Source organism: Streptomyces sp. RLA123 (assembly GCF_056270165.1).
In genome coordinates, this window is sequence record NZ_JBWDOR010000003.1 from 3,752,491 (window position 1) to 3,867,833 (window position 115,343).

At 71.4% G+C, this 115,343-nt stretch carries 93 protein-coding genes, 1 tRNA gene, 3 rRNA genes and 4 pseudogenes (2 of these 101 only partly in view); 47 read left to right on the top strand and 54 right to left on the bottom strand.

All coding sequences use genetic code 11. The features are described from left to right. On the bottom strand, nucleotides 1-325 hold the beginning of the coding sequence (locus RV983_RS17100) for an alpha/beta hydrolase (protein WP_475986642.1). 500 nt of this gene lie to the left of the window's left edge; the window shows 325 of its 825 coding nt (coding positions 1-325); its start codon is at nucleotides 323-325; the stop codon falls past the left edge of the window. Between the two features lie 191 nt (nucleotides 326-516). On the opposite strand from RV983_RS17100, the gene RV983_RS17105 reads away from it, so the two are divergent. The 6 genes from RV983_RS17105 to RV983_RS17130 all read left to right on the top strand — a co-directional run bounded on the left by RV983_RS17105 (nucleotide 517) and on the right by RV983_RS17130 (nucleotide 6,070). Continuing rightward, on the top strand, nucleotides 517-1,254 hold the full coding sequence (locus RV983_RS17105) for a response regulator transcription factor (RefSeq protein WP_475986643.1): 738 nt from the start codon (nucleotides 517-519) through the stop codon (nucleotides 1,252-1,254). Between the two features lie 66 nt (nucleotides 1,255-1,320). Beyond that, nucleotides 1,321-2,343 (top strand): LacI family DNA-binding transcriptional regulator, encoded by a 1,023-nt coding sequence (locus RV983_RS17110; protein ID WP_475986644.1) that lies wholly within the window; start codon nucleotides 1,321-1,323, stop codon nucleotides 2,341-2,343. A 163-nt stretch (nucleotides 2,344-2,506) separates the two neighbouring features. Beyond that, nucleotides 2,507-3,571, top strand: coding sequence for a S1C family serine protease (locus RV983_RS17115; RefSeq protein WP_475986645.1), 1,065 nt, complete (start codon nucleotides 2,507-2,509; stop codon nucleotides 3,569-3,571). A gap of 29 nt (nucleotides 3,572-3,600) precedes the next feature. Beyond that, nucleotides 3,601-3,786: a hypothetical protein gene (locus tag RV983_RS17120; protein WP_475986646.1), complete on the top strand. Its 186-nt coding sequence runs from the start codon at nucleotides 3,601-3,603 to the stop codon at nucleotides 3,784-3,786. A gap of 128 nt (nucleotides 3,787-3,914) precedes the next feature. Continuing rightward, nucleotides 3,915-4,652, top strand: a complete 738-nt coding sequence (locus RV983_RS17125) for a response regulator transcription factor (protein WP_475986647.1) — start codon at nucleotides 3,915-3,917, stop codon at nucleotides 4,650-4,652. Next, complete coding sequence (locus RV983_RS17130) at nucleotides 4,652-6,070, top strand: sensor histidine kinase (protein WP_475986648.1); 1,419 nt, start codon at nucleotides 4,652-4,654, stop codon at nucleotides 6,068-6,070. The genes RV983_RS17125 and RV983_RS17130 overlap by 1 nt, the downstream gene beginning before the upstream one ends. A 24-nt stretch (nucleotides 6,071-6,094) precedes the next feature. Here the strand turns inward: RV983_RS17130 and RV983_RS17135 are convergent, their stop codons facing one another. The 5 genes from RV983_RS17135 to RV983_RS17155 form a co-directional block, all read right to left on the bottom strand. Then, the gene (locus RV983_RS17135) at nucleotides 6,095-7,834 is read right to left on the bottom strand and encodes an RICIN domain-containing protein (RefSeq protein ID WP_475986649.1); all 1,740 of its coding nucleotides are present in this window, start codon (nucleotides 7,832-7,834) and stop codon (nucleotides 6,095-6,097) included. A gap of 148 nt (nucleotides 7,835-7,982) precedes the next feature. Then, the gene (locus RV983_RS17140) at nucleotides 7,983-8,909 is read right to left on the bottom strand and encodes a RimK family alpha-L-glutamate ligase (RefSeq protein WP_475986650.1); all 927 of its coding nucleotides are present in this window, start codon (nucleotides 8,907-8,909) and stop codon (nucleotides 7,983-7,985) included. Nucleotides 8,910-8,969: 60 nt separating this feature from the next. Then, a complete protein-coding gene (locus RV983_RS17145; RefSeq protein WP_475986651.1) occupies nucleotides 8,970-10,157 on the bottom strand; it encodes a glutathionylspermidine synthase family protein in 1,188 nt (395 codons plus the stop codon). After that, nucleotides 10,157-10,450, bottom strand: a complete 294-nt coding sequence (locus tag RV983_RS17150) for a hypothetical protein (protein ID WP_475986652.1) — start codon at nucleotides 10,448-10,450, stop codon at nucleotides 10,157-10,159. Before RV983_RS17150 ends, RV983_RS17145 begins: the two co-directional genes overlap by 1 nt. A gap of 246 nt (nucleotides 10,451-10,696) precedes the next feature. Then, the gene (locus RV983_RS17155) at nucleotides 10,697-12,490 is read right to left on the bottom strand and encodes a bifunctional metallophosphatase/5'-nucleotidase (protein ID WP_475986653.1); all 1,794 of its coding nucleotides are present in this window, start codon (nucleotides 12,488-12,490) and stop codon (nucleotides 10,697-10,699) included. Between the two features lie 200 nt (nucleotides 12,491-12,690). Here RV983_RS17155 and RV983_RS17160 point away from each other — a divergent pair, with 200 nt between their 5' ends. The 9 genes from RV983_RS17160 to pstB all read left to right on the top strand — a co-directional run bounded on the left by RV983_RS17160 (nucleotide 12,691) and on the right by pstB (nucleotide 23,590). After that, entirely contained in the window at nucleotides 12,691-13,920 is a 1,230-nt protein-coding gene (locus tag RV983_RS17160) for an MFS transporter (protein WP_475986654.1), read from the top strand. Next, nucleotides 13,917-14,870, top strand: a complete 954-nt coding sequence (gene mshD, locus RV983_RS17165; protein ID WP_475986655.1) for a mycothiol synthase — start codon at nucleotides 13,917-13,919, stop codon at nucleotides 14,868-14,870. Before RV983_RS17160 ends, mshD begins: the two co-directional genes overlap by 4 nt. Before the next feature lie 370 nt (nucleotides 14,871-15,240). Beyond that, entirely contained in the window at nucleotides 15,241-17,532 is a 2,292-nt protein-coding gene (locus RV983_RS17170; protein WP_475990354.1) for an RNA degradosome polyphosphate kinase, read from the top strand. Continuing rightward, nucleotides 17,513-18,784: a CHAD domain-containing protein gene (locus RV983_RS17175; RefSeq protein ID WP_475986656.1), complete on the top strand. Its 1,272-nt coding sequence runs from the start codon at nucleotides 17,513-17,515 to the stop codon at nucleotides 18,782-18,784. The genes RV983_RS17170 and RV983_RS17175 overlap by 20 nt, the downstream gene beginning before the upstream one ends. Nucleotides 18,785-18,831: 47 nt before the next feature. Next, nucleotides 18,832-19,257: an NUDIX hydrolase gene (locus RV983_RS17180; protein ID WP_475990355.1), complete on the top strand. Its 426-nt coding sequence runs from the start codon at nucleotides 18,832-18,834 to the stop codon at nucleotides 19,255-19,257. Between the two features lie 202 nt (nucleotides 19,258-19,459). Next, nucleotides 19,460-20,605 (top strand): phosphate ABC transporter substrate-binding protein PstS, encoded by a 1,146-nt coding sequence (gene pstS, locus RV983_RS17185; RefSeq protein WP_475986657.1) that lies wholly within the window; start codon nucleotides 19,460-19,462, stop codon nucleotides 20,603-20,605. Nucleotides 20,606-20,710: 105 nt separating this feature from the next. Beyond that, nucleotides 20,711-21,700 (top strand): phosphate ABC transporter permease subunit PstC, encoded by a 990-nt coding sequence (pstC, locus tag RV983_RS17190; RefSeq protein ID WP_475986658.1) that lies wholly within the window; start codon nucleotides 20,711-20,713, stop codon nucleotides 21,698-21,700. Continuing rightward, nucleotides 21,697-22,770, top strand: a complete 1,074-nt coding sequence (gene pstA, locus RV983_RS17195) for a phosphate ABC transporter permease PstA (RefSeq protein WP_475986659.1) — start codon at nucleotides 21,697-21,699, stop codon at nucleotides 22,768-22,770. The genes pstC and pstA overlap by 4 nt, the downstream gene beginning before the upstream one ends. A 43-nt stretch (nucleotides 22,771-22,813) precedes the next feature. Continuing rightward, on the top strand, nucleotides 22,814-23,590 hold the full coding sequence (pstB, locus tag RV983_RS17200) for a phosphate ABC transporter ATP-binding protein PstB (RefSeq protein WP_319663461.1): 777 nt from the start codon (nucleotides 22,814-22,816) through the stop codon (nucleotides 23,588-23,590). 134 nt (nucleotides 23,591-23,724) lie between these two features. Here pstB and RV983_RS17205 read toward each other — a convergent pair whose 3' ends face one another. Continuing rightward, on the bottom strand, nucleotides 23,725-24,723 hold the full coding sequence (locus RV983_RS17205) for an inorganic phosphate transporter (RefSeq protein ID WP_475986660.1): 999 nt from the start codon (nucleotides 24,721-24,723) through the stop codon (nucleotides 23,725-23,727). Nucleotides 24,724-24,728: 5 nt separating this feature from the next. Next, the gene (locus RV983_RS17210) at nucleotides 24,729-25,349 is read right to left on the bottom strand and encodes a DUF47 domain-containing protein (RefSeq protein WP_360909989.1); all 621 of its coding nucleotides are present in this window, start codon (nucleotides 25,347-25,349) and stop codon (nucleotides 24,729-24,731) included. Nucleotides 25,350-25,547: 198 nt separating this feature from the next. Here RV983_RS17210 and RV983_RS17215 point away from each other — a divergent pair, with 198 nt between their 5' ends. Then, nucleotides 25,548-25,910, top strand: a complete 363-nt coding sequence (locus tag RV983_RS17215; protein ID WP_475986661.1) for a metal-sensitive transcriptional regulator — start codon at nucleotides 25,548-25,550, stop codon at nucleotides 25,908-25,910. Here the strand turns inward: RV983_RS17215 and RV983_RS17220 are convergent. Together RV983_RS17220 and RV983_RS17225 are read right to left on the bottom strand one after the other, a co-directional pair. Next, on the bottom strand, nucleotides 25,907-26,089 hold the full coding sequence (locus RV983_RS17220; RefSeq protein ID WP_475990584.1) for a hypothetical protein: 183 nt from the start codon (nucleotides 26,087-26,089) through the stop codon (nucleotides 25,907-25,909). The genes RV983_RS17215 and RV983_RS17220 overlap by 4 nt on opposite strands. 258 nt (nucleotides 26,090-26,347) lie before the next feature. Continuing rightward, nucleotides 26,348-27,205 (bottom strand): SCO4651 family lipoprotein, encoded by an 858-nt coding sequence (locus RV983_RS17225; RefSeq protein WP_475986662.1) that lies wholly within the window; start codon nucleotides 27,203-27,205, stop codon nucleotides 26,348-26,350. Between the two features lie 353 nt (nucleotides 27,206-27,558). Here RV983_RS17225 and RV983_RS17230 point away from each other — a divergent pair, with 353 nt between their 5' ends. Beyond that, nucleotides 27,559-29,139 (top strand): FAD-binding oxidoreductase, encoded by a 1,581-nt coding sequence (locus RV983_RS17230; protein ID WP_475986663.1) that lies wholly within the window; start codon nucleotides 27,559-27,561, stop codon nucleotides 29,137-29,139. 42 nt (nucleotides 29,140-29,181) lie between these two features. Here RV983_RS17230 and RV983_RS17235 read toward each other — a convergent pair whose 3' ends face one another. Beyond that, on the bottom strand, nucleotides 29,182-29,880 hold the full coding sequence (locus tag RV983_RS17235; protein ID WP_475986664.1) for a phosphatase PAP2 family protein: 699 nt from the start codon (nucleotides 29,878-29,880) through the stop codon (nucleotides 29,182-29,184). Nucleotides 29,881-30,069: 189 nt separating this feature from the next. Then, a complete protein-coding gene (locus RV983_RS17240) occupies nucleotides 30,070-31,011 on the bottom strand; it encodes a C40 family peptidase (protein ID WP_475990356.1) in 942 nt (313 codons plus the stop codon). A 400-nt stretch (nucleotides 31,012-31,411) separates the two neighbouring features. On the opposite strand from RV983_RS17240, the gene RV983_RS17245 reads away from it, so the two are divergent. The 7 genes from RV983_RS17245 to RV983_RS17275 all read left to right on the top strand — a co-directional run bounded on the left by RV983_RS17245 (nucleotide 31,412) and on the right by RV983_RS17275 (nucleotide 39,592). Further along, nucleotides 31,412-31,720 (top strand): hypothetical protein, encoded by a 309-nt coding sequence (locus RV983_RS17245; RefSeq protein ID WP_319140882.1) that lies wholly within the window; start codon nucleotides 31,412-31,414, stop codon nucleotides 31,718-31,720. 132 nt (nucleotides 31,721-31,852) lie between these two features. Further along, nucleotides 31,853-32,677, top strand: a complete 825-nt coding sequence (locus tag RV983_RS17250) for a hypothetical protein (protein WP_475986665.1) — start codon at nucleotides 31,853-31,855, stop codon at nucleotides 32,675-32,677. After that, nucleotides 32,667-33,959, top strand: a complete 1,293-nt coding sequence (locus RV983_RS17255; RefSeq protein ID WP_475986666.1) for a hypothetical protein — start codon at nucleotides 32,667-32,669, stop codon at nucleotides 33,957-33,959. Before RV983_RS17250 ends, RV983_RS17255 begins: the two co-directional genes overlap by 11 nt. Then, nucleotides 33,956-35,506 carry an SCO6880 family protein gene (locus tag RV983_RS17260; RefSeq protein WP_475986667.1) on the top strand — a complete coding sequence of 517 codons (1,551 nt, stop codon included), beginning with the start codon at nucleotides 33,956-33,958 and terminating at the stop codon, nucleotides 35,504-35,506. The genes RV983_RS17255 and RV983_RS17260 overlap by 4 nt, the downstream gene beginning before the upstream one ends. Nucleotides 35,507-35,658: 152 nt before the next feature. Further along, on the top strand, nucleotides 35,659-37,044 hold the full coding sequence (locus RV983_RS17265) for an ATP-binding protein (RefSeq protein ID WP_475990357.1): 1,386 nt from the start codon (nucleotides 35,659-35,661) through the stop codon (nucleotides 37,042-37,044). Between the two features lie 14 nt (nucleotides 37,045-37,058). Beyond that, entirely contained in the window at nucleotides 37,059-38,642 is a 1,584-nt protein-coding gene (locus RV983_RS17270; RefSeq protein WP_475986668.1) for a type IV secretory system conjugative DNA transfer family protein, read from the top strand. Nucleotides 38,643-38,776: 134 nt separating this feature from the next. Further along, the gene (locus tag RV983_RS17275; protein WP_475986669.1) at nucleotides 38,777-39,592 is read left to right on the top strand and encodes a hypothetical protein; all 816 of its coding nucleotides are present in this window, start codon (nucleotides 38,777-38,779) and stop codon (nucleotides 39,590-39,592) included. Between the two features lie 59 nt (nucleotides 39,593-39,651). On the opposite strand, the gene RV983_RS17280 is transcribed toward RV983_RS17275, so the two are convergent. The 5 genes from RV983_RS17280 to RV983_RS17300 form a co-directional block, all read right to left on the bottom strand. Further along, nucleotides 39,652-40,161: a GNAT family N-acetyltransferase gene (locus RV983_RS17280; RefSeq protein ID WP_475986670.1), complete on the bottom strand. Its 510-nt coding sequence runs from the start codon at nucleotides 40,159-40,161 to the stop codon at nucleotides 39,652-39,654. Between the two features lie 68 nt (nucleotides 40,162-40,229). Further along, nucleotides 40,230-40,346 (bottom strand): 5S ribosomal RNA (rrf, locus tag RV983_RS17285). A gap of 84 nt (nucleotides 40,347-40,430) precedes the next feature. Then, nucleotides 40,431-43,552, bottom strand: a 23S ribosomal RNA gene (locus RV983_RS17290). A gap of 296 nt (nucleotides 43,553-43,848) precedes the next feature. Then, nucleotides 43,849-45,366 (bottom strand): 16S ribosomal RNA (locus RV983_RS17295). Together the 16S, 23S and 5S rRNA genes form the textbook arrangement of a ribosomal RNA operon. A 587-nt stretch (nucleotides 45,367-45,953) precedes the next feature. Then, complete coding sequence (locus tag RV983_RS17300; protein ID WP_475986671.1) at nucleotides 45,954-46,517, bottom strand: MarR family winged helix-turn-helix transcriptional regulator; 564 nt, start codon at nucleotides 46,515-46,517, stop codon at nucleotides 45,954-45,956. Between the two features lie 116 nt (nucleotides 46,518-46,633). Here RV983_RS17300 and RV983_RS17305 point away from each other — a divergent pair, with 116 nt between their 5' ends. Continuing rightward, nucleotides 46,634-47,884, top strand: coding sequence for an MFS transporter (locus tag RV983_RS17305; RefSeq protein ID WP_475990358.1), 1,251 nt, complete (start codon nucleotides 46,634-46,636; stop codon nucleotides 47,882-47,884). Nucleotides 47,885-47,891: 7 nt separating this feature from the next. Here RV983_RS17305 and RV983_RS17310 read toward each other — a convergent pair whose 3' ends face one another. Continuing rightward, on the bottom strand, nucleotides 47,892-49,541 hold the full coding sequence (locus tag RV983_RS17310; RefSeq protein WP_475986672.1) for an ATP-binding SpoIIE family protein phosphatase: 1,650 nt from the start codon (nucleotides 49,539-49,541) through the stop codon (nucleotides 47,892-47,894). Nucleotides 49,542-49,659: 118 nt separating this feature from the next. Next, nucleotides 49,660-51,039 carry an NAD(P)/FAD-dependent oxidoreductase gene (locus RV983_RS17315; protein WP_475986673.1) on the bottom strand — a complete coding sequence of 460 codons (1,380 nt, stop codon included), beginning with the start codon at nucleotides 51,037-51,039 and terminating at the stop codon, nucleotides 49,660-49,662. A gap of 294 nt (nucleotides 51,040-51,333) precedes the next feature. On the opposite strand from RV983_RS17315, the gene RV983_RS17320 reads away from it, so the two are divergent. Both RV983_RS17320 and RV983_RS17325 read left to right on the top strand, forming a co-directional pair. Then, nucleotides 51,334-52,062, top strand: coding sequence for a TetR/AcrR family transcriptional regulator (locus tag RV983_RS17320; protein ID WP_475986674.1), 729 nt, complete (start codon nucleotides 51,334-51,336; stop codon nucleotides 52,060-52,062). Between the two features lie 112 nt (nucleotides 52,063-52,174). Then, nucleotides 52,175-54,127, top strand: a complete 1,953-nt coding sequence (locus tag RV983_RS17325; RefSeq protein ID WP_475986675.1) for a sigma-70 family RNA polymerase sigma factor — start codon at nucleotides 52,175-52,177, stop codon at nucleotides 54,125-54,127. Here the strand turns inward: RV983_RS17325 and RV983_RS17330 are convergent. The 4 genes from RV983_RS17330 to topA all read right to left on the bottom strand — a co-directional run bounded on the left by RV983_RS17330 (nucleotide 54,124) and on the right by topA (nucleotide 64,437). Beyond that, on the bottom strand, nucleotides 54,124-54,822 hold the full coding sequence (locus RV983_RS17330) for a DsbA family oxidoreductase (protein ID WP_475986676.1): 699 nt from the start codon (nucleotides 54,820-54,822) through the stop codon (nucleotides 54,124-54,126). The genes RV983_RS17325 and RV983_RS17330 overlap by 4 nt on opposite strands. 65 nt (nucleotides 54,823-54,887) lie before the next feature. Then, complete coding sequence (locus RV983_RS17335; RefSeq protein WP_475986677.1) at nucleotides 54,888-58,124, bottom strand: AfsR/SARP family transcriptional regulator; 3,237 nt, start codon at nucleotides 58,122-58,124, stop codon at nucleotides 54,888-54,890. 372 nt (nucleotides 58,125-58,496) lie between these two features. Next, a complete protein-coding gene (tmk, locus tag RV983_RS17340) occupies nucleotides 58,497-61,463 on the bottom strand; it encodes a dTMP kinase (RefSeq protein ID WP_475986678.1) in 2,967 nt (988 codons plus the stop codon). A 112-nt stretch (nucleotides 61,464-61,575) separates the two neighbouring features. Beyond that, nucleotides 61,576-64,437 (bottom strand): type I DNA topoisomerase, encoded by a 2,862-nt coding sequence (gene topA, locus RV983_RS17345; RefSeq protein ID WP_475986679.1) that lies wholly within the window; start codon nucleotides 64,435-64,437, stop codon nucleotides 61,576-61,578. 650 nt (nucleotides 64,438-65,087) lie between these two features. Here topA and RV983_RS17350 point away from each other — a divergent pair. The 3 genes from RV983_RS17350 (at nucleotide 65,088) to RV983_RS17360 (ending at nucleotide 66,349) form a co-directional block, all read left to right on the top strand. Beyond that, the gene (locus RV983_RS17350) at nucleotides 65,088-65,513 is read left to right on the top strand and encodes a TM2 domain-containing protein (protein ID WP_475986680.1); all 426 of its coding nucleotides are present in this window, start codon (nucleotides 65,088-65,090) and stop codon (nucleotides 65,511-65,513) included. Nucleotides 65,514-65,522: 9 nt separating this feature from the next. Next, nucleotides 65,523-65,933, top strand: a complete 411-nt coding sequence (locus tag RV983_RS17355) for a DUF2752 domain-containing protein (protein WP_475986681.1) — start codon at nucleotides 65,523-65,525, stop codon at nucleotides 65,931-65,933. A gap of 152 nt (nucleotides 65,934-66,085) precedes the next feature. Beyond that, entirely contained in the window at nucleotides 66,086-66,349 is a 264-nt protein-coding gene (locus RV983_RS17360; RefSeq protein ID WP_475986682.1) for a TM2 domain-containing protein, read from the top strand. Nucleotides 66,350-66,412: 63 nt separating this feature from the next. Here RV983_RS17360 and RV983_RS17365 read toward each other — a convergent pair whose 3' ends face one another. The 5 genes from RV983_RS17365 to bldG all read right to left on the bottom strand — a co-directional run bounded on the left by RV983_RS17365 (nucleotide 66,413) and on the right by bldG (nucleotide 72,489). Beyond that, the gene (locus RV983_RS17365; RefSeq protein WP_475986683.1) at nucleotides 66,413-67,939 is read right to left on the bottom strand and encodes a DUF7059 domain-containing protein; all 1,527 of its coding nucleotides are present in this window, start codon (nucleotides 67,937-67,939) and stop codon (nucleotides 66,413-66,415) included. 46 nt (nucleotides 67,940-67,985) lie between these two features. Continuing rightward, on the bottom strand, nucleotides 67,986-68,552 hold the full coding sequence (locus RV983_RS17370) for a small secreted protein (RefSeq protein ID WP_475986684.1): 567 nt from the start codon (nucleotides 68,550-68,552) through the stop codon (nucleotides 67,986-67,988). Nucleotides 68,553-68,737: 185 nt separating this feature from the next. After that, nucleotides 68,738-71,158: a sodium-translocating pyrophosphatase gene (locus tag RV983_RS17375; RefSeq protein WP_475986685.1), complete on the bottom strand. Its 2,421-nt coding sequence runs from the start codon at nucleotides 71,156-71,158 to the stop codon at nucleotides 68,738-68,740. Between the two features lie 395 nt (nucleotides 71,159-71,553). Further along, the gene (locus tag RV983_RS17380; protein WP_475986686.1) at nucleotides 71,554-72,063 is read right to left on the bottom strand and encodes an ATP-binding protein; all 510 of its coding nucleotides are present in this window, start codon (nucleotides 72,061-72,063) and stop codon (nucleotides 71,554-71,556) included. 84 nt (nucleotides 72,064-72,147) lie between these two features. Next, nucleotides 72,148-72,489, bottom strand: a complete 342-nt coding sequence (gene bldG, locus RV983_RS17385) for an anti-sigma factor antagonist BldG (protein WP_018562186.1) — start codon at nucleotides 72,487-72,489, stop codon at nucleotides 72,148-72,150. Nucleotides 72,490-72,624: 135 nt separating this feature from the next. Between bldG and RV983_RS17390 the strand changes: the two genes are divergently transcribed. After that, a complete protein-coding gene (locus tag RV983_RS17390; protein ID WP_475986687.1) occupies nucleotides 72,625-75,030 on the top strand; it encodes a DEAD/DEAH box helicase in 2,406 nt (801 codons plus the stop codon). A gap of 14 nt (nucleotides 75,031-75,044) precedes the next feature. Here RV983_RS17390 and RV983_RS17395 read toward each other — a convergent pair. From RV983_RS17395 to ssd, 7 genes and pseudogenes are all read right to left on the bottom strand, one after another. Next, nucleotides 75,045-75,344 (bottom strand): annotated as a pseudogene (locus RV983_RS17395) (Rv3654c family TadE-like protein); the annotation flags it as partial. Next, on the bottom strand, nucleotides 75,341-75,727 hold the full coding sequence (locus RV983_RS17400; RefSeq protein ID WP_475986688.1) for a TadE family type IV pilus minor pilin: 387 nt from the start codon (nucleotides 75,725-75,727) through the stop codon (nucleotides 75,341-75,343). The pseudogene RV983_RS17395 and the gene RV983_RS17400, both read right to left, overlap by 4 nt. Then, nucleotides 75,714-75,902, bottom strand: a complete 189-nt coding sequence (locus RV983_RS17405) for a DUF4244 domain-containing protein (RefSeq protein ID WP_475986689.1) — start codon at nucleotides 75,900-75,902, stop codon at nucleotides 75,714-75,716. The genes RV983_RS17400 and RV983_RS17405 overlap by 14 nt, the downstream gene beginning before the upstream one ends. Nucleotides 75,903-75,911: 9 nt before the next feature. After that, nucleotides 75,912-76,688 carry a type II secretion system F family protein gene (locus RV983_RS17410; protein WP_475986690.1) on the bottom strand — a complete coding sequence of 259 codons (777 nt, stop codon included), beginning with the start codon at nucleotides 76,686-76,688 and terminating at the stop codon, nucleotides 75,912-75,914. After that, complete coding sequence (locus RV983_RS17415; protein WP_475986691.1) at nucleotides 76,685-77,590, bottom strand: type II secretion system F family protein; 906 nt, start codon at nucleotides 77,588-77,590, stop codon at nucleotides 76,685-76,687. Before RV983_RS17415 ends, RV983_RS17410 begins: the two co-directional genes overlap by 4 nt. After that, nucleotides 77,587-78,741: a TadA family conjugal transfer-associated ATPase gene (locus RV983_RS17420; protein WP_475986692.1), complete on the bottom strand. Its 1,155-nt coding sequence runs from the start codon at nucleotides 78,739-78,741 to the stop codon at nucleotides 77,587-77,589. Before RV983_RS17420 ends, RV983_RS17415 begins: the two co-directional genes overlap by 4 nt. Beyond that, a complete protein-coding gene (gene ssd, locus RV983_RS17425; protein WP_475986693.1) occupies nucleotides 78,738-79,835 on the bottom strand; it encodes a septum site-determining protein Ssd in 1,098 nt (365 codons plus the stop codon). Before ssd ends, RV983_RS17420 begins: the two co-directional genes overlap by 4 nt. A 666-nt stretch (nucleotides 79,836-80,501) precedes the next feature. On the opposite strand from ssd, the gene RV983_RS17430 reads away from it, so the two are divergent. Then, the gene (locus RV983_RS17430) at nucleotides 80,502-81,326 is read left to right on the top strand and encodes an HAD family hydrolase (protein ID WP_475986694.1); all 825 of its coding nucleotides are present in this window, start codon (nucleotides 80,502-80,504) and stop codon (nucleotides 81,324-81,326) included. Nucleotides 81,327-81,747: 421 nt separating this feature from the next. Here the strand turns inward: RV983_RS17430 and RV983_RS17435 are convergent, their stop codons facing one another. After that, nucleotides 81,748-82,578 carry a Fic family protein gene (locus tag RV983_RS17435; protein WP_475986695.1) on the bottom strand — a complete coding sequence of 277 codons (831 nt, stop codon included), beginning with the start codon at nucleotides 82,576-82,578 and terminating at the stop codon, nucleotides 81,748-81,750. A gap of 194 nt (nucleotides 82,579-82,772) precedes the next feature. On the opposite strand from RV983_RS17435, the gene RV983_RS17440 reads away from it, so the two are divergent. From RV983_RS17440 to RV983_RS17465, 6 genes and pseudogenes are all read left to right on the top strand, one after another. Next, on the top strand, nucleotides 82,773-83,753 hold the full coding sequence (locus RV983_RS17440; RefSeq protein WP_475986696.1) for an ATP-binding protein: 981 nt from the start codon (nucleotides 82,773-82,775) through the stop codon (nucleotides 83,751-83,753). Nucleotides 83,754-83,972: 219 nt separating this feature from the next. Further along, nucleotides 83,973-86,322 (top strand): annotated as a pseudogene (locus tag RV983_RS17445) (SulP family inorganic anion transporter). A gap of 210 nt (nucleotides 86,323-86,532) precedes the next feature. After that, nucleotides 86,533-88,494, top strand: a complete 1,962-nt coding sequence (acs, locus tag RV983_RS17450) for an acetate--CoA ligase (RefSeq protein ID WP_475986697.1) — start codon at nucleotides 86,533-86,535, stop codon at nucleotides 88,492-88,494. Between the two features lie 227 nt (nucleotides 88,495-88,721). Next, complete coding sequence (gene nhaA / locus RV983_RS17455) at nucleotides 88,722-90,131, top strand: Na+/H+ antiporter NhaA (protein ID WP_475986698.1); 1,410 nt, start codon at nucleotides 88,722-88,724, stop codon at nucleotides 90,129-90,131. A gap of 58 nt (nucleotides 90,132-90,189) precedes the next feature. Next, entirely contained in the window at nucleotides 90,190-90,663 is a 474-nt protein-coding gene (locus RV983_RS17460) for a phage holin family protein (RefSeq protein WP_475986699.1), read from the top strand. Nucleotides 90,664-90,675: 12 nt separating this feature from the next. Further along, a complete protein-coding gene (locus RV983_RS17465; RefSeq protein WP_475986700.1) occupies nucleotides 90,676-91,599 on the top strand; it encodes an alpha/beta fold hydrolase in 924 nt (307 codons plus the stop codon). Nucleotides 91,600-91,935: 336 nt separating this feature from the next. On the opposite strand, the gene RV983_RS17470 is transcribed toward RV983_RS17465, so the two are convergent. From RV983_RS17470 to nth, 3 genes are read right to left on the bottom strand one after another with little or no spacing between them, the layout of a single operon-like run. Next, nucleotides 91,936-93,138, bottom strand: coding sequence for a MarP family serine protease (locus RV983_RS17470; protein ID WP_475986701.1), 1,203 nt, complete (start codon nucleotides 93,136-93,138; stop codon nucleotides 91,936-91,938). 22 nt (nucleotides 93,139-93,160) lie between these two features. Next, the gene (locus tag RV983_RS17475) at nucleotides 93,161-93,865 is read right to left on the bottom strand and encodes an NUDIX hydrolase (protein WP_475986702.1); all 705 of its coding nucleotides are present in this window, start codon (nucleotides 93,863-93,865) and stop codon (nucleotides 93,161-93,163) included. Then, nucleotides 93,862-94,683: an endonuclease III gene (gene nth / locus RV983_RS17480; protein ID WP_475990359.1), complete on the bottom strand. Its 822-nt coding sequence runs from the start codon at nucleotides 94,681-94,683 to the stop codon at nucleotides 93,862-93,864. The genes RV983_RS17475 and nth overlap by 4 nt, the downstream gene beginning before the upstream one ends. Before the next feature lie 254 nt (nucleotides 94,684-94,937). Between nth and RV983_RS17485 the strand changes: the two genes are divergently transcribed. Then, a complete protein-coding gene (locus tag RV983_RS17485) occupies nucleotides 94,938-95,612 on the top strand; it encodes a Crp/Fnr family transcriptional regulator (RefSeq protein ID WP_475986703.1) in 675 nt (224 codons plus the stop codon). 94 nt (nucleotides 95,613-95,706) lie between these two features. Here RV983_RS17485 and RV983_RS17490 read toward each other — a convergent pair whose 3' ends face one another. From RV983_RS17490 to RV983_RS17505, 4 genes are all read right to left on the bottom strand, one after another. Continuing rightward, entirely contained in the window at nucleotides 95,707-96,531 is an 825-nt protein-coding gene (locus RV983_RS17490) for an MBL fold metallo-hydrolase (RefSeq protein WP_475986704.1), read from the bottom strand. Then, nucleotides 96,528-97,403 carry an NUDIX hydrolase gene (locus RV983_RS17495; protein WP_475986705.1) on the bottom strand — a complete coding sequence of 292 codons (876 nt, stop codon included), beginning with the start codon at nucleotides 97,401-97,403 and terminating at the stop codon, nucleotides 96,528-96,530. The genes RV983_RS17490 and RV983_RS17495 overlap by 4 nt, the downstream gene beginning before the upstream one ends. Nucleotides 97,404-97,515: 112 nt before the next feature. Next, a complete protein-coding gene (locus RV983_RS17500; protein ID WP_475986706.1) occupies nucleotides 97,516-97,986 on the bottom strand; it encodes a RidA family protein in 471 nt (156 codons plus the stop codon). Continuing rightward, on the bottom strand, nucleotides 97,983-98,144 hold the full coding sequence (locus RV983_RS17505; RefSeq protein ID WP_106965770.1) for a DUF4177 domain-containing protein: 162 nt from the start codon (nucleotides 98,142-98,144) through the stop codon (nucleotides 97,983-97,985). The genes RV983_RS17500 and RV983_RS17505 overlap by 4 nt, the downstream gene beginning before the upstream one ends. 71 nt (nucleotides 98,145-98,215) lie before the next feature. On the opposite strand from RV983_RS17505, the gene bagA reads away from it, so the two are divergent. Both bagA and bagB read left to right on the top strand, forming a co-directional pair. Beyond that, nucleotides 98,216-99,196: an ATPase BagA gene (gene bagA, locus RV983_RS17510; RefSeq protein WP_475986707.1), complete on the top strand. Its 981-nt coding sequence runs from the start codon at nucleotides 98,216-98,218 to the stop codon at nucleotides 99,194-99,196. 17 nt (nucleotides 99,197-99,213) lie between these two features. Next, complete coding sequence (gene bagB, locus RV983_RS17515; RefSeq protein WP_475986708.1) at nucleotides 99,214-100,596, top strand: ATPase BagB; 1,383 nt, start codon at nucleotides 99,214-99,216, stop codon at nucleotides 100,594-100,596. Here the strand turns inward: bagB and RV983_RS17520 are convergent. Next, on the bottom strand, nucleotides 100,578-100,925 hold the full coding sequence (locus tag RV983_RS17520) for a WhiB family transcriptional regulator (protein WP_475986709.1): 348 nt from the start codon (nucleotides 100,923-100,925) through the stop codon (nucleotides 100,578-100,580). The two genes, bagB and RV983_RS17520, sit on opposite strands and share 19 nt — an antisense overlap. Before the next feature lie 397 nt (nucleotides 100,926-101,322). Between RV983_RS17520 and RV983_RS17525 the strand changes: the two genes are divergently transcribed. Then, nucleotides 101,323-103,662, top strand: coding sequence for a transglycosylase domain-containing protein (locus tag RV983_RS17525; protein ID WP_475986710.1), 2,340 nt, complete (start codon nucleotides 101,323-101,325; stop codon nucleotides 103,660-103,662). Nucleotides 103,663-103,746: 84 nt separating this feature from the next. On the opposite strand, the gene RV983_RS17530 is transcribed toward RV983_RS17525, so the two are convergent. Further along, complete coding sequence (locus tag RV983_RS17530) at nucleotides 103,747-104,208, bottom strand: GatB/YqeY domain-containing protein (RefSeq protein WP_475986711.1); 462 nt, start codon at nucleotides 104,206-104,208, stop codon at nucleotides 103,747-103,749. A 75-nt stretch (nucleotides 104,209-104,283) separates the two neighbouring features. Here RV983_RS17530 and RV983_RS17535 point away from each other — a divergent pair, with 75 nt between their 5' ends. Both RV983_RS17535 and RV983_RS17540 read left to right on the top strand, forming a co-directional pair. Beyond that, nucleotides 104,284-105,216, top strand: a complete 933-nt coding sequence (locus RV983_RS17535) for a metallophosphoesterase (RefSeq protein ID WP_475986712.1) — start codon at nucleotides 104,284-104,286, stop codon at nucleotides 105,214-105,216. 89 nt (nucleotides 105,217-105,305) lie between these two features. Next, a tRNA-Pro gene (locus tag RV983_RS17540) sits at nucleotides 105,306-105,379 on the top strand. A gap of 16 nt (nucleotides 105,380-105,395) precedes the next feature. Here RV983_RS17540 and RV983_RS17545 read toward each other — a convergent pair. Further along, nucleotides 105,396-105,693 (bottom strand): annotated as a pseudogene (locus tag RV983_RS17545) (hypothetical protein); the annotation flags it as partial. Between the two features lie 35 nt (nucleotides 105,694-105,728). Between RV983_RS17545 and RV983_RS17550 the strand changes: the two are divergent. From RV983_RS17550 to RV983_RS17560, 3 genes and pseudogenes are all read left to right on the top strand, one after another. Further along, nucleotides 105,729-106,064 (top strand): annotated as a pseudogene (locus RV983_RS17550) (DeoR/GlpR family DNA-binding transcription regulator); the annotation flags it as partial. A 245-nt stretch (nucleotides 106,065-106,309) separates the two neighbouring features. Continuing rightward, nucleotides 106,310-106,861, top strand: coding sequence for a DoxX family protein (locus RV983_RS17555; RefSeq protein WP_475986713.1), 552 nt, complete (start codon nucleotides 106,310-106,312; stop codon nucleotides 106,859-106,861). 122 nt (nucleotides 106,862-106,983) lie between these two features. Next, nucleotides 106,984-108,771: a S9 family peptidase gene (locus RV983_RS17560; RefSeq protein WP_475986714.1), complete on the top strand. Its 1,788-nt coding sequence runs from the start codon at nucleotides 106,984-106,986 to the stop codon at nucleotides 108,769-108,771. Here the strand turns inward: RV983_RS17560 and RV983_RS17565 are convergent. From RV983_RS17565 to RV983_RS17600, 8 genes are all read right to left on the bottom strand, one after another. Next, nucleotides 108,727-109,587 (bottom strand): SURF1 family protein, encoded by an 861-nt coding sequence (locus tag RV983_RS17565; protein WP_475986715.1) that lies wholly within the window; start codon nucleotides 109,585-109,587, stop codon nucleotides 108,727-108,729. The two genes, RV983_RS17560 and RV983_RS17565, sit on opposite strands and share 45 nt — an antisense overlap. A 71-nt stretch (nucleotides 109,588-109,658) precedes the next feature. Then, entirely contained in the window at nucleotides 109,659-110,807 is a 1,149-nt protein-coding gene (locus RV983_RS17570; protein WP_475986716.1) for a hypothetical protein, read from the bottom strand. Further along, nucleotides 110,804-111,472: a SigE family RNA polymerase sigma factor gene (locus RV983_RS17575; RefSeq protein ID WP_475986717.1), complete on the bottom strand. Its 669-nt coding sequence runs from the start codon at nucleotides 111,470-111,472 to the stop codon at nucleotides 110,804-110,806. Before RV983_RS17575 ends, RV983_RS17570 begins: the two co-directional genes overlap by 4 nt. Nucleotides 111,473-111,900: 428 nt before the next feature. Then, the gene (locus RV983_RS17580; RefSeq protein ID WP_475986718.1) at nucleotides 111,901-113,175 is read right to left on the bottom strand and encodes an aspartate kinase; all 1,275 of its coding nucleotides are present in this window, start codon (nucleotides 113,173-113,175) and stop codon (nucleotides 111,901-111,903) included. A gap of 218 nt (nucleotides 113,176-113,393) precedes the next feature. Then, a complete protein-coding gene (locus RV983_RS17585) occupies nucleotides 113,394-114,041 on the bottom strand; it encodes a DUF5063 domain-containing protein (RefSeq protein ID WP_475986719.1) in 648 nt (215 codons plus the stop codon). Further along, nucleotides 114,034-114,633, bottom strand: coding sequence for a recombination mediator RecR (recR, locus tag RV983_RS17590; RefSeq protein WP_475986720.1), 600 nt, complete (start codon nucleotides 114,631-114,633; stop codon nucleotides 114,034-114,036). Before recR ends, RV983_RS17585 begins: the two co-directional genes overlap by 8 nt. 46 nt (nucleotides 114,634-114,679) lie before the next feature. Further along, entirely contained in the window at nucleotides 114,680-115,015 is a 336-nt protein-coding gene (locus RV983_RS17595; protein ID WP_319663863.1) for a YbaB/EbfC family nucleoid-associated protein, read from the bottom strand. Nucleotides 115,016-115,202: 187 nt separating this feature from the next. After that, on the bottom strand, nucleotides 115,203-115,343 hold the final stretch of the coding sequence (locus tag RV983_RS17600; protein WP_475986721.1) for a DNA polymerase III subunit gamma and tau. The gene runs 2,103 nt beyond the window's last position; 141 of the gene's 2,244 nt are visible here — the last part of the coding sequence; its start codon lies off the right edge, out of view; its stop codon occupies nucleotides 115,203-115,205.

Here is a 115,343-nt window from a genome sequence, read left to right on the forward strand (position 1 = left end):
CGGCCGCGTCGAGGTCGAGTACCTCGCGGTCGCCCACCGTGGAGTTCCCGCCGGAGCGCCCGTGGCCGCGGAAGGAGAACGTGACGACACCGGCGACGCCGTCCACCTGCCCGAAGATCTCCGCCGCGCGGCGCACCGCGGGCCGTTCCAGCGCGCCGGTGAAGCCGTGCGCGACGACGATCGCGAGACCGTCCTCGGTCCCTCCGGGCTCGTACGCGGCGTCGATGCGCACACCGTCCTCGGTCAGCAGCAGCGCCCGCCGACCGCCGCGGGCGATCGACGGGACACCCGGACGCGCAACACGGGGCTCACTCACGGACTCCATGTGGGCTATTCTCTTAGGTCAAGAGGATCCGGGCAGCGTCGCCCCCGGGTCCTTTCGTGCTTTCCGGGCGACCTCCGGCCGTCCCGGACAGCACACGTCGGTGCACGCAGATGTCCTCGCCGGGACCGAGGAGGGTTCGCAATGGGGAAGCGGAACACGCATGACCGGACGATGAACGACGGGAGCGACCGGTGAGCTCACTCCTCCTTCTGACCAACGCACTCCAGCCGAGCACCGAAGTGCTGCCTGCACTCGGGCTGCTGCTGCACAGCGTCCGGGTCGCCCCCGCGGAGGGACCGGCACTGGTGGACACGCCGGGCGCCGACGTGATCCTGATCGACGGCCGGCGCGACCTGCCTCAGGTCCGCTCGCTGTGCCAGCTGCTGCGCTCCACCGGGCCCGGCTGCCCGCTGGTCCTGGTGGTCACCGAGGGCGGGCTCGCCGCCGTGACCGCCGACTGGGGCATCGACGACGTCCTGCTGGACACCGCGGGCCCCGCCGAGGTCGAGGCCCGGCTGCGGCTGGCGATGGGCCGCCAGCAGATCACCGTCGACGACGGCCCGATGGAGATCCGCAACGGAGACCTGTCGGTGGACGAGGCCACGTACAGCGCCAAGCTCAAGGGCAGGGTCCTGGACCTGACCTTCAAGGAGTTCGAGCTGCTGAAGTACCTGGCCCAGCACCCGGGCCGGGTCTTCACCCGGGCCCAGCTGCTGCAGGAGGTCTGGGGCTACGACTACTTCGGCGGCACGCGCACGGTCGACGTCCACGTCCGGCGGCTGCGCGCCAAGCTCGGCCCCGAGCACGACTCGCTGATCGGCACGGTCCGCAACGTCGGCTACCGCTTCGTCACCCCCGAGAAGGGCGACCGGTCGCCGGACGAGCAGGCCAAGGCCGAGGCGGCCGCCCTGGCCGCCCCCGACGCCTGATCACACCCGGGTCACGGCTGGGAGCAGACAGTGGGATGCGCGGGTGGACCCGCGTAGACTCGGCCCGTGGCAAAGGTGACGCGGGACGATGTGGCCAGGCTTGCGGGGACGTCGACCGCGGTCGTCAGCTACGTCATCAACAATGGACCACGGCCGGTGGCGCCGGCGACGCGCGAGCGTGTGCAGGCGGCCATCAAACAGCTCGGCTACCGGCCCGACCGGGTGGCCCAGGCGATGGCCAGCCGCCGTACCGACCTGATAGGCCTCATCGTGCCGGACGCCCGGCAGGCGTTCTTCGCGGAGATGGCACACGCCGTGGAACGGGCGGCCGCCGAGCGCGGCAAGATGGTGCTGGTCGGCAACTCCGACTACCTCGACGAGCGCGAGGTCCACTACCTGCGGGCCTTCCTCGGCATGCGGGTGTCCGGGCTGATCCTCATCTCGCAGGGGCCGAGCGAGCACGCCGCCATCGAGATAGACGCCTGGGACGCGCGCGTCGTGCTGCTGCACCGGCGGCCGGAGGCGATCGACGACGTCGCGGTCGTGACGGACGACGTCGGCGGGGCGCAGCTGGCGACGCGGCACCTGCTGGAGCACGGGCACGAGTACGTCGCCTGCCTCGGCGGCACCGAGATCACCCCGAAGTCCGGCGACCCCGTCACCGACCACGTCGAGGGCTGGCGGCGGGCGATGCAGGAGGCCGGGCGGAGTATCGAGGGCCGGCTGTTCTCCGCCCCCTACAACCGCTACGACGCCTACACGGTCGGCCTGGAGCTGCTGGCGCGGCCCGACCGGCCCACGGCGATCATCTGCGCGACGGACGACCAGGCCATCGGGCTGCTGCGGGCCGCGCGCGAGCTGCGGATCGACGTGCCCGGCGAGCTGGCCGTGGCCGGATTCGACGACGTCAAGGAAGCAGGGCTGACCGATCCGCCGCTGACCACGGTCGCCTCTGACCGCGAGGCGATGGCGCGGGCGGCCGTGGACCTGGTGCTGGATGACGGGCTGCGGGTCTCCGGTTCGCGGCGGGAGCGGCTGCGGCAGTTCCCGTCCCGGCTGGTCGTGCGGCGCAGCTGCGGCTGCGGCTGACGCGTTCCCGCAGGTCCGCGGGCGCGCGGATACGCGGCGGGGGTCGTTCCGGCAGACAGCGCTGACCTGCGCGTTCCTTCCTTATATCGGTCATAGGGAACTCTGCCTCGGTTCTCAGGGCACGCTCAGGGGGCTCTCATGTTCAGGCCGCACAGTCGTTGTCATGAACGAGAACTCCCCGCGCGACAGTGGCGCAGACGAGCACCGGAACGGTCCCGCGGCCTACCCGCCGCCCCCGCCCTATGAGCCGCAGGCTCCCGTGTACGGGATGCACCCGTACGGCGCGCCCGCGCCGGTGGAGCCCGCCGCGCCGCGCGGGTCACGGCGGCGGTCGGTACCGCTGGTCGCCACCGTGGCACTGGTCTCGGCGCTGGTCGGCGGTGGGACGGCGGCGCTGATCGGCAACGCGACGGCCTCGCAGACCGCCACGACCTCGGCCCGGGTGATCGGCACGAGCGCGACGGGCACCAGCAGCGTCGCCTCCGTCGCCGCGGCCGTGAGCCCGAGCATCGTGGAGGTCAGCGCCACCTCGGGCTCCGGCGAGTCGACCGGCTCGGGCGTGATCGTCACCAGCGGCGGTGAGATCGTCACCAACAACCACGTCATCGCCGGCGCGGACGCCGTCAAGGTCACCTTCAGCTCCGGGAAGACCACCACCGCGAAGGTGGTCGGCACCGACAGCGGCAAGGACCTGGCGCTGCTCAAGGCCGAGGACGTCAGCGGCCTGACTCCGGCGACGCTCGGCGACTCCCGCCCGGTCGCGGTCGGCGACGAGGTCGTGGCCATCGGTTCCCCCGAGGGCCTGACCGGCACGGTCACCAGCGGCATCGTCTCCGCACTGGACCGCGATGTCACCGTCGCCGCCGACGAGGACCAGGGACAGAGCCAGGAACAGAGCCAGGGGCAGCGGCAGGGCCGCGGCTACGGCGGCGGCGACAGCCGGTGGCCGTTCGAGTTCGGCGGCGGCAGGTACAACGGCAGCGTCGGCTCGTCCACGACCACGTACAAGGCGATCCAGACCGACGCCTCGCTGAACCCCGGCAATTCCGGTGGTGCCCTGATCAATATGAGCGGCGAGATCATCGGCATCAACTCGGCGATGTACTCCGCCAGTTCCTCCTCCTCCGGGGACAGCACGGCCGGCAGCATCGGCCTCGGGTTCGCGATCCCCGTCAACACCGTCAAGGCCGACCTCGACACCCTGCGCAACGGCGGCAGCGACAGCTGACCGCTCCCCTCCCGAAGGGACGGACCGTCATGAACGTCATCCTCAGCACCGCACTGCACCCCGCCGGCATCCCCTCCGGTCCCGCGGACCTCGCGCTGATCCACTTCCCGGCGCCCGCGCCGCGGGAGCCCGAGATCGCCGCCAACCGCCGATACGCCCGCCGATACGCCCGCCGCTCGCGCGCCGCGCACCGTCTGGCCCTCGTGCAAGGCTAGGAAGACAGCAGCACCGCACGACACTCCGCGGTACGGCACGACGGCAGCACCGCACGAGCAACCGCAAGACCGGCACCGCACCCCCGGATCCCCATCCCGGACCACTCCCTGCACGAGGTGGAAGACGCATGAGCCCCGGCGAGAACGGCGAGGCCCCGGCCCGCATCCTGATCGTGGACGACGAGCCCGCGGTCCGTGAGGCGCTGAAGCGGAGCCTCGCCTTCGAGGGCTACGGGACCGCACTCGCCGAGGACGGCCTGGCGGCACTGGACCAGGTCGACGTCTACAGGCCGGACGCGATCGTCCTCGACGTGCTGATGCCGCGCATGGACGGCCTCACCACCGCCCGCCGCCTGCGTTCCAGCGGCACCACCACCCCGATCCTCATGCTCACCGCCCGCGACACGGTCGGCGACCGCGTCACCGGCCTCGACGCCGGGGCCGACGACTACCTCGTCAAGCCCTTCGAGCTCGACGAACTCCTCGCCCGGCTGCGGGCGCTGCTGCGGCGCAGCTCGTACGCCTCCGGCCTGTCCGGCGGCGGCACCGAGGAGAGCGCGCTGTCCTTCGGCGACCTGCGCATGGACACCGCCACCCGCGAGGTCACCCGGGCCGGGCAGCCCGTGGAACTGACCCGCACCGAGTACACACTGCTGGAGATGTTCCTCGCGCACCCGCGCCAGGTGCTCACCCGGGAGCAGATCCTCAAGGCCGTATGGGGCTTCGACTTCGAGCCGAGCTCCAACTCCCTGGACGTGTACGTCATGTACCTGCGCCGCAAGACCGAGGCCGGCGGCCTCCCCCGGCTCGTCCACACCGTCCGGGGCGTGGGCTACGCACTGCGCAACGCGGAGGGCAAGGGCTGATGCGCCACGTGGTGCGCTTCCGTTCCCTGCCGCTGCGGTCACGGCTGGCGATCCTGACGGCGGTGGCGGTCGCGGCGGCGGTGACCGCGAGCGCTCTGCTGTGCTGGTTCTTCGTGCGCGGGACCCTCATGAACTCGCTGGACAACTCGCTGCGCGACAACCGGATGCCCCCGCAGCGGGTCGTCGACCAGCTGCGCGCGGGCCTGTGCACGACCGAGCCGCCCGCCTCCGACGACCAGGCCCCCAACCCGTTCAACTCCACCGTCCAGGTCGTCTCGCGGACCGGCGCCAGCTGCGTGATCCAGGGCTCCCAGTTGCTGCACGTGACGAGTGCGGACACCGAAGTGGCCAAGGGCACGCTGCGGGAGGCCCTGCACACCGTGACCGGCTCCGACGGCAACCAGTACCGCGCCGTGACGCTGCCCCTGCTCAACACCGACGGGGCGTACACGGTGGCCCGGCCGCTCAACGAGGTCACCGAGTCGCTCAGCACCCTGGGCCTGATCCTGCTGGCCGTCGGCGGCCTGGGGGTGATCGGCGCCAGCGTCGCCGGCCTCGCGGTCGCCCGCGCGGGCCTGAAGCCGGTGGACCGGCTCACCCGCACCGTCGAGCACATCGCGCGCACCGAGGACCTCAGCGTCCGCATCCCGGTGCGCGGCGACGACGAGATCGCGCGCCTGTCCGCTTCCTTCAACGCGATGACGGCCGCCCTGTCCTCCTCCCAGGAGCTGCAGCAGCAGCTGATCGCCGACGCCGGCCACGAGCTGCGCACCCCGCTCACATCGCTGCGCACCAACATCGAGCTGCTGGAACGCAGCGAGATGACCGGCAGGGCGCTGCCGCCGCAGGACCGCCGGGAACTGCTGAGCTCGGTGAAGGCCCAGATGGGCGAGCTGGCGGCGCTCATCGGGGACCTCCAGGAGCTGTCCCGTCCGCAGACGGTGCAGGGCGGCGGGCCGCTGCAGACGGTGGCGTTCCACGAGGCGGTGGAGGCCGCCCTGGAGCGGGCCCGGCTGCGTACCGGCCCGGACCTGAAGATCACGGCGGAACTGGCGCCATGGTACGTACGGGCCGAGCCCGGCGCCCTGGAGCGGGCCGTGATCAACCTGCTCGACAACGCGGTGAAGTTCAGCCCGCCGGCCGGGACGGTGGAAGTGGCTCTGCACGGCGGTGAGCTGACCGTCCGCGACCACGGTCCCGGCGTGCCGCCCGAGGACCTGCCGCACGTGTTCGAGCGCTTCTGGCGCTCCACGTCCGCGCGCAGCCTCCCGGGCTCGGGGCTGGGCCTGTCCATCGTGGCCCGCACCGTGGAGCAGGCGGACGGCACCGTTCGCCTCCAGCCCGCGAGCGACGGCGGCACCACGGCGGTGGTCTACCTCCCGGGCGGCCCGATCCCGCCGGCCGGGGACGACAACTGACCGGTCCCCGCCGACCGGCCGGGACTAACCGGCCTGCCAGCGCTGGTCGTCGGAGTTGCTCAGCGGCACGAACGAGAGCGTGGAGCCCGGCGCGTCGCCGTCGGGGGCGGCGGCCACGCCGAGGTCGATCTGCGGGCGGATGCGGCCGAGGCTGTCGACGAGGAAGAACAGGTTCCGGGCGTGCCTGCCGTCGGCGGACGAGCAGTCCCAGACGCCGAGGCCGCGGTCGGCGTCGCCGCGGGAGTCGAGGCAGTAGCCGGGGTCGCCGGCGTTGCGCAGCACGCCCTGGGACTCCACCCGCCACCGCTGGGCCGCGGAGCCGGGGTCGCAGCCGGCGAGGATGACGTCCGAGCCGTCGGAGAAGTCCTCGTCGCGCACGTCCAGGCACAGCCCGGAGTCGCTGTTCACGACCTGGGCGAAGCTGCTGCCGGGCGCCTTCGGCGTGGGCGTCGGGGTGTGCGCCGCCGGAATGCGGTACGTCGCGGCCCCGCTCGGCGTCCTCGACGGCGACGGCGCGGTGGTCCCGGTCGTGCCGGCGGTGGGCGAGCCGGTGACCGTGGCGGTCGCCGTGGCCGTGGCCGTCGCGGTCTGCGTCACGGTGACGGAGGCCGAAGGGAAGGCCGCCGGCGGCTGGACGGCCTGGCTTCCCGCGGGGGTGTCGTCGCCGGCGGCGTACACCAGCCCGGTGACGGCCGCGACTGCGGCGGAGGCCAGGACGAGCGTGATCAGCGGCGTCGGGTAGCGGGAGCGCAGCCGTACGAACCGGGCGAAGGGGCTCGGTCGCGGCTTGCGGCGGGAGACCGGCGCGGATGCGGCCGACCGCACGAAGCGGGTCAGCCAGGTGAGGGGGCCCGGCCGCGGCTTGCGGCGGGAGACCGGCGCGGGCGGGACCGGCGGGGCGGGAGGCGGCGCGGGCGCGGCGAGTGCCGCGAGATACGCGGGCCCCGCCCAGGCGATCAGGGCCGTGCCGAGCAGGGGCCGGGGCTCGCGCTCCAGCACGATCAGGAACTCCAGGGCCTTGGCGCAGTCGGCGCACCCGGCGAGGTGCCGCTCCAGGTCCTCGTTCCGCCGCGCGTCGTCGCGGTGGGCGGCGGCGTCCAGGATGCGGCCGAAGCCCCGGCACGCCGGGTCCTCACTGCGCTCCAGGTAGGTGCGCAGGTAGGACTCGCGGTAGGCGTCCAGGGCCCGGGCCCCGAGTTCGGCCAGCTCGGAGCGCCGCTCCCCGGTCCACAGCGCCGCGTCGGCCTGCGGCGTGCGCTCGACGACGGTGTGCCAGAGGATGCCCTGCGTGCTCTGGCGCAGCGCCGCGAAGGCGCCGAACAGGGCGGAGCCCTCGGCCAGTCGGTGCCGCGGGTGGACGGGCATACCCGGCAGTCCGGACGGGGCGGTCGTACCGGTGTCGCGGGCGCGGATCACGTCGATGAAGGCCGCGTAGTCCTCGTTCAGCCGGGTCCGCCGGCTGCCCGAGGCCCAGACCGCGCCCGCCTGGTGGACGAGCATGAGCAGCCGGTGCCGCCACGCGCCGCGCGGGTCGATTCCTCGGTGCACCTCCTGCCAGGCCAACGCGAAGGCTTGTGCGGCCAGTTGACCGGCAGACTCCTCGTCACGGGAGCACAGCCGGGCGTAGCGGACGACGGCGGGAAGGTGACGGCGGCGCAGTTCCTCGGTCGCCGGGTAGGCGGTCGGCGCGCCGGCCCGTACGCGCTCGGTGAGAGCGGCGTCGGACAACTCGTCATAGACGGGCGCCTTGTGCGGTTGGGACACGGATGACCACCCGGACGCATTGATGGGCCTGGAGGACGGGGGTGCCCATGGTGCGCCACAAGTTACTGCCGAGGAAAGTGTTTCCGGTGGTAACTACCCGCCGCGGGACGGGAGGACGGAAAATCTCGCACACACCGCTGCCGGGGCGTCACCCTGCGCTCGGGGCACCGCCCGGCAACCGGGCGGCGCACGCCGCGACGACGGCCGGCGCCACCTCGTCCATCGCGTCTCCCCAGCCCACGTTGGCGTTGACCTCGCACAGCACGAAGTCCCCGTCCGGCGCGAAGAGCAGGTCCACCCCGGCAACGGCCAGCCCGAGCACCCCGGCGGCGCGCACGGCCAGTGCCTCGGCCCGGGGGTGGCGCCCGGGACAGGGCGTCGCGGTGCCGCCCTGGGCGAGGTTGGATGTGAGACCGGAGCCGTCGCCGGTGCGGGTCTGGGCGGCCACGGCCCGCCCGTCGACGACCACCACGCGCAGGTCGCGGCCGTGCGAGTGGGAGACGTACTCCTGGAACAGGTACGGCGTCTCGTGGCGCAGGCTGCCCTGGACGCCCCGCAGCATCGCGGTGTCCGGGGCGAGGAAGACCCGCCGTCCCCGATGCCCGCGCACCGCTTTGACCACGCACGGCTCCGGCACCATTCCCGGGGCGTCGACCACCGCCTCCAGCGGGGCGTCCGCGTAGCTGAGCGTGTCCGGCACCGGCAGCCCGGCGAGGGCGAGTTGCTGGAGCTGCCACACCTTGTTGACGCAGGCCATGACGGAGTCGATGGGGTTGACCAGCACCGCTCCCATGGCCTCCAGGTGGCGCAGCAGTGTGATCTCGCGGTCGGCGCCCAGTCCCGGGGACATCATGCGGGCGAGGACGACCCGGGGAGCCGCGACCGGCCGGCCGTCGAGGCCGTGCAGCGTCAGCCGGCCCGTACGGACGCCGAGCAGCAGGTCGGCGGTGCGGACGACCGCACAGCGCGGGCCGAACTCCTCGGCGAAGGCGGCCCGCAGCCGCCTGACGACCGGGCTCTCCTCGACGCCGTAGCCGAGCAGCAGCCACACGTCCGCGGGGGATGCTCCGGTCACGGTGACAGCATCCCCGCGCCCGGGCCCTCCCCGCCGGGGGCGCGCCGTCCGCGGCGCGGGTCAGCCGATGACATGCGGCACGAAGCGTGCGTACCCGTCGGTGACCGGGCCCGCCGACTCCCGGATGCCGAGCCCGGCGGGCTCACCGTCCACCACCCAGGCACCCAGCACGACGTGGTTGCCGTCGAAGACGGGCAGCGGGGCGAGTTCCTGGTAGCAGCAGGGCTCGTCGTCCCGTACGGCCGCGGGCTCCCCGGCGCCGTGCACGGTGACGCCCGCCCCCTCGCGGCCCAGCAGCGGCTTGGCGACCCAGCCGGTGGTGGCGGCCAGCGCGCGCGGGCCGTCGAGATGGGCGGCGAGCAGGTTGGGGTGGCCGGGGTAGAGCTCCCACAGCACGGCCAGCAGCGCCTTGTTGGACAGCAGCATCTTCCAGGCGGGCTCGATCCAGCAGGTGCCGCCGGTGCCGCCGCCGTTGTCGAGGGTGTCCAGGACATGGCCGCCGAAGGGGTCGTCGGCCAGCCACTCCCAGGGGTAGAGCTTGAAGCAGCTGCGGATGAAGCCGAGGCGGTCGTCGACGAAGCGCCGCGACAGCCCGTCCCAGCCGATGGACTCCACCGACAGGGCGCGGGTCTCCAGTCCCGCCTGTTCGGCGGTCTCGCGCAGGTAGGCGACCGTCATCAGGTCCTCGCCGAGCTCGTCGCCCTCGGAGTGCGCGAAGTGCACGGGCCCGGGCGGCAGGAGCGGGGCCTGCCGCTTCCATGCCGCGACCAGCCGTTCGTGGAGGGAGTTCCACTGGTCGGCGCCGGGGAACCGGTCCTCCATCCAGAACCACTGGGCGCTGGCCGCCTCCACCAGGGAGGTGGGGGTGTCGGCGTTGTACTCCAAAAGCTTGGCCGGGCCTCCGGCGCCGTCGTGACGCAGGTCGAAGCGGCCGTAGAGGCTGGGCAGTTCGGTCCTGCGGTGCCAGGACTCGGCGATCCGGGCGGCCAGCCGGGGGTCGTGGATGCCGAGATCGGCGAAGCGGTCCCGCTCGACGATGTGCGCGGCCGCGGCCAGGCACATCGCGTGCAGTTCCGCGACGGTCCCCTCCAGTCCCTCGACCTCTGGCAGCGAGAACTCGTAGTAGGCGCTCTCGTCCCAGTAGGGACGCAGCGTCCCGTCCGGGTGCCGGGTCAGCGGGTAGACGACGCCCTGGTCCTCCACGATCCGCTGCCAGTCGGGGCGGGGTTCGGCGGTGCGGCGCCGCATCAGCCGCCGCCGGAACGGTGGCCCGAGCCGTGGCCGCCGAAGCCGCCGGTCTTCACGGACGACTCGTCGAAGCTGCCGCCCCGGGCCTTGCCGCCGTGGACGCCGCCGCCGTAGTAGTAGTGCCCGCTGCCGCCGCTCTCGCAACTCGACTTCGGCAGGGTCTTGTACGTGTCGGGGTCCACGCAGCGCTTGTCGGGCTCCGAGCCGCAGGCGACCAGGGCCGCGGCGAGCACACCCATGCCCCCGAGGATCACCGTGCCCGACCTGAACCGCCGCCGCTCCGTCGTCGTCATGCGCACAGGTTATGAAGATGTGCGGGGTGCCCGGTGACCGGGGTCGCGGTCCCGGGACGCGTCCCGGGACGTGTCACGGGTCGTGTCACGGCCGGAAACCCGGTCCTCCCGTGGTGTCCGGGCCCCGCCGCGTGTCACCCGCACGGTCGAAGCGGTGCCACCCTGAGCTGAACATATGAAGGAAGGGGCGGCCGCCCCTTGTGGACGGCCGCCCCTTCGCGGGAACCGGCTGTGGTGCGGTACCGCTTACTGAACGACGGTGATCCGGTTCGCCGCCGGGGCCGCCAGCGGCGCGGAGGCCGTGGAGTTGGCCGTCAGGTAGGCGTTCAGGGCCGCCAGGTCGTCGCCGCCGACGACCTGGTTGGTGCCGCCCGCGAGCTCACCGAAGCCGTCACCGCCGCCCGCGAGGAAGTTGTTCATCGCGACGCGGTAGGTGGCCGCGGGGTCGACCGGGACGCCGCCCAGCTTGACCGAGCCGGCCGCGATCCGGTCGGCGCCGGACTTGGTGAGGTCCAGCGTGTACGTGAGGCCGGCGGAGATCTGGAGGATCTTCGGCGCGGCGGCGTTGACCCCGCTCACCTGCTGCTGCAGCACGGTGATCAGCTGGGCGCCGGTGAGGTCCTTCAGGTTGACCGTGTTGCTGAACGGCTGCACGGCGAAGCCCTCGGCGTAGGTGACCACGCCGTCGCCCTCGGAGCCGGAGGCCTTGTGGACCAGGTCGGTGCGGATGCCGCCGGGGTTCATCAGGGCCAGGTCGGTGCCCGGGTCCAGGGTCTTGCCGTAGGCCAGCTGCGCGTCGGCGATGAGGTCGCCGAGCGGCGACTCGTTGCCGTTGCGGGTGATGTCCTGGGAGATCCAGCCGACGGTCCGGTTGGCGACCGGGGCGGCCAGCGTCTGCCAGTGGCTGACGAGCTGGGTCAGGTCCGCGGCCTTGTTCTGGCTGCGGTCCACGACGTGGTTGGAGCCGACGACGGAGGCGCGGACGATGTCGTCCGTGCGCTTGTCGAACTTCATGTTCAGCTCGGTGTAGAGCCGGCCGAAGGAGGCGGCGCTGGTGACCAGGCGGTCGTTGCCCTTGGGGTCGGGGATGGTGCACACGTACGCGTTGTGGGTGTGCCCCGTGATCAGCGCGTCGACGTCGGGCGAGGTGTTCTTGGCGATGTCGACGATCGGGCCGGACAGGCCCTTGCCGTCACCGCCCGCGTCGCAGTCGTAGTTGTAGGAGCCGGAGGCCGGGAAGCCGCCCTCGTGGACCAGGGCGACGATCGCGTTGACGCCCTTGGCCTTGAGCTCCTTGGAGTACTTGTTGATCGTCTCGACCTCGTCGAGGAACTTCAGGCCCTTGACGCCCTCGGCCGTGACGATGTTCGGCGTGCCCTCCAGGGTGACGCCGATGAAGCCGACCTTGATGCCCTTGATGTGTTCGATGGTGTACGGCGCGAGCAGCGGCTTGCCGGTCTTCTCGTTGACGACGTTCGCCGACAGGATCGGGTAGTCGGCGCCCTTGAACTTGCGGCCCTTCTCGTAGCAGCCGTCCGTCGGGTGGCAGCCGCCCTTCTGCAGGCGGATCAGTTCGTCCTTGCCCTCGTCGAACTCGTGGTTGCCCACGCCCGTGACGTCCAGGCCCAGCTTGTTCATCGCCTCGACGGTCGGCTCGTCGTGGAACAGGCCCGACAGCAGCGGGCTGGCGCCGACGATGTCACCGGCCGCGACGGTCACGGTGCGCTTGTGGCCCTCGCGGGCGCTGCGCAGGCTGGAGGCCAGGTACTCCACGCCGCCGGCGTCGATGGTCTTGGTGGTGCCGTCCGCCTGGAGTTCGGTGACACGGCCGGAGGATCCGGCCGGGGGCTCCAGGTTCCCGTGGAAGTCGTTGATGGCGAGCATCTGGAGGTCCACGGTGCGGTCGCGCTCCGCACTGTGCCGGGAGTCGTGGGCCTGGGCCGTCGGCATCGCGATAGCGAGCGCACCGAGCGCCGCCAGGCCCGTGGCCGCCGCTGCGGCCTTGCGGGTGGCGAAGCGCCGGGGATGGTTCGCAGACATGGGTGGGTCCCCTTAGACGTGAGCGACAGGTGGCGGGTTAGGAGGGAGAGGACCTGCCGCAGCCTAGGGTCAACGCGCGTAGTTGTCAGTGCCTTTGCGGTTACGGCGAGGTTGCCACTGTCCGGGACATGTCGAACGACCGGGCGACTTGGTCTCATATATCGAAATCATCTGTCTCACCATTCAATCGAGGAGCATCGTTGCGTCCACCACCGACCGAGGAGGTGCACGCCATGCGCCGCCGCTGGCTGATGCTGGCCCTGGGCACCGCGGCACAGACCGCCGCCTGCGCGTTCGTCTACGGAATCCCCTATCTTGCCGCCGTGTTGCGCGACTCAGGGCATCTGTCGCTTCCCCGGATCGGCCTGCTCATCGCCTGTCCCACGGTAGGCCTGGTCACCACCCTCGTCGCCTGGGGAGCCCTCGCCGACCGCCATGGCGAGCGCATCGTCATCGCCTCGGGACTGGGGGCCGCCGGCGCGCTGTTGGCGGTCACCGCCGCCGTGACGGCCGCCGGGGGCGGCCTCGTGGCGCTCGGGGCCCTGCTCGTCCTCGCCGGAGCGGCGGCCGCCTCGGTGTACTCCGCGAGCGGGCGCCTCGTCATGGGCTGGTTCACCGCGCGGGAGCGCGGCCTGGCCATGGGCATCCGGCAGACCTCCACGCCGCTCGGCATGGGCGTGGCCGCGCTGACCATGCCGCCCCTGGCCGCCGCGTACGGCATCGGCGGCGCCTTCGGCTTCCTGGCCGCGGTCTGCGCGCTCATCGCCGCGGCCGTCGCCGTCCTGGCCGCCGACCCGGCGCGCGAGGGCACCGGACCGGCGGCGGAACCGGCCGTCAACCCCTACCGCGGCTCGTCGGCGCTGTGGCGGATCCACGGCGCGGGCGCGCTGCTGGTCGTCCCGCAGTTCACGGCGGGCGCCTTCGCGCTCGTGCTGCTCGTCGACACCCGCGGCTGGTCCGCGGTGGACGCCGGCCGGCTGATCGCCGCCGCGCAGGTGCTGGGCGCGGCCTCCCGTATCGCCGCGGGCCGCTGGTCGGACCGGGCCGGCAGCCGGCTGCGACCGATGCGGCAACTGGCCGTGGTCACCGCGGCCGTGGTCGCCGCCGCAGCACTGACGGCGGCTTTCCCCTCCCCTCTCACCGCCGCCGCGCTGGTACTGTCCGTCGGCATCACCGCCAGCACCAACGGCCTGTCCTTCACCGCCACCGCGGAACGCGCCGGGCCCGCCTGGTCCGGCCGCGCCCTCGGCGTCCACAACACCGGCCAGAACCTCACCGCCGCCGTCGTCCCGCCGCTGAGCGCGGCCGTGATCTCCGCCACCGGCTACTGGCCCGCCCTGGCCGCCGCCGCGGTCGTTGCCTGCGGCGCCGCGATGGCCGTCCCGGTGGACTCCCCACGACGGCGAGCGGTCGTAAGCTCAGTTCCATGACCGACGCAGCAGCGCAGCAGACCGCGGTGGGCCCCCGCCGGATCGAGACGGTGAACGAGCTGACGCCGGAGACGGCCGACGCGGTACTGGCGCTGATCGAGGACGCCGCGGAGGCCGACGGCCAGGCAGCGGTGTCCGAGCAGGGCCGGATCCATCTGCGCGGCGGCGCCCGCGAGGGCGTCCGCCACCTGCTGGTCGACGCCGACGGCACCCTGGTCGGATACGCCCAGCTGGAGGACACCGACCCCGTCGAGGCCCCGGCTGCCGAGATGGTCATCCACCCCGACCACCGCATCCAGGGCCACGGCCGCGCCCTCGGGCACGCGCTGCTCGCCGCCTCGGGCAAGCGGCTGCGGGTGTGGGCGCACGGCGGCCACCCCGCCGCACGGCACCTGGCCGGACTGCTCGGCCTCGCCCTCTTCCGCGAGCTGCGCCAGATGCGCCGCCCCCTGGACGGCGTCGTGGAGGGAGCGGGCGGTCCGCCGCTGGCCGAGCCGGTGCTGCCGGAGGGCGTCACGGTGCGCCCCTTCGTCCCCGGCCGGGACGACGCGGCGTGGCTCGCGGTGAACGCCGCCGCCTTCGCCCACCACCCCGAGCAGGGCTCGCTCACCCAGCGCGACCTCGACGACCGCATGGCCGAGACCTGGTTCGACCCCGCCGGTTTCTTCCTGGCCTTCCACGGCGACCGTCTCGCCGGCTTCCACTGGACCAAGGTCCACGCCCAGCAGGGCCTGGGCGAGGTCTACGTGCTCGGCATCCACCCCGACGAGCAGGGCGGGGGCCTCGGCCGCGCCCTCACCCTGATCGGCCTCCGCCACCTCGCGCGCGACCGCGCGCTGCCCACCGCGATGCTCTACGTGGACGCGGACAACGCCCCCGCGGTCGCCGTCTACGAACGCCTCGGCTTCACCACCCACGAGGTCGACCTGATGTACCGCACCGAAAGCTGAACGAGCGGCGGCACAGCGGGCGAAGAGGCGGCCCCCGGGGCCGTGCCCACGGGAGCGGGAAGTGCTGGGAAGCAGACTCCCCACCGGGCGCCCCGGAGGGCTCCCGGGCGCCCTCCGGGGCGCCGACGCGGTCACGGCCGGTACGCGCGGCGCTTCCCTGACCGCCACCTGACCGTTACCGGTGATTCAGACTCGCTTGCAAGCATCACTGAATGCAGCCGCCTGCCGCACCCTGCCCGACCCTCCCCGACCTGCCGGTATACGCCGGGTCCGGGGACAATGGGGGCATGGCCGGCGGCCGGGTTCCGTGCGCCGCCGTCCACGTGAACGACGTGCCGGATCCGGAGGAGGGCTCGCATCCATGGCCTCGATGAAACACCCCACCAACGCGGGGACCGATCGGTCGGGTTCCGGAAGCGACGCCCACTCGGCCTCCGAGCCCGACGCGTCCCCCGCGTACGGCCGGCCGCACGTGGTGCCGCCACTGCACCCCGAGATCACCCGCATGGACGCCCGGCAGCGGACGTCCGACGAGGGCGGCACGGCCGCCGCGGTGGGGACCGTCCTGGAGAAGACCGCGCCGGAGGGCCCCGAGCTGCCCGCGGACCGCTTCCTGGACCGCGAGCAGAGCTGGCTGGCCTTCAACGAGCGGGTGCTGGAGCTCGCCGAGGACCCGACGACGCCGCTGCTGGAGCGCGCCAACTTCCTCGCGATCTTCGCGAGCAACCTTGACGAGTTCTTCATGGTGCGGGTCGCCGGACTGAAGCGCCGCATCACCACCGGCGTGGCCCAGCGCTCGGCTTCCGGCCTGTCGCCGAGCCGGGTGCTGGACAACATCCTCACCCGCTCCCGCGAGCTCATGGCCCGGCACGCCGCCTGCTTCCAGAACGAGGTGGCCCCCCAGCTGGCCGTGGAGGACATCCACATCATCCGGTGGAGCGACCTCACCGAGCAGGAGCAGGCCCGGCTGTTCACGCTGTTCCGCAACAAGATCTTCCCGGTGCTGATCCCGCTGGCCGTCGACCCGGCGCACCCGTTCCCGTACATCTCCGGCCTGTCCTTGAACCTGGCCGTCACCGTGCGGAACCCGGTCTCCGGCCACGACCACTTCGCCCGTGTGAAGGTCCCGCCGATCCTGTCCCGCTTCCTGGAAGCCGGCCCGCAGCGCTTCGTCCCGCTCGAGGACGTCATCGCCGCGCACCTGGAGGAGCTCTTCCCGGGCATGGAGGTGCTCGACCACCACATGTTCCGGGTGACCCGGAACGAGGACCTGGAGGTGGAGGAGGACGACACCGAGAACCTCCTCCAGGCCCTGGAGAAGGAACTGCTGCGCCGCCGCTTCGGCCCGCCGGTCCGCCTGGAGGTCGAGGAGTCGATCTCCGCCAAGGCGCTGGACACCCTGGTCCAGGAGCTGAACATCGCGGACGCGGAGGTCTACCCGCTACCCGGCCCGCTCGACCTGACCGGGCTGTTCGCCGTCGCGGGCCAGGACCGGCCGGAGCTGAAGTACCCCAAGTTCGTCGGCGGCACCCACCCGGACCTGGCCGAGGTCGAGTCCGCGCACGCCACCGACGTCTTCGCGGCGCTGCGCGAGCGCGACGTGCTGCTGCACCACCCGTACAACTCCTTCTCCACCTCCGTGCAGCGCTTCCTGGAGCAGGCCGCCCAGGACCCCGACGTGCTGGCCATCAAGCAGACGCTCTACCGCACCTCCGGCGACTCGCCGATCGTGGACGCCCTGATCGACGCCGCCGAAGCCGGCAAGCAGGTGCTCGTCCTCGTCGAGATCAAGGCGCGCTTCGACGAGCAGGCCAACATCAAGTGGGCCCGCAAGCTGGAGGAGGCAGGCTGCCATGTCGTCTACGGCCTGGTCGGGCTGAAGACGCACTGCAAGCTGTCGCTGGTGGTCCGCCAGGAGGGCGAGAACCTGCGGCGCTACAGCCACGTCGGCACCGGCAACTACCACCCCAAGACGGCACGGCTGTACGAGGACCTGGGGCTGCTCACCGCCGACCCGCAGGTCGGCGCCGACCTGTCCCACCTGTTCAACCGGCTGTCCGGCTACTCGCGCCGCGAGTCCTACAACCGGCTGCTGGTGGCACCGCGCAGCCTGCGCGACGGGCTGATAGAGCGCATCCTCGGAGAGATCGCCAAGCACCGCGAGGGCCGTCCGGCCTACATCCGCATCAAGGTCAACTCGATGGTCGACGAGGCGATCATGGACGCCCTCTACCAGGCCTCCATGGCGGGCGTGCCCGTCGACATCTGGGCGCGCGGCATCTGCGCGCTGCGCCCCGGCGTCCCGGGCCTGTCGGAGAACATCCGCGTACGCAGCGTGCTCGGCCGCTTCCTCGAGCACTCCCGGGTCTTCATCTTCGCCAACGGTGGTGACCCGCAAGTGTGGCTCGGCAGCGCCGACATGATGCACCGCAACCTCGACCGCCGGATCGAGGCGCTGGTACGGGTCTCCGACGCCGCGCACTGCGCCTCCCTGAACCGCCTGCTGGAGATCGGCACATCGGACGAGACCTCGTCCTGGTGGCTCGGCCCCGGCGGGGACTGGACCCGGCACAGCGCCGACGCCGAAGGGCGTCCGCTGCCCCATATCCAGGAGATGCTCATCGACGCGCGGAGGCGCCGGCGTGGCCCAGCGACACCCTGACACGGCGGCAGAGACGCCCGTCGGCCTCACCGCCGACGGGCTCCCCGGCCGTGACGCCGGCACCGTGCTCGAACAGTACTTGCGCGACCAAGCCACCGGCTTCCTGCGCGCTCTGACCGCGCGCGAGGGCGAGCCCGGCCGCCCGCAGGACGACAGCGCCGAGGCGGGCCGCCTGATGCGCCGCTCGGCACGCCGCATCGCAGGCGCGCTCCAGACGTACGGGTCGATGACCGACCCGGCGTGGGCGGAGCCGCTGCGGGCCGAACTCGGCTGGCTGTCCGGCACTCTGGGCCGCGAGCACCAGTACGCGGCGCGCCTGACCCGGCTGATCACCGCGCTCCAGCGACTCGCCTCCGCCGAGGAGGCCGCCGGAACGGGCGCGGCTTCACAGACCGACGACGATCTGGGCCTGTGGCTCCCGGCGCCCGGCGAGGGCCCTGCTGCGAACCGCACGGGTCCCGCGGCCGGGCCGGCGTCCGCCGACCGCAGGAACGGCACCGGCACCGCCGAAGCCGTCCGCGAGACCCCGGCACGCACCGCCGAGGGCGCCGAGGCCCCGGCCGGTACGGCCCGCGCCGCCACCGGCCGGCGCACCCCCGCACCCTCCCCGGCCGCCGCCGAACGCGGGACCGGCACGGGACCGCTGGCTGTCGGCGCCGCCCGGGCAGGCGCCCTGCTGGAGCGCCAGCTCACCCTGGCCCGGACCCGGGCGCACTCCGCGGCCCTTCAGGCGGTGGGTTCCTCCCGCTTCCACGCCGTGGTCGACGCGGTGGCGCTGCTCGCCTCCGAGGTGCCGCTGACCCCCGCGGCGCACCAACCCGCCGAGGCCGTGCTGCCGCTGCTGGCGGAGCAGGCACACGCCCGGCTGAACGAGGCCGCCGGGGACCTGGCGCTGGCCCGCGCCCGGCACCCGTACAACGCCGACGCGCTCTACGCCGCCTTGGCCACCGAGCTGGTGGCCGAACGCCAGGACGTGCCCTGGAACCGGGTCCGCGTCCTGCTGCGCCTGCGCCGCTACGCGCAGGAGGTCTTCCCGTACGACGGTGCCGACCCCACCGCCCGGCTCGCCGCGGCGGCCCGGGTCCTGGAGCAGCACCGTGAGGCCGCCGAGGCGGCGGCGGCCGTCACGGCCGCGGCGCGCACCCCGCGCATCGCCCCGGCCACGGCCTACGCTCTGGGCGTCCTCCACGCCGACCAGCGCCTGGAGGTGGAGGCGGCCCGCTACGCCTTCGCCCACCTGTGGAGCCGCTAGCGACGGCCCGCGGCCGGGCAGCACCGCAGCACGAAGGGAGCGCCGCCATCACCGCCACCGCCGACACCCCGATCCTGGCCGCGGGAGCGGTCCTGTGGCGCCGCTCCCCGATCGACGGCGGCCTCGAGATCGCGCTGGTGCACCGCCCCAAGTACGACGACTGGTCGCTGCCCAAGGGCAAGCTCAAGCGCGGCGAGACGGCGGTCGACGGCGCGCGCCGCGAGGTCAAGGAGGAGACGGGTCTCGACTGCGTGCTCGGGATGCCGCTACCGTCGTCGATGTACGTCGTCGCGGGACGCCCCAAAGTCGTCCGCTACTGGGCGGCCAAGGCCGGCCCTGGTGCCTTCGTCCCGAACCGCGAAGTGGACCGGCTGGTCTGGCTGCCGCCGGTCGCGGCCCGTCATCGCCTCAGCCATGAGCGTGATCGCCCGGTGGTCGACGCCTTCCTGAGGAACGCGGCCGAAGGACAATAGCGGGCCTGAAGTGTCTCCGGTCACAGGGGCGCACCGCACTGATATGCGAGGTTCACCTTGCGTTCACGTAGCCCCTTCGGCCGTGTCATCTGATCTGCCTAATTTCGGCCGTACCGGTGAGCGAACAGCTTCCGGGTGGATGCAGAAATCCATACCTCTGCTTCGCCGTCCACCGGCGGGCTTCAGGAAGGAATCACCGAAGGTGAAGCTTCAGCGTAAGAGCGGGCTCCGTGCCCTGGCCGTCGGCGCGGTCGCGGTTTCGGGCGCCCTCGCCCTCACTGCATGCGGCTCGGACAACAACAACGACGCCAGCGGCAACAGCAGCGCGCCCGCGTCGGCGTCGTCCTCCAGCAGCATCAAGTGCGCCGACAAGGGCGGCCAGCTTCTCGCTTCCGGCTCCTCTGCGCAGCAGAACGCCATGGACGCCTGGGTCAAGAACTACATGCAGGCCTGCAGCGGCGCGCAGATCAACTACAAGGCGTCCTCCTCCGGTGAGGGCATCATCGACTTCAACAACGGCACGGACAGCTTCGCGGGCTCCGACTCGCCGCTGAAGCCGGAAGAGGTCACCGCCTCCAAGCAGGTCTGCAAGACCGGCACGGGCATCAGCATCCCGATGGTCGGCGGCCCCATCGCCATCGGTTACAACCTGGCCGGCGTGGACAACCTGGTCCTGGACGCCCCGACCCTGGCGAAGATCTTCAACTCGAAGATCACCACCTGGGACGACAAGGCGATCAAGGCGCTGAACCCCGACGCCAAGCTCCCCAGCACCAAGATCCAGTCCTTCCACCGTCAGGACGAGTCCGGCACCACGGACAACCTGACCAAGTACTTCAACGGTGCCGCCAAGGACGCGTGGCCGTACGAGCACGCCAAGCCGTGGATGGGCAAGGGTGGCCAGTCGGCCGCCAAGTCCTCCGGTGTCGCCGCTCAGGTCAAGCAGGTCAACGGCTCGATCGGTTACTTCGAGCTCTCCTACGCGACCGCCAATGACATCAAGACGGTCAAGATCGACACCGGTGCCTCCGCTCCGGTCGAGGCCTCCGCCGCCAACGCCTCCGCGGGCATCGCCGAGGCGAAGGTCGTGGGCACGGGTGCCGACCTGTCCCTGGACATGGGCAACTCGTACGTCACCAAGGCCGACAACGCCTACCCGATCGTCCTGGTGACCTACGAGATCGCCTGTGACAAGGGCAACAAGGCCGAGACGCTGCCGCTGGTGCAGTCCTTCCTGGGCTACACCGCCAGCGAGGAGGGCCAGGCCATCCTGTCGGACGCCGGCTACGCGCCGCTGCCCGCCGAGATCGCCACCAAGGTCCGCTCCGCCGTGGCCGCCCTCGCCTGATCCCCGCGCGGACAGGCCCCGTGACCGCGGTCGCGGGGCCTGTCCGCACTTCCGGTGCACCGCCGCCGGGGGAGCCATCCCCCACCCAGACCGGAGAAAAAACCGATGGCCATAACCGCACAGACCCCTACTCCGCCACCGGCAGCCAAGAAGGCCGGGGGCGCTGTCACGCGCGTTGGTGACAAGATCTTCTCGGGCCTCTCCCGTGGCTCCGGCATCCTGCTGCTGGCGATCATGGCAGCGATCGCCCTCTTCCTGACGATCCGCGCGGTCAACGCGATCTCCAAGGACCACGGCAACTTCCTGACCACCTTCGAGTGGAACGCCGGCGCCACCCCGCCGGTCTTCGGCATCGCGGTCCTGGCCTACGGCACGATCGTCAGCTCGATCATCGCGATGCTCATCGCGGTCCCGATCGCGGTCGGCATCGCGCTGTTCATCTCGCACTACGCGCCGCGCCGCCTCGCCTCGCCCGTCTCGTACGTCATCGACCTGCTCGCCGCCGTGCCCAGCATCATCTACGGCCTGTGGGGCGCCCTGTTCCTGGTGCCGCACCTGACCGGGCTGAACATCTGGCTGAGCAAGTACCTCGGCTGGACGGTGATCTTCGAGAAGGAGGACCCGCAGGGCGCGGCCCGCTCGATCTTCACCGTCGGCATCCTGCTGGCGATCATGATCCTCCCGATCATCACCAACGTCAGCCGCGAGGTCTTCCGCCAGGTCCCGCGGATGCACGAGGAGGCCGCCCTGGCCCTCGGTGCGACGCGCTGGGAGACCATCCGGTTGTCGGTGCTGCCGTTCGCCCGCTCCGGCATCATCAGCGCCTCGATGCTCGGCCTCGGCCGCGCGCTCGGTGAGACCATGGCCGTGGCCACCGTGCTGTCCGCCTCCCCGATCCTGTCGGCGCACATCCTCGACCCGGTTGGCGGCACGTTCTCGCAGAACATCGTCGCCAAGTTCGGCGAGGCCAACGAGTTCGGTCGCGACGCCCTGATCGCCTCCGGTCTGGTGCTCTTCATCATCACCCTGCTGGTCAACGGCGCCGCCCGCGCGATCATCGCCCGGCGCAAGGAATACTCGGGGGCCAACGCATGAGCCACGCAGTAACGGACAAGCGGCCGGCCTCCTCCGTGTCGCGCCGCGCCCTGGCCCAGCGCCGGCTGCCCCGCTGGGCGCCGGCGGCCATCGCCGTGGGCTCCCTGGTCCTCGGCATCCTCATCGGTGTCGTCGGCGGCCTGGACAGCAAGATCCAGTGGGGCCTGATCGCCGTCGTGCTGTTCATCGTGGGCACCTACGCCATCACCGCGCAGGTCGAGGGCCGCCGCCAGGCCAGGGACCGCGTCGCCACCAGCCTGGTCTGGGCCTCGTTCATCGTGGCCGCACTGCCGCTGTACTCGCTGCTCGCCACCACGATCAGCAAGGGCGTCAAGGTCCTCAACGGCGACTTCCTGTCGCACTCGATGAACGGTGTGCTCACCATCGGCACCGGCGGCGGCGTGTACCACGCCATCATCGGCACGCTGGAGCAGGTCGGCATCGCCACCGCCATCGCCGCCCCGATCGGCATGCTGACCGCGATCTACCTCGTGGAGTACGGCAAGGGCCGCCTGGCCACGGCCGTCACCTTCTTCGTCGACGTCATGACGGGCATCCCGTCGATCGTCGCCGGTCTGTTCATCCTCTCGACCTGGAACCTGCTGCTGGGCTTCGGCCCCTCGGGCTTCGCCGGCTCCATGGCGCTCGCCATCCTGATGATGCCCGTCGTCGTCCGGTCCACCGAGGAGATGCTCAAGCTCGTCCCGAACGAGCTGCGCGAGGCTTCCCTCGCCCTCGGTGTGCCGAAGTGGCGCACCATTGTGAAGGTGGTCGTCCCCACCGCGATCGGCGGCATCACGACGGGCGTCATGCTCGCCGTCGCCCGTATCGCCGGTGAGAGCGCCCCCATCGCACTGTTGGTCTTCGGAAACAACCTGATCAACAACGACCCGTTCAACGGCCCGCAGGCCTCGCTCCCGTTCTACATCTTCCAGCAGTACCAGAACGGCAACGAGCCCAGCTACGACCGGGCGTGGGCGGCGGCACTCGTGCTGATCGCCTTCATCATGATCCTGAACATCTTGGCCCGAGGCATCGCCCGCTGGAAGGCCCCGAAGACCGGTCGCTGACGCGGCCAACATCAGCGACCCAAGGATTGCGAGCTACACCACCATGGCCAAGCGAATCGACGTCAGCGGCCTCTCCGCCTACTACGGCGGATTCAAGGCGATCGACGACATCTCGATGAACATCGAGCCGCGCACGGTGACGGCCTTCATCGGCCCCTCCGGCTGCGGCAAGTCCACCTTCCTGCGCACCCTGAACCGTATGCACGAGGTCACCCCCGGCGGCCGCGTCGAGGGCAAGGTGCTGCTGGACGACGAGAACCTCTACGGCGCGGGCGTGGACCCGGTCTCCGTGCGCCGCACGGTCGGCATGGTCTTCCAGCGCCCGAACCCGTTCCCGACGATGTCCGTCTACGACAACGTCGCGGCGGGCCTCAAGCTCAACGGCGTCAAGCGCAAGAGCGACCTCGACACCATCGTCGAGAAGTCGCTCCGCGGCGCCAACCTGTGGAACGAGGTCAAGGACCGCCTGAACAAGCCGGGTTCCGGCCTCTCCGGCGGTCAGCAGCAGCGTCTGTGCATCGCCCGCGCGATCGCGGTCGAGCCCGAGGTGCTGCTGATGGACGAGCCGTGCTCCGCGCTCGACCCGATCTCCACCCTCGCCATCGAGGACCTGATCGGTGAGCTCAAGGAGCGCTTCACCATCGTCATCGTCACCCACAACATGCAGCAGGCCGCGCGCGTCTCCGACCGCACCGCCTTCTTCAACCTGTCGGCGGTCGGCCAGCCCGGCAAGCTCATCGAGATCGACGACACGGAGCGCATCTTCTCCAACCCGTCCGTCCAGGCGACCGAGGACTACATCTCCGGCCGATTCGGCTGAGCCGACCCGGCCGCCGCCCAAAACCGTCCTGCGGTGCTGCATGGCGGTGCCACCGCAAGGCGAAGGGCCCGCCCCCTCCGGGGGCGGGCCCTTGTGCGTTCACGGGTGGCGCGGGAAAGCGTCCGGGACGTGGCTCAGGCGAAGGCGAAGTGCACCACGCCGTAGGTGGCCGCGGCCACCAGCGCCGCGGCCGGCATGGTGATGAACCAGCCGGCGACGATGTTCTTGGCGACGCCCCAGCGGACCGCGTTGAGCCGCTTCGTCGCGCCGACGCCCATGATGGCTGAGGTGATGACGTGGGTCGTGGAGATCGGCGCCTTGAAGATGTAGGCCGTGGTGTAGAGGATCGACGCCGCCGTGGTCTCCGCCGCGAAGCCCTGCGGCGGGTCGAGCTCGATGATCTTGCGACCCAGGGTCCGCATGATGCGCCAGCCGCCCACGTACGTGCCCAGCGACAGCATGAGCGCAGAGACGAGCTTCACCCAGACCGGAACTCCGTCGCCCTGCTTCTGCACGTCGGCGATGGTCAGGGCGAGCACCACCACACCCATGGTCTTCTGTGCGTCCTGCAGACCGTGCCCGAGCGCCATGCCCGCCGCCGAGACGGTCTGCGCGATCCGGAAACCGCGCTTGGCCTTGTTGGGGTTGGCCTTGCGGAAGATCCACAGGATGGCCAGCATGACCAGGTAGCCGACGGCCAGGCCGACGATCGGCGACAGGAACATCGGCAGGACGATCTTGTCGAGCACGCCGGACCAGATGACCCCGGTGCCGCCCGCGAGCGCCGCGCCCACCAGCCCGCCGAACAGGGCGTGAGTGCTGGAGGAGGGCAGGCCGTAGTACCAGGTGATCAGGTTCCAGACGATGGCGCCGATCAGCGCCGCGAAGAGGATGCCCATCCCCGACCGGCCGGACGGGGTCTCGATGAGGCCCTCGCTGACGGTCTTGGCCAGCCCGGTGCCCAGAAAGGCGCCGGCCAGGTTCATCACCGCGGCCATCAGCAGCGCGGCCCGCGGGGTCAGCGCCCGGGTGGACACGGAGGTGGCGATGGCGTTCGCCGAGTCGTGGAAGCCGTTGGTGTACGTGAAGAAGAGCGCGACCCCGATGGTCACGACCAGAGCGAAGGTCTCCACCTGGGTCAGGACTCCTTGACCGCGATGGTCTCCACGGTGTTCGCCACGTGCTCGAAGGCGTCCGCCGCCTCTTCCAGGACGTCCACGATCTGCTTGAGCTTGAGCACCTCGATGGCGTCGTACTTGCCGTTGAAGAGGTGGGCCAGCAGCTTGCGGTGGATCTGGTCGGCCTGGTTCTCCAGGCGGTTGACCTCGATCCAGTACTCGGTGAGGTTGTCCATCGTGCGCAGGTGGGGCATCGCCTCGGCGGTCAGTTCGGCGGCCCGGGCCAGCACCTCGATCTGCTGCTCGACCCCGCGCGGCAGTTCCTCGATCTGGTACAGGACGACCAGGTCGACGGCCTCCTCCATGAAGTCCATGATGTCGTCGAGGGAGGAGGCGAGGGAGTAGATGTCCTCGCGGTCGAAGGGCGTGATGAAGGAGGAGTTCAGCTGGTGGAAGATCGCGTGGGTCGCGTCGTCCCCCGCGTGCTCAGCCGCCCGCATGCGCTCGGCGATCTCCGCGCGCGTGGCGGAGTCGGCGCCGAGGAGTTCCATCAGGAGCTTCGACCCTGTGACGATGTTGTCCGCGGACGCGGCGAACATGTCGTAGAAGCTCGTCTCCCTTGGGGTCAGACGAAAGCGCACGTGAAGTCCTCGGAATACATCGGTTTCGGTCGCATTGATGCTAGGCGCATCACACAGCCAGGGCTAACCGGCGACTTACAGTGTCGCTCATGGTCGCAAACGGACCCCATCGGGGCTCCTCCCGGTGCACGCTCGCACAATGAGGCGAATTCGGTACGATATACCCGGCAGGGGTATATCGGGGGCAGGAGGGACGCCATGACGGTCACCGAGACCGGCGACACGGCTCCGCACGGAGAACAGCCGGAGGCCGGCGGGTCCGCGGAGCAGCCGGCACACCAGCACGGGTACGCCGAACAGAGGGACCAGCACCTGAAGCGGCTGCGCCGTATCGAGGGGCAGATCCGGGGCCTCCAGCGGATGGTCGAGCAGGACGTGTACTGCATCGACATCCTTACCCAGGTGTCCGCCGGCACAAAGGCCCTGCAGTCCTTCGCCCTGCAACTGCTCGAGGAGCACCTGCGGCACTGCGTCGCCGACGCCGCCGCCAAGGGCGGCCCCGAAGCGGACGACAAGGTCGCCGAGGCCACGGCCGCCATAGCCCGTCTGCTGCGGAGCTAGCCGAGCCGGCGGCCCTGCGCGGGGACGCGTGGTTCCACCGCGAGCACCTCGTCGATGCGCTCGGAGCTCAGCCGTTCCTCGGCGGTCGCCGAGGCGGCGATCATCAGCTCGCAGCACAACTCGATCTCCGCGAGGGCCACGTGGACCTGATCGTCCTGGTCCAGGAGCCACATCGCCACGGGCACCACCTCCTCCCCGCCCAGCGTAGGGACCGGCGCACGGTCCGTGCATGACACGGACGGGCCATTTCCGCAAGGCTCCAGGGGCTGTCGTCACTGTGGCGCCGGCCGCCCGGAGGGCGGGGCCCCGTTGTGTCCGGTGCGGTGTATCGCGAGGCGGAGAGTCGTCCTCGTAGTGGGCTACTCGGACGATTCGACAGCGCAGCGAGGGGCCGTACCAGGCGCCGCGGGGCAGGCGGCAAGGTGACGACAGGCTCTCTAGGAGCCGGCCGCAGAAACGATCTTCCCGGTGTAGATGTCGGTCGCGCGCGGCAGGACGACCCGTACCGGCGCCCCGAAAGCGTACATCCCGGTAGTCGAGACCACCGTGACCGCGGTCGGGGCGTTCTGGCCGCCCGCGACCCCGGCGTTGGCGAAGGTGAAGCGCTGCCGGACCTTGCGCAGGACGCCGGCGTCGTCCAGGTACGCGTCGAAGGGGACCCGCGTCACGGAGAACCCGCCCGCCGCCGCCCGCAGTGACCCGCGGGCCTGCGCCGAAGCGGCGTCCGCGGCGCGCGCGATGTCCGTCACACCCCGGTAGTGCCGCACCCGCGCGCCGTCCAGTCTCTCCACGCCCACCAGGCGCACCTCGTGGGCGCCCCGCAGCAGCTCCGCCGCGACCAGCGGGTCGGTGGCGCCGCCCGTGACGAGGTTGCCGTCCGGCAGCCGCGTGGTGTCCACCCACACCCACTTGTCGGCGGGGACGCCCTCGCCTCGGTTCTTCATGTAGAGCGCGCCGGGGGTCAGCAGCTCCGTGACCGGGGCGTGCTCCGCGTCGCCCGCGGCGTCGGCCGGCAGGACGAGCCGGAGGCTGCCGCGCCGTGCGGCGTAGTCGAAGGTCCCGGTGCCGGTGATGGTGACCTTGGTGCCGCCGCTGGCGGTCTCCATCGCCGTCCGGACCTTCGAGCTGCCGGCCCTGACCAGTTCGTCGGCCGCCTGCCGCAGCGCCCGCTCCGCGTCCCGGGGGGTGGTCGTGCCCACCTCCACGGCCTCGCCGCTGCCGGAGCATCCCGCGAGTGCTGCCGCGCACATCCCGAGCCCCACGGCCACGGCGGTCGCCCGACTGACCTGCCCCATCTGCGCTTACCTCCTGCACCGTGCCGCCGTCCAGGACCTCATGCGGCATAACGAGGGTCAGGGCACCGCGTCACGGCCGGTAGCTTTGACGCGTGCCCCCCAGCGATCCACCTCCTCCGCACCGCGCCACGACCGAGGAGAAGGGCTCCTTCTCCTTCGCCACCTGCTCATGCGGATGGCGCGGGCCCTCCCGGCGGGCCCGCGAACGCGCCCGGCGCGACGCCGCCGAGCACGCCGGGTCCTGAGCGCCGGCGCATGCCCTGCCGGTGTGTCGTACGCCTCGCAACCGGCACGCCCCTCCCGCCGTCATGAGAAGAGGACCCACAGGGGTTCCAGAGCGAGAGGGCGCCACGTTGAACCGACGAGCACTCATCCGCGGGGGCGCCGGCATCACCGCCGCGACCTGGCTGAGCGCAGCCTGCGGCCCCGCAGGATCCGGCCACCCGGCGGCCGCCGACAGCCGAATAACCAGCGACGCCCCCACCGGGACCGGCACGCCCACAGCCTCCGGCGGAACCCCCGCCGGCGCCACCAGCGCCGCCGCGACCGTCCCGCCCGACTGGAAGGCCCTCTCGCACTCCCTGGGCGGCCGGCTCGTCCGCCCCGACGACGCGGACTACGCCACCGCCCGGCTGCTGTACAACACGCGCTTCGACGGGCAGCGGCCCGCCGCGGTGGCCTATGTCTCGGGCACCGAGGACATCCGCGAGTGCCTGGACTTCGCCCGCCGCACCGGTGTCCCCGTCTCGATCCGCAACGGCGGCCACTCCTACGCCGGCTACTCGGGCGGCAAGGGCAGGCTCGTCCTGGACGTCTCGTCCCTCGCGAAGATCAGCCGCTCCGGTTCCTCCGCCACCATCGGCGCCGGCGCCAAGCTGATCGACGTCTACACCAAGCTCGGCGCCGCGGGCCGTACTCTGCCCGCCGGCTCCTGCCCGACGGTCGGCATCTCCGGCCTCACCCTCGGCGGCGGCCACGGCGTGATCAGCCGTGCCTACGGACTGACCTGCGACAGCCTCACCTCCGCCGAGATCGTCACCGCGGGCGGACGAGTGCTGCACTGCAGCGCCGACGAGAACCCCGAACTGTTCTGGGCGCTGCGCGGCGCGGGCGGCGGCCAGTTCGGCGTCGTCACGAACCTGACGTTCACCACCCAGGCCGCGCCCCAGGTCGTCACCGGCTACCTGACCTGGTCGTGGAGCAAGGCCGCCGCGGTCATCCGCGCCTGGCAGGAGTGGGGCCCGACACAGCCGGACCAGATCTGGTCCGCGCTGCACCTGGACAAGTCCGGCTCCGGCTCCCCGAAGATCAGCATCGCCACCGTCGGCATCACCTCCCGTACGGAACTCGCCAACGCCGTCGACCGGCTCGCCGACCACGTCGGCGCCCCCGCGAGCAGCGTCTCCCTGCACCCGCGGCCCTACCTCGACGCGACGCTCGCGTACGCGGGGTGCTCGGACCTGAGCACCGCCCAGTGCCACCTGCCGGGGACGACCCCGGGCCGAAGCCCCTCCGGCCGCCTCGGCCGCGAGACGTACGCCGCGCGGTCCGACTTCTACGACCGCTCCCTGCCGGAAGCCGGCATCCAGGCCCTGCTCTCCCAGGTCGGCGCGCTGCGCTCGGGCGCCGGCAGCGTCTCGCTCACCGCCCTGGGCGGCGCCGTCAACCGGGTCTCGCCGACCGCCACGGCCTTCGTCCACCGCCGCTCGCGCTTCCTCGCGCAGTACATAGAGACCCCCGGCACCACGCAGTGGCTCGACGGCCTGCACACCGCGATGCGCCGGTACGCCTCGGGCGCGGCATACCAGAACTACACCGACCCGACGTTGAGCAACTGGCGCGCCGCCTACTACGGCTCCGCGGCCGACAAGCTCACCCGGCTGAAGACCCGCTACGACCCCACCCGGCTGTTCGCCTTCCAGCAGGCGCTGTAGCCCAACGGGCGCCGGACAGGCGCGGGGAACGCGAGGGAGCCCTCAGGCCGCCAGATCCTTGTCGACGGCCGTGGGCTCCGGGTAAGGCTCCCCGCGCCGCGCCGCGGCCGTCCCGGCGGCCCGGGGCGCCCGTACGAGCAGCCCCGCCCGGGACGTGGCCACGGTGGCCATGAGCGGCGTCAGCAGGGCCAGCGCGAGGGGCGCGAACAGCAGCGCGACGGCCGTGCCGAGGGCGAAGCCGCCCAGCACGTCGGTCGGGTAGTGCACGCCCAGGTAGACCCGGCTGAAGCCCTCGGCGAGCGCGATCGCGACCGCGGCCAGTCCCCACCTGCGGCTGACCAGGAAGAGGCCGACGGCCACCGCCATCGTCACGGCGGCATGGTCGCTGACGAAGGAGAAGTGGACCCTGCTCGTGACGAGCACGTCCAGGCCCTGGTGCTCGACGAACGGCCGCGGCCGGTCCACGAAGTTGCGCAGCGGGACGTTCAGCAGCAGCGAGACGCCTCCGGCGAGCGCGGCCCACACCACGCCCGCGACCGCCGCCGGGGCCTCGGGACCGCCGCGGCGCGCCACACGCCACCAGCACCAGCCGGCGAGCAGCACCATGAGCAGGATCAGCCCGTACTCGCCCATGCCCTCCACGGCGCGGTCCAGCCAGCGCGGCGCGAGCTTCGCGAGCCCGTTGATGTCACGGAGCAGACTGACATCCGGGTTGGAGCCGTCCAGTGAAAGCGCTGCCACCGGTGCACCCCTAACTGTCTCCGCGGCATCCCCGCGCACACACGACACGGGGCCGGGAGGCCCATTGTCCCCCGTCCAACGAGCCGGACGGTACGCGGCGTTCCGGTCTCCACCGGATGATCACCAGGACGTTATCGAAGGGAGACACGCACGGCCGCGGACCCGGCCGTGCGTGCCGGCGGGCGGCGGTCAGACCGCCGCCGCGCCCGCCGCCGTCACCCGCGTCGCGCCGATGTAGTCCGGGCTGTCGATCCTGTCGAAGCGGATGACCGCGCCCGTGTAGGGGGCGTTGATCATGTACCCGCCGCCGACGTAGATCCCGACGTGGTGGATCGAGCGCGGGTCGGTCAGGTCGTTGGCGAAGAAGACCAGGTCCCCCGGGAGCAGCTCGTCGCGCTTCGGGTGCGGCCCGGCGTTCCACTGGTCGTTGGCCACGCGCGGCAGCTCGATGCCGACCGACTCGTACGCCGCCTTCGTCAGACCCGAGCAGTCGAAGCGCCCGTCCTGGTCCGCCGTGCCGTTGCCGCCCCACAGGTACGGCGTGCCCAGCTTCTCCTGCGCGTAGTAGATGGCACCCGCCGCCTGCCGGGAGGGCGCGACCGCGCCGACCGGCGCCGCGAAGCTCTTCTCCAGCGTGGTGATGATCCGCACGTAGTTCTGCGTCTCGCGGATGCGCGGCACCCCGCCGGCCTGGATCACCCGGTACGCGCCCGCGTTGTACGCGGCGAGCATGTTCTCCGTCGGATCGCCCGGTACGTCCTTCACGTACTGCGCGAGTTCGCAGTCGTACGACGCGGCCGACGGGATCGCGTCCCGCGGGTCCCAGACGTCGCGGTCGCCGTCACCGTCGCCGTCCACGCCGTGCGTGGCCCACGTTCCGGGGATGAACTGCGCGATGCCCTGCGCCTGCGCCTGGCTGCGCGCCTGCGGGTTCCAGCCGCTCTCCTGGTACAGCTGGGCCGCCAGCAGCGCCGGGTTGATGGCGTCGCACAGATTCCCCCACTTCTGCACGATGCTCTGGTAGGCCGCGGGCACGGCCCCCTTGGCGAGCGCCACCGCACCCCCGCCGCCACCCGCCAGGCTTGCCGCCACCAGGTACGTACCGACGACGAGCAGCGTCACGAACGACATGAACAGCCCGCCGACCACCCCCGCCAGCCACCAGGCCTTGCGCGCCGAACGACCCGCCGCCGTCACCCGCCCCACCCTCTCCGTGTGCTCGCCCGCTCACCCTGCCCGGCACGGAAGGTGACGGTACGCCAGGCCCCCGGAAGCATCCCCGGCCAGCGCGCCGCCAATCGTTGCCCTCCGCCCACCACCGTGATACACAGAGTAGTCAACTAAGTCCCATCGAACACCGGCTCGCACGCCGCTGCGACCATTTTTACGGCTGCGGCCCGGATCACACGAGGGAATCGGCTGAGAAAGTCGCTGAGTCGACATACGACGGCGACATCCTCCGCCAAGATAGACCTTGGCTCCTTGCGCCCCGGCGAGGATGCCAACTGATCTAGCGTGGTGGTGAGTTCTCATGTTCCTGGCAGCCGACAAGGGCGACATCAACACCATCATTGGTGGTATCGCCCCGGACTGGGGGCCGTTCGGCTCTCTGGGGAACGAAGCGCGCGTGATGATCGAGGTGGTGATGGCAGTAGCGATTCTGCTCTGTCTCGCCATCGCGATCTGGGGCGCCGCGAAACAGCGCATCGGAGCGACGGCGCTCCGCGACACCTTCAGTGCCGAACAAGGCAAGGGCCTGATCATCGCCGGACTGACCGGCGTGTTCATCATCGGCTCCCTCGGCACCCTGTTCACCATCGTCTACGGGATGGCGGTCTAGCGACCGCGCTCCGGGCTCCCCGCCCCGTCCCCTGCGCTTTGTCCCCAAGGGGCCCGTCCCGGCCCCGTCCCCCACCCGAGGCTGCGTACTGATGCCCACTCACCCGACGATCCCCAAGGGGGCGAGCCCCCGATGAGCCTCGGCCAGGACGGCCCGCCCACGCGCACGCGGCTCCCCGAGTCCCCGGGCGGCAGCGGCGTACCGGCGCGCAGGCCCGCGCGCTCCAGCCGCAGCCTCGTCACCGTCGTCGGGGTCGTCGTCCTCCTCATCGCCGCCATCGCCTTCGTCAACCGCGGCGGCGACCACGGCGGGGGAACCGCGGGCTCCGGCAGCGGCAACCGCGCCGCGGGCGGCGCCGGCCCGCAGGCCCAGCCGACCGCCGCCACGGGTACCCGCCCGGTCGACGGCAAGTCCGCGGGCATCCCCACGGGGTACTCCCGCACGGACCAGGGCGCGCAGTCCGCCGCGGCCAACTTCGCGGTGGCGCTGGGCTCGGACGGCATGTTCACCGCGGACCGGCGTCATGCGATCGTTGCGGCGATCCACGCCCCTGACATCGTCGGCCGCCTCCAGGCAGATCTGGACCGGGCGTACTCGGCGAACTTCCTGCAGAACGTGGGCCTCAACGAGGACGGCAGCGTCCCGGACGGCTACACGTTCGTCTCCCGCACGATTCCGGTGGGCTCCCGGGTGACGGAACTCTCCGGTGGCAGCGCCACCGTGGAGGTCTGGTGCACCGGACTGGTCGGCCTGGCGGGTGAGGGATCGACAAAGCCGGTGACCCAGACCTGGTTCACCATCACCGAGCAACTCACCTGGGCCGGCGGTGACTGGAAGATCGAGTCCTCCGGCCAGAAGGAAGGCCCCGCCCCGGTGAACGGCGACAACCGGGCGGCGAGCGCGGACGAGATCGCAGGCGCGGTCGAGGGATACGGAGGCTTCACCTATGCCCGGTAACCGCCTGCGCCGCACGCTGTCCGTCACGGCCATGGTCACGGTCGCGCAGACCACGCTCGTCCTGGCCGCCTCCCGTGCCGCGGCCGCCCCCTCACCGACACCCAGCCCCAGCGGGACCAAGAGCGCCTGCGACTACATCGTGGGCCAGGCACGCGACTACTGCGAAGGAGGCGACGGCTCCGGCGGCCGCACGCCCTCCGTCGTCGATCCGCTCGACCCGCTGTCCTCGCTCGCCAAGGGCTGCGCCGACGCCGCCGCCTGGGTCATCGACGGTCTGTCGAAGGCGGTCACCAAGACCGCCGCCGTGGACTTCACCAACAAGGCGTTCCTCACCCAGTACGCGGTCGTCTTCGCCGCCTCCACGTTCCTCACGCTGCTCCTGTGGCTGCTGGCCGTCGCCAAGCGCGCCGTCCGCGGCGTGCCGCTGACCGAGGCGCTGACGGAGGCCATCGGCTTCCTGTGGCTGACCGTCATCGCCTCCGCGTTCACCCCGCTGATCCTCTACACCGTGGTGTCCGCGACCGACGGCATCACCGAGGTCATCGCCTCCGGCACCGCCGCCAACACCGATGTGTTCTTCGGGTCGTTCACGGACGCGCTCACCAAGGGCTCCGACATCGGCGGCGGCCCGATCATGCTGATCGTGGTCTCCCTGGTGTCCGTGCTCGCCGCCGGCGTGCTGTGGCTGGAACTGGTGATCCGGGCCGCGCTGCTGTACGTCGGCGCCCTGCTCGGCACCGCCGTGTACTCGGGCCTGGTCGACAAGAACATGTGGCACCACGTGCGCCGCTGGGCCGGGATCATGATCGCGGTGATCCTGGTGAAGCCGGTCATCGTGATCGTGCTGGGGCTGGCGGGCGCGCTCAGCGGCTCCGACGGGCCCACCGCCTTCGGCGCCGTCGTGTCGGGCCTGGCCATCATCCTGCTGGCCATCTTCGCCAGCGCGATGATCTACCGCTTCGTCCCCGGCTTCGGTGACGACGTGGCCAGCCTGCGCAGCAACCGCAAGGCGAGCTCCCAGTCCCAGGCGGCCGCCGTCATCTCCTCGCCGGCCGCGCTCGTCAAGCAGGGCATCAAGACCCACAGCTCCCGCGGCGGCGCCCAGGAGCAGCCCACGGGCGGCGGCGGGGGTCAGCCCGCCAATGCCGTGCCCAGCGGCATCGCCGCCCACAGCAGCCGGAACGGCGGCTCGAACGCCCCGGCACCCCCGCCGTCCCCGCGGACCAACCCCGACCGCGGCAACGGCGGCAAGAGCAACACAGCAGGAGGCGAAAGCCGGTGACGTCCCAGCCCTACGCCGCCCCGCAGCAGCGCCGGACCTATCTGATCGGCAAGGCCCGCCCCAACGCCATCGTGGGCAAGAACCGCGAGACGGGCGAGATCGCCCTGATCATCGCGGGCGCCTTCCTCGGCATGATGTCCGGTCTGCTCATCCCCATCCTGCTGCTGCGCATCCTGGGCCTGACGGGCTGGCCGCTGCTGGCCTTCGCCGCCGTCTACATGCCGTACCGGCGCCGCACCTTCTACCGCTGGTTCGAGATCAACCGCACCTACCGCCGGACCCTGCGCTCCGCCCCGACCTACCGCTCCACGGCCCTGGAGGCGGGCACCCGGCTCGACGGCCGGGAGATCGAGATCGGGCCGCCGCCCGGCATCGGGCGCATCACCTGGCTGTCGGCGCCCTTCGGGCCGGACGAGATCGCGGTCCTGCTGCACGTCGACCGCCGTACGGTCACCGCGGCCATCGAGATCGAGGGACCCGGCGTCGGGCTGCGCGACAGCGAGGACCAGGAGGCCCTGGTCGACCGGTTCGGCACCCTGCTGAAGCACGTGGCCAACGGCGACGGCTTCGTCACCCGGCTGCAGATGCTGGCCCGCACGCTCCCCGCCGACCCCGACGCCCACGCCAAGGACGTCGCCCAGCGCGGCGACGGGCACGCCGACCAGTGGCTCAAGGACTCGTACGAACAGCTGCAGTCCATGGTGTCCACCTCCTCCGAGCAGCACCGCGCCTACCTCGTCGCCTGCATGCACTACAGCCGCGAACTCGCCGCCGAGGGCAACGCCATCGCCCGCGCCGCCGGCGTCGCCCGCAAGGCGCTCGACAAGGACGCGGGCATCGCCGCGGTCATGGCCCGCGAGCTGACCGACATCTGCGCCCGGCTCACCGAGGCGGACATCCGCGTCCGCCAGCCCCTCGGGCAGGCCCGGCTCGCGTCCCTCATCCACTCGATGTACGACCCGGACCACCCGAGTGACCACATCCAGGCGATGACCCGCCGCAACGCCTGGCCGGCCGAGCTGGACGCCACCGAGCCCACGTACCTCCAGGCCAAGACCCGCGAGTCGGCCACGCGCGCCCCCTGGTGCCACTCGACCGCATGGGTCAAGGAGTGGCCGCTCACCCCGGTCGGGGTCAACTTCCTGGCGCCGCTGCTCGTCCACACCCCGGACGTCATTCGCACCGTCGCCGTCTGCATGGACCTGGAACCCACCGACGTCGCCATCGAGCGCATGCTCACCGAGAAGACCAACGACGACGCCGACGCCAGCCGGGCCGCCAAGATGAACCGCGTGGTCGACCCCCGCGACATCGCCCACCACAGCCGGATCGACCAGCGCGGCGAAGACCTCGCCTCCGGCGCCGCCGGCGTCAACCTGGTCGGCTACATCACGGTCTCGTCCCGCTCCCCCGAGGCACTCGCCCGCGACAAGCGCACGATCCGCGCCTCCGCGGGCAAGTCGTACCTCAAGCTGGAGTGGTGCGACCGGGAGCACCACCGGGCGTTCGTCAACACGCTTCCGTTCGCGACCGGCATCCGCCGGTAGCCGGGAGGACGAGCATGCGCCCGTGCGCACTCGACGCCCCGCCCGGGCGGGCGGAGCTCATGGGAAGGACGACAGGGACAACGATGCCGAGCCGAGGCCCGCGCCGCGGGCGCGACGACCGCTGACGCCGAGGAGGCGCTCCACCCATGGCCATGCTGGACCCCCTCGCAGCGATCACCGACGCCTTCACCGGTTTCCTCTTCGGCAAGGTGGAGAGCACGCGCCTCCCTGTCCGCACCTCCACCGGCCAGGCCCAGGCCGTCTACCTGCCGACCGCGGCCCCCGGCCTCGGCGACTCCGGTGTGATCATCGGCCGTGAGGTCTACTCCGGCAAGGGGTACATCTACGACCCCTTCCAGCTGTACGGACAGCAACTGCCCGCCCCGCACTGGCTGGTGCTCGGCGAGTCCGGCAACGGCAAGTCCGCCCTGGAGAAGACCTACGTGCTGCGGCAGCTGCGCTTCCGCGACCGCCAGGTCGTCGTCCTGGACGCCCAGGGCGAGGACGGCGTCGGCGAGTGGAACCTCATCGCCAAGGCACTCGGAATAACTCCCATCCGGCTCGACCCGACGGCAGCCCTCGACGGCGGCATCAAGCTCAACCCGCTCGACCCCGCGATCACCACGACGGGCCAGCTGGCCCTGCTCCGCACGATCATCGAGGTCGCCATGGGCCGTGGCCTGGACGAGCGCTCCGGCTTCGCGCTCAAGGTCGCCCACGCCTTCGTGCACGCGACCACGACGGACCGCCAGCCGATCCTGACCGACATCGTGGAGCGGCTGCGGCACCCGCTGGAGGACTCCGCCGACTCGATGAACGTCGACCTGGAGGACGTCCGCGCCTGGGGCCTGGACGTCGCCCTCGTGCTGGACCGGCTCGTCGACGGCGACCTGCGCGGCATGTTCGACGGCCCGACGACCGCCGGCATCGACCTGGACGCGCCGCTCATCGTCTTCGACCTGTCCCACATCGACCGCAACTCCATCGCGATGCCGATCCTCATGGCGATCGTCGGCGTCTGGCTGGAGCACACCTGGATCCGCCCCGACCGGAAGAAGCGCATCTTCCTGGTCGAGGAGGCCTGGCACATCATCAACAGCCCCTTCGTGGCGCAGCTCTTCCAGCGCCTGCTGAAGTTCGGCCGCCGGCTCGGCCTCTCCTTCGTGGCCGTCGTCCACCACCTCTCCGACGTCGTGGACGGCGCCGCCGCCAAGGAGGCCGCGGCCATCCTCAAGATGGCCTCCACCCGCACCATCTACGCCCAGAAGGCCGACGAGGCCCGCTCCACCGGGCGGGTGCTGGGCCTGCCACGCTGGGCGGTGGAGATCATCCCCACGCTCACCCCGGGCATCGCCGTCTGGGACGTCAACGGCAACGTCCAGGTGGTCAAGCACCTCATCACCGAGACCGAACGCCCCCTCGTCTACACCGACCGCGCCATGACCGAGGGCTCCGTCAACGACTACGACGAGGATCCGGACCAGGACGCGCCCCGCGTCTCCCTCGACAAACACATGGCCGACGACGCGGTGGCCTGAACGGTGGCCTGACCATGGCGAGACAGCAGCACAGCAGCCAGGACCGCGAGGGCGCCATCCCCGACGGGCTCATCCTCGGCGTGATCGGCTTCCTGCTCGGCATGACGATCCTGGTGTGGACGGGCACCGGGATAGCCGGATTCCTGTCCCACGGCGCCTGGCCGGCCGACGTCCACTTCACCCGGACACCGCCGGCCATGCGCCACCTCATCGCCCAGCCCCACGACATCGCGGGGGCCTGGGCCCCCGCCCCCGTGGCGGGCCTGCCCGGCTCGGGCCTCTTCTGGGGCGTCTTCATCGGGCAGTTGATGGTGCTCTTCGTCCTCACCGTCTTCGTCATGGGGGCCATCGCGCGCACCAGGCTGCGCCATGCGGCCCGCCGCGCGGCGGCCGAGGCCGCAGCGGCGACGGTGCCCGCGCAGAACGTCACGGCCCCGGCCACGGCGCCGGTGCCGGCTCCGTCCCCCGCGCTGGATCCCCCGCTGGATCCCCCGCTGGACTCCGCCGCGGATCCCGCCGTGGGTCCCCTCCCCGCTCCGGTGCGCGCCGGGCCCCCTGCGGCGGCCGAGGTCTTCGCGGACCGTGAACTCACCCGCACGTACGCCGTCTTCGCCCCGCAGCGCGGCGACAAGGGCAAGCGCCTGGTCCAGCCCGCCGTCCTCAACGCCGCGGGCCCGGTCGTCGTGACCACCGCCGACCCCGACACCTTCCGCCGGACCGTCGGCAACCGCGCCAAGCTCGGCCCGGTCCACATCTTCGACCCGGCCCACCTCGTCGACACGCCCGCCCGGCTGCGCTGGGCGCCCCACACGGGCTGCGAGGACGTCCCCACGGCCATCACCCGCTCCCGGGCCCTGCTGTTCCCCGTACGGCCCCGTGCGAGCCTCGACGCGGCCCTGTACGACGCCGCCGAGACCCTGCTGCGCTGCTGGCTGCACGCCGCCGCCGTGGACGGCCAGCCCTTCCGCCAGGTCCACCGGTGGGCGAGCGGCACGAACGGCCAGGACGCCGTACGCATCCTGCGCACCCACACCCGGGCCGCATCCGGCTGGAGCGGCGAGCTGGAGTCCGTACTCCACGCCCACGCCGACCGCCGCGACGCCGCCCAGGCCCTCGTCCACCGGGCCCTGGAGTCGCTCAACTCCGTCCACATCAGGGACGCCTGCAACCCCGGCCGAGCCGACTCCCTCGACCTGGAGTCATTCCTGACGGATCTGGGCACGCTTTACGTGGTGGGCGAACCCAACGAGGACCCGCGAACCCACCCGGGTGCGATGCCGCTGCTCACCGCACTCGTCTCGAGCGTGGTCGAGCACGGCCGGCGCATGGCCGCGAGGTCACCCGCCGGTCGGCTCGACCCACCACTCACCCTCGTCCTCGACGACGTGGCCGCCCTGGCGCCGATCCCCGAGCTCCCGGACCTCCTCGCCACGGGCTCCGCCACCGGGCTCCCCACCCTGGCCGTGCTCCGCTCCCCCGAGCAGGCCCGCGACCCCTGGCGCTCCCCCGTCTGGCAGCGCGCCGACACCCGCCTCGTCCTCGGCACCCAGCCGCCGGCCCTGCTCGACGAGATCCCGGACGCGGTCCGACTCCCGTAGGCGGCCTCATCCCACAGGTCCGTGGGCGCCCCTGATCAACTGACACGCACCGTGTTAGCGTTCCGCGTCCCGCCTTCCCGCAGGCCAGGCCGCGGACGGGAATTCCGTACCGCACAGTTGATGAAAAGGTACGCATGAGAGCGCACATACGAATCCGCACCACGGCAACCCTCATGGGGGCCGTGGCCCTCGCGGCGTTCGCCTCCCCTTCGGCCGAAGCAGCCGACACCGGTATCACCGTGACGAAAATCGTCATCAACAACGGCAAGCCCATCGTGCTGGGCCTGTCAGGCGACTGGCGGCCGCCGATCAGTTTCCGCATCACGTTGCCTTCCGGATACAGCACGGCACACTCGGACGCCTACGACGCGCATCCGTTCCTCTACCACGGCACCACCGCCGCCAAGGGAGCCGACAACGGCGGCCTGTACGTGGGTGGTTACACCTGCTTCGAGGACGGATCCAGGGCAGCGGACTGCGAGGGTGACCTCAACATCCAGCCGCGCTACGACCTGGATTCGAACAACGACGCCACGACCTGGAAGATCGGTGTCGCGGCCCGCCTGTTCAAGAGCAACGGCAACCTCAAGGCCGAGGAGTACTGGACGGGTCCCGGCAGTGTCCAGGTCAAGAGGAAAGCCCAGGCCACCGTCAACGCCTCTCCGGAGCCGGTGACCAAGGGCAGGACACTGACGGTCACCGGTAGCCTCACCCGCGCTGACTGGGTGAAGCACAAATACACCGGCTACGGCAGCCAGTCGGTGAAGCTGCAGTTCCGCAAGAAGGGCAGCTCGGCCTACACCACCGTCAAGACGGTGAAGGCCGGCTCCACCGGCGCCCTCAAGACCACCGTCAAGGCTTCGGTCGACGGTTACTGGCGCTGGTCGTTCGGCGGCACCTCCACCACCGGCCCCGTCAACGCCGCCGACGACTACGTCGACGTGCGCTGACCTTCGCCTCCAGGGCCCGGGCCGCGGCACGCTTCCGCTCCGCGGCCCGGGCCCCGCGGCTACGTACGGTCCAGCGCCATCTCGTACTCGGTGCGGGACGCGTCCAGCGGGAACGCCATCGTCCGCCCGGTCCTGACGAAGCCGATCCGCTGGTAGAACGCCCGCGCGCGGTGGTTGTCCTCGTGCACCCACAGCCGCACGCGCCGGACCTCCTCCGGCAGTCCCCATGACCATTCGACCGCCGCGCCGAGCAACTCCGCGGCCAGCCCGCCACCCCGGAACTCCGGTCGCACGTACACCCCGACCAGATGCGTCTGCGGCACGTCGTACTCCTCGCCGATCTCGACGAGCACGGCAACGTTCGCCACCCGCTCGCCGGCCTCGTTCTCCGCGATGAACGACTGTGTCCGCGCCCGCTCCTGCCACACCTGGTCCGGGAAACCCGCCTCGGTGTCATACGTGTTGACGAACGCCACACCACTCACGGGGTCCTTGAGTGCCTCCAGCCGCAACTCCCGCTGAGCACGCCATTCGTCGGGACGGGAAGCTCGTATCGCATAGGTCGTCATGGCGCGATGGTACGCAAAAAAGCCCCGGCCCCCGAGTGATGAAACTCGGGAGCCGGGGCTCAAAAATTGTTCGGCGGCGTCCTACTCTCCCACAGGGTCCCCCCTGCAGTACCATCGGCGCTGAAAGGCTTAGCTTCCGGGTTCGAAATGTAACCGGGCGTTTCCCTAACGCTATGACCACCGAAACACTATGAAACTGTCGAACCGGCACCGGCACAAAAAAGCCGGGGTTCGTTGTTTCAGAACTACACAGTGGACGCGAGCAACCTACGGACAAGCCCTCGGCTTATTAGTACCGGTCAGCTCCACCCATTACTGGGCTTCCACATCCGGCCTATCAACCCAGTCGTCTACTGGGAGCCTTAACCCCTCAAGGGGGTGGGAGTCCTCATCTCGAAGCAGGCTTCCCGCTTAGATGCTTTCAGCGGTTATCCCTCCCGAACGTAGCCAACCAGCCATGCCCTTGGCAGGACAACTGGCACACCAGAGGTTCGTCCGTCCCGGTCCTCTCGTACTAGGGACAGCCCTTCTCAAGACTCCTACGCGCACAGCGGATAGGGACCGAACTGTCTCACGACGTTCTAAACCCAGCTCGCGTACCGCTTTAATGGGCGAACAGCCCAACCCTTGGGACCGACTCCAGCCCCAGGATGCGACGAGCCGACATCGAGGTGCCAAACCATCCCGTCGATATGGACTCTTGGGGAAGATCAGCCTGTTATCCCCGGGGTACCTTTTATCCGTTGAGCGACGGCGCTTCCACAAGCCACCGCCGGATCACTAGTCCCTACTTTCGTACCTGCTCGACCCGTCAGTCTCACAGTCAAGCTCCCTTGTGCACTTACACTCAACACCTGATTGCCAACCAGGCTGAGGGAACCTTTGGGCGCCTCCGTTACACTTTAGGAGGCAACCGCCCCAGTTAAACTACCCACCAGACACTGTCCCTGATCCGGATCACGGACCGAGGTTAGACATCCAGCACGACCAGAGTGGTATTTCAACGTTGACTCCCCCAAGCTGGCGCTTGGAGTTCACAGTCTCCCACCTATCCTACACAAGCCGAACCGAACACCAATATCAAGCTATAGTAAAGGTCCCGGGGTCTTTCCGTCCTGCTGCGCGAAACGAGCATCTTTACTCGTAGTGCAATTTCACCGGGCCTGTGGTTGAGACAGTCGAGAAGTCGTTACGCCATTCGTGCAGGTCGGAACTTACCCGACAAGGAATTTCGCTACCTTAGGATGGTTATAGTTACCACCGCCGTTTACTGGCGCTTAAGTTCTCAGCTTCGCCCCGACGAATCAGAGCTAACCGGTCCCCTTAACGTTCCAGCACCGGGCAGGCGTCAGTCCGTATACATCGCCTTACGGCTTCGCACGGACCTGTGTTTTTAGTAAACAGTCGCTTCTCGCTGGTCTCTGCGGCCACCACCAGCTCGGGAAGCAAGTCCCCTCACCAGCAATGGCCCCCCTTCTCCCGAAGTTACGGGGGCATTTTGCCGAGTTCCTTAACCACAGTTCACCCGAACGCCTCGGTATTCTCTACCTGACCACCTGAGTCGGTTTAGGGTACGGGCCGCCATGAAACTCGCTAGAGGCTTTTCTCGACAGCATAGGATCATCCACTTCACCACAATCGGCTCGGCATCAGGTCTCAGCCTTAATGAGTGGCGGATTTGCCTACCACTCGGCCTACACCCTTACCCCGGGACAACCACCGCCCGGGCTGGACTACCTTCCTGCGTCACCCCATCGCTCACCTACTACCACCTTGGGTCACCGGCTCCACCACTCCGACATCATCCGAAGACTCAGCCGGCGGCTTCACGGGCTTAGCATCAGAGGGTTCGACGTTGGCGCTTCAAAGCGGGTACCGGAATATCAACCGGTTGTCCATCGACTACGCCTGTCGGCCTCGCCTTAGGTCCCGACTTACCCTGGGCAGATCAGCTTGACCCAGGAACCCTTAGTCAATCGGCGCAAGAGTTTCCCACTCTTGTATCGCTACTCATGCCTGCATTCTCACTCGTGAACCGTCCACGACTCCCTTACAGGGCCGCTTCACCCGGCACACGACGCTCCCCTACCCATCACAGCCTCCGTTGGGAGTATTGCTGCAATGACACGACTTCGGCGGTACGCTTGAGCCCCGCTACATTGTCGGCGCGGAATCACTTGACCAGTGAGCTATTACGCACTCTTTCAAGGGTGGCTGCTTCTAAGCCAACCTCCTGGTTGTCTGTGCGACTCCACATCCTTTCCCACTTAGCGTACGCTTAGGGGCCTTAGTCGATGCTCTGGGCTGTTTCCCTCTCGACCACGGAGCTTATCCCCCGCAGTCTCACTGCCGCGCTCTCACTTACCGGCATTCGGAGTTTGGCTAAGGTCAGTAACCCGGTAGGGCCCATCGCCTATCCAGTGCTCTACCTCCGGCAAGAAACACGCGACGCTGCACCTAAATGCATTTCGGGGAGAACCAGCTATCACGGAGTTTGATTGGCCTTTCACCCCTAACCACAGGTCATCCCCCAGGTTTTCAACCCTGGTGGGTTCGGTCCTCCACGCGGTCTTACCCACGCTTCAACCTGCCCATGGCTAGATCACTCCGCTTCGGGTCTTGGGCGTGCGACTAAAGTCGCCCTATTCGGACTCGCTTTCGCTACGGCTACCCCACACGGGTTAACCTCGCCACACACCGCAAACTCGCAGGCTCATTCTTCAAAAGGCACGCAGTCACGACATACAAGCAAGCTTGCATGCGACGCTCCCACGGCTTGTAGGCACACGGTTTCAGGTACTATTTCACTCCGCTCCCGCGGTACTTTTCACCATTCCCTCACGGTACTATCCGCTATCGGTCACCAGGGAATATTTAGGCTTAGCGGGTGGTCCCGCCAGATTCACACGGGATTTCTCGGGCCCCGTGCTACTTGGGAGTTGTACAAGCAAGCCGTTGATGTTTCAGCTACGGGGGTCTTACCCTCTACGCCGGACCTTTCGCATGTCCTTCGCCTACATCAACGGTTTCTGACTCGCGCAGCCGCCGGCAGACGACTGAAGTACAATCCCACAACCCCGCATGCGCAACCCCTGCCGGGTATCACACACATACGGTTTGGCCTCATCCGGTTTCGCTCGCCACTACTCCCGGAATCACGGTTGTTTTCTCTTCCTGCGGGTACTGAGATGTTTCACTTCCCCGCGTTCCCTCCACATACCCTATGTGTTCAGGTATGGGTGACAGCCCATGACGACTGCCGGGTTTCCCCATTCGGACACCCCCGGATCAAAGCTTGGTTGACAGCTCCCCGGGGCCTATCGTGGCCTCCCACGTCCTTCATCGGTTCCTGGTGCCAAGGCATCCACCGTGCGCCCTTAAAAACTTGGCCATAGATGCTCGCGTCCACTATGCAGTTCTCAAACAACGACCCGTCACCCAGATCCCCCCACAAACGCGAGGCTCTCCGAGTCCGGTCCACAACCGAGAACACTTCCGTGCCCTCAGGACCCAACAGCGCGCCCGACCCGACCAGTCGACAAGATGCGTTCCACGCCCCGAAGGACAGTACTAACACTCACCACCAGCCGTGCCGAATAGTCAACGTTCCACCCATGAGCTGACCACCGCCGAACATTTGCCGGCGTAGTGGCTCTGGACCCCCGAAAGGGTCTAGATGCTCCTTAGAAAGGAGGTGATCCAGCCGCACCTTCCGGTACGGCTACCTTGTTACGACTTCGTCCCAATCGCCAGTCCCACCTTCGACGACTCCCTCCCTTACGGGTTGGGCCACCGGCTTCGGGTGTTACCGACTTTCGTGACGTGACGGGCGGTGTGTACAAGGCCCGGGAACGTATTCACCGCAGCACTGCTGATCTGCGATTACTAGCGACTCCGACTTCATGGGGTCGAGTTGCAGACCCCAATCCGAACTGAGACCGGCTTTTTGAGATTCGCTCCACCTCGCGGTATCGCAGCTCATTGTACCGGCCATTGTAGCACGTGTGCAGCCCAAGACATAAGGGGCATGATGACTTGACGTCGTCCCCACCTTCCTCCGAGTTGACCCCGGCGGTCTCCTGTGAGTCCCCGGCATAATCCGCTGGCAACACAGGACAGGGGTTGCGCTCGTTGCGGGACTTAACCCAACATCTCACGACACGAGCTGACGACAGCCATGCACCACCTGTACACCGACCACAAGGGGGCACCCATCTCTGAGTGTTTCCGGTGTATGTCAAGCCTTGGTAAGGTTCTTCGCGTTGCGTCGAATTAAGCCACATGCTCCGCCGCTTGTGCGGGCCCCCGTCAATTCCTTTGAGTTTTAGCCTTGCGGCCGTACTCCCCAGGCGGGGAACTTAATGCGTTAGCTGCGGCGCGGACGACGTGGAATGTCGCCCACACCTAGTTCCCAACGTTTACGGCGTGGACTACCAGGGTATCTAATCCTGTTCGCTCCCCACGCTTTCGCTCCTCAGCGTCAGTATCGGCCCAGAGATCCGCCTTCGCCACCGGTGTTCCTCCTGATATCTGCGCATTTCACCGCTACACCAGGAATTCCGATCTCCCCTACCGAACTCTAGCCTGCCCGTATCGACTGCAGACCCGGGGTTGAGCCCCGGGCTTTCACAATCGACGCAACAAGCCGCCTACGAGCTCTTTACGCCCAATAATTCCGGACAACGCTCGCACCCTACGTATTACCGCGGCTGCTGGCACGTAGTTAGCCGGTGCTTCTTCTGCAGGTACCGTCACTTTCGCTTCTTCCCTGCTGAAAGAGGTTTACAACCCGAAGGCCGTCATCCCTCACGCGGCGTCGCTGCATCAGGCTTTCGCCCATTGTGCAATATTCCCCACTGCTGCCTCCCGTAGGAGTCTGGGCCGTGTCTCAGTCCCAGTGTGGCCGGTCGCCCTCTCAGGCCGGCTACCCGTCGTCGCCTTGGTAGGCCATTACCCCACCAACAAGCTGATAGGCCGCGGGCTCATCCTGCACCGCCGGAGCTTTCCACCAACCCCCATGCAGGGGAAGGTAATATCCGGTATTAGACCCCGTTTCCAGGGCTTGTCCCAGAGTGCAGGGCAGATTGCCCACGTGTTACTCACCCGTTCGCCACTGATCCACCCCGAAGGGCTTCACCGTTCGACTTGCATGTGTTAAGCACGCCGCCAGCGTTCGTCCTGAGCCAGGATCAAACTCTCCGTGAATGTCTTCACGAGAGCGGCACCATCGGGAGGAATAATCCCGACGTGCCCAGCGTCCTCGCTGTGTTTTTCTTCAAAGGAACCTCGCCCCAGACCGTACGGTCTGAAGACGGGGTATCAACATATTTGGCGTTGACTTTTGGCACGCTGTTGAGTTCTCAAGGAACGGAAGCTTCCTTCGAGACCGTTTCACCGGCCCCTCCGGGCTTTCCCTTCGTTGTCTCCAGCTTAGCAGATCCGATTTCCTTCTCTGCCACCCTCTGGAGGGGGTGTGCCGTTCCGCTCTCGCTTTCCGGCTTTTCCGACTCTATCAGATCGTTTCCGGCCTGATTCCCAGTCAGTGGGGCTTGTCCTCGCGGCCGTTGGGCCGTTCCGACGAGTTGAACGTTAGCGGATCAATGGCGCCCGATGCCAATCGAGCAATTCCGCCGATCCTCATTCCGAAAGCGCGCACGAAAACGAAACGACTACTCGTCGTCCGTTCGGGAGCTTGCTTCGGGATGGCCGCCCGGGAACCGGTGCAGACTGACTGTTCACCGGCGGGCAACCCGGAGAACACTACGGATCGCGGACGCGGGTGTCAAACCGGGTCAGTCAAGGTCCTGGAGCCTGCCGCCGGCGTCGGGCTGGTCGGCCTCGACGCGCCGCAGGAGGCGGGTCAGCAGGTCGCCGAGCACCGCGTGTTCGTCCGGGTCGAGGTCCTGGAGGAGGTCGCCCTCGAAGGCGGCGGCCATGCGCATGGTCTCCAGCCATTTGCCCCGGCCCACGTCGGTGAGCTCCACGATGACGCGCACCCGGTTGGACTCGTCGCGTTCACGGGTGACCAGGCCCTCGGAGACCATCCGGTCGATGCGGTGGGTCATGGCGGCGGGCGTGAGGCCGAGCCGCTTGGCGAGGTCGCCGGGGCCGAGCCGGTAGGGCCGGCCCACCACGACGAGGGCCTTGAGGACCTCCCATTCGGCGGCGGTGATGCCGACGGCCGACAAGTGGCGGCTGTAGCCGACATGGAGGCGCCGGTTCAGCCGGCCGAGTGCCGTGACGATCTTCTCGACCTGAGGATCCACCTCGGGGAACTCGCGTTGGTAGATCGCGATCTGCTCATCGAGGTCCAGCTCCTGAGGGGAGTTGGACTGGCCGTCGCCTGCGCTCGTCATGGCATGAGTGTGCCACGGAACTCATTGGCCCTAAAGACTTCCGTTGTGTACTGTTCAACTTCGAACTTTACTGTTGAAGTCTTAGCATTCGAGGACTTCTGACCTAAGGGATGAGTGTGACCACCGCGATGGGCGCCGCGCTGCGCCGGATCCAGCTGGGCAACGCGCTGAGCGCGTTCGGCAACGGCTTCACGGTCCCGTTCCTGTTCGTCTATGTGTCGCAGGTGCGCGGACTGGGGGCGGGGACCGCGGGTGTCGTGCTGTCCGCCTTCGCCGTGGCGGCCTTCGCCGTGCTGCCCTTCACCGGACGCACGATCGACCGGAGCGGCCCGCTGCCCGTACTGCTGGCCGGGGCCATGGCGTCGGCGGTGGGTGCGCTGGGGTTCGGCCTGGCGACGACCGCGCCGCTGGTGATCGCGGCGTCGGTGGTGATGGGTGCGGGCATCGCGGTGATGCAGCCCGCGCTCGCCACGCTCATCGTGTGGTGCTCGACCCCCGCGACACGGTCACGGGCGTTCGCGACGCAGTTCTTCCTGAACAACCTGGGGCTCGGCATCGGCGGCCTGTTCGGCGGGCTGCTGGCCGACACCGCGCGGCCCGGCTCGTTCACGCTGCTGTTCTCCGTCGAGGCCTCGATGTTCGTCGTGCTGGCCGCGGTGGTGGCCTCCGTGCGGCTGCCGAGGACGGCGCGGATGGAGCCGGTCCCGACGGGGGAGCGCGCGGCAAGCGGGTGGCGGGCGCTGCTCGCGGACCGGGCGATGGTCCGCTTCTGCGTGCTGGGCGGGGTGCTGTTCTTCGCCTGCTACGGGCAGTTCGAGTCGGGGCTCGCGGCCTACGCGGTCGAGGTGACCAAGGTGTCGACGTCGACGCTGGGCATCGCACTGGCGGCGAACACGGCGGCGATCGTGGTCGCGCAGTTCCTCATCCTGCGACCGGTGGAGCGGCGGCGCCGCAGCCGTGTCATCGCGGCGGTGGGCGTGCTGTGGGCCGTGGCGTGGGTGGTCGCGGGGCTGTCCGGGCTCATGGGCGACGCCCACGGGACCGCGACGGCGATGCTCGTCTCCACGTACGCGCTGTTCGGCCTCGGCGAGGCGATGCTGTCGCCGACGGTCGCGCCGCTGGTGGCGGACATGGCTCCCGAGCGCATGGTCGGCCAGTACAACTCCGCCTTCGCGCTGGTGAAGCAGCTCGCGCTGGCCGTGGGTCCCGCGGTGGGCGGGCTCATGGCGGGTGCCGGGATGTACCCGCAGTACATCGTGATGCTGGTCATCTGCTCGCTGGGGGTCACCGTGCTGTCGCTGCGCCTGGGCCGCCGGCTGACGGTCCACCAGGACGCGCCGCTGACGGAGCCCGTGCTGGCGGCGTAGTCCGTCCTCAGACGGGGAGCGCGAACTCGCACCACACCGCCTTGCCGCCGCCCGGTGTGCGCCGGGAGCCCCAGGCGGAGGCGATGGTGGCGATGATCGAGATGCCGCGGCCGGCCTCGTCGACGGGTTCGGCGCGGCGGCGGCGCGGCATGTGGTCGTCGCCGTCGGTGACCTCGATGATCAGCCTGCGGTCGGTGCGCCGCAGCCGCAGCCGCATGGGCGGCACCCCGTGCTGCAGGGAGTTGGCGACGAGTTCGCTCGCCGCCAGGACGCCGAGGTCGACGAGTTCGACGGGAAAGCGCCACGAGGTCAGGACGCCCTGAGCGAAGGCGCGGGCACGGGGGGCCGCCTCGACGCCGCCGAGGAGTTCCAGCGACGCGTTGCGGAAGAGCTCGGAGTCGGTGCCCTCGCGCTGGGGGTACTGCAGGACCAGGACGGCCACGTCGTCGGCGTGCTCCGAGGTGACGCCGAGCGCGCGCAGCAGGCGGTCGCAGATGACCTGCGGGCTGCCGGTGGCGCCGGCGAGGGTGTTCATCAGGGCGGAGACGCCCTCGTCGATGTCCTCGCCGCGGCGTTCGACGAGGCCGTCGGTGTACAGAACAGCGGTGGCGCCGGGCCCCAGCGGCATGGTGCCGGAGGTGTGGACCCAGCCGCCGGTGCCGAGCGGGGGGCCGGTGGGCTCGTCGGCGCGGTGCACGGTGCCGTCGGCGTCCCGGACGACGATCGGCAGGTGACCGGCGGAGGCGTACGCCAGCCGGCTCTCGCTCGGGTCGTGGACGGCGTAGACGCAGGTGGCGATCTGGGTGGCGTCGATCTCGGAGGCGAGGCCGTCGAGGAGCTGGATCACCTCGTGCGGGGGCAGGTCGAGGCGGGCGTAGGCGCGGACCGCGGTGCGCAGCTGCCCCATGACGGCGGCGGCGCGCACGCCGCGGCCCATGACGTCGCCGATGACCAGGGCGGTACGGCCGGCGCCGAGGGTGATGACGTCGTACCAGTCGCCGCCGACGGCGGCGTCGGTGCCGCCGGGCTGGTAGGTCGCGGCGACGCGGAGGTCGTCGGGCTGTTCGAGTTCCTGGGGGAGCAGGCTGCGCTGGAGGGTGACCGCGGTCGCGTGCAGGCGGCGTTCGCTCTCGCGCAGGCGCTCGGCGGCCTGCACCTGGTCGGTGACGTCGGTGGCGAAGACCAGGACGCCGCCGGTGTCGCCGCCGTCCTTCACCGGAACGGGGCTGCACGTGATCGTGAAGTAGCCCTGCCGGGTGGCGGTGGCGACCTTGCGGGCCTTCACGGTGCGGGGCTTGCCGCTGCGGAAGACCTGGTCCATGAGGGAGAGCAGGCCGAGTTCCGCCAGTTCGGGCAGGGCGTCGCGGGCGGGCTCGCCGGGGGTGCGGGTGCCGAAGACCTCCGCGTACGCCTCGTTGACGTAGCCGAGGCGGTGGCCGGAGCCGTGCGTGACCGCGATGAGTGCGGGAAGCCGGGCCAGCACCTCCCGTACGGGGAGCGCGTCGAGGGTGTGCGCCGGCGCGTCGGCGTGGTCGCCTGCCTGGCCGCGTGCCGCGGGGACCGCCCCGCCGGAGGGGGGTTCGGTGTTCGCGGCCGCCGCCTGGGCATTGCGACGTTGTGTTCCGGGGAGCCGGGCGCTCCAGCGCGTGAGGTTCAAACGTCCGATTCCTCGTATTTGTCACTCTTTGCAGGTGCTGACGCACGCATGGTCACAGGCTCCAGTGTGGCCGACCCGCCGCTCCGGGGGAATCGGCGACGGCATCCGCACTGGTCGGTCAGGGCGCGTCGGGTTTACGGCCGGCGCCCGCCGCGAGCTCGAACTCCGCGCGCGGGTTCTCCAGGGAGCCGAGCGAGATGATCTCCCGTTTGAAGAGCCCGGACAGGATCCATTCGGCCAGGATGCGCGTTTTGCGGTTGAAGGTGGGCATCCGGCTGAGGTGGTACGCGCGGTGCATGAACCAGGCAGGGTAGCCCGTGAGTTTGCGACCGTAGACCTGTGCCACGCCCTTGTGGAGGCCGAGGGAGGCGACCGACCCCGCGTTGGCGTGACGGTAGTCGCTCAGGGGCCCGCCGCGCAGGCTCGCGACGATGTTGTCGGCCAGGACCCGGGCCTGGCGCAGGGCGTGCTGGGCGTTGGGGGCGCACATCGCGTCCGGGTCGCCGGAGGCGAGGTCCGGCACGGCGGCGGCGTCGCCCGCCGCCCAGACGTTCTCGGTGCCCTCGACGCGCAGCGTGGCGGCGCACCGGACCCGGCCGCGGTCGCCCAGCGGCAGGCCGGTGCGGGACAGGACCGGGTGCGGTTTGACGCCGGCGGTCCACACGATCGTGCGGGCGGGCAGCCGCGAGCCGTCGTCGAGGACGACCACGCGCTTCTCGCAGGACTCCAGCCGGGTGTTCAGCCGGACGTCGATGTTGCGGCCGCGCAGCTCGCGGACGGCGTACGTGCCCATCTCCTCGCCCACCTCGGGGAGGATCCGGCCGGTGGCCTCGACCAGGACCCATTTCAGGTCGTCCGCCTCGACGTTGTGGTAGTACCGCACGGCGTGGCGGGCCATGTCCTCCAGCTCGGCCAGCGCCTCCACGCCCGCGTAGCCGCCGCCGACGACGACGAAGGTCAGCGCGGCGTCGCGGACCTCCACGTCCCGGGTGGAGGAGGCGATGTCGAGCTGCTCCAGGACGTGGTTGCGCAGGCCGATGGCCTCCTCGACGGTCTTGAAGCCGATGCCGTGCTCGGCGAGGCCGGGGATGGGCAGCGTCCGGGAGACCGAGCCGGGGGCGAGGACGAGGTGGTCGTACGGCAGCCGGAGCTCACCGGAACCCTCCTCCTCGGTGGCGAGGGTGACCACCGTGGCGGTCCCCCGGACGGGGTCGATGCGCCGGGCCTCGCCGATGACCAGCGAACAGCGGTCCAGGACGCGGCGCAGCGGGACCACGACGTGCCGCGGGGAGATGGAGCCGGCGGCCGCTTCGGGGAGGAAGGGCTGGTAGGTCATGTACGGCTGCGGTTCGACGACGACGATCTCCGCCTCGCCGCGCCGCAGCTTCCGCTGAAGACGCAGGGCGGTGTACATGCCGACGTAGCCGCCGCCGACCACCAGGACGCGCGGGATCCCGGACTCGCGGCCCGCGCCGGACGGCTCCTTGAGTGCTGCCATCGTTCCATGAGGCAATGAGCGCTCGGGGTTTGTCCACAGGGCGTACGGCAATGAATGGCTGATTCCTGTTGCCCGGCAGGTCACGGGCGGGCTCACAACCGCTGTGAAGTGCGTTGGCGTGGATCCCGCGGGGCGGGTAATCCGATCGTGGGTAGGTTGCCCCTTCATTCTTGACCTGGCCTCAACTATGTTCGTATCTCGTCGGGGTGTCTCTGCGGCGAGCCGCCGCAGCGGCCCGACGATCTTGGGGTGGGGAGTCTCCGGGGGGAGACGCGATTTCCGGGGGATACACATATGCATATTCACGACCCTCATTGGGCGTCCGTGGCATCGGTGACGTCGGTGGCTACTGCGGTTGATCCCGCGGGCCACAACGGAGGAGGGGCCGGAGGAGGAGGCAGCCGCACGTCTCCGCTCCGGGTCGACGCGCAGCGGAACCTGGAGCACGTGCTGCGGGCCGCGCGCGAGGTGTTCGGCGAACTCGGCTACGGCGCGCCCATGGAGGACGTGGCGCGCCGGGCCCGGGTGGGCGTCGGCACGGTCTACCGGCGGTTCCCGAGCAAGGACGTGCTGGTCCGGCGCATCGCCGAGGAGGAGACGGCGCGGCTGACCGAGCAGGCACGGGCCGCGCTCGGTCAGGAGGACGAGGCGTGGTCGGCACTGTCCCGCTTCCTGCGCACGTCCGTCGCCTCGGGCGCCGGACGGCTGCTGCCGCCGCAGGTGCTGCAGGTGCAGCCGGCGGGAGCGGGGGCCACGGAGGAGACACGGGTGCCGCAGCAGCGCGGCGCGGCGCAGGACGCCGCGTCCGGTGCCGGGGTCGCGGTGCTGCTGGAGGTCGTCGGTCAGCTGGTGGAACGGGCGCGTACGGCGGGTGAGCTGCGGGCGGACGTGTCCGTGGCCGATGTGCTGCTGGTGATCGCCACGGCGGCGCCCTCGCTGCCCGATCCGGCGCACCAGGCGGCCGCCTCCGCCCGTCTGCTGGACATCCTGCTGGACGGTCTGCGGTCCCGTCCGAGTGCCTGACGCTGCCCCGTACGGGTGATGGTGTGCGGTCCGGGGAGTGAAAACTCCCCGGACGGGTGGTTCTGATGTTTGACAGGTCATCGGAAGCGACGGTTGTGCCACGCTTACGCCCGTGGATGAAGGAAACGGGGAGCCGGAGCCCGCCCCCGAGGCGGGATCGAACTCCGGCGAGGAGCAGTCCTCCGGCCGCGTGCCGGGCCAGCGGGAGCCGCTGGCCGACCGTCGTGAGGCCCCCGTACCGGGCAGCCGTCCGCCGGATGACCCGCCGACCGTCGAGATGCCCGCCACCGAGGCGCGGAAGCCGGCTCCGCCGGACACCGCGGACGCGCCCGTGTCCGACGCCGACCTCGTCGCGCGGGTGCGCGGCGGGGACGACAGCGCGTACGAGGAGCTGTACCGCCGCCATGCCGCCGCCGTACGCCGCTACGCGCGCGGCTGCTGCCGCGACACGCACACCGCCGAGGACCTGACCGGCGAGGTCTTCGCCCGCACGCTCCAGGCGATCCGCGGCGGCAGCGGTCCCGACGCGGCCGTGCGTGCCTATCTGCTGACCACGGTGCGCCGTGTCGCCGCGTCCTGGACGGGCAGCGCCAGGCGCGAGCAACTGGTCGACGACTTCGCGGTGTTCGCGGTGTCGGCGGCCGGTTCCGGCACCGCGGGCGACACCACGGACCTCGGCGCGGACGTACGCGCCATGCAGGTGGCCGAGCGGTCCCTGGCCATGCAGGCGTTCCGCACGCTGCCGGAGCGCTGGCAGGCGGTGCTGTGGCACACGGCGGTCGAGGAGGCGTCGCCCAGCCAGGTCGCGCCCCTGCTCGGACTGACCGCGAACGCGACGGCGGTGCTGGCCCACCGGGCGCGCGAGGGGCTGCGCCAGGCGTATCTCCAGGCCCATGTCTCCGCGTCGCTGACCACCGAGGGCTCCTGCGCCCAGTACGCCGACCGGCTGGGCGCCCACGCCCGCGGCGGCCTGCGGTTGCGGGCGGACCGGGAATTGCGCAAGCACCTGGAGGACTGCGCCAAGTGCCGCCTCGCGGCGGCGGAGTTGGCGGATGTGAACGCGGCGCTCAAGGGCCTGCTGCCGGTGGCGGTCATCGGGTGGTTCGCCGCCTCGTACGCCGCCAAGGCGGCCGGTGTCGCCGCCGTGGGAGCGGCGGTGGGCGCGGGAGCGGGTGCGGCGGCCGCGGGTGCCGCCGGCGGAGGTTCGGCGGCCGGCGCCGGCGTCGGTGGTGCCGCGGCGGCCGAGGGTGCCAGTCTGCCGCTGAAGATCGCCGTGGTGACGGGTGTCGTCGTCGCCGCGGCCGGGGTGGCCGTCGCGATCGCCCTGTCCGGCAACGACGCGCAGCCGCAGCCGCAGGCGCACAGGAGACCGTCGGCCGCCCCGGTGGTGCCGCGGCCCGCGCCGGCCCCCAGCCCCTCGAAGGCGTCGCCCGCGGCTCCCCCTCCGGCTTCACATCCGCCGCACAGGCAGGCCCCGGTCCCCACCCCGAAGCCGGCGGTCCAGCCGAGCGGCACCCCCGAAGTGACGCCCACACCCACCCCGACACCGACCGCGGCACCCGAGCCGACGCCCACCCCGACACCGACGCCCACGCCGCCCGCTTCCCCGACCCCCACGCCGCCCCCGGCGCCGGAGCCCCGGCTCTTCCCGCTCAACCGGCTGGGCTACGACGCCCGGGGTGTGTCGGACCGTCCCGTGATCCGCCTCGGCGACTGGATGTGGCAGCGCTGGAAGCTCGGCATCGACGGCACCTCCTACGCGGGCGGCGTCACCGTCGCCGCCCCGTCCGCGGTCACGATCCTGCTCAACCGCTCCTGCACCGCCTACGACGCGGTGGCCGGCATCGACGATCTCTCCCTGGGCCTCGGAGCCGCGCGTTTCTCCGTCTACGGCGACGGCACGCGGCTGTGGCGCTCCGAGGTGATCCACGGCGGTGAGCCGGGTATGCCCGTCCATGTGCCGATCGCGGGCTACAAGACGATCCGCCTGGTCGTCGAGCCGTCCCGCCGGCTGCACCTGGCGAACGTCGCCGACTGGGCGGCCGCCCGCCTCAGCTGCGTTTAGGAGGCCGGCACCTCGCAGGCCCCGTCGGCGCACGCGGCGGCGTCGCCCGCGACGGGGGCGGTACCCGTCTCCTGCGCCACCTGCTCCAGGACGCGCAGGAAAGTGGAGGTCTCCTGGCCGCCCTGGACAGCCCACTTGCCCTCGAAGACGAAGGTGGGAACGGCGCTGACGCCGATCACGCGGGCCTCGTCGATCTCGGCGAGCACCTCCTCGCGTCCCTCGTCGCCCGCGAGGAACGCGGCCGCCCGGCCACGGTCGAGCCCGGCCTCCGCGGCCAGCGACGCCAGGGTCTCGCGGTCGCCGACGTCGGCGCCCTCGGCGAAGTGCGCGACCAGCAGACGGTCCTTGAGCGCGGCCTGCACGGCCGGGCCGTAGACGGTAAGGGCGTGCCACAGCAGCCGGTGGCCGAGGAGGGTGTTGTTCTCGATGGCGCGGTCGAAGTCGAAGGCCAGGCCCTCGGCACGGCCGAGCTCCTCCAGCCGGGCATCCATGGCGGTCGCCTGCGGGCCGAAGCGCTCGCTCAGGTAGGCGCGGTGCGGCTCGGGGGTCTCGGCCTGGTCGGGGGAGAGCTGGAACGGCCGGTAGACCACCTCGACCTGAGCGGCCTGCGGGAACGCGGCCAGCGCACGCTCGAAACGGCGCTTGCCCACGTAGCACCAGGGGCAGGCGATATCGCTGTAGATCTCGACCTTCATGCGCACTCCATCGTCGGTTGAAAGCTCAAAGATGCAACGCGCCGCAGGAGTGCCGCAATCCCCGGCTAGGCCGCGATCGCCTCGGCCATCACCTCGTGCGCTCCCATGCCCCCCAGGTCGTGCCCCCGCGCGCGGATCGTCTCGTAGACGGCACCGCCCAGCGCCGCGCGGGCCGCCGCCTCGACGGCCCGGACGCCCTCCTCCTCCGGGACCGGACGCGGCAGCCCGGCCCGCAGTCCGTCCGCCGCTCCGTGCAGCAGGGCGGCGCGGGACGGGTCGCCGAGGGCCAGCAGCACCTCGGCGCCGTACTCGACCACGGCCGCCAGCCGGATCTCCGCGCAGTAGCCGCCGACACCCGCGCGGACCGCCGTCGCCAGCCCGGCCAGGGCACCGGCCGGATCGCCCTCGGCGGCCAGGATCCGCGCCGCGAGGCTCTCGCAGAGCAGCTCGAAGTCCGGTGGCGGGGTGCCGATGTTCCCCTCGCCCCGGGCCAGTTCGCTCAACTCCCGGGCGCGTGGCACGTCATCGCGGCGCAGCACGATCTGCGCCAGCAGCACCCGGATGTACGCGCGGGCGTCCCACACCCCGTACCGCTCCGCCTCCTCGGCCGCCTCGGCGAGCAACTCCTCGGCCCGCTCGTCGTCCCCGGAGCGGTACGCCAGCTCACCCATCCGGGAACGGACGAAAATGCCCTCCCCATGGGCGCCCAGTTCCGAGCCGAACCGCAGCGCCTCCTCCAGATCCGCCTGCGCGGCCTGGTAGTCGCCGTAGGCGAGGGCCATCTCGGCGCCGGCCTCGCACACCTGGGCGCTCATCCAGCGGTCGCCGATCCGCTCGCTGAGTTCCAGCAGCTCCGGCCAGTCGTCGTCGGCGTGGGCCAGGCCGCCCGGCAGGTCGATGGTGATGTGCGTACGGAACATCAGCGCGGCCGCCAGTTCCCAGTCGCCGCCGTACCGGCGGCAGCTCGCGACCATCGTGTCCGCGTGTTCCCGGATCCTGTCGTGGCGACCCACGATGTAGTCGGCGAACGGCCACAGCATGCCCGGGAAGCGCGCCGAGTGCGGGCTCGGCTCCTCGTAGGCGGCGATGACCCGGGACGCGAGCTCCAGCATCGCCGGACCCTGGATCACCTCGCGCGAGACCGTGTCGCTGACGACGAAGAGATGCAGCAGCCGCAGATTCATCCGCGGCCAGAAGTCGGGATGGTCACGGTCCTCGGGGAGATCGGTGACCTCCAGGAGCCGCTCGATCCAAGCCGCCGCCTCGTCGTGGTAGTTGCGCAGCCACCAGAACCAGCCCATGCCCAGCACGAGCGCGATCCCGTCGTCGTACTCACCCGCCACGATGGCGCGGTCCAGCGCGGCGCGGACATTGTCGAGGTCCGCCTCCACCCGCGCGGCCCACACGAGCTGGTCAGGACCGCGGATGCCGACGTCCGCGGCACGGGCGAACTCCAGCCAGTACGCGGTGTGCCGGGCGGCGGCCGCCGCCCGGTCGTCGGGGTCGGCTGCGGCGCGCTCGGCGGCGTACTCGTGGATGGTCTCCAGAAGCCGGTAGCGCACCTCGTCCGGACCGTGGTCCACCACGATCAGCGACTTGTCGGCCAGCTGCCCGATCAGCTCCAGCGCGTCCTCGCCGCACACCGCCTCGGCCGCCGGCAGCGTGCAGCCGCCCGCGAAGACGCTGAAGCGGCGCAGCGCGGTCCGTTCGGCGCCGCTGAGCAGGTCCCAGCTCCAGTCGACGACGGCCCGCAGCGTCTGCTGGCGCGGCAGTGCGGTGCGGCTGCCGCCGGTCAGCAGCCGGAAGCGGTCGTCGAGTCGGCCGGCGATCTGGCGCGGCGACAGCACCCGCAGTCGCGCGGCGGCCAGCTCGATCGCCAGCGGCAGGCCGTCCAAGCGGCGGCAGATCTCGTCCACGGCCTCCAGGTGGTCGCGGGAGGCGTCGAAGCCGGGACGCACCACCGCCGCGCGCTCCACGAACAACCGGCGCGCGGTCGGCAGCGGCAGCGGCTCCAGCGGGCGCACCGCCTCGCCCGGCAGACCCAGCGGCTCCCGGCTGGTGGCCAGCACCGTCACCCCCGGGCAGGCGGCCAGGAGCCGGTCGGTGAGCGCGGCGGCGGCCTCGACGACGTGCTCGCAGTTGTCCAGGATCAGCAGGAGGCGGCGCTGAGCGCAGAACTCCAGCAACCGCGCCGTCGGATCGGCGTCCGGAACACCGCGCACCTCGCGGGCCGCCGCCAGCACCGCCGTGTCGCGACGCCCGACCGCGCTCAGCACCGCGTCCGGCACGGCCGCGGGATGCTCCAGCGGTGCGAGCTCGGCCAGCCACACACCGTCCGGGTAGGCCTCGGCCGCCTCGACCGCCTGGGCGGCCTCCAGCGACAGCCGGGTCTTGCCCGAGCCGCCCGGGCCCGTCAGGGTCACCAGACGCCGCCGGCCGTCCATCAGGCTCCGGCGGAGCGCGACGAGTTCCGTCTCGCGGCCCACGAAACTGGTCAGGCGCGTCCGCAGGTTCCCCGCGCGGGGCGGCGCCGAGGCCGGCGCCGGTGTCGGCCCGGGCTCGGCGACGGTCAGCAACTCGGCGTGCAGTGCGCGCAGTTCGGGGCCCGGGTCGGTACCGAGGCGGTCGGCGAGCGTGCGCCGGGACTCCTCGTACGCCCCCAGCGCGTCCGCCGGGCGGCCCGTCGCGCGCAGCGCGCGGATCCACTGCGCCCTGAACGGCTCGTGCAGCGGATGCTCCGCCACCAGGCCGCGCACCTGCGGCAGCACCTCCGCCGCACGGCCCAGCGCCAGGGACGCCTCGATGCGGTGGTACGTCGCGGTCAGCCGCAACGCCCCCAACCGGGCCGCGGCCGCGCCCCGGTCCGGCAGATCCGCCAGCGCGGGGCCGCGCCACAGCGCGAGCGCCCGGCCGAGGATGTCCGCGGCGCCCTCGGCGTCGCCCGCGTCCAGCGCGGCAGCGCCCTCCCGGGCCAGGCGCTCGAACACGTTCAGGTCCACGTCCTCCGGGGACGCGATCACCAGGCGGTAGCCGCCCGGGCCCGACGCGATGGCCTCCTTGCCGTCCGCGAGGGCGCGGCGCAGCCGCGACACCAGCGCCTGCAGGGCGCCCGCCGCGTCCTGAGGCGGCTCGTCGCCCTCGCCGCCCCACACCTCCGCGATCAGCGCCTCCGCCGACACCGGGTGCGGGGCGCGCAGCGCCAGCGCGGCCAGCAGGGCCCGCAGACGCTTGCCGCTGCCCAGGGGCACGGGCGCGCCGCCGGCGCTTTGCGCCTCTGTGGCGCCGAGTATCAGGTACCGCACGTGGCCATTCTCTCGATCCGCCCCCGCTTTGGCTCCGCCGTTTACCGGGTGCGTCCCCGGCCCCTTCCGTAGTCTCCGCGCCCGATCCCCTGCGGGAGGTTTCAGACGGCATCGTGCTCGGGGAGCCGCCGGCGCAGCGCCATCGAAGTGCCCAGCCGTCGCCGCCGGCACACACCCCCACCGGCCGTCAGTCGCCCGACCCGCCCGGAGAGGGTGTGGCGGGGTACTCCCCCGGCCGAAGGCTGGGGGAGCACCCCGGCGCGGCACCGACCCCCTACGCACACAGCGCAGAGCGGTCACTTACCGCGCCGAGCTGGGGGCACCCCCGGCCGAAGGGTGAGGGAGGAGGGGGAAAACCAGGGGACAGACCACTCACCGGGTACGGGGCGCGTCCGGGTCGTCGGGGTCCCGCGGACCCAAGAGTTCGTCCGCCAGCGTGGGCAGGTCGTCCAGCGGCGTCTTCTCCGCCCAGGACGGCCTCGGCCGCCTCGGCTTCGCCTCCGCCTCGGGGACCGCGGGCAGCTCGCGCGTCCGCTCGTTCCCCTCTTCCGGACGGAAGAAGTCGGAGGGCACGCGCTCGTCCGGACGCACGGGAGGGATGACCGCCGTCTCGTCGTCCGCGCGGACGGGGCGCAGGACGGCGGTCTCCGCGACGTCCGGGTCCGCGGGGACAGGCCGCAGCACCGCCGTCTCCGCCTCGGCCGGCTCAGCCGGAGCCGCCGGCACCGACGGGAGTACGGCCGTCTCGTCGTCGGCCGCCGGCCCGGGCGTCGGGGTCTCGACGGTGAGCGTCGTGTCCTCGGCCGCGAGCCGCGCCTCCTCGGCCCGCAGGAGGGCCTCCTCGGCCTTGCGCTGGCGCTCGAGGCGCCGTTCCTCCGCCTCGGCACGGAGGCGGGCCTCCTCGTCGGCCTGGCGGCGACGGCGTTCCTGCTCCTCACGGAGGGTGTGCTCCTCGGCCTCGCGGCGGAGGCGCTCCTCCTCGGCGAGGCGGCGGGCCTCCTCCGCGCGGCGGCGCGCCTCTTCCGCGGCGGCCTCTTCGGCCTCGCGGCGGGCGGTCTCCTCGTCGAGGCGGCGGCGCTCCTCCTCTTCCTGGCGGAGCTTGTCCAGCTGGGCCTGGCGTTCGCGTTCGAGCCGCTCTTCCTCGGCCTTGCGGGCGGCCTCCTCCTCGGCGAGGCGGCGGGCCTCCTCCGCGGCGGCGCGGCGGGCCTCCTCGCGGGCCTCGATCTCCTTCTCCGACAGGGGGAGGATCTGGTCGAGCCGGTGGCGTATCACCGTGGTGACGGCCTCGGGCTCCTGCGCGGCGTCGATCACCAGGTAGCGGGCCGGGTCGGCGGCGGCGAGCGTGAGGAATCCCGCGCGGACCCGCTCGTGGAACTCCGCGGGCTCGGACTCCAGCCGGTCGGGCGCCTCGGTGAATCGCTCGCGGGCGGCCTCCGGGGAGACGTCGAGCAGCACGGTGAGGTGCGGGACCAGACCGTCCGTCGCCCAGCGCGAGATGCGGGCGATCTCGGTCGGGGCGAGGTCGCGTCCGGCGCCCTGGTAGGCGACGGAGGAGTCGATGTAGCGGTCGGAGAGGACCACGGCGCCGCGCTCCAGGGCGGGGCGCACCACGGTGTCGACGTGCTCGGCCCGGTCGGCGGCGTAGAGCAGGGCCTCGGCGCGGTGCGAGAGGCCGGCGCTGGAGACGTCCAGCAGGATCGACCGCAGGCGCTTTCCGACGGCCGTGGCGCCCGGCTCGCGGGTGACGACGACCTCGTGGCCCTTGGCGCGGATCCAGTCGGCGAGCGCCTCGACCTGGGTCGACTTGCCCGCCCCGTCCCCGCCCTCTACGGCGATGAAGAAGCCGGTGGGCGCGGGCGCCTGGGCCGGTTCGCCACCACGCAGCGCCTCGCGGAGGTCACGCCGCAGAGGGACGCCCTGGCGGTCGTCGGCCTTGCCGAGGACGAGGGCGGCGACAGGCAGCAGCAGCGCGCCGACGAGCATCAGCGTGTAGGCGGCGCCGCCGTGGTCGAAGGTGAAGTGGCCGCCCGCGACGCGGTGCGGGCCGATGCCGGCGGCGAGCAGGGGCGCGGCGATGACGCCGAGGGCCATGAGGAGCCGGGTGACGGCATGGAGGTGATCGATGGCCCGGCCCCGCCGGGACTCCTCGCACTCCTGCTCGATGAGGGTGTGGCCGGTGTTGGCGACGACGCCGGCCGCGACACCGGCGAGCAGGGCCAGCAGCAGCACGGTCGTCGCGTCCGGGACGATGCCGGCCAGCAGCAGCGCGAGGCCCGTGACGGCGACGGCGATCGCCAGCAGGCGGCGCCGGGACAGGCCCGGCAGGATGCGCGGGGCGAGGCGGATGCCGATGACCGGGCCCGCGGTGAGGGCGAGCACGAGCAGGCCGTAACCGACCGGGCCGCCGCCGAGGTCGGAGGCGTGCAGAGCGGCGAGGCCGACGGAGGCCGCGACGGCCCCGGCGACGGCGGCCGTGCCGAGGACGAGCACCGGGACGGCACCGGTGCGCCCGCGGTCCGCCAGCCGCAGCCCCTGCAGCGGGGAGTGGAACGGGGCGGTCCGGCCGCCGGGGAGCTCCAGGAAGTACACGACGGCGAGGGACGCGGCGAACAGCCCGCCGGCGACGTACGAGCCGAGGGCGACCTGGTGGAGGGAGAACCAGTCGACGCCGACCCCGAGGAGATTGCCGATCAGGGTGATGACGACGAGGGCCGCGGCGGCCAGCGGGAAGGCGACGAAACCGGTCCGCAGGTCGAGCCGGCGCAGCGCGTCGAGGTGGTCGGGCAGCGGCCGTACCGTTCCTGCGCCGGGCGCCGGCGCGGGCAGCAGCGCGGGGGCGGCGCCGTCCTTGGCGACGGTCCACAGTCGTTCGGCCACACCGGCGACGAAGACGGTGACGAGCAGCCAGGCGCCGGCGTCACCGGGCACCCAGGTGGTCCACAGCGGGGCCACGATGAGGAGGCCGACCCGCACGACGTCGGCGCCGATCATGGTCCAGCGCCGGTCGAGCGGCCCCTGCGGCCCGGTGAGGGCGCCCAGCGGGCCCAGCAGGACCGCGCCGAACAGCAGCGTGGCCAGCAGGCGGGCGCCGAAGACCGCGGCGACGGCGAAGGCGGCACCGCGGTAGCCGTCGCCGAAGGTCTGGGCGGCGACACAGGCCTGCACCGTCAGCACCACCAGCACCAGCAGGGCGAGACGGTCGGCGACGGCACCCGTCAGCTGCGCGCCCCACAGCTTGCGCAGCGGTGGGATCTTCAGCAACGCTCCGACCGCGCGTTCCCGCGAGTCGGCCGCGAGGTCGTCGGCGAACGTGTCCGTTGGCAGCTCGGATCGCGTCATCCCGCCAGCCTATCGGCAGCGGCCGCGGTCGTGACGGGCGCCCGTCACGACCGTTGAGAGGCCGTGACAACCGGCGGCGGGGCGGATTCCGCCGCCGCCGGTCTCCCTGGGGCTATTCCGCGGTCTTCTTCGCCGCGGCCGTCGTCTTCTTGGCGGCGGTTTTCTTGGCCGCGGTCTTCTTGGCGGCCGTCGTCGTCTTCGCGGCGGTCGTCTTCGCGGCGGTCGTCTTCTTCGCCGCGGGGGCCTTCTTCGCCGCGGGGGCCTTCTTCGCGGGGGCCTTCTTCGCCGTCTTCTTGGCGGGAGCCTTGGTCCGCTTCTCGGCGAGCAGCTCGTAACCGCGCTCGGGAGTGATCGTCTCGACGTCGTCGTCACGGCGCAGCGTGGCGTTGGTCTCGCCGTCGGTGACGTAGGGACCGAAGCGGCCGTCCTTGACGACGACGGGTCGCTCGCTGACCGGGTCGGTGCCCAGTTCCTTCAGCGGGGGCTTGGCGGCTGCGCGGCCCCGCGCCTTGGGCTGGGCGTAGATCGCGAGGGCTTCGTCGAGGGTGATCGTGAAGAGCTGGTCCTCGGTCTCCAGGGAGCGCGAGTCGGTGCCCTTCTTCAGATACGGGCCGTAGCGGCCGTTCTGCGCGGTGATCTCGACGCCCTCGGAGTCGGCGCCGACGACGCGCGGCAGCGACATGAGCTTGAGCGCGTCCGCCAGCGTCACCGTGTCCAGGGACATCGACTTGAAGAGGGAGGCGGTGCGCGGCTTGACCGCGTTCTTGCCGGTCTTCGGGGTGCCCTCGGGCAGGATCTCGGTGACGTAGGGGCCGTAGCGGCCGTCCTTGGCGACGATCTGCCGGCCGGTCTCCGGGTCGGCGCCGAGCTCGAAGTCGCCGCTGGGCTTGGCCAGCAGTTCTTCTGCGAGCTCGACGGTCAGCTCGTCCGGCGGCATCTCGTCGGGGACGTCGGCGCGCTGCCCGGTCTCGCCCTCGACCTCGCTGGGCTTCTCCACGTACGGGCCGTAGCGGCCCACGCGCAGCACGATGCCGTTGCCGACCGGGAAGGAGGAGACCTCGCGGGCGTCGATGGCGCCGAGGTCCTCGACGAGTTCCTTCAGGCCGCCGAGGTGGTCGCCGTCGCCGTTGCCCGCGTCGGCGGCGCCGCCGACGGCCTCGGGGGCGTCGCCCTCGCCGAAGTAGAAGCGGCGCAGCCACGGCACGGCCTGGGCCTCGCCGCGCGCGATGCGGTCGAGGTCGTCCTCCATCCGGGCGGTGAAGTCGTAGTCGACCAGCCGGCCGAAGTGCTTCTCCAGGAGGCCGACGACGGCGAACGAGAGGAAGGACGGCACCAGGGCCGTGCCCTTCTTGAACACATAGCCGCGGTCCAGGATGGTGCCGATGATCGAGGCGTAGGTCGACGGACGGCCGATCTCGCGCTCTTCCAGCTCCTTGACCAGCGAGGCCTCGGTGTAGCGGGCCGGCGGCTTGGTCGCGTGGCCGTCGGCGGTGACGTCCCGCGCGGTGAGGGCGTCGCCCTGCGTGACGGCGGGCAGCCGGCGCTCACTGCTGTCGAGCTCGGCGTTGGGGTCGTCGGCGCCCTCGACGTAGGCCTTCATGAAGCCGTGGAAGGTGATGATCTTGCCGGACGCGGAGAACTCGGCGTCGCGGCCGTCGCTGGAACGGCCGCCGACCTTGACGGTCACGGAGTGGCCGACCGCGTCCTTCATCTGGGAGGCGACGGTGCGCATCCAGATCAACTCGTACAGGCGGTACTGGTCGCCGGTCAGGCCGGTCTCGGCCGGGGTGCGGAAACGATCACCCGAGGGGCGGATCGCCTCGTGCGCCTCCTGGGCGTTCTTGACCTTGCCCGCGTAAACGCGCGGCTTGTCCGGCAGGTAGTCCGCGCCGTACAGCTGGGTGACCTGGGCGCGGGCGGCGGTGATCGCGGTCGCCGACAGCGTGGTGGAGTCCGTACGCATGTAGGTGATGAAGCCGTTCTCGTACAGCTTCTGGGCGACCTGCATGGTGGCCTTGGCGCCGAAGCCGAGCTTGCGGCTGGCCTCCTGCTGGAGGGTCGTGGTGCGGAAGGGCGCGTACGGCGAGCGGCGGTACGGCTTGGACTCGACCGAACGCACCGAGAAAGCGGCACCTTCCAGGGCGGCGGCGAGCGCGCGGGCGGCGGCCTCGTCCAGGTGGAGGACGCCGGAGCCCTCCCTGAGTCGTCCGGTCGACCCGAAATCGCGGCCCTGGGCGACACGCTTGCCGTCGACGGCACTGAGCTTGGCGCCGAAGGTGCCGGGGTCGGTGGCGTCACCGGTCCGGCCAGTGGCGAAGGTGGCCGACAGGTCCCAGTACTCGGCGGAGCGGAAGGCGATGCGCTCGCGCTCACGCTGGACGACGAGCCGGGTGGCGACGGACTGGACACGGCCGGCCGACAGGCGCGGCATGACCTTCTTCCACAGGACCGGCGAGACCTCGTAGCCGTAGAGGCGGTCGAGGATGCGGCGGGTCTCCTGGGCGTCGACGAGGGTCTGGTTCAGCTCGCGCGGGTTGCGGACGGCTTCCTGGATGGCGTCCTTGGTGATCTCGTGGAAGACCATCCGGCGGACCGGGACCTTGGGCTTGAGCACCTCTTGGAGGTGCCACGCGATGGCCTCGCCCTCGCGGTCCTCATCGGTGGCCAGCAGGAGTTCATCGGACTCCTTCAGCAGGTCCTTGAGCTTCTTGACCTGGGCCTTCTTGTCGGCGTTGACAACGTAGATCGGCTGGAACTCGCTGTCGACGTTGACGCCGAGCCGCGCCCACGGCTGGCCCTTGTACTCCGCCGGCACTTCGGCGGCCCCGTTCGGGAGGTCGCGGATGTGCCCGACGCTGGCCTCGACGACATAGCCAGGGCCGAGGTAGCCCTTGATCGTCTTCGCCTTGGCAGGCGACTCGACGATGACGAGTCGGCGGCCGCCGCCCTCTGCGGTGTCGCGGGTCGGGGACAACTTCGCTCTTCTCTCCGGGTCGAAGGTGGTCTCGCTGCGGAGTGTGACCGTACATCCCGGTCCCGTGTCAAACGGGAAAAGTCCGCAACGCCACTCGAACGGTAACCCGACAAGCGTCCTGTCCGCCGCACGGACTGCCAGTCATGCCCGCTTTGTCCAGCTCAGAGGGCCAGGAACAGCCAGACCTCGACAAGCAGCGAACCAATCCCGAAAAAACCGTCCACGGCCGTATCCAGTGTCCCGCCTCAAGGCCCAGCGTCCCGCCTCCCGGCGTCACCGGCCCGCCACGTGCGACGCGGGTGAACGTCCAGAGCAGGAGAGCGGCGCCGAAGAGCGCGAACACCGTTCCGGCGAAGGCCGCCGGCGCGATTTCCATGTCCATGATGTCCCCCGGGCCCCTGCGTCGCGCGGCGGCCGGGGGCCCGCCATCGCGCCCGGCGAACCGCACGCCGCGGATTCCCCGGGCCACCCGGCGGTGAACACCCCGCCGGGTGAACTGGCCGGATCCTTTCGCTCCCGTCCGCAGCCGCGCACTCCCCGGGCACTCCCCGGCGCCGCCCGCATCCCGCTCCGACGTCCTTGACGTGCCTGACAAGATGACGGAAACGCAGAACCGACACAGACCGTCTTCTCGTAGGGGGAGCCCGAAGATGTCCGACCCGAACAACCCGTACGGCCAGCCCAAGCAGGACGGTTACGGCTACCCGCAGCAGCCGCCGTCCGGCCCCAACCAGTACGGCCAGCAGCCCGGGTACGGGTATCCGCAGCAGGGCGGCTACCAGCAGCCCGGGTACGGCTACGCCCAGCAGGGCGGCTACACAGGCGACCCCAACGCGCCCTACGGCTACGATCCTTACGGCCGCCCGCTGTCGGACAAGTCCAAGGTCGTCGCCGGCGTACTGCAGTTGCTGCTGGGCGGTCTCGGCGTCGGCCGTTTCTACGTCGGCGACGTCGGCATAGGCATAGCCCAGCTCCTCACCTGCGGCGGGTTCGGCATCTGGTCGCTGATCGACGGCATCCTCTATCTGACGAGCAACGACCGCACCGACTCGCAGGGCCGTCTCCTGCGCAGCTGAGGACCGACGATGAGCTCGATGACGTTGCACCGCCTCAAGGCCGTGGCCGGACGACCGTCCGCGGCCGCGCTGGCGTCCCTCGCCGTCGGCGTCGTCGGCGCCGCCTATCTATGGGGCACCGACCCCCACGCACACGGCCACTGGCTGCCCCGATGCCCCTTCAACTGGATGACGGGGCTGCTCTGTCCGGGCTGCGGGGCGACGCGCATGGTCTACGACCTGATGCACGGGGACCTCACGGCGGCCTTCCACGACAACCGCCTTCTCCTCCTCGTGAGCCCGGTCGGCCTCTATCTCTACGGGCGGTGGGTGGTCGAGGGCCTGCGGGGGCGCGCGTACCACCCAAGGCTCCACCCGTACGGGCAGGTCGCCGTACTCGTCGTAGCCGTGGCCTGGGGCATCGTGCGCAACGCGGTCTGACAACGCCGTGATCACGTTATCGTGACGCCTGTTCGCCAGTGGGACTGTTGTGCGTATTGGATGCTTAGATGTGGGCCATCCGCGGCGGGGGACCGGGTCTGATGATGTGTGCGCTCCTGCCAGTACGTCCCCCGGCATGAGGAGCACGTTCCATGGCTACGCCCACCCCTGACGCCCCGTTCGGTTTCGCCGCGGACGGTCGACCGCTGTCCGATAAGTCCAAGGTGACCGCCGGTCTGCTGCAGCTGTTCCTGGGCGGTCTGGGCATCGGCCGCTTCTACACCGGCCACACCGGCATGGCCATCGGCCAGCTGGTCACCCTCGGCGGCTGCGGCATCTGGTCCCTGATCGACGCGATCCTCTTCTTCACCAGCAACGACCGCACCGACGCCAAGGGCCGCGTCCTGCGCGGCTGATCACCCCGCCGCCGTCCGGCCCGCGTCCGCCTCTCCGCTGCGGGCGCGGGCCGTTCACGTGTGTCACACCGGCTCGATGAAGCCCTGCTCCACCAGCAGCCGGATCGCCTCCGGCGTACGGTCCCTCAGCACCACCGGGTCCTCGCCGAGCAACTGGGCGATGGCGTCGAGAATGCGGCCGGCCGAGAGCGTGCCGTCGCAGACACCCGCGAAGCCCGCGCCCACGGTGTCGACCCGCGTCGCACGGCGCATGCCCCGCTGCGAACGCAGCACGACGTGCTCGGGATCCTCGGCGCCGGGCATACCGACCTGCTCCTGCACCACCTCGTCGGCGAGCCGGAAGCGGGCGTCCAGCAGGGCCGCGTCGTCGTGGGCCCGCAGGAAGTCCTGGCGGCCGAACCATGCGTCGATGTGCGGGCCGAGCGGCTGCTCCACGGGGTGCGGCCACTCCTCCGCGACCACCACGGGCCGGTCGGAGCCGGTCCTGCGCACCGTGATCCAGCCGAAGCCGACGCCCTTGGCCTTGCGCTCCTCGAAGGCGTCGAGCCAGGCGTCGTAGCGGGCCGCGTACTCCTCCGCGCCTGCCAGATGGTCGCCGCCGTCACGCAGCCACAACTCGGCGTACTGGGCAGCGTCCTGCACCTCGCGCTGCACGATCCACGCGTCGCAGCCGCGCGGCACCCAGGAGGCGACGCGGTCCCGCCAGTCCTCGCCCTCGGTGTGCTCCCAGTTGGCGAGCAGCTGGAGGTGGCCGCCTTCGGTCAGGTGATCGCCGGCCTGCTGCACCAGCGTGCGGCACAGGTCGTCGCCGGCCATGCCGCCGTCGCGGTAGGTGAAGCGGCCACCGGGCGAAATGACGAACGGCGGGTTGGACACGATCAGGTCGAAGCGCTCGTCGCCGACCGGCTCGAAGAGACTGCCCTGCCGTACGTCGGGCTCCGGAGCCCCGGACAGGGCGAGCGTGAGCCGGGTGAAGTGCAGGGCGCGCGGGTTGAGGTCCGTCGCGGTGACCCGGGTGGCGTGGCGCGAGGCGTGCAGCGCCTGGATGCCGGAGCCGGTGCCGAGGTCGAGCGCGCTCGCCACGGGGGTACGGACGGTGATCCCGGCCAGGGTGGTGGAGGCACCGCCCACCCCGAGCACCAGGTCCGCCCGGTCCACGCCGGGCGCCGTGCCGATGCCGCGCACGCCCCGCGATCCGCCCACGGCGCAGCCGAGGTCGGAGACGATCCACCAGTCCTCGCCGTCGTCGCCCCCGTACGGACGCACGTCCACCGTGGCCCGCACCTCGTCGCCGTCCCGCACCAGCCAGCCGCCGGCGACAGCGGCGTCGAGCGGGAGCACGTCGCGCAGCCGCCCGTACGGGACGGGCTGCTGAAGCAGGAAGAGCCGCACGAGGCTCTCCAGCGGGCGGCCGCCGCGCGTGGCGCGCAGGGCGGGCACGGTCTCGGCCCGCGACAGGGCCGCGTAGGCGGTCGCGCCGAGCAGTTCCAGGCAGCCGTCGGCCGTGAAGGCGGCGGCGCGCAGGGCGTCCCTGAGGCGGTCGGCGCTGTCGGGGGCGGGCAGGGGCGGCGGGGGCGGCTGCGTACTCACCAGGCCATTGTCTCCCCCGGCGGGTCGCCCACCCGCCCTCGCACGCTCAGGACTTCGCCGGGGCGGCGCCGGACTCCTGGCAGCCGGGCTGCTTCGCCATGGCCTGGCCGACCTCGCCCTTGCGGAGCGTGTCGAGGGCCTGCTCACCGCTCTTGCTGACCTTGGCGAGGTTGTCGGAGACGCCCTTGAGGCCGTCGGCGAACTTCGCCTGGTCGTTGACCGGGATCTTGTCGATCTGCCGGCGCAGGTTCGCGTACGAGGTCGACAGCGAGTCGAGGTCGTTCACCGCGTCCTTCTTGAGCCGGCCGCCGTTGTCGACGGGCGGGTCGCCGGCCTTGTCCACGATCTGCGCGAGCTGCCGGTAGGCGTCGGAGATCTGCTGGAAGGCGCTGGAGTCGGCCTGCCTGACCTCGATCGGCTTGCCGTTGCTCGGAGTGTTGCTGATCTTCGTGTTGGCGCCGTTGATCTGCTTCACCTGGGCGGCGGCCTGGGTGCAGACCGTCTTCGCCCAGCTGTCGAGCTCTTCGTTGCCGTTGTCACCGCATCCCGCCAGCGTTCCCGTCGCCAGGATCAGAGCCGTAGCGGGCAGTGCGGCCGCGAGTTTCTTCTTCACGGCCCGGGAACCTACACGGCCGCTGCCCGCGGGCCGTATCCGCTCCGCACGATATGCCGATCAATAACCCATATGAACCAAAAAGAGGGTGAGGGATCTGACGCGAATGCGGGCGGCGGGCGCCATCCTTGTGGATGACGCCCGCCGCGCCCGCACGGTTCGTGCCGGATTCAGCTCACTGCGCGTCAGACGGCCGCCGTCGCGGACGGGTCGGCTGATCGCTTGGCGCTCCCGGAGTCCCCGCCTTTGTCGTCGCCGTCGTCGTCCCCGACCGCGATGCCGCGGCGCTTGGACATGTAGACGGCGCCGACGATGACCGCCAGCGACACCACCGCGACGCCGATGCGCACACCGAGGCTGGCGTCGTCGCCGTACGAGAACTTGACGACGGCCGGGGCGATCAGCAGCGCCACCAGGTTCATGACCTTGAGCAGCGGGTTGATCGCGGGGCCCGCGGTGTCCTTGAAGGGGTCGCCGACGGTGTCGCCGATGACGGTCGCGGCATGGGCCTCACTGCCCTTGCCGCCGTAGTGGCCGTCCTCGACCATCTTCTTGGCGTTGTCCCAGGCGCCACCGGAGTTGGCGAGGAACACCGCCATCAAGGTGCCCGCGGCGATGGCTCCGGCGAGGTACGAGCCGAGCGAGCCCACGCCGAAGCAGAAGCCGACCGCGACCGGGGCGAGCACGGCGAGCAGACCCGGCGTGGCCAGTTCGCGCAGCGCGTCCTTCGTGCAGATGTCCACGACCCGCCCGTACTCGGGCTGCTCGGTGTAGTCCATGATCCCGGGCCGCTCGCGGAACTGCCGGCGCACCTCGAAGACCACCGAACCGGCGGAACGGGACACGGCGTTGATGGCCAGTCCGGAGAAGAGGAAGACCACGGCCGCGCCGAGCAGCAGCCCGACCAGGTTGTTCGGCTGGGAGATGTCCAGGTCCAGCCACCGCAGATCGCCGGCGGAGATGTTGGCGTCCCGGACGGCGGTGTCCACGGCCTCCTTGAAGGAGCCGAAGAGCGCGGTCGCCGCGAGAACGGCGGTCGCGATCGCGATTCCCTTGGTGATGGCCTTGGTGGTGTTGCCCACCGCGTCGAGGTCGGTGAGGACCTGCGCGCCCGCGCCGTGGACGTCACCGGACATCTCGGCGATGCCCTGGGCGTTGTCCGAGACCGGGCCGAAGGTGTCCATCGCCACGATCACGCCGACGGTGGTCAGCAGGCCGGTACCGGCCAGCGCCACCGCGAACAGCGCCAGCCACACCGAGGTGCCGCCCAGCAGGAAGGCGCCGTAGACCGACAGACCGATGAGCACGGCCGAGTAGACCGCCGACTCCAGGCCGAGCGAGATGCCGGACAGGATGACGGTGGCCGGCCCGGTGAGCGAGGTCTTGACGATGTCCCGCACCGGCCGCCGGCTGGTCTCGGTGAAGTAGCCGGTCAGCTGCTGGATGAGTGCGGCCAGCACGATGCCGATGGCGACCGCGACCAGCGCGAGGACACGCGGGTCACCGGGGTGCGAGGCGATGTCGCCGGGCACGTTCTTCAGGTCCGCGTACGTCGAGGGCAGGTACGCGAACGCCGCCACGGCCACCATCACCAGCGAGATGACGGCGGACACGAAGAAACCGCGGTTGATCGCGGTCATGCCGCTGCGGTCGTTGCGGCGGGGGGCCACCGCGAAGATGCCGATCATGGCGGTGAGCACACCGATCGCCGGGATCAGCAGCGGGAAGGCCAGGCCCGAGTCACCGAAGGCGACCTTGCCCAGGATCAGCGCGGCCACCAGAGTGACGGCGTACGACTCGAACAGGTCCGCGGCCATGCCGGCGCAGTCGCCGACGTTGTCGCCGACGTTGTCCGCGATGGTCGCGGCGTTGCGCGGGTCGTCCTCGGGGATGCCCTGCTCCACCTTGCCGACCAGGTCGGCGCCGACGTCGGCGGCCTTGGTGAAGATGCCGCCGCCGACCCGCATGAACATCGCGAGCAGCGCGGCACCGAAGCCGAAGCCCTCCAGCACCTTGGGGGCGTCGGCCTTGTAGATCAGGACGACGGCGGAGGCACCCAGCAGGCCGAGGCCCACCGTGAACATGCCGACCACACCACCGGTGCGGAAGGCGATCTTCATGGCGCGGTGCGAGACGGTCGTCAGATCCGCCGCGGGCTCACCCTCCGCCGGGGTGGCAGCCCGGGCGGCCGCCGCCACACGGACGTTGCTGCGCACAGCGAGCCACATGCCGATGTAACCGGTGATCGCCGAGAAAACGGCGCCCACCAGGAAGAACACACTGCGGCCGATGCGCTGCGACATGTTGTCCGCGGGCAGCAGCATCAGCAGGAAAAACGCGGCGACCGCGAATACGCCAAGGGTGCGGAACTGTCGTGCGAGATAGGCGTTGGCCCCCTCCTGTACGGCAGCGGCGATCTTCTTCATGCTGTCGGTGCCCTCATCGGCACTGAGCACTTGACGTACCAGCACCGCGGCGAGGCCCAGTGCGGCCAGGGCGACCACCGCGATGACGATCACCAGATTGCGGTTTCCGTCGGTCAGTACGGGCGATGCGGCCAGTGGTTGAGCGATGTCGTGCAGGTGAGGGGTAAGTGGCCCCGCCATTCGTCCTCCTTGACGTTTGGCACATGGGCGCGCGGCTTCGGCGACTTCGCAGCCGCGACACTCAGGCTTGTGAGCTGAGCAAAGATGGACGGATTGTAGGGAGCCCAACTAGATCAAAACAGGGCGCAGGAACCGAATTTCGCCGCCACCAGGGAATTGCAAAGCCCCCCACCTGCAAATATCACCGGAAAAGGTGAACAGTCCGCGGGTAAGTGGATCAACAGGAAGAGTGAACCGACGCGGGGCCGAGCCCGCCGTACTGACCTGCGGCGGAGGTATTCGGGCAGCCGTCGGCGGGCGTTTCCGGATGCGACACGGAACGCCCGTTCGAAACATGCGTACGGCTACGCCGGAATGCCGCGGGGCCCGTACCGGGGCGGCCCGCGGCAGGGGCGCTAGAGCGCGACCGGATTGAGCGGCCAGCTCATCCGAATGACGTCGCCGTACTCGCCGGATACGACCTCGACGTCATCGACGAGACCGCTGATGACGGCGAGACCCATCTGGCTCTCGTCCTCGGCCTCCGATGTCCCGGAGGAATCGGCGCCGTCCGGATGCGGCGCCGGATGCTCGGCAGGTCCGTCGGTGCGGGCTGCGGGAACGGAAGCGCCGGAAGCGTCCGTTCGGGTGACCGAAGGGCCGGTGGCCGAGGGATCGGGGCCCTTGTCACCGACCTCGATGGTGAACTTCTTCTCCTCCTCGGTCAGCCGCACGTGCACGGGCCGGTCCTCACCGCTGCTGCGGTGCAGGCCGACGGCCCGGCTGCACGCCTCACCGACGGCCAGCCTGACCTCGTCGAGGACGGCCTCGTCCACCCCTGCCCTGCGGGCCACCGCAGCCGCCACCAGTCGTGCGGTGCGGACGTGCTCCGGCAGTGCGCTGAAGAGCAGTTCAACGGTGGGCATGGCCTCCCCCTCGTGCCTGTGGGCAAGCATCACCGGGGCCCGGGCGTCGGCGTCGCCCGGAGCCCCGCGGTCCGGCGTCGGCCGTCAATCGGTCGCCGCGACGGCCTCGTCGACCGAGGTGTGGATGGGGAACACCTTGGTCAGACCGGTGATACGGAAAATCTTGAGAATGCGCTCCTGGTTGCACACCAGGCGCAGCGAGCCTTCATGCGCGCGAACCCGCTTGAGCCCGCCGACGAGTACACCGAGCCCGGTCGAGTCCAGGAAGTCCACGCCTTCCATGTCCACGACCAGGTGGTAACTACCGTCGTTCACGAGTTCAACCAGCTGCTCACGCAGCTTGGGTGCGGTGTACACATCAATCTCGCCGCCGACCTCGACGACCGTACGGTCGCCGACGGTTCGAGTCGACAGGGACAGGTCCACGGATCCTCCAGCACCTTGCATCGAGCGGTCGCCCCCCATGGATCGGCAGCCGCGATGGCATTCAATCACTTACCAGCGGGCCTGCACGACGCCTTACGGCGATTGTCCGTCATGCCAGTGACACACTGAGTGCCGATGGCTCAGGATCATCTTCCGCAGTCGGCGCACGGCCGAACCTCCCCCCGCGCCCTCCTGGAGCGGTTGGCCTCGGGGGTGGGCAGAGCCGCGCGCATCACCCATACGGAGCACTTGCCCCCGCGCGTGGGTCGCCATGCCGATTGGCCTGATCAGATCCGCGGGGAAGTGATCGACGCCGTGCGGCTGGCCGGCATCGACCGGCCCTGGGAGCACCAGGCGCACGTCGCCGCGCACGCCCTCGCGGGCAGGTCGGCCGTGGTCTCCACCGGGACGGCCTCCGGGAAGTCGCTGGCGTACCTCGTGCCGGTCCTCAGCGCCCTCCTGGACGGCTCGGAGGCGCCGAACGGCCGCGGGGCCACCGCGCTCTACCTGGCCCCCACCAAGGCGCTGGCGGCCGATCAGCGGCGTGCCGTGGCCGACCTGGCGGCCCCCCTGGGCAAGGCCGTCCGGGCGGCCGTCTACGACGGCGACACGCCCTTCGAGGAGCGCGAGTGGGTGCGCCAGTACGCGACCTACGTGCTGACCAACCCGGACATGCTCCATCTGGGGATACTTCCGGGGCACTCGCGCTGGGCCTCCTTCCTCAAGCAGCTGCGCTACGTGGTGATCGACGAGTGCCACACCTACCGCGGTGTCTTCGGTTCGCACGTCGCCCAGGTCATACGCCGGCTCCGGCGTGTCTGCGCCCGGTACGGGGCGGATCCGGTCTTCCTGCTGGCGTCGGCGACCGCCGCCGACCCCGGTGCGACCGCCAGCCGCCTCACCGGTGTCCCGGTGGCCGAGGTCACCGAGGACGCGTCCCCGCGCGGTGAACTGGCCTTCGCGCTGTGGGAGCCGCCGCTCACCGAACTGAGCGGCGAGCACGGCGCGCCGGTGCGGCGCACGGCGACCGCCGAGGCCGCCGACCTGCTGACCGATCTCGTCCTGGACGGCACGCGCACGGTGGCCTTCGTCCGCTCCCGGCGCGCCGCCGAGCTGATCTCCGTGATCGCCAAGGAACGGCTCGCCGAGATCGACCGCACGCTGCCCCGGCATGTCGCGGCCTACCGCGGCGGCTATCTGCCGCACGAACGGCGCGCCCTGGAGCGCGAGCTGCACTCCGGGCGGCTGCTCGGACTGGCCTCCACAACGGCCCTGGAGCTGGGTGTGGACGTCTCCGGGCTCGATGCCGTGCTCCTGGCCGGGTACCCGGGCACCCGGGCGTCCCTGTGGCAGCAGGCGGGCCGGGCGGGGCGCGCCGGCCAGGGGGCCCTGGCCGTGCTGATCGCCCGCGACGACCCGCTGGACACCTATCTGGTCCACCACCCGGACGCCCTCTTCCGCCGCCCGGTGGAGTCGACCGTGCTCGACCCGGACAACCCGTACGTCCTGGCCCCGCACCTGTGCGCGGCCGCAGCGGAGCTCCCGCTGACCGAGGCCGACCTGGAACTCTTCGGCCCCGAGGCGGCCGTCCTGCTGCCCCAGCTGGAGCGCCGCGGGCTGCTGCGCCGCCGAGCCGGCGGGTGGTACTGGACGCGCCGGGAGCGGGCCGTGGACCTCACCGACATCCGGGGCGAGGGCGGCAAGCCCGTCCAGGTCGTCGAGGTCGGCACCGGGCGGCTGCTGGGCACGGTCGACGCGGGCGCCGCGCACACCACCGTCCACCAGGGCGCGGTGCACCTGCACCAGGGCCGCACCTACCTGGTCCGCGAACTGGACCTGGAGGAGTCGGTCGCGCTGGTGCAGGAGGCCGATCCGCCGTATTCGACGATGGCCCGCGACACCACCTCCATCGCCGTGCTCGACGAGGACCTGGTGGAGGAGTGGGGCGAGGCCCGCCTCCACTTCGGCTCCGTCGAGGTCACCCATCAGGTCGTCTCCTTCCTCCGCCGCCGGCTGATCACCGGCGAGGTCATGGGCGAGAGCAAACTCGACCTCCCGCCCCGGACGCTGCGCACCCGCGCCGTGTGGTGGACGCTCACGGACGATCAGCTGGACGCGGCCGCCATCCACCCGGAGGAGTTGCCCGGGGCCCTCCACGCCGCCGAGCACGCCTCCATCGGTCTGCTGCCGCTCTTCGCCACCTGCGACCGCTGGGACATCGGCGGTGTCTCCGTGCCGCTGCACCCGGACACCGCGCTGCCGACCGTCTTCGTGTACGACGGCCATCCCGGCGGTGCGGGCTTCGCCGAACGCGCCTTCCACACCGCCAGGACCTGGCTGACCGCGACCCGTGAGGCCATCGCGTCCTGCGAGTGCGAGTTCGGCTGCCCCTCGTGCGTGCAGTCCCCCAAGTGCGGCAACGGCAATGAGCCCCTGGACAAAGCGGCCGCGGTGCGCGTCCTGGACGTGCTCCTGGCCACCACTGGTGACGAGGGCGGCAAGGGCGCCGACGACGGCGGTGGACCGCCCGCGGAGTCCTGAGGCCCCGCACGGGACCGGACCTCGGCGGGTCCAACGGCGGCCGTGACGTCGGCGATCTCGCCCGTCACCGCGCAGCGCACCAGGCGGGCGTGCTGCGCCGCGGCCACCCTCGCGGCGAGGGCGCAGGCCGCCTCGCCGCCGCGCAGGGCGTGGTCGGCCGCGGCGAGCGCCGCGAGGTCCGCGGCGGCCCCGGCGCGGTGCCGGGCGGCGATCGCGGCACCCAGGGCGAGCACCACGCAGGCCGCGAGGACCAGGACCGCGCCCAGCAGCGCCGCCCACACCGTGGCCGAGCCCCGGTCCCTCCCACGCCTCACGACGTCTCCCCCGGCTGCCGGGCGGGCTCCTGCCGCCCCTCCTGCCCTTGCTGCCCCTCGACGGCGGCGACCGCCTCGCCGTGAAGCGTGAGCGAGAGCGAACGGGTCTCGACGGTGACCCGGACCAGGCCGTCGCCCCGCCGGACCGCGATGCCGGCCCCGGCGGGTGCCGCGGACCGCGCCGCCGCCAGCACGGCGCCCTCCGGCTCGTCGCGGGCCGCCGCGCGGGCCCCGGCCCGCGCGGCGTCGACGCACCGGATCTGCGCGGCGGCGGCCGCGAGTCCCCACAGCAGCATCGCCGTCAGGAGTACCAGCGACGGGATGACGACGGCTGCCTCGGCGGTGACGTAGCCGCCGTCCCGGGCCCGCCTAGAACGCCACATCGAGGGCCCGCTTGATCAGCCCGCCGAGTGCGTCGCTCACCATGCCGGAGGTGACCACCTTGTAGAGCACGGCGGCGAAGCCGCAGGCGGCCAGGGTGCCGACCGCGTACTCGGCCGTCGTCATCCCGCTCTCGCCGGTCCTGCACCGGCGCGCCAGCTTCCTCAGAAATCGCATGACTCCCCCTCAGATCGTTCCGCCGGCGAGGATCGCCCCCGCCAGTCCCATGACCACCGGCGCGACCCCCACGAGGAGGAAGGCCGGCAGGAAGCACAGCCCCAGCGGGGCTGTGATCAGCACGCCTGCACGCCGTGCCCGGGCGAGCCCCGAGCGGGCGTGCGCGGCCCGGCAGCCGGCCGCGAGCCGCGAGATCTCCTCGACCGGCGGCACGCCCGTCGTTGCGGCACGCTCCATGCAGCGCGCGAGTTCCCGGCAGCCGAGCCGGTCCAGCCGGGCCCAGCACTCGGCCGGGTCGCCGCCCAGCCGGAGTTCGGCGGCGGCCCGGGCCAGGGCCTCGCCGAGAGGTCCGCCGAGGGACGGCCCGACCGCCTCCGCGGCCTCCCGCGGACCGGCCCCGGCCGCCACGCAGGCGGCGAGCAGATCGGCGGCGAGCGGAAGCTGACGCTCCGCCCGGCGCAGGTCCGTGTCGCCGTCTGCGCGCTCACGGCGCTGCCACCGCCGCATCCCGTACGCCGCGGCGAGCCCGGCAAGGCAACCGGGCAGGCCGCCGACCAGGGCGAAGGCACCCAAGGCGACGCCGGCGGCCGGTGCCCACATGCGCACGGCGCTCATGCGCGGCCGGGCCCGGGTACGGGCGTGGTGGACAGGTGCTCCCAGGAGCTGCCGGCCCCGGCGCCGGGCCGCACTCTCACGACGGGCCGCGGCCAGCGCCCCCGCCGTGCACAGGGCGGCGGCCACCACCGCCACGACGATCCCCAGCCTGTGGACGAACTCGCCGCTCATGACGCCTCCGCCGTCCGCACGATCCGCGCCGTCCAGGCCAGCCCGGCCCACTCCAGCAGTCCGCCGGCAGCCAGGCAGCCCAGTCCGAACGGGGTGCGCAGCAGCGTCCCCACCGGATCCGCGCCCAGCCCGGTGCCCAGCACCAGCCCGAACAACGGGAGCAGCGCCAGCATCAGCACCGTGGAACGAGGCGCGGCCAACTGGGCGCGCAGATCCTCCCGTTGATCGCGCTCGGAACGCAGGGCCGCAGCGATCCGGTCCAAGCCGTCCGCGAGGCCGGCGCCGCCGTCCACCGCGACCCGCCAGCACGCGGCCACCCCGGCCAGCCCTTGGGCACCGTCGAGGCGGGCGGCCGTCCCCAGTGCCGCCGGCACATCACCGCCGAAGCGCGCGGCGGCCAGCAGCGGCAACGCGGCGTCGGCAAGGACAGGCCGGCCAGGCCAGCCCTCCCGCAGCAGCGCCCCGGCCAACGCGCCGTGCGGGGCCAGCCCGGCCCGCAGATCGCCCGCGACAGCGGAGCACAACGTGCCCACGGACACCGCCCGTTCCTCCGCCACCACCCGCGACTCCCGACCGCGCAGCCACCGCCCCACGAGCGGTACCGCGCCGGCCGCCAGCACCGCGGGCACCACCGAGTGCGTGAGCACTCCGATCATCAACCCAGCTGGCAGGCACAGCAGTTCACGTCCGAGCCGCCAGCCGAAACGGGCCCGGAACGGCTCCAGGAAGGCCTGGGCTCGCATTTCCAGCCTCCGCAGCCCCGGGACCCCGCCCGCCGACCCCGGAGGCCCCCAGGGGCCCGCCAGGAGCGTTCGCGCCCGGCGCACCGCCTCGTCCCGCACGCACAGCACCCACGCCGCCGCGCCCGCGCACAGCACGGCGACGAGCACCAGGGCGCTCATGCCGCACCCCGCTCGCAGAGTGCGGCCAACCGCGTCCATCCGGCGCCCCGTTCACCGTCGCGCAGAGCGGGAACGGTGCCGACGAAGCCGTCCGCGCCGCGCTCCAGCACATGGACCTCGGCGACCCGGCGCCGTCCGGTACGGTCCCGGACCAGATGCACGACCACCGACAGGGCTGCGGCCAGCTGGCTGTGCAGCGCGGCCCGGTCCAGCCCGGCCACGGCGCCCAGCGCCTCCAGCCTCGCAGGGACGTCGCAGGCGGCGTTGGCGTGCACCGTGCCGCAGCCGCCTTCGTGCCCGGTGTTCAAAGCGCCCAGCAGATCGAGCACTTCGGGTCCGCGCACCTCGCCCACGACCAGCCGGTCCGGCCGCATCCGCAGGGCCTGCCGTACGAGGTCCCGCAGCGTGACGAGCCCGGCGCCCTCCTGGTTGGCCGGCCTGGTCTCCAGCCGGACGACGTGCGGGTGCCGGGGGCGCAACTCGGCGGAGTCCTCTGCGAGGACGATGCGTTCACCCGCATCGACCAGGCCCAGCAGACAGCTCAGCAGGGTCGTCTTGCCCGAGCCCGTGCCCCCGGAGACGAGGAAGGACAGACGGGCGTCGAGCACCGCCCGCAGCAGCGCGGCCGTGCCGCGGTCCATGCTGCCCGCCGCCACCAGTTCCTCCAGCTCGAAGGCGCGGGTGCGCACCACGCGCAGCGACAGGCACGGGGCACCGACCACCACGGGCGGCAGCACGGCGTGCAGCCGGGTGCCGTCCGGGAGACGGGCGTCCACCCAGGGCCGGGCGTCGTCCAGCCGACGGCCCGCGGCGGTGGCGAGCCGCTGCGCCAGCCGGCGCACCGCGAGCGCGTCCGCGAACCGCACGCCCGTGCGCTCCAGCCCCGCGCCGCGATCGATCCAGACCTCCTCCGGTCCGTTGACCAGCACATCGGTGACATCGGGCTCGGCGAGCAGGGACTCCAGAGGACCGGCCCCGACCATCTCCGAGCGCAACGTGGCCACCACGTCCAGGACTTCGGTGTCACCGAGCAACCGGCCCTGCGCCCGCAGGGCGGCGGCCACGCCCGCCGGGGTCGGTTCGTCACCGGCGGCGGCAAGCCGGAGCCGCACGGCGTCCAGCAGCCCGGGGGCCGTCATGCCGGCGCTCATGCGGTCACGCCCCCGCCACTCGGCAGGGCGGCCGCCAGGAACGCCGTGCTGAAGCGGGCCAGCGGTCCGTGCACGCCGCCCCCGGGCGGCTCGCCCCCGTCCAGGGACGCGGGCAGCCCCGGCTCGGCCGGCAGCTCACCCGCGAGGGGCAGGCCCACCAGGTCCGCGACGGCCTCGTCGGTCAGCCCGGAGGCGAACGGCCCGCGGACGACGACCCGCAGGTCCCGCAGCACCATGCCCATCCGGGAGGCGACCCGGCCCGCCGCCGCGACGGCCCGCAGTTCGGCGGGCACGACCAGCAGGCCCACGTCCGTCTGGGCCAGTGCCTCGGTGACGGCCTCGTCCATCCGCCGCGGCAGGTCCACCACGACCACTCCGCCGCGGCGCCGGGCGGCGCCCATGACCGACCGCATCGCCTGCGGCGGGACGACCACCGTGTCCCCGCGGTCCCAGCTCAGCACGCTCAGGGCGTGCGCACGCGGCAGCGACTCCTCCAGCGCGCCGCTGTTGACCCGGCCCCGGGACTCGGCGAGGTCCGGCCAGCGCAACCCGGCCACCCTTTCCGCGCCGAGCAGCACGTCCAGACCGCCGCCGAGCGGGTCGGCGTCGACGAGCACCGTGCGGCGCCCGGTGCGCGCCGCCGTGACGGCCAGCGCACACGCCAGCGTGCTGGCCCCGGCGCCACCACTCCCCCCGACGACCCCGATCGTGAGGGCCGGGTCGCCGACGCCCTCCGCCGCGTCGGCGATCCGGTCGGTCAGCCACGACTCGGCGTCGGGCAGGAAGGCGACGTGGTCGGCGCCGACGTCCACCGCGCGCCGCCAGACATCGGGGTCGTCCAGATCGCGCCCCACGAGAAGCACGCCGCGACGCCGGGCCGTACCGGAGAGCCGCCCGGTGTCGTCCGCGCCTACCAGGACCAGCGGAGCGCGCTCCCAGCTCCGCGGCCCCGGCGGCGCGCCGAAGATCACCTCGGGTTCAGCGCCCGCCGCCGCGCACAGCCGCAGCAGGTCGTCGAGCAGGTCGCCGTCCTCGGTGACGATCAGCGGCCCTCCGCGGCCCTCCGGCCCACCCGCGTCACCGCGCCCCGGCACACCGGGAGGCGCGCCTTCCGCCCTCGGCCCCCAGCGCGTCCCCGGCTCCGGCCCCGGAGATGCTCCGCGTGGTCTCCCGGACAACCTTCCGCTTGCCGGATTATCGCCCTGCGTTCCCTTTGTCCCGGCTTTGATTGAATCGACCACGATCCACCCCGCCCTCCTCGCTCGTTCCGGCCCGCCCCAACGGCACCGGGCATAAGCGCCGAACACATCTCCGGCGCAACATTTACGGCCAGAGTCGCGCGAGTTGGCGAAAGTTGTTGATCTTGATGTGAATCGGTGGATAACTCAAGGGTTGTGGATATCTCCGCCACCCGTGCGGGTGACTTCGACCACTTCTGCCGGACGGCACACCGGATTCGCACCGATGGCATTGGTCACGCATAGTGACGATCAGGGGACAGAACGAAACCCGCCCGCCGACGGCGGTGAAGTGCGGAAAACGAAGCGGGGCCACCCGGGCCTCAGCGCTGAAAGTGTCCCCGGACATGCGACGACCCCCGCCGGGGGGGAGAGCGGGGGTCGTCCCCACGGTCCGACTCGGGGGGGGAGGAGCCAGACCGGGTTAGCACGGTCGCGAACGATCCGTGACTTCCATGGTGTACCCGAAGGCCCTCTCAGGCAAACCCACGCGCCGGAGCTTACGCCGAATGGTGGGTCCCTATGCTCGTCCTCGTGGAAAACCACCTGTCGCCGCGCACTGCCGCGTTCTTCGATCTCGACAAGACGGTGATCGCCAAGTCGAGCACCTTGGCGTTCAGCAGGCCCTTCTATCAAGGCGGCCTCATCAACCGGCGCGCCGTGCTGCGGACTGCCTACGCCCAGTTCGTCTATCTGCTCGGCGGCGCGGACCACGACCAGATGGAGGGGATGCGAAAGTACCTCTCCGAGCTCTGCCGCGGCTGGAATGTCCAGCAAGTGCGGGAGATCGTGGCCGAGACGCTCCACGACCTCATCGACCCGATCATCTACGACGAGGCCGCCTCCCTCATCGAGGAGCACCACCTCGCCGGGCGCGACGTCGTCATCGTCAGCGCCTCGGGCGCCGAGGTCGTGGAACCCATCGGCGAGATGCTGGGCGCCGACCACGTGGTCGCCACCCGGATGACGGTGGAGGACGGCCGCTACACCGGCCGGATCGATCACTACGTCTACGGCCCGGCCAAGGCGGAGGCGATCGCCCGGCTCGCCGACTCCGAGGGCTACGACCTCGAGCGGTCCTTCGCCTACAGCGACTCCGTCACCGACATCCCCATGCTGGAGGCGGTGGGACACCCCTACACGGTCAACCCCGACCGCGGGCTGCGCCGCGAGGCCGTGTCGCGCGAGTGGCCGGTCCTCACCTTCAGCCGCCCGGTGCGGCTGCGCCAGCGGGTGCCGTCGCTGGCGATCCCGACCGGTCCCGCACTGGCGCTCGCCGCGGTGGGCGCCGCCGCGGCGACGGCCGGCCTCGTCTGGTACGCCACCCGGCGCCGCCGCACGGCCTGAGCGCGGCCCGCCGGCACCCGAACGCACCGCACACCCCGCGCCACCGCCACCGCCACCGCCACCGGCATCACCCCGCCCCGGGGCCCACCCCACCACCTGTCCGTTTGGTGTCGATCGCGTGGATCGTCCCGTTGTGCAAAGAAGTGCGGTGAGGACTTCCGGTTCCTCCCCTGGTGCAGTAAAAAGGTCATAAGGCCCGCGTGACCACGGACATCCGAGAGGAACCCCGTCGTATCAGGCCCCACGGACCGAGCATGACCACCGGGCACCCACGCGACGCAGACCCGCTGACCGGGCCGGCCGCACCAGGTGACGGGCAAAGATCCCGACCTGATGGGCAAATATCGTGCACGCTTGGTAACTCGACGATCATGCCAGCGGCGGCACCCGCGGGTGCCGCCGCATCTTCGTTCCCAGGGCCTCAGGCAGCGCCGCGCTGAAGCGCCTCGCAGACGGCCACGCTCTCCCGCACGCCCAGCCCCACCGCCTGGCCGCAGTGCGCGATCCAGGAGGCCATCCCCTCGGGCGTCCCTGACACGTATCCGCGCAGTGCCTTCAGGTACTCGGCGCGGCCCAGTTCGGCGTGGCCGACCTCGGCCGGGCAGATCGACTTGGGGTCGAGACCGCTGCCGACCAGCACGAGGCGCTGTGCGGCCCGCGCCAGCGGCCCGTTGTACGCGCCGAAGGGGCGCAGGCACAGCAGCTCCCCGTGCACGACGGCCGCGACGACGAGCGCGGGCGCGTCGCTGCCCGCGAGCAGCAGTTCTGCGAGGCCGTCGAGCCGGGCCACGACCTCCGGGGCAGTCGGCAGCGGGAATTCCGCCTCTTGCAGCAGGGGTTCGTCCACCGGTTCCCCCGCCAGCCGCGGCCGGCCGACGGTCTCGTCCGGGGCCGCGCCGCCGGCCGCGACCAAGTGGAGCCGGGCCAGTGCCTGCAACGGCGACTGCCGCCAGACACCGAGCAGTTGGCCGGACTCCGCGGTCAGCCGCAGCGCCGCGCCGACGGTGCGCGGTTCTCCGTCGACGGAGAAGTCGCTGCGCCGGCGGACCTCCTCCAGTGCCCAGTCGGCGCCGGCGAGCGCTGCCGAGGCGCGGGCCCCGCGCAGTGCGGCCTCGGAGGCCACCTCGTCGGAGCGGCGGCGCATCACCCGGTGCCCGTAGGCCTGGTCCACGGCCTTGCGCACGAGGGCCACGGAATCGGCGACTCCGGGGAGCGAGCCGAGAACGGCGAGCGGATCAGCTGTCGTACCCATGAGTACGACCCTACGCACCCCGGTCGGCGCGCCGGCGTGCGAGTGGGCTTCATCACCCGGGCCGGGAAGCGATGGGGAGCGGCCGGAGCGAGGTCGGCCACGGGTCCGTCCGCGGGACCGCCGTGTCCACCGACGGGTGAACTCCCCGCGTGACGCGCGGGAACGCGGCATGGCCGGGACTACGCTTATCGAACATGAAGATCGCTTTCGTCGGAAAGGGCGGCAGTGGCAAGACCACGCTGTCCTCCCTCTTCGTCCGTCACCTCTCGACCGCGGGCGTCCCCGTGGTCGCCGTCGACGCGGACATCAACCAGCACCTCGGCCCGGCGCTCGGGCTCGACGAGGAGGAGGCCGCCGCCTTCCCCGCGATGGGCGCGCACCTGCCGGAGATCAAGGAGTACCTGCGCGGCGCCAATCCGCGGATCTGCTCCGCCGAGACCATGATCAAGACCACGCCGCCGGGGCACGGCTCGCGCCTGCTGCGGGTCACCGAGGACAACCCGGTCTACGGCGCCTGCGCCCGCCCGCTGTCCCTGGAGGGCGGCGAGGCGCGCCTGATGGTGACCGGCCCCTTCAGCGAGTCCGATCTCGGCGTGGCCTGCTACCACTCCAAGGTCGGCGCGGTGGAGCTGTTCCTCAACCACCTGGTGGACGGCCGCGACGAGTACGTCGTCGTCGACATGACGGCAGGCAGCGACTCCTTCGCCTCCGGGATGTTCACCCGCTTCGACATGACCTTCCTGGTGGCGGAACCGACCCGAAAGGGCGTCGCCGTCTACCGCCAGTACAAGGAGTACGCCCGGGACTACGGCGTCGCGCTGCGCGTGGTCGGCAACAAGGTGCAGGGGCCGGACGACCTGGACTTCCTGCGGGCGGAGACCGGGGACGACCTGCTGGTGACGGTGGGTCACTCCGACTGGGTGCGCTCCATGGAGAAGGGCCGCCCGCCGTCCTTCACCTCACTCGAGGAGCCGAACCGCCGCGCGCTGCGCGTGATGCACGAAGCCGCGGACGCCGCGCACGCGGCCCGGGACTGGGAGCGCTACACCCGCCAGATGGTGCACTTCCACCTGAAGAACGCCCAGAGCTGGGGGAACGAGCGCACCGGCGCCGATCTGGCCGCACAGGTCGACCCGGCCTTCGTCCTCGACGAACGGCTCACCCTCACGAGTTAATCACTCGCCCAGGCGGGCGAATCTTCATCCAAAGACCTTTTGTGTGGATTACTCTCCATTTACCGACCCTTGGGAGTAGCGAGACCGTCACATTCCGTCGACACCCTTGCTCCAGGATTCGGCAGCTGCACCGCAGCACAGCACCCGCCGCACAGCCGTGACCACGACCGCGTACGCGCACACCGCACGCAGCCGCGCCGCCCCGGAGGAGACGGGAACATGCACCCCACGCACCAGCCGAAAGCCCAGCCGCCCGGCCGTCCCCGCAGCCAGGGCTCCCCGAAGGAACCACCGCGTGCCCCCGGGCCGCTTCCCCAGCCGTCGCAGGGGGCCCGCGACGGCCGTCCCGCCGTCGTATGGCGGCACGATCTGTCCGCCTCCGTCGCGGTCTTCCTGATCGCCGTCCCGCTGTCGCTGGGCATCGCCCTCGCGACCGGCGCCCCGCTGCAGGCCGGGCTCGTCGCGGCGGCGGTGGGCGGCATCGTCGCCGGGCTGCTCGGCGGCGCCCCGCTCCAGGTCAGCGGTGCCGCCACCAGCCTGGTCGTGGTCACCGCCGACCTCGTCCACCGCTACGGCTGGCGCACCACCTGCGCCATCACCGTGCTCGCCGGCGTCTGCCAACTCGCCCTCGGGGTCGTTCGGGTGGCCCGTGCGGCACTCGCCGTCAGCCCCGCGATCGTGCACGGCATGCTGGCCGGCATCGGCGCCGCCATCGCCATCGCCCAGCTCCATGTCGCCCTCGGCGGGCAGCCGGACCGCTCGGCCCTGGCCAATCTGGCCGCACTGCCACGGCAGTTGGCCGCGCCGCATCCCGGGGCGCTGCTGGTCGGCGCGGTGACCGTGGCCGTCCTCGTCCTGTGGCCCCGGCTGCCGGGCAGGGCGGGGCGCGCGATGCGCTCCGCCGTTCCGGCACCGCTGGCCGCGATCGCGGCGGCCACGGCGGTCGGCGTGCCGATCGTGCTGCCCCGGGTGGAGCTCCCCGCGCTGCACGCGGTGGCCATGCCGGGCCTGCCCCAGGGGCCGGTCGCCGGTATCGCCGCCGCCGTCCTGACGGTCACGCTGGTGGCCAGCATGGAGTCGCTGCTGTCCGCGGTGGCGATCGACAAGCTGCGCACGGGCCGCGCCGAGCCGGGCGACGGCACCGGCGGCCGCGCCGATCTGAACCGCGAACTGCTCGGCCAGGGCGCCTCGAACGTCGTCTCAGGACTGCTCGGCGGCCTGCCGGTGGCCGGCGGCGCGATCCGCGGCTCGGCGAACGTCGCCGCGGGCGCCCGCACACGCCGGGCCACCGTGCTGCACGGCGTGTGGGTGCTGGTGTGCGCCGGGCTGCTGGCCGGGGTGCTGGAGCTGATCCCGCTGGCCGCGCTCGCCGCGCTGGTGATGGTGGTCGGCATGAAGATGGTGAGCTTCGCGCACATCAGGCATGTGCAGCGGCACCGGGAGTTCCCGGTGTACGCGGCCACGCTGGTCGCGGTCGTCGCCTTCGGCGTCCTCGCGGGCGTCACGACCGGCATCGTGGTGGCGGTCTTCCTGTCGCTGCGGCGGCTGACCCACACCCGGATCACGGTCTCGGAGGAGTCCGGGGTCCACCGGGTGCACGTACGCGGGCAGTTGACGTTCCTCGCGGTGCCCCGGCTGACCCGGTCGCTGGCGGAGGTGCCGGACGGGGCCAACGCGGTGGTCACGCTGGACGGCTCCTTCATGGACCACGCGGCGTACGAGACCCTGCACCACTGGTGCGAGGCGCACCGGGCGCGCGGCGGCTGGGCGACACTCACCGGCCCCACCGGTACGCCGATCACGGTCCCGGCGAGCACACACGCGTGCCGCCCGTGGACACCGTGGCGCAACCACCACTGCACCAGGCCGGGCGCCGGATCGGGCGGGGCCGGACAGCTGGTCGGCGGGCTCAGCGCCTTCCAGCGCAACACGGCCCCGCTGGTCAGGGAGGAACTGGCGCGGCTCGCCCGGGAAGGCCAGCGGCCCACCCAGCTCTTCCTCACCTGCGCCGACTCCCGCCTGGTCACCAGCATGATCACCTCCAGTGGTCCCGGCGACCTCTTCACGGTGCGCAACGTGGGCAATCTGATGCCGCCACCCGGTGACGACGCCTCGTGCGACTCGGTCGGCGCGGCCATCGAGTACGCGGTGGAGGTGCTGAAGGTCGACAGCATCACCGTGTGCGGCCACTCCGGCTGCGGCGCGATGCAGGCACTGCTCGGCGGCGGCCGGCCGCGATCCGGGCGCGCAGACCCCGCTGGCGCGCTGGCTGCGGCACGGGCGGCCGAGTCTGGCCCGGTGGGAGCGCATCGGCCGGCTGGGGCGCGGCGAGGTCGCGGTCGCCGACCGCCCGGTGACCGACGAACTCGAACGGCTCTGCCTCGTCAATGTCGTCCAGCAGCTCGACCATCTGATGGCGCACGCCTGCGTCGCCCGCAGGGTGGCCGAGGGGTCCCTCCAGCTGAACGGCATGTACTTCCACGTCGCGGAGGCCCAGGCGTACGTCCTCGACGCCGGGACCGGCACGTTCGCCGCCGTACAACCGGAGGAACCGGCCCCGGTCCGCTGACCCGCCGCACCCGCCGCATCCCGGCACCCGCCGCACCCACTGTCCCCCGGCCCGCCGGTCACCCGCCGGCGGGCCGGGGTACGCGCGGGCCCCTGGCAGCGTTCCGAGGACAGGTCTAAACCAATATTCGCCGCGAGCCCTTGTCATCCCGCCCCTGTGCTGGTGAGCTATGGCCTGGGACACACGAGGACCCCTGCGAAGGAGCACGGCGTGAGCAACGAGAGCCTGGCCAACCTTTTGAAGGAGGAGCGCCGGTTCGCTCCGCCCGCGGGCCTGGCGGCCGGCGCCAACGTCACCGCGGAGGCCTACCGGCAGGCGGACGAGGACCGGCTGGGCTTCTGGGCGGCCCAGGCCCGCCGGCTGGCCTGGGCGAAGGAGCCGACCGAGACGCTGGACTGGTCGAACCCGCCGTTCGCCAAATGGTTCGCCGACGGCACGCTGAACGTGGCGTACAACTGCGTCGACCGGCACGTGGAGGCCGGCCACGGCGACCGCGTGGCCCTTCACTTCGAGGGCGAGCCCGGCGACACCCGGGCCGTCACCTACGCCGAGCTGAAGGACGAGGTCAGCCGGGCGGCCAACGCGCTGACCGCGCTCGGCGTCCAGGCCGGCGACCGGGTCGCGGTCTACATGCCGATGATCCCCGAGACCGTCGTGGCGATGCTGGCCTGCGCCCGCATCGGCGCCGCCCACTCGGTGGTCTTCGGCGGCTTCTCGGCCGATGCCCTGGCCGCCCGCATCCAGGACGCGGACGCGAAGCTGGTCATCACCGCCGACGGCGGCTACCGCCGCGGCAAGCCCTCAGCGCTCAAGCCCGCCGTGGACGACGCCGTCGACCGCACCGAGAGCGTGAGCAAGGTGCTGGTCGTCCGCCGCACCGGCCAGGAGGTCGCCTGGACCGAGGGCCGCGACGTGTGGTGGCACGAGGCGCTGGAGGCGCAGAGCACCGAGCACACCCCGGAGGCCTTCGAGGCCGAGCATCCGCTGTTCATCCTCTACACCTCCGGCACGACCGGTAAGCCCAAGGGCATCCTGCACACCTCCGGCGGCTACCTCACCCAGGCCGCCTACACCCACCACGCGGTGTTCGACCTCAAGCCGGAGACCGACGTCTACTGGTGCACGGCCGACGTCGGCTGGGTGACCGGCCACTCGTACATCGTGTACGGGCCACTGGCCAACGGCGCCACCCAGGTGCTCTACGAGGGCACCCCCGACACCCCGCACCAGGGGCGCTTCTGGGAGATCGTCCAGAAGTACGGGGTCTCGATCCTCTACACGGCGCCCACCGCGATCCGCACCTTCATGAAGTGGGGCGACGACATCCCCGCCAAGTTCGACCTGTCCTCGCTGCGCGTCCTGGGCAGCGTCGGCGAGCCGATCAACCCCGAGGCGTGGATCTGGTACCGCGAGCACATCGGCGGCAGCCGCTGCCCGATCGTGGACACCTGGTGGCAGACCGAGACCGGCGCCATGATGATCTCCCCGCTGCCCGGCGTGACGGAGACCAAGCCCGGCTCCGCGCAGCGCCCCCTCCCCGGCATCTCCGCGACCGTGGTGGACGACGAGGCGCGCGAGGTGCCCAACGGGGCCGGCGGCTACCTCGTCCTGACCGAGCCGTGGCCGTCGATGCTCCGCACCATCTGGGGCGACGACCAGCGCTACCTGGACACCTACTGGTCCCGGTTCGAGGGCCGCTACTTCGCCGGGGACGGTGCCAAGAAGGACGACGACGGCGACATCTGGCTGCTCGGCCGGGTCGACGACGTGATGCTGGTGTCCGGCCACAACATCTCCACCACCGAGGTCGAGTCGGCGCTCGTCTCGCACCCGAAGGTCGCCGAAGCCGCCGTCGTCGGCGCCGCCGACGACACCACCGGCCAGGCGATCGTCGCGTTCGTGATCCTGCGCGGCGCCGCCGTGGGCGACGACGGCGACGAGCTGATCGCCCAGTTGCGCGACCATGTGAGCAGGACGCTCGGCCCGATCGCCAAGCCGAAGCGGATCCTCACGGTGGCGGAGCTGCCGAAGACCCGCTCCGGCAAGATCATGCGCCGGCTGCTGCGGGACGTCGCCGAGAACCGTCAGCTCGGGGACGTCACGACGCTGACCGACTCCACGGTCATGGACCTCATCCAGGCCAAGCTCCCCTCCGCCCCCGGCGAGGACTGAGCACACTCCGCGGCACAGGCGACGGGCCCCTCAGGGGGCCTTTCGTCTGTCCGCGCGGATCCTGCGGCTCCTGCGGGATGTCCGTAATGTGAACAGCACCGGAGCAGCCCGGCAGCCCCGCCCGTGAGGCTGGACGCGCGTCAGAAACGCGACAGAGAACTGGGTGTGCCGGGAAGTCTGGTCGGCGAGGTGAAAAGCCATTGCCGCACCCGACCGGAGGTCCACCCGTGAACGCGTCCAACCGCCGCCGTTCCGTCTTCCTGGGGCGGATCCCGCTCCTGGAGCGGAACTACGTCGCCGAGGCGCTGCGTGCGGAGACCGTCGGCGGCGTGCTGCTGCTCATGGCGGCCGTGGCGGCGCTGGTCTGGGCGAACAGCCCCGTGAGCGCCTCGTACGCCGCAACCCTCGGCCATCACTTCGGTCCCGCCGTGCTGCACCTGGATCTGTCGGTGTCCCATTGGGCCGCGGACGGCCTGCTGACGGTGTTCTTCTTCGTCGCCGGCATCGAGCTCAAGCGCGAGCTGGTCGTCGGCGAACTGCGCACTCCCTCCGCCGCGGCGCTGCCCGTCATCGCCGCCGTCTGCGGCATGGCGGTGCCCGCGGCCGTGTACGCGGTGGTCAACGCGGCGGGCGGGGGCTCGATGCAGGGCTGGGCGGTGCCGACGGCGACCGACATCGCCTTCGCGCTCGCCGTACTGGCGGTGCTCGGCACCTCGCTGCCCTCCGCGCTGCGCGCCTTCCTGCTCACGCTCGCCGTCGTGGACGACCTCCTCGCGATCCTGATCATCGCGGTCTTCTTCACCAGCGGGATCGATTTCGCGGCGCTGGGCCTGGCCGTCGCCGGCCTCGCCCTCTTCTGGCTGCTGCTGCGCAAGGAGGTGCGCGGCTGGTACTTCTACGTGCCGCTGGCCGTGGCCAACTGGGGGCTGATGCACGCCAGCGGGGTGCACGCCACCATCGCTGGCGTGGCGATGGGCCTGATGCTGCGGTGCCACCACCGCGAGGGCGAGAAGGAGTCGCCGGGCGAGCGGATCGAGCACCTGGTGCGGCCCGTTTCGGCGGGGCTGGCGGTGCCGCTGTTCGCGCTCTTCTCGGCCGGGGTGCCGGTCACCGGGGGAGCGCTCGGGCAGGTGTTCACCCGTCCGGAGACGCTGGGTGTGGTGCTCGGCCTGGTCGTCGGCAAGGCGGTGGGCGTCTTCGGCGGCACCTGGCTCGCGGCCCGGTTCACCAGGGTGGAGCTCAATCCCGACCTCGCGTGGGCGGACGTGCTGGCCGTGGCCTCGCTCGCCGGGATCGGCTTCACGGTGTCGCTGCTCATCGGCGAGCTGGCCTTCGCCGGGGACGAGGTGCTGGCGCCGGAGGTCAAGGCGGCGGTGCTGGTGGGCTCGTGCACAGCGGCCGCGTGCGCCGCCGTCCTGCTGAAGCTGCGCGACAACAAGTACCGCCGCATGTGCGAGGACGAGGAGCGGGACACCGACCTGGACGGCATCCCGGACGTCTACGAATGGGGCAACCCGGAGTTCCATCTGCGCATGGCAGCCATCCACGAGGCGAGGGCCGCCGAGCACCGCAGGCTCGCGGAAGTGGCGCGCTCCGGCGGCGCGGACGAGGATGAGTCGGGCATGATCAGGGGGTAGCCGTAACCCACTTGCCCGTTATGACTTCACGACAATGCGACGAACGACGGAGGACGCGATGAGCCCAGCGGACGTGGACAAGCCCGTGGTGGTGACGGCGACCGCGAACGGCAGCCGCAGTCTCGGCCAGCTCTTCGCCGCGGCCACGGCGGATCTCTCGGAGCTGATCCACGAGGAGATCGCCCTCGCCAAGGCCGAACTCCGGCAGGACGCCAAGCGCGCCGGCATCGGTGGCGGGGCGATCGGGGCGGCCGGCGTCCTCGCGTTGTTCGCGCTGCCCGTGCTGAGCTTCGCGGCCGCGTACGGCATCCACAACCTGGGCCTGGGGCTCGCCTGGTCGTTCCTGATCGTCGGCGGTGCCTTCCTGGTGCTGGCCGGCCTGCTGGGCCTGCTGGCGATGTCGAAGTTCAAGAAGATCAAGAAGCCGGAACGCAGCATCGCCTCCGCCAAGGAGACCGCGGCCGTGCTCCAGGGCGTCAAGCCGCACCCTCGGCCCTCGGAAACGGAAGACACGCTGGAGGCCAAGGTATGACACGCTCAAGGCATGACGGTCGCTGACAGTTCCTCGGTGGTACGGATCGACGGGCCCTGGACCCACCGGGACGTCGCGGCCAACGGGGCGCGTTTCCACATCGCCGAAGCCGGCGACGGACCGCTGGTGCTGCTCCTGCACGGCTTCCCGCAGTTCTGGTGGACCTGGAGGGACCAGCTGACGGCCCTGGCCGACGCGGGTTTCCGCGCGGTCGCGATGGACCTGCGCGGAGTGGGCGGCAGCGACCGCACCCCGCGCGGCTACGACCCGGCGAACCTGGCGCTCGACGTCACCGGCGTGATCCGCTCGCTCGGCGAGCCGGACGCCGCGCTGGTCGGCCACGACCTCGGCGGCTACCTGGCGTGGACGGCGGCGGCGATGCGGCCCAAGCTGGTGCGCCGACTGGCGGTCAGTTCGATGCCCCACCCGCGGCGCTGGCGCACGGCGATGCTGTCGGACCTGCGGCACAGCGCGGCGGGGGCGTACGTGTGGGGCTTCCAGCGGCCGTGGATCCCCGAGCGCCGACTGGTCGCGGACGACGCCGCGCTCGTGGGGCAGTTGCTGCGGGACTGGTCAGGACCGCGGGTCCCGGACGACGAGACCGTCGAGGTCTACCGGCGCGCGATGAGCATCCCGTCCACGGCGCACTGCTCGATCGAGCCGTACCGCTGGATGGTGCGCTCGCTGGCCCGGGTGGACGGCTTCCAGTTCAACCGCCGGATGAAGCGCCCGGTACGGGTGCCGACGCTGCACCTGCACGGCTCGCTCGACCCGGCGATGCGCGCGCGGCACGCCGCGGGCAGCGGCGAGTACGTCGAGGCGCCTTACCGCTGGCGGCTGTTCGACGGTCTCGGGCACTTCCCGCACGAGGAGGACCCGGCGGCGTTCTCGGCCGAGCTGATCAACTGGCTGAAGGACCCCGAGCCCGACCGCTGATCATCCGCCGTTAATCCCATATGACCATCAGCCAAATGCCGGACGCATAGGCCAATTGATCGACCCGCAGGCGATTACGGACCTTGGACCCCGGGCAGACAGCTCGGTATGGGCTGGACGCACGACTACCGTGACGTGTCACGCGATCGCCGCGCCAACGGAGCGCGCATCATCACCGGGACCGCGGCCCCGGACCACCGACCGGGCGACTCGGGGCTCGGCATCCCGCATATCCTCAAGCGCAGGGCCCGATGGGTCGGCGCCCGCCTGCGGCATACCCGCAGCGGCTGACGAACTCCCCCGCCACCGGCGGAAGCACCCCGCCCGCACGGGCTCTCACAGGGCACACGCCTGCGTGTCGACCTGCCGGTTCGCCGTACGCCCGGCCTGGACGTCGGCCCGGACCTCATCCGCCGTCAGGGCGTAGCCGGTGTCCGCGTCGTCCAGCGACTTGGCGAACACGACGCCGTACACCCGCCCGTCGGGAGTCAGCAGCGGTCCCCCGGAGTTGCCCTGCCGTACGAGGGTGAACAGGGAGTAGACATCGCGGTGGACCGTGCCGCGGTGGTAGATGTCCGGGCCGGTCGCCGAGATGCGGCCGCGCACCCGGGCGGCGCGGACGTCGAAGCCGCCGTTCTCCGGGAAGCCGGCCACGATCGCGTCGTCGCGTGACTTGGCGTCGCCGCCGGTGAAGGTCAGCGCGGGCGCCGTCAGCGCGGGCACGTCGATGACGGCGATGTCGCGCTGCCAGTCGTAGAGCACGACCTTGCCGTCGTACACCCGGCCCTCACCGCCGATCTGCACGGTGGGGTTGTCGACGCCGCCGACGACATGGGCGTTGGTCATCACCCGGTGCGGCGCGAAGACGAAGCCGGTGCCCTCCAGCACCTTGCCGCAGCTCGGTGCCGTGCCTACGACCTTCACAATGCTGCGCCGGGCCTCGCCGACGATCCGGCTGCCGGCCAGCGCGGGGTCCGGTGCGGGAACGTCGGTGATCGGTTCGGTGCCGAACGGCGAGAAGACCTGGGGGAGTCCGTTCTGCGCGAGGGCGGAACTGAAGTCGGTGAACCAGCTGTCGGCGGCCGGCGGCACGATCCGCGCCACCCCGAGCAGCACCTTGGACGAGCGGACCTCGCGGCCCAGGGTCGGCAGCGTGGTGGTCGTGGCGAGGGCGGAGCCGATGAGCCAGGCCACCAGCAGCATGGCCAGGACATTGACCAGGGCCCCGCCGATGGCGTCGATGGCGCGGGCGGGGGACCAGCTGACGTGTGTGCGGACCTTGTTGCCCAGATGCGTGGTGAACGCCTGACCCACCGAGGCGCACACGATCACCAGGACCACCGCGGCGACCACCGCGACCGTGCCCGGGGCGGAGTCGCCCGTGACCTCGTTCCAGATCGCGGGCAGCACGTAGATCGCGACCAGCCCACCGCCGAGGAAGCCGATCACCGACATCACGCCGACGATGAATCCCTGGCGGTAGCCCACGATCGCGAACCACACGGCGGCCAGCAACAGCACGATGTCCAGCACATTCACCCGCACACCGTCTCATGGCCACTCAACCCAGTGGGACCGTCTTTGCCCGATCCCAAGGCCGCTCCCAGCCCGCGAAGTGGAGAATCCGGTCGATCAGGCCCGCCGTGAAGCCCCACACCAGGGCGCCCCCGACGTCGAACGCCGGCCCGCGGTAACCGCTGGGGTGCCGGACCGTGACGCGGTTGGCGGGGTCGGTCAGCTCGTCGACCGGCACCGCGAACACCCGCGCGGTCTCGGCAAGGTCGACCGCGCCCACCGGGCTGGGGGTGTGCCACCAGCCCAGCACCGGCGTCACCACGAAGCCGCTCACCGGGATGTACAGACGCGGCAGCACGCCGAAGAGCTGCACCCCGGACGGGTCGAGGCCGGTCTCCTCCCACGCCTCGCGCAGCGCGGCGCGCAGCGGTCCCGCGCCCTCCGGGTCGCCGTCCGCGGGGTCGAGCGCACCACCGGGGAAGGACGGCTGCCCGGCGTGCGAGCGCAGGGACGCCGCGCGTTCCATCAGGAGCAGTTCGGGGCGTTCTCCTGTGCCGCCCGCCCCGAAGAGCACGAGGACCGCGGAGGCCCGGCCCCCGGTGGGCGGCGGCAGGAAGCGGCTCAGCTGCTCCGGCTGTACGGCGTCGGCCGCGCGGGCCACCGGCTCCAGCCACTCGGGCAGCCCCTCGCGCCGCACCTCGACGCCGTTGATGCCATGGGCGCCGTTGACGTCGTGCCGTGCTCCGGTCACTCCACCTCCAGCGGGGGCGCCGCCTTGCCCGGGAAACCGGGGGGCGGCTTCAGCCGCTGGCCCGGGGCACCGCCCATCTCGTACTTCAGCAGTTTCTTCGCCTTCTCCGGGTCGGTCTCGCCCTCCCCGTACGACGGGCACAGCGGGGCGATCGGGCAGACCCCGCAGGCCGGGCGGCGGGCGTGGCACATCCGGCGGCCGTGGAAGATCAGCCGGTGGGACACCATCGTCCACTCGCTCTTCGGGAAGATCGCCATGACGTCCTGCTCGACCTTCTCCGGATCCTCGGAGGCGGTCCAGCCGAACCGGCGGGCGAGCCGGCCGAAGTGGGTGTCGACGGTGAGGCCGGGGACGCCGAACGCGTTGCCCAGGACGACGTTGGCCGTCTTGCGGCCGACGCCGGGCAGGGTGACCAGATCCTCCAGCCGGCCCGGGACCTCGCCGCCGAAGCGGTCGCGCAGCGCGGCGGACAGGCCGAGCAGCGAGCGCGCCTTGGCACGGAAGAAGCCCGTGGGGCGGATCAGCTGCTCCAGCTCCTCCGGGTCGGCCGCCGCCAGGTCCTCCGGCGTCGGGTACTTCTCGAAGAGCCGGGGGGTGGTCTGGTTGACCCTCAGGTCGGTGGTCTGCGCGGAGAGCACCGTGGCCACCAGGAGCTGGAACGAGTTCTCGAAGTCGAGCTCGGGGTGGGCGTACGGATACAGTTCGGCGAGTTCGCGGTCGATGCGGCGGGCCCGGCGCACCATGGCGAGACGCGACTCGGGCTTCCGGGCACCTCGCGCACGGCCGCCGGCGGGCTTCGCGGGGGCCTGTTCGCTCAGGGCTGAATCGCCCGCCACGGTCACCCTCCCGGCCCCTCCACCCTGCTGTTTCCTGCGCACGCTCGGCGTATCAGACACCCGGCCAGCCTAAGCCTCGGCACCGACAATCGCCCCGGACTGCCACGATCCGGCCCCCGAAAGGACCCCCGGGGCGCTCGCCCGCGAGCACATAAGACAGACTTGTGATTGATCGCACTGTTTTACCGTCGGGCATGATGGGGACCGACCCAGCGATGTCGACAAGGAGAGAGCACGTGGACGACGTTCTGCGGCGCGCACCGCTATTCGCGGGGCTCGACGATGAGCAGGCCGCTGAACTGCGCGCCTCGATGGCGGAGGTCACGCTCGCGCGCGGCGACTCGCTGTTCCACGAGGGTGAACCCGGGGACCGGCTGTACGTCGTCACCGAGGGCAAGGTGAAGCTGCACCGCACTTCCCCCGACGGCCGCGAGAACATGCTGGCCGTCGTGGGCCCCGGCGAGCTGATCGGTGAGCTGTCGCTCTTCGACCCCGGCCCGCGTACCGCGACCGCCACCGCACTGACCGAGGTCAAGCTGCTGGGCCTCGGGCACGGCGACCTCCAGCCCTGGCTCAACGTCCGGCCCGAGGTCTCCACCGCCCTGCTGCGGGCCGTGGCGCGCCGTCTGCGGCGCACCAACGACGTGATGTCGGACCTGGTCTTCTCCGATGTGCCGGGCCGCGTGGCCAAGGCGCTGCTGGACCTGTCGCGCCGCTTCGGCGTGCAGTCCGAGGAGGGCATCCACGTCGTGCACGACCTGACGCAGGAGGAGCTGGCCCAGCTGGTCGGCGCCTCGCGCGAGACCGTGAACAAGGCACTCGCCGACTTCGCGGGCCGCGGCTGGCTGCGCCTGGAGGCCCGCGCGGTCATCCTGCTGGACGTCGAGCGACTGGCCAAGCGCTCGCGCTGACCCCGTAGATCCGCAACATCCGTAAGGGGCGCCCACCCAAGGTGGGCGCCCCTTGCGCGTTCCGGCGCCGGACGGGTCCGGGGCCGCCGCGGGCTCAGATCAGCCCGTGCTCCAGCAGGTAGTCCATCTGTGCCCGCACCGACAGCTCGGCCGCCGGCCACAGCGCCCGGTCCACATCCGCGTACACGTGCGCGACGACCTCGGACGGAGTGGCGCGCCCCCCTTCGACGGCGGTCTCGACCTGGGCGAGGCGGTGGGCGCGGTGGGCGAGGTAGAACTCGACCGCGCCGCGCGCGTCGGTCAGCACCGGCCCGTGCCCGGGCAGGACGGTGGTGACACCGCCGTCCATGGCCAGCGCCTGGAGCCGGCGCAGGGAGTCGAGGTAGTCGCCGAGGCGGCCGTCGGGGTGGGCGACGACGGTCGTGCCGCGGCCGAGGACGGTGTCGCCGGTGAGCACCGCCCCGTCGGCCGGGAGGTGGAAGGACAGGGAGTCCGCGGTGTGCCCGGGGGTGGGCACGACGCGCAGTTCCAGGCCGCCGGTGGTGATGACGTCCCCCGCGCCCAGGCCCTCGTCCCCCAGGCGCAGCGCCGGGTCCAGGGCCCGTACGGCCGTGCCGGTCAGCTCGGCGAAGCGGGCCGCTCCCTCGGCGTGGTCGGGGTGGCCGTGGGTGAGCAGGGTCAGGCCGATCCGCTTCCCGAGGGAGTGGGCCGTGGAGACGACGGTGTTCAGGTGCCCTTCGTCCAGCGGACCGGGGTCGATGACGACGGCGAGGTCGGAGTCCGGCTCACCGACGATCCAGGTGTTGGTGCCGTCCAACGTCATCGGCGAGGGGTTCGGGGCCAGCACGCACAGCGCGCGCTCGGTGGCACGGCCGCCGACCGTGGCGCGGGGGTAGCCCGGAGGCAGGGCCGAGGTCATTCGCCGGCTCCCATGCGCTTGGTGAACTCCTCGTGGCCGGGCCAGCTCAGCACGATCTCCTCGCCGACGAGTTCGGCCCTCGCCAGCACCGGTGCCAGGTCCCGGCGGCCCTCCCCGGCGGCCGCCAGGGCCGCCTCGGCGGAGTCGTACGGAAGCAGCCCGCGCAGCGTCGCGATCGTCGGCGGCAGCATGACCATTTCGCCGCGGTCGTAACCGGCGACGGCCTCCTCGGGGCGCAGCCACTCCGTGCGGTCGGCCTCCCCCGACACGTCGCGGGTCCGCTGACCGGGCGGCAGCGCCGTCAGGAAGAACCAGGTGTCGTAGCGGCGCTCCTCGAACTCCGGGGTGATCCAGCGCGCCCAGGGGCCGAGCAGATCGGAGCGGAGCACCAGCGAGCGGCGGGCCAGGAAGTCCGCGAAGGACAGTTCGCGGGAGACCAGCGCACGGCGGTCCGCCTCCCAGTCCTCGCCGGTGGTGTCGTCGACGACCGAGCCCTCGTCGGCGCCTGCCAGCAGCACCCCGGACTCCTCGAACGTCTCGCGCACCGCGGCGCACACGATGGCCTGCGCCTCGGCCGGCCCCAGGCCCTCGCCCAGGCGCCGCGCCCACCGTTCCGGCGCCGGACCGGCCCACGCGACCGGGCGCTCGTCGCGCCGGTCCACCCCGCCCCCGGGGTAGGCGTAAGCGCCCGCGGCGAACGCCATGGAGGCGCGCCTGCGCAGCATGTGGACCGCGGGGCCGCGCCCGGTGTCGCGCAGCAGCAGCACGGTGGCCGCCCGCCGGGGCTCGACGGGCTGCAGCGTGCCCTGGGTGAGCGCCCTGATCCGCTCGGGCCAGCTGGGCGGGAACCACTGGCCGTTCGTGGTGGTCATGGGGCGGATGCTATGCGCTTGAGCGGGGATGTTCGATAGGGCGCCCCCGTCGGGGCGCCCGGCGTCCAGGGGGTCGTACCCCCCTGGACCGCCGGCCGGCGGCCGCGGGCGGTCAGCCCGCGGGCGTCAGCTCGACCTGGATCTCCACCTCGACGGGGGCGTCCAGGGGCAGCACCGCCACACCGACCGCGCTGCGCGCGTGGACGCCTGCGTCGCCGAGGACCTGACCCAGCAGCTCACTCGCGCCGTTGACGACCCCGGGCTGCCCGGTGAAATCGGGGGCGGAGGCGACAAAACCGACGACCTTGACGACCCGCTTCACCCGGTCGAGGTCGCCGGCCACGGACTTGACCGCCGCCAGGGCGTTGAGCGCGCAGGTGCGCGCGAGTTCCCTGGCCTGCTCGGGGGTGACCTCGGCGCCGACCTTGCCGCAGGTCGTCAGCTTGCCGTCGACCAGCGGGAGCTGGCCCGACGTGAAGACGTACGACCCGGACAGCACCGCGGGCACGTACGCCGCCAGGGGCGCCGCCACCTCGGGCAGCGTCAGCCCGAGGTCGACGAGCCGCTGCTCGACGGCGCTCACGCGCCCTTCTCCCGCTTGAGGTACGCCACCAACTGCTCGGGGTTGTTGGGGCCGGGAACGACCTGGACGAGCTCCCAGCCGTCCTCGCCCCAGGTGTCCAGAATCTGCTTCGTCGCGTGCACCAGCAGCGGCACGGTCGCGTATTCCCACTTGGTCATGAGGGGACTGTAATGCCTCGCACAGCCCAGTCCCCGAGTAGCCCCGCCCTCCACTGGTTAGGCTCGAAGGTGTGAGGCTGCACATCGTGACGGGCAAGGGCGGGACGGGTAAGACGACCGTCGCCGCCGCGCTGGCGCTGGCTCTCGCCGCCGAGGGACGGCGCACTCTGCTGGCCGAGGTGGAGGGGCGCCAGGGCATCGCGCAGCTCTTCGAGACGGAGACACTGCCGTACGAGGAGCGGAAGATCGCCGTCGCCCCGGGCGGCGGCGAGGTGCACGCGCTGGCCATCGACGCCGAACAGGCGCTCCTGGACTACCTCGACATGTTCTACAAGCTCGGCCGCGCCGGCCGGGCCCTGAAGAAGCTCGGTGCCATCGACTTCGCGACCACCGTCGCCCCGGGCGTGCGGGACGTGCTGCTCACCGGCAAGGTGTGCGAGGCCGTGCGCCGCAAGGACCGCGCGGGCTGGCGGACGTACGACGCGGTCGTCCTCGACGCACCGCCGACCGGCCGGATCACCCGCTTCCTGAACGTCAACGACGAGGTCGCGGGGCTGGCCCGCTTCGGTCCGATACACAATCAGGCGCAGTCCGTGATGCGGGTGATGAAGTCCCCCGACACCGCGGTCCACCTGGTCACGCACCTGGAGGAGATGCCGGTGCAGGAGACCGTGGACGGCGTGGCGGAGCTGCACGCGGCCGGTCTGCCCACCGGTGCCGTGATCATCAACATGGTCCGCCCGGTCGTGATGGACGGCGACGCCGTGGCAGCCGCGAGCAGCGGGCGGCGCACCGCCCTCGCCAAGGCGCTCTCCCAGGCCGGCCTCGGAGGCGCCCGCCGCGGCGGGCAGGCGGAGCGGCTGCTCGACCCCCTGCTCGCGCAGGCGCACGAGCACGCCGAACGGGTGGCGCTGGAGCACGCCCAGCGCGAGGAGCTGGCCGGGCTCGGCCTGCCGTCGTACGAACTGGGGCAGCTGGCCGACGGCGTCGATCTCGGCGGGTTGTACCGATTGGCTGAAAATCTGCGGAAACAGGGGCTGGGGGTCGCGTGAGTCTGGACAGTCCGGTATTGGACATCGACGCACTGCTGGACGATCCGAGGACCCGGATCGTCGTGTGCTGCGGCTCCGGCGGGGTCGGCAAGACGACCACTGCCGCCGCCCTGGGCGTGCGCGCCGCCGAGCGGGGCCGGAAGGCCGTCGTGCTGACCATCGACCCGGCGCGCCGGCTGGCCCAGTCCATGGGGCTCACGGAGCTGGACAACACCCCTCGCAGGGTCGCCGGCATCGACGAGTCCGCGGGCGGTGAACTGCACGCGATGATGCTCGACATGAAGCGGACCTTCGACGAGGTCGTGGTGCAGCACAGCGATCCCGACCGGGCCCGCGCGATCATCGACAACCCCTTCTACCAGTCGCTCTCCGCGGGCTTCGCCGGCACGCAGGAGTACATGGCGATGGAGAAGCTGGGCCAGCTGCGGGCGCTGGACGCATGGGACCTGATCGTGGTCGACACGCCCCCGAGCCGGTCGGCCCTGGACTTCCTTGACGCCCCCAAGCGGCTGGGGTCCTTCCTGGACGGTCGCTTCATCCGGCTGCTCATGGCCCCGGCGAAGGTCGGCGGACGGGCCGGGGTGAAGTTCCTGAACGTCGGGATGTCGATGATGACCGGCACGCTCAGCAAGGTCATGGGCGCCCACCTGCTCAAGGACGTGCAGACCTTCGTGGCGGCGATGGACTCGATGTTCGGCGGCTTCCGCTCCCGGGCGGACGCCACGTACAAGCTGCTCCAGGCGAGCGGCACCGCGTTCCTGGTGGTCGCGGCGCCGGAGCGGGACGCGCTGCGCGAGGCGGCCTACTTCGTGGAACGGCTGGCCGCGGAGGACATGCCGCTGGCCGGGCTCGTGCTGAACCGTGTGCACGGCAGCAGCGCGGCGCAGCTGACGGCGGAACGGGCGCTGGCCGCGGCGGAGGCGCTCAGCGATGACGCCTCAGACACCGCTGACGGCACCGGCGAAGGCGACGCCATGACCGCCGAGTGGGATCACCCCGACGGGGAGAATCCGTCAACTCCCCGACTGACCAGGGAGTTTGACGAATCCACAGAAAATCTTCAAAACAGCGGCATTGTGGATCAGCCCGGCGGGAAGGCTGGACTCCGTACGGCCGACGGCACCGAAGGGACCCTCAGCACGGAACACAGCACTTCCGGCCCCACCGATCCGGACGCGGATCCGTGGAGCGCCGACCGCCTTGCCGCCGGACTGCTGCGCCTCCACGCCGAGCGGATGCAGCTGGTCGCGCGTGAACGACGCACTCGCGACCGCTTCGTCTCCGTACACCCCGAGGTACCCATGGTCGACGTGGCCGCCCTGCCGGGCGACGTGCACGACCTGAAGGGCCTGCGCGAGATCGGCGAACGCCTCGCGCAGGGTCAGCCGACGGCCGCGTAGTCGTCGTACTCACCGTCGTAGTCGTCGTCGCCCAGGTGCACGTCGGTGCTCTGCTCGTACTCCGTGCGTGCGGTCTCCAGCAGCCTGCGCCACGAGGTGACCGTGGGGCGCCGGCGCAGCAGTGCCCTGCGCTCGCGCTCGGTCATCCCGCCCCAGACACCGAACTCCACCCGGTTGTCCAAGGCATCGGCCAGGCACTCCGTGCGTACCGGGCATCCCGTGCACACCGCCTTGGCCCTGTTCTGGGCCGCTCCCTGGACGAAAAGCTCGTCCGGATCCGTCGTGCGGCACGCGGCCTGCGTACTCCAGTCCGTAACCCAGCTGCTCATGCTGGCGCCGTCCTCTCCCGAATCGAGGCTCCCCCACGGCGGCAAGCGGCATATTCACCGTTGCCAGTTGAGGACGTTACGGAAGGTGGGCACGACGCAACAGCCCTTTCAGGCCCAATCTTGAATGGCCCGAACGGACTATGGGTCAGCGGTAGATCACCCTGGGGAGTGAGTCGACGACAAAACGGACGAACCGCGCATAAACAGTCAGATCGTCCGCCTGATACCCCGAGGACCACGCCATATGGCTGGCATATGACAGGAATTCGGGCAGTTCTCATCACCCACAAGAGTGAGACTGGACGACAGACGCGTGCGCATCTTTGGCGCCTGTCTGTTACAGACTAGGCGAACAAGCAAGCCCACGTCTTAGGAATCGCAACGTAAGCTGCACCTCATGGGTCACAAGCGATCAGGCGGCACGCGCGGCGGTGGCATCAGCACCGCCCAGCAGGCCGCCAAGTTCCTGGGTGTCAGTGTCCTGTCCGGCGTCGTGCTGGCCGGCATCGCGCTGCCGGCGGCCGGAGCGCTCGGACTGAGCGCCAAGGGGACCGCGGCCGGCTTCGACTCGCTGCCCGGCGAACTGAAGCGTCCGCCGCTCTCCCAGAGCACCCAGATCCTGGACTCCAAGGGCGGTCTGATCGCGACCGTGTACTCCCGCGACCGCAAGGTCGTCCCCATCGGCGCGATCAACAAGACGATGCAGCAGGCCATCGTCGCCATCGAGGACGCCCGCTTCTACGAGCACGGCGCGATCGACGTCAAGGGCATCCTGCGCGCCGTCAACAAGAACGCCCAGGACGGCGGCGTCTCCGAGGGCGCCTCCACCCTGACCCAGCAGTACGTGAAGAACGTCTTCATCGAGGAGGCGGGCGACGACCCGACCAAGGTCGCCCAGGCCACCCAGCAGACCGTGGGCCGCAAGATCAAGGAGATGAAGTACGCCATCCAGCTCGAGGAGGAGCTGGGGAAGGAGAAGATCCTTGAGAAGTACCTCAACATCACCTTCTTCGGCGAGCAGGCGTACGGAGTCGAGTCCGCCGCCAGGCGCTACTTCAGCAAGTCCGCCAAGGACCTCACCCTGACCGAGTCCGCCCTGCTGGCCGGCATCGTGCAGTCGCCCAGCCGGTACGACCCCGTCAACGACCCGCAGGAAGCCACCAAGCGCCGCAACGTCGTGCTGCAGCGCATGGCCGACCTGAAGGACGTCACGCAGGCCCAGGCCGACGCCGCCAAGAAGAAGCCGCTCGGCCTCAAGGTCAGTCAGCCCAAGAACGGCTGCATCACGGCCGTCAGCGGCGCCGGCTTCTTCTGCGACTACGTGCGCGACGTCTTCCTCACCGACCCGGTCTTCGGCAAGACCAAGACCGACCGCTCCAAGCGCTGGAACCAGGGCGGCCTCGTCGTCCGCACCACCTTGGACCCGAAGGCCCAGCAGGCCGTCCAGTCCTCGATAAGCGATCACGTCTACCAGAGCGACGACGTCGCCTCCGCGGTGACACTGGTCAAGCCCGGCACGGGCAAGATCGTCGCAATGGGGCAGTCGCGCCCGTACGGCTTCAAGAAGAACCAGACGCAGATCAACCTCTCGGTCAACCAGGCCATGGGCGGCGGCGCCGGCTACCAGCCGGGCTCCACGTTCAAGGCCATCACCGCGGCCGCGGCGATCGAGCAGGGCACCGACCCGGCGCAGGTGTACCCGGCGCCCTACAAGATGGACTACCCGAGCCCTGTCACGACGTGCCGCGGCAACTGGCTCAACACCGAGGGCGCCACGGTGGAGAACGAGAACGAGTCCGAGAAGGGCCCGTACTCGATGAAGGAAGCCACCGCCAAGTCGGTCAACACCTACTACGTGCAGCTGATCAGCGACATCGGTGTGTGCCCGGTCACCGACATGGCCAAGGCCATGGGGATACAGCGTGCCAACGGCAAGGCCCTCGACCAGGTGCCCTCCATCACCCTGGGCACCCAGGAGGTCTCGCCGCTGACCATGGCGAACGCCTACGCGACCTTCGCCAACAAGGGCGTCTACTGCTCCCCGGTCGCCATCGAGTCGATCAGCGACGCGACCGGCAAGAAGCTGGCCGTGCCGAAGAGCGAGTGCAAGCGGGCCATGTCCGAGCAGACGGCCGCGACCCTCAACACGCTCCTCAAGGGCGTGGTCGAGGACGGCACCGGCCAGCAGGCGGGCCTGACCGACCGGGACAGCGCGGGCAAGACCGGTACGACCGACTTCCGCTACGCGGCCTGGTTCGTCGGCTACACCTCGGACCTGGCCGGCGCGGTGTGGGTCGGCGACCCGGCCCACAAGCGCCAGATGACCGACATCACCATCGGCGGTGTCTACCACCCGAAGGTCTTCGGCGCCGACACCCCGGGCCCGATCTGGAAGGACGCCATGGCCGGCGCCCTGTCCGGGACGACCTCCGACAGCCTGCCGACGGTCGCGATCCGCGAGCCGGTGAAGCCCGACGACCACGGTGACGACGGACACGGCGACACCCGGGGCGGCGACAACGGCGGCCACGACAACGGCGGCGGCCAGGGCGACACCGGAGCCGACGGGGGCGACGGCTTCTTCGGCGGTCTCCTCGGCGGCGGCAACGGCGGCAACGGCGGCAACGGGAACGGTGGCGGCGGCACGGGCCCGAACGACGGAGGCCCGGGCGGCGGCAGCGACGTCGGCACCACGGACGGCGGCGCCGCGACCCCCGGCAACGGCGGCACCGGCTGACACCCGCCCGGCCACGCACACGAAGGGGCGCCCCGGACCGCATCGGTCCGGGGCGCCCCTTCTTCGTGTGCGCGGCGGGCGGGCTCAGCCGGCCGCGAGCTGCCGCTTCACCTCGGCGGCGACCCGGCCGCCCTCGGCGAGACCGGTCACCTTCGGGTTGACGATCTTCATGACCGCGCCCATGGCCCGGGGCCCCTCGGCGCCCGACTCCTTGATCGCCGCGGAGACGATCCCGGCCAGCTCGGCGTCGTCCAGCTGCCTGGGCAAGTAGCGGGCGAGCACCTCGCCCTCCGCGAGCTCCCGCTCCGCGGACTCCTTGCGGCCGCCCTGCTCGAAGGCCTCAGCCGCCTCGCGGCGCTTCTTGGCCTCGCGGCCGATCACCTGGAGCACCTCGTCGTCGGACAGCCGGCGCGCCTCCTTGCCCGCGACCTCCTCCTTGGTGATCGCGGTCAGGGTGAGGCGCAGGGTGGACGTGACGAGCTCGTCCCGTCCCTTCATGGCAGCCGTGAGGTCGTCGTGCAGACGCTGCTTGAGCGTGGTGGTCATGGCGTCGAGTCTGCCAGGTCCCTGCCGGGAGGGCCGGAGATTTATCGCTGACGAGCCGTCTGCCACCATGGGTGCATGCGCGCGCTATACGGAGTACCCCTGGGCATCACAGCCGCCGGCGCGGCCTGCGTGGCGTACGCGGCCGGCATCGAGGCACGGTCCTTCCGGCTGCGCAGGGTGCAGGTGCCCGTGCTGCCGGCCGGCATGCGGCCCGTCCGCGTCCTGCAGCTCTCGGACATCCACATGGTCAGCGGACAGAACAAGAAGCGCCGCTGGCTGCAGTCGCTGGCCGGGCTGCGGCCCGACTTCGTCGTCAACACCGGCGACAACCTCTCCGACCCGCACGGCGTCCCCGAGCTCCTCGACGCCCTCGGCCCGCTGCTGGACCTCCCCGGCGTCTATGTCTTCGGCTCCAACGACTACTACGCCCCCAAGCTGCGCAACCCCGCCCGCTACCTGATCGAGCGGGCCCGCGGCGTCCACGGCCTCAACGGCAAGGCCGACCCGGCGATCGACGTCACGCGCAACCCGTGGGAGGACGTCCGCGACGCCTTCGACATGGCCGGCTGGGCCGGGGTCAACAACACCCGCGGCCGCCTCAAGCTCGACGACGGCATCGAGATCGCCTTCACCGGCCTCGACGACCCCCACATCCGGCGCGACCGCTACACCGAGGTCGCCGGCGGTCCCGACAGCGGCGCCGACCTCTCCCTCGCCGTCGTCCACGCCCCCTACCTGCGGGTCCTCGACGCCTTCACCGCCGACCGCTACCCGCTGATCCTCGCCGGTCACACCCACGGCGGCCAGCTCTGCATCCCCTTCTACGGGGCCCTGGTCACCAACTGCGACATCGACGCGGAACGCGTCAAGGGCCTGTCCACCCACGACGCCGGCGGCCACCGCTCCCACCTCCACGTCTCCGCCGGCTGCGGCACCAACCGCTACACCCCGGTCCGTTTCGCCTGCCCCCCGGAGGCCACACTCCTCACCCTCGTCCCGGCCGGCTGAGCCACCACGGAAAACCGGATTTCGTCTCCAGCGGCAGGTCCGCTAGAGTAATCCTCGTCGCGCCGGGCCGCAGGGCCACGACGCGACACCGGGGTGTGGCGCAGCTTGGTAGCGCGCTTCGTTCGGGACGAAGAGGCCGTGGGTTCAAATCCCGCCACCCCGACTTCGTAAAGTGCAGGTCAGGGCCGGTTTCCCCAGTGGGGAGACCGGCCCCGCTTGTTGTTGGGTGTCCAAGTGAGTGTCGACGGCTTCGGGTCGCGCTTGAAGATGCCGTCCATCACGACCGCCCCTGTCTGGATCACTGGGGCGGATCTGCTTGCGGTAGACCTCCTCGGTGACGGCCGTACCGAAGTGGCCGACCAGGCGCGAGATCTCCTCCAGCGGGACCCCGCGGTCCGACAGCAGCGAGACGCATCTGTGCCGCAGCTCCCGGGGCGTCCACTGCGCCGCGTTCACGCCCTCCGCGTTCTTGAGAGCCGCCCCAGGCAAGGAGCCGGCCCGATTCGCGGCCCGGCCGGCCCCGGGCCGGGGAACTGGCACTGACCGGGCCGCTGACCGGGGCGTCGCTGTCCGCCCTGCGCTTCGACACCGCCGTGATCGGCTGCTGCGGACTGGGCGCGAAGGAGGGGCTGACCGCGTACGACCTGGACGACGCGGCGGTGAAGCGGGCGGCGGTCGCCTCGGCCCGGCGGGTTGTCGCCGTGGCCGAGGGCGCGAAGTTCCACCGCACGGCGCTCGCGTTCGTCGCGCCCGTCTCGGCACTGCACACCGTGGTCACGGACTCGGAGGCCCCGGAGGACGAGACGGCGGCGATCGCCGCGGCCGGTGTGACCGTTCACCGGGTGTGAACCGGGTGCGAACCGGCGCCCCACGGCGGGCACTTCACCACCTTGCCCGACGCATCGTCAGCTACCTGAGGAGGGTGCGGCGGCCCGTGCCGAGGCGCCCGGCCCGTTACCGGGCGATCAGGAGTAATGATTGAGCGGTAGAACAATGCGTGCATCAGCACGCTCATGCCTGCAATCCCCGCTCTGCCGGTTCTCCGAGCGGCCGGTCGGTGCCGCCCGGACCCCGGTGCGGAAGAGAGCTCTCCATGAAGAACATCGCCGAACAACTGCGTGCCGCTCCCGACCCCGGCGCCCACGCCCCGGCGTCGCATACGGTCACCGCCGCCGACTGCGGAATGCTGCTGCTGCGGATCACCGTCGGCCTGGTGCTGGCGGGGCACGGCTGCCAGAAGCTCTTCGGGATCTTCGGCGGCAACGGCCTCACCGCGACGGCCAAGGGCTTCGAGGCGCTGGGCTACCACCCCGGGAAGGTCTTCGCCGTCCTCGGCGGACTCTCGGAGTTCCTCGGCGGCCTGGGCCTCGCGCTCGGACTGTTCACGCCCCTGGCGGCGGCCGCCCTGATCGCGGTGATGATCAACGCCATGGTGACGGTCACGGCGGCGCACGGCCTGTGGGCCATGAACGGCGGCCTGGAGTACAACTTGTGCATCGCGGCCGTCGCCCTCGCCGTCGCCGCCGTCGGCCCCGGCAGGCTCTCCCTCGACCGGCCGTTCCGCTGGGGGAAGGGGGGCTGGACGGAGGCCGGCGTCGCCCTGGGGCTGGCCGCCGTCGGATCCGCGATCGTACTCAGCCTGTAGGCCCGCCCCACGCCGCGAGGGGCGGCACGGCACGCGCCCGATGGCCGGGGAAAGCCGGTCCGTGACCGAGAGGTGACGACGACCACGGTCCGCCGGGCCCCTGCATCCGGTTGGATGGGGTCATGAGCGACGTCATGGCTGGTATGCCGGATTGGGAGAAGCGCTTCCGGGCGCCGCGCGTCGGACTGCCGGAGTGGGCTGAGGACGCACCCCACCGCAGCCTCTTCGTGTCGAATGCGACAGGCACCTACGAGCTGTACGCGTGGGACCGTACGACCGGCGCGCAGCGGCAGGTCACGGACCGGCCGAACGGGACGTCGGACGGGACCCTGACGCCGGACGGCGCCTGGGTGTGGTGGTTCGCCGACAAGGACGGCGACGAGTTCGGGGTGTGGATGCGCCAGCCCTTCGAGGGCGGCGCGGACGAACCCGCCGCGCCGGGGCTGGAGCCCTCGTACCCGGCGGGGCTGGCCCTCGGCAGGGACGGCCTCGCGGTGGTGGGCCGCTCCACCGACGAGGAGGGCACGACCGTCCACGTGGCGCGCCCCGGGGCGGAGCCGGTGGAGATCTACCGGCACGAGGAGTCCGGCGGGGTCGGCGCGCTGTCGGAGGACGGCACCCTCGTGGTGATCGAGCACACCGAGCACGGGGACGCGATGCACTCCGCGCTGCGCGTCGTACGCACCGACGGGACCGCCGTGGCGGAACTGGACGACAGCGAGGGCGGCACCAAAGAACTCGGCCTGGAGTGCCTGGGCTTCGCGCCCGTCCTGGGCGACACCCGGCTGCTGGTGGCGCACCAGCGGCGCGGCCGCTGGGAGCCGATGCTCTGGGACGTGGCCGCCGGCACGCAGACCCCGCTGGCGATCGACCTGCCGGGCGACGTGGCCGCCGAGTGGTACCCGGACGGTTCCGCGCTGCTGGTGGTGCACTCGTACCAGGCCCGCAGCGAGATCTTCCGCTACGGGCTGGAGAGCGGGGAGCTGACCCGGCTGGAGACCCCGGCGGGCTCGGTGAGCGGGGCGACGGCCCGTCCGGACGGCACGGTGGAGTTCCTGTGGTCGTCCGCTCAGTCGCCCTCCGAGGTACGGTCGACGACCGGCGCGGTGGTGCTGGAGGCGCCGGGCTTCCGTGCCCCGGGGTCGGTGCCGGTGGAGGACGTATGGGTCGAGGGTCCCGGCGGGCGGGTGCACGCGCTCGTGCAGCGCCCGGCCGGGCAGGGGCCGTTCCCGACCCTCTTCGAGATCCACGGCGGTCCGGCCTGGCACGACTCGGACTCCTTCGCGGCGGGCCCGGCGGCCTGGCTGGACCACGGCTACGCGGTCGTGCGGATCAACTACCGCGGCTCGACCGGCTACGGCCGGGAGTGGACGGACGCGCTCAAGCACCGCGTCGGCCTGATCGAGCTGGAGGACATCGCGGCGGTGCGGCAGTGGGCCGTGGAGTCCGGCTTCGCGGACCCGGCGCGCGTCGTGCTCTCCGGAGGCTCCTGGGGCGGCTTCCTCACCCTGCTGGGGATGGGCACGCAGCCCGGACTGTGGACGGCGGGCCTGGCGGCCGTGCCGGTCGCCGACTACGTGGCCGCGTACGAGGACGAGATGGAGGCCCTCAAGGCCCTGGACCGCACGCTGTTCGGCGGCTCCCCCGAGGAGGTGCCGGAGCGCTACGAGGCCTCCTCCCCGGTCACCTACGTCGGCCAGGTCAAGGCGCCGGTCTACATCTCGGCGGGCCTGAACGACCCGCGCTGCCCGATCCGGCAGATCGACAACTACGTCGAACGGCTGGAGGGCCTGGGCAAGGCGCACGAGGTCTACCGCTACGACGCCGGGCACGGCTCACTCGTGGTCGACGAGCGGATCAAGCAGCTACGGCTGGAGCTGGACTTCGTCCGCCGGCACCTGGGCGGCTGAGGCGGCGGCCTGTGCCTCAGGCGACTCCTCCACGAGGCCGAGCGCGGCGTCCCGCCGTGTCTCGGCCTCGCGGCGCAGCAGGCGCACGTACATGAAGAGCACGAAGCCCGCGAAGACGAACCACTCGCCGGTGTAGCCGAGGTTCTGGAAGGCCTTGAGGTCCAGGCCGGTACCCGCGGGTGCGGCCGGCGGCACGGCCGTCAGGGGCGTTCGGACACCCTCGGTCTGCGTGATCCACGCGCCGTACACCGGGTACGGGACGAGGTTGACCAGGGACGCGGCACTGATCATCCCGAGCTGGCCGGCCGGGAGTCCGCCGCGGGTGATCACGCCGTCGGTGCCGTCGGTCTCCGGGGCCTGGAGGGCGCCGGAGACGGTGACCTCACCGGACGGAGCGGCCGCGACCTCCGAGGGCGAGGCTGTGGACGCGTCCCCGGGCAGCCAGCCGCGGACGACGGGCAGCGCCTGGCCGCCGGTCACCCGCAGTGGAGTCAGCACGTAGTAGCCGGTGCGGCCGTCGAGTTCACGGCCGGGCACGAGGAACTGGTGGGCGCTGTCGTAGCGGCCGGTGGCGGTGACGATCCGGCCGGAGGTCTCGGCGGTGACCACCGAGCGGGCCGTGGGCAGCAGTTCCGCGAGCGGCACCGCGGCGGTCCTGGCGTCCCGCGACGGTGCTTCCTGCGCGGCGCGGTGCGTCTGCACGCGGTCCTCGAAGCGGCTCAGCTGCCAGCTGCCCATGAAGGTGCAGAACGCCACGGCGGACACCACGAAAGCGAGGCCGCCCAGCCAGCGCGGGGTCAGCAGGAACCGGTACACCCCACCAAGGTACGGGGCGCGGGCGGCCGGGCGGGACCCGCCCCCGTTCCCCCGCCCGTCCCCGGCAGCGCTCAGGACAGGGCGAGCGCGCCGGTGTGGTAGATCGTGCCCGCGCAGGCCCCGGCGATGGTCGTGGTCACGACAGGCGACCCCGCGTCGGGCGTGTAGCTGAGCTGGACACTGGCGGCGGGGGCGCCGTCGGAGGGCGCGGAGTCCAGTGTCGTGGTCGTCTGGCCGGTGTCGCTGCCTGCCGGGGTCTCGCTGCCCGTGGCCGTGGGCGTCGGCGAGGACGGCGGGGCGGCGCAGCCGCTGATGTCCCCGCCCGCGGCCGGGACCCAGGCGAACTGGACCTCGTAACTCGCGCCGGCCTGGAGGACGAGCGGCTCGGGACCGGCGTCCGGCAGACCGCTGCCGTCACCCGCCACATGGTCGAGCACGCTGATCCGCGTGGAGTCGGCGGAACCCTGCGCGGTGGCGTTGACCACGCCGCCGCTGTCGATGGTGCAGGGGTTCGCGGAGACATTGGCCACCCGGAAGTGGCCGCTGATCCGCCCGGCGGCGTCGGCCGCCCCGGCCCAGCCGGCCGGGTTGCCGAGGTCGGTGGCGGTGCACGGCGGCGACGAGACGACCATGCCCTCGGACGGCGAGGTGGTGTGCGCGGTCGGATGGTCGCCCGGAGTGTCCGAGGTCCGGTGCTTGCCGCCGCTCCCCTGCGTGGGGTCGGTGACGACGCCTGTGGCGGGGACGGACGGCGTGTCGCCCTTCTTGCCGTCGGTGGAGTTCCCGCCCTCGGTGGCGCCGGCCGAGGAGGTGCCGGCGGCGGCCACGGGGTTGGGGTTGTCCCAGCCGGACGGGTCCGCTGCGTGCAGCACGGCCGGTACGGCCGCCACCGCGAGCAGGCCCGCGGCCGCTGTTCCGACCAGCAGCTGGCGCCGGTGCGCGCGCCGCGTGGGCACGGCCCTGCGCAGGTGTGCCAGCGTCTCGGGGCCGGGCTGGATGTCCTGCACGGCGTCGCGCAGCATCCTGCGCAGCGCGAGTTCGTCCGGGCTCAGATCCGGCTCGGCCTCCGCGCGCGCGTTCTCGCCCGCGGCGGGGGTCACGTCGGGTACCTCGGGTTGCCCGGGCGTGCTGCCGCCCGTCGCCTTCTCCGGGGTCGCGGGGTGCTGCGGGCTCTGCGGGTTCTGCGGGTCCATACCCTCTGGGGTGTTCGGTTCGGTCATGCCGTGGCCTCCATCGCGACGCGGAGCGCCGCGATGCCGCGCGAGCCGTACGCCTTCACGGACCCTATGGAAATACCGAGGGTCTCGGCCACCTGAGCTTCGGTCATATCGGCGAAATAGCGCAGTACGAGAACCTCGCGCTGACGGCGCTGCAGGGTGCGCAGCGCGGCCTTGAGCTCGTCGCGCTCCAGAATCGCGTAGGCGCCCTCTTCGGCGCTCGCCATGTCGGGCATGGGCTTGGAAAGCAGCCGGAGGCCCAGGATGCGGCGGCGCAGCGCGGAGCGCGAGAGGTTGACGACGGTCTGGCGGAGGTAGGCGAGGGTCTTCTCCGGTTCACGGACCCGCTTGCGGGCGGAGTGGACGCGGATGAAGGCCTCCTGGACGACGTCCTCGCACGAGGCGGTGTCGTCCAGCAGAAGCGCGGCAAGCCCCAACAGGGACCGGTAGTGCGCCCGGTAGGTCTCGGTGAGGTGGTCGACGGTGGTCCCGGCCGACATCGCGCCGTCAGCGTCCCCCCGGTCGCGACCCGAGGGGGACTGCACGACGGGCCAGGGCGCGATCACCGGCATGCCGCCGACCACGCCGGACGGCCGCCGGACGTATGGTCGCGCCGGAGCCGCGCCGCGCCCGAGGAGCGCTGTTTCGATGCCGAGTGCCTCTGCCACGACTGTTGGACACACGTCCCCCCGTCAGGGTTGTGCAGTCCGGGCACCGTTTTTGATGGCGCCGCGCATATCCCCATGCGTACCAACTATTCCTCAATGCCCTTTTCAGCCCGGCGCTGTTGCGCCGTGCAGCACATCAGGCCCGCGCGCTGACACAAGGACGCGCCCCGCGCACCGCCCGGTTGCAGAACACGGGCAGCTCAAATTCTCTGGTGCTTACAGGCTTCCTTCAAGCGATCCGGACCACCTTTTTGATCACATGATCGATACTCGCCGGTAGGCAGGGCACGGCAGTTCGGAACCCGATACGGCGGGTCACCGCCGGTCATGACACGACCGCCGGCCCGCCCGGGAGCGGGCGGACCGGCGGTCGTGGAACAAAGCGGGTGAGAGGTGATGCAGGAAGCGGGAACGGAATCCCCGGCGCCTCAGCGGCCGGTGCCGCCGTAGACGACCGCCTCGTCGCTCTCGGTGTCCAGGCCGAAGGCCGTGTGCACCGCGCGCACGGCCTCGTTGACGTCATCGGCCCGGGTGACCACCGAGATGCGGATCTCGGAGGTCGAGATGAGCTCGATGTTGACGCCCGCGTTGGACAGCGCCTCGAAGAACTGCGCCGTGACACCGGGGTTGGTCTTCATGCCCGCGCCGACGAGCGAGATCTTGGCGATCTGGTCGTCGTAGCGCAGCGCCTCGAAGCCGATGCCGGCCTGCGTACGCTTCAGTGCCTCGATCGCCCTCGGGCCGTCGCTCTTGGGCAGGGTGAAGGAGATGTCGGTCAGGCCGGTGGAGGCCGCCGACACGTTCTGCACCACCATGTCGATGTTGATCTCGGCGTCCGCGATCGAACGGAAGATCACCGCAGCCTCGCCCGGCTTGTCGGGCACACCGACGACCGTCACCTTGGCCTCGGAAGTGTCGTGCGCGACACCGGAGATGATCGCGTGCTCCATGCCCTTGGCGTCCTCTCGCGGCTCGTTGCTGACCCAGGTGCCCTGGAGGCCGGAGAACGACGACCGGACATGGATCGGGATGTTGTATCGGCGGGCGTACTCCACACAGCGGTGGAGCAGCACCTTGGAACCGGAACTGGCGAGTTCCAGCATGTCCTCGGAGGAGATCCAGTCGATCTTCCGCGCCTTCTTCACCACGCGCGGGTCGGCGGTGAACACGCCGTCCACGTCGGTGTAGATCTCGCAGACCTCGGCGTGGAGGGCGGCCGCCAGCGCGACGGCCGTGGTGTCGGAACCGCCGCGCCCCAGCGTCGTGATGTCCTTGCTGTCCTGGGACACGCCCTGGAAGCCGGCGACGATGGCGATGTTGCCCTGGTCCAGGGCGGTGCGGATGCGGCCCGGCGTGACGTCGATGATGCGGGCCTTGTTGTGGACGGAGTCGGTGATGACACCCGCCTGGCTGCCGGTGAACGACTGCGCCTCGTGTCCGAGGTTCTTGATCGCCATCGCCAGCAGCGCCATGGAGATCCGCTCTCCGGCGGTCAGCAGCATGTCGAACTCGCGACCGGAGGGCATCGGAGATACCCGCTCGGCGAGCTCGATCAACTCGTCCGTCGTGTCACCCATCGCCGAGACCACGACGACCACTTGGTGGCCGGTCTTCTTGGCATCGACGATCCGCTTGGCGACGCGCTTGATGCCGTCGGCATCCGCAACGGAGGAGCCGCCGTACTTCTGCACGACAAGGCCCACGTGCGCTCCTCAAATCTGTTACTGCGTTCGGCTCAGTTTATCGAGCAGGCCGGGATCGACCCCTTACCACCACATGCTGAGACGTCCGGCTCACTCAGCGGACCACTTGCCCAAGGCCCCGCCGCGGTAATCGCGCCACACGCCGTGCTCCATATCACTGCGCCCGGCGTACGCCCTGGTGAACGGGGCCGACAGCCGGCGGTCCCAACGGCGGAACGTCACTTCCCCGGGCCCAGCCCCAGCGGTTTGGCGATCTCGGCGGCCATGACACGGCCCGCCTCGTCCGCGAGCCGGTCGTCGTCGTCCGCACCCGCGTCCGTGTCCAGGCCGTCCAGCGCGTCCAGCGGGCTGTCCAGCCGGACATGCGCCACCAGCGACTGCAGGGCGCGCAGTGACGCCGAGGCGGTCGGACCCCAGTTGGACAGGTATGAGAACTGCCACCACCACAGCGCCTCGGTGATCCGGCCGGCCCGGAAGTGCGCCAGGCCGTGGCTGAGGTCGGTCACCACGTCCGCGAGGTCGTCGGAGATCCGGCAGGCGACCGGCGTGCTGCGCGGCACATACGGGTCGAAGACCTCGGAGTAGACGTCGATCGGCTCCAGCAGCACCGCGAGCCGCTCGCGCAGCTCGTCGGCGTCCGGCTCCGGCCCGAGGTCCGGTTCGTAGCGCTCGTCCGGGACGATGTCCTCGTGCGCGCCGAGCCGGCCGCCGGCCAGCAGCAACTGCGAGACCTCCAGCAGGAGATAGGGCACCGCGCTGTCCGGGTCGTCGCCCTTGGCGACCTCCCGCACCGAGAGGATGAAGCTCTCGATCTGGTCCACGATCGAGGACGCGAAGTCGTCGGGGTCAAGGGCGTTGTCAGACATCAAGCAGCCGCCTTCCTTCAAAGGCCCGGCCGAGCGTGACCTCGTCGGCGTATTCCAAGTCGCCCCCGACCGGCAGGCCGCTGGCGAGACGGGTGACCTTCAGTCCCATCGGTTTGACCATGCGCGCGAGATACGTGGCCGTGGCCTCGCCCTCGAGATTGGGGTCGGTGGCGAGGATCAGCTCGGTGACGGCGCCGTCCGCGAGGCGCGCGAGCAGTTCCCTGATCCGCAGATCGTCGGGGCCGACGCCCTCGATCGGGCTGATCGCGCCGCCGAGCACGTGGTAGCGGCCGCGGAACTCCCGGGTGCGCTCGACGGCGACCACGTCCTTGGGCTCCTCGACCACGCAGATGACCGTGGTGTCGCGGCGCGGGTCGCGGCACACCCGGCACTGGTCGGCCTCGGCGACATTGCCGCAGACCACGCAGAACCGCACCTTCGCCTTGACCTCGCTCAGCGCGTGCGCGAGCCGGCGGACGTCGGCGGGATCGGCCTGGAGGATGTGGAAGGCGATCCGCTGCGCGCTCTTCGGACCTACGCCGGGCAGCCTGCCCAGCTCGTCGATCAGGTCCTGAACCACGCCCTCGTACACGCTGTGCCCTCTTCGTCGCTCGGACGGTCCGGAAAACCCGGGGCCGTCAGAAAGGAAGGCCGGGGATGCCCCCGAGCCCCTGGGCGAGCGGGCCGAGCTTGCGCTGCTGCAGCTCCTGCGCGCTCGCGTTCGCGTTCTGCACGGCGGCGACGACCAGATCGGCCAGCGTCTCCGTGTCCTCAGGATCGACCGCCTTCGGGTCGATGACCAGACCCCGGAGTTCACCGGCACCGGTCACGGTCGCCTTCACCAGGCCGCCGCCCGCGGTGCCCTCCACCTCGGTCTCGGCGAGCTCCTGCTGGGCCGCCGCGAGGTTCTCCTGCATCTTCTGGGCCTGCTTGAGCAGCTGCTGCATGTTCGGCTGACCACCACCGGGGATCACGGTCTCGCTCCTGCCTCACGACAACGGTTGTGCGGGTAGGGCGAGCCTACGTGCTCGGGCGCCCGCTCGCGCTACCCGTAGCCAGGAACGACCGACACGCGTCGGCCGTTCCGGCCGGAAGGACCGGAGAGGGCCGGTCGTTGACCGTCGCCGGCCGGTCACCGACCGGTGACCGGTCGGTGACCGGTCAGCCGTTGGCGATCTCTTCGATCACGGTGGCCCCCAGTTCCCGCACGATCAGGTCGTGGCCGCTCAGGGCCGTCTCGTCCAGATCCGGGTCGTCGTCCTCGGGCATGTCGTACTCGACCGGGGGCGGCTCGTCGGCCAT

What these genes read in the sequence shown, in the direction of transcription:
- RV983_RS17520 (WP_475986709.1), bottom strand. Translation starts at nt 100,925, where the DNA reads ATGAGCAGCTGGGTTACGGACTGGAGTACGCAGGCCGCGTGCCGCACG.
- RV983_RS17320 (WP_475986674.1), top strand. Translation starts at nt 51,334, where the DNA reads ATGCATATTCACGACCCTCATTGGGCGTCCGTGGCATCGGTGACGTCG.
- RV983_RS17415 (WP_475986691.1), bottom strand. Translation starts at nt 77,590, where the DNA reads ATGAGCGCCCTGGTGCTCGTCGCCGTGCTGTGCGCGGGCGCGGCGGCG.
- RV983_RS17570 (WP_475986716.1), bottom strand. Translation starts at nt 110,807, where the DNA reads ATGACCGAACCGAACACCCCAGAGGGTATGGACCCGCAGAACCCGCAG.
- RV983_RS17555 (WP_475986713.1), top strand. Translation starts at nt 106,310, where the DNA reads ATGAAGAACATCGCCGAACAACTGCGTGCCGCTCCCGACCCCGGCGCC.
- RV983_RS17560 (WP_475986714.1), top strand. Translation starts at nt 106,984, where the DNA reads ATGAGCGACGTCATGGCTGGTATGCCGGATTGGGAGAAGCGCTTCCGG.
- RV983_RS17350 (WP_475986680.1), top strand. Translation starts at nt 65,088, where the DNA reads ATGTCCGACCCGAACAACCCGTACGGCCAGCCCAAGCAGGACGGTTAC.
- RV983_RS17150 (WP_475986652.1), bottom strand. Translation starts at nt 10,450, where the DNA reads ATGACGACGACGGAGCGGCGGCGGTTCAGGTCGGGCACGGTGATCCTC.
- tmk (WP_475986678.1), bottom strand. Translation starts at nt 61,463, where the DNA reads ATGACGCGATCCGAGCTGCCAACGGACACGTTCGCCGACGACCTCGCG.
- RV983_RS17360 (WP_475986682.1), top strand. Translation starts at nt 66,086, where the DNA reads ATGGCTACGCCCACCCCTGACGCCCCGTTCGGTTTCGCCGCGGACGGT.
- RV983_RS17355 (WP_475986681.1), top strand. Translation starts at nt 65,523, where the DNA reads ATGAGCTCGATGACGTTGCACCGCCTCAAGGCCGTGGCCGGACGACCG.
- RV983_RS17280 (WP_475986670.1), bottom strand. Translation starts at nt 40,161, where the DNA reads ATGACGACCTATGCGATACGAGCTTCCCGTCCCGACGAATGGCGTGCT.
- RV983_RS17375 (WP_475986685.1), bottom strand. Translation starts at nt 71,158, where the DNA reads ATGGCGGGGCCACTTACCCCTCACCTGCACGACATCGCTCAACCACTG.
- RV983_RS17410 (WP_475986690.1), bottom strand. Translation starts at nt 76,688, where the DNA reads ATGAGCGGCGAGTTCGTCCACAGGCTGGGGATCGTCGTGGCGGTGGTG.
- RV983_RS17430 (WP_475986694.1), top strand. Translation starts at nt 80,502, where the DNA reads ATGCTCGTCCTCGTGGAAAACCACCTGTCGCCGCGCACTGCCGCGTTC.
- RV983_RS17535 (WP_475986712.1), top strand. Translation starts at nt 104,284, where the DNA reads ATGCGCGCGCTATACGGAGTACCCCTGGGCATCACAGCCGCCGGCGCG.
- RV983_RS17530 (WP_475986711.1), bottom strand. Translation starts at nt 104,208, where the DNA reads ATGACCACCACGCTCAAGCAGCGTCTGCACGACGACCTCACGGCTGCC.
- RV983_RS17525 (WP_475986710.1), top strand. Translation starts at nt 101,323, where the DNA reads ATGGGTCACAAGCGATCAGGCGGCACGCGCGGCGGTGGCATCAGCACC.
- RV983_RS17255 (WP_475986666.1), top strand. Translation starts at nt 32,667, where the DNA reads ATGCCCGGTAACCGCCTGCGCCGCACGCTGTCCGTCACGGCCATGGTC.
- RV983_RS17465 (WP_475986700.1), top strand. Translation starts at nt 90,676, where the DNA reads ATGACGGTCGCTGACAGTTCCTCGGTGGTACGGATCGACGGGCCCTGG.
- RV983_RS17225 (WP_475986662.1), bottom strand. Translation starts at nt 27,205, where the DNA reads ATGGGGCAGGTCAGTCGGGCGACCGCCGTGGCCGTGGGGCTCGGGATG.
- RV983_RS17245 (WP_319140882.1), top strand. Translation starts at nt 31,412, where the DNA reads ATGTTCCTGGCAGCCGACAAGGGCGACATCAACACCATCATTGGTGGT.
- RV983_RS17275 (WP_475986669.1), top strand. Translation starts at nt 38,777, where the DNA reads ATGAGAGCGCACATACGAATCCGCACCACGGCAACCCTCATGGGGGCC.
- RV983_RS17155 (WP_475986653.1), bottom strand. Translation starts at nt 12,490, where the DNA reads ATGTCTGCGAACCATCCCCGGCGCTTCGCCACCCGCAAGGCCGCAGCG.
- RV983_RS17270 (WP_475986668.1), top strand. Translation starts at nt 37,059, where the DNA reads ATGGCGAGACAGCAGCACAGCAGCCAGGACCGCGAGGGCGCCATCCCC.
- RV983_RS17250 (WP_475986665.1), top strand. Translation starts at nt 31,853, where the DNA reads ATGAGCCTCGGCCAGGACGGCCCGCCCACGCGCACGCGGCTCCCCGAG.
- mshD (WP_475986655.1), top strand. Translation starts at nt 13,917, where the DNA reads ATGACCGACGCAGCAGCGCAGCAGACCGCGGTGGGCCCCCGCCGGATC.
- RV983_RS17390 (WP_475986687.1), top strand. Translation starts at nt 72,625, where the DNA reads ATGGCTCAGGATCATCTTCCGCAGTCGGCGCACGGCCGAACCTCCCCC.
- RV983_RS17215 (WP_475986661.1), top strand. Translation starts at nt 25,548, where the DNA reads ATGACGGTCACCGAGACCGGCGACACGGCTCCGCACGGAGAACAGCCG.
- RV983_RS17120 (WP_475986646.1), top strand. Translation starts at nt 3,601, where the DNA reads ATGAACGTCATCCTCAGCACCGCACTGCACCCCGCCGGCATCCCCTCC.
- RV983_RS17405 (WP_475986689.1), bottom strand. Translation starts at nt 75,902, where the DNA reads ATGCGATTTCTGAGGAAGCTGGCGCGCCGGTGCAGGACCGGCGAGAGC.
- RV983_RS17585 (WP_475986719.1), bottom strand. Translation starts at nt 114,041, where the DNA reads ATGTCTGACAACGCCCTTGACCCCGACGACTTCGCGTCCTCGATCGTG.
- RV983_RS17115 (WP_475986645.1), top strand. Translation starts at nt 2,507, where the DNA reads ATGAACGAGAACTCCCCGCGCGACAGTGGCGCAGACGAGCACCGGAAC.
- RV983_RS17240 (WP_475990356.1), bottom strand. Translation starts at nt 31,011, where the DNA reads ATGTCGTTCGTGACGCTGCTCGTCGTCGGTACGTACCTGGTGGCGGCA.
- pstC (WP_475986658.1), top strand. Translation starts at nt 20,711, where the DNA reads ATGGCCATAACCGCACAGACCCCTACTCCGCCACCGGCAGCCAAGAAG.
- RV983_RS17145 (WP_475986651.1), bottom strand. Translation starts at nt 10,157, where the DNA reads ATGCGGCGCCGCACCGCCGAACCCCGCCCCGACTGGCAGCGGATCGTG.
- RV983_RS17490 (WP_475986704.1), bottom strand. Translation starts at nt 96,531, where the DNA reads ATGACCTCGGCCCTGCCTCCGGGCTACCCCCGCGCCACGGTCGGCGGC.
- RV983_RS17435 (WP_475986695.1), bottom strand. Translation starts at nt 82,578, where the DNA reads ATGGGTACGACAGCTGATCCGCTCGCCGTTCTCGGCTCGCTCCCCGGA.
- RV983_RS17400 (WP_475986688.1), bottom strand. Translation starts at nt 75,727, where the DNA reads ATGTGGCGTTCTAGGCGGGCCCGGGACGGCGGCTACGTCACCGCCGAG.
- RV983_RS17330 (WP_475986676.1), bottom strand. Translation starts at nt 54,822, where the DNA reads ATGAAGGTCGAGATCTACAGCGATATCGCCTGCCCCTGGTGCTACGTG.
- RV983_RS17495 (WP_475986705.1), bottom strand. Translation starts at nt 97,403, where the DNA reads ATGACCACCACGAACGGCCAGTGGTTCCCGCCCAGCTGGCCCGAGCGG.
- RV983_RS17505 (WP_106965770.1), bottom strand. Translation starts at nt 98,144, where the DNA reads ATGACCAAGTGGGAATACGCGACCGTGCCGCTGCTGGTGCACGCGACG.
- pstA (WP_475986659.1), top strand. Translation starts at nt 21,697, where the DNA reads ATGAGCCACGCAGTAACGGACAAGCGGCCGGCCTCCTCCGTGTCGCGC.
- RV983_RS17440 (WP_475986696.1), top strand. Translation starts at nt 82,773, where the DNA reads ATGAAGATCGCTTTCGTCGGAAAGGGCGGCAGTGGCAAGACCACGCTG.
- RV983_RS17265 (WP_475990357.1), top strand. Translation starts at nt 35,659, where the DNA reads ATGCTGGACCCCCTCGCAGCGATCACCGACGCCTTCACCGGTTTCCTC.
- RV983_RS17125 (WP_475986647.1), top strand. Translation starts at nt 3,915, where the DNA reads ATGAGCCCCGGCGAGAACGGCGAGGCCCCGGCCCGCATCCTGATCGTG.
- RV983_RS17315 (WP_475986673.1), bottom strand. Translation starts at nt 51,039, where the DNA reads ATGGCAGCACTCAAGGAGCCGTCCGGCGCGGGCCGCGAGTCCGGGATC.
- RV983_RS17170 (WP_475990354.1), top strand. Translation starts at nt 15,241, where the DNA reads ATGAAACACCCCACCAACGCGGGGACCGATCGGTCGGGTTCCGGAAGC.
- RV983_RS17300 (WP_475986671.1), bottom strand. Translation starts at nt 46,517, where the DNA reads ATGACGAGCGCAGGCGACGGCCAGTCCAACTCCCCTCAGGAGCTGGAC.
- RV983_RS17420 (WP_475986692.1), bottom strand. Translation starts at nt 78,741, where the DNA reads ATGAGCGCCGGCATGACGGCCCCCGGGCTGCTGGACGCCGTGCGGCTC.
- RV983_RS17460 (WP_475986699.1), top strand. Translation starts at nt 90,190, where the DNA reads ATGAGCCCAGCGGACGTGGACAAGCCCGTGGTGGTGACGGCGACCGCG.
- RV983_RS17380 (WP_475986686.1), bottom strand. Translation starts at nt 72,063, where the DNA reads ATGCCCACCGTTGAACTGCTCTTCAGCGCACTGCCGGAGCACGTCCGC.
- pstB (WP_319663461.1), top strand. Translation starts at nt 22,814, where the DNA reads ATGGCCAAGCGAATCGACGTCAGCGGCCTCTCCGCCTACTACGGCGGA.
- RV983_RS17130 (WP_475986648.1), top strand. Translation starts at nt 4,652, where the DNA reads ATGCGCCACGTGGTGCGCTTCCGTTCCCTGCCGCTGCGGTCACGGCTG.